A 113,955-nucleotide genomic window follows, 5' to 3' on the forward strand; every position below is an offset into this window, starting at 1 on the left:
TGCCGCAAATTCGCAATATGTAACCGGTATTGTGCTTACGCTGATATGACATGTGTTGCTCCGATTTTTATCCTGGCTTCCGTCCGCACGGTTGGGGTGTCGGGAAGAGGGCGAGCGGAAGGGTGTGAACCGTGCCTGTCATCAAGGCGATGTCGTTGATAAATGCTGGAACAAACAAGAACATTTATTTCATAATTAGTGAATAATGGAATATTGATTTTTAGATCCAGTTCAAAAAAAACCGTCGCGAGCGATCCGGGCGCCTTGGGCGTTCGGAGGGAGGCGGTAACGGCCGCAGGTCAGGCGCAGTGCGGATTTTCTGTAGCAAAGTCAGTGTGCATTAGCGATGGACTCTCCTGCGAAACCGCGCCTTGATTGGCGCGGTAATGAAAGCGCCAACCCGATCGACACCGCAAAATTGCGACCTCACGCACTAAAAATAAATTTTTCAAAACAATTTATTTGAAACTTTTTTTTCAATGAAATAGAGTTTGCTGCATCCGGTCAGGATGTAGCCGGCTTGCCGACGGGGTTTGGCGAGCGGGACGATTAACGCCGCGCCGCCTGCGTGTGGCCAGGCGACAGCGGACTTGAAAAGAGGGCGTGACATGAAAACCGTGGGTAACTTTATTGACGGGCAGGTGTGCCTGAGCAGCAGCAATCAGACCGTCGACGTGCACAACCCGGCCAGCGGGCAGGTTGAGCGGCGCGTCACGCAGAGCACCGCCGCCGAAGTCAAGCAGGCCATCGACGTGGCCCACCGGGCGTTCGCCGACTGGTCGCGCACTACGCCGCTGCGCCGCGCGCGCATCATGTTCAATTTCAAGGCGCTGCTGGAACAGCACCGCGACGAGCTGGCCGAGCTTATCGTCAGCGAGCACGGCAAAGTGTATTCGGATGCGCTGGGCGAACTGACGCGCGGCATGGAAGTGGTCGAATTCGCCTGCGGCATCCCGCATCTGATCAAGGGCGAGTACTCATCTGATGTCGGCAGCGGCGTCGACAGCTTCTCGCTGATGCAGCCGCTGGGCGTGGTGGCGGGCATTACTCCGTTCAACTTCCCGGCGATGGTGCCGATGTGGATGTTCCCCATCGCGCTGGCCTGCGGCAACACCTTCGTCCTCAAGCCGCCGGCGCTGGTGCCTTCGGCCTCGGTGCGCCTGGCGGAACTGTTGAAGGAAGCCGGTTTGCCGGACGGCGTGTTCAACGTGGTGCACTGCGCCAATGAAGAGGCGGCGCAGCTGTGTACCGATCCGCGCATTCAGGCGGTGAGCTTCGTCGGCTCCTCCACCGTGGCGGAACATATCTATACCACCGCCAGCGCGCACGGCAAGCGGGTGCAGGCCTTCGGCGCGGCGAAGAACCAGGCGATCGTCATGCCGGACGCCGATCTGGACGCCACGGTCAACGCGCTGATGGGCGGCGCGTTCGGCTCTGCCGGCGAGCGCTGCATGGCGTTGCCGATCGCCGTGGTGGTCGGTGACGACACTGCCGATAAACTGATCGCCAAACTGAAGCCGCTGATCGCGCAGCTGCGGGTCGGGCCGGGCTTGCAGCAGGGCGGCGAAGAGAATGAAATGGGGCCGCTGGTGTCGTCCGCTCACCAGAAAAAGGTGCTGGGCTACATCGATTTGGGCGTGGAAGAAGGCGCCACCCTGGTGGCCGACGGCCGCAACTATCAGGTGCCGGGCTATCCTGAAGGCTACTACGTCGGCGGCACGCTGTTCGACCATGTGACGCCGAACATGCGCATCTACCGCGAAGAGATTTTCGGGCCGGTGCTGGGCATCGTACGGGTGCCGGACTACCGCACCGCCATCGACACGGTGAACGGCCACGAATTCGGCAACGGCAGCGCCATCTTCACCGGCAGCGGCCACTATGCGCGCCAGTTCGTGCAAGACGTGCAGGCCGGAATGGTCGGCGTCAACGTGCCGGTGCCGGTGCCGATGGCGTTCCACAGCTTCGGCGGCTGGAAGCGCTCGGTGTTCGGCGCGTTGAACGTGCACGGCACCGACGGCGTGCGCTTCTACACGCGCATGAAGACCGCCACCGCGCGCTGGCCGGCCGGGCAGCAGACGGTGTCCGAATTCAGCATGCCGACGCTGGGCTAAGCGCTTTCACACTCAGGCCAGGCCGTTGCTCCTTCGGAGCAACGGCCTTTGCACTGCGAGTTAACAGGAGAATCGAAATGTCTTCACTGCTTGCCAAATGTCAGACGCCGAACGCCGAGGGGCGTATCCAGCACGTGACGCCGGAAAATGCCGGTTGGCGCTATGTCGGCTTTGACGTTTACCGCCTGGCTGCCGGGCAGTCGCTGCAGCTGGAATGCGGCGACAAGGAACTGTGTCTGGTGCTGGTGGCCGGTATCGCCTCCGTCGCCACGCGGCGCGCTGAATACCCGCATATCGGCAAACGCATGAGCCCGTTCGAGCGCACGCCGCCGTATGCGGTGTATGTGCCGCACCACGATCGCATCGACGTGCGGGCGGAAACCGATCTGGAGCTGGCGGTGTGCAGCGCGCCCGGCGGCGGCCACCTGCCTTCACGGCTGATCACGCCGGCGGATATCGGCGTGGAGCGGCGCGGCAAGGGGCGCAACCAGCGGCTGGTGCACAACATTCTGCCGGACAGCGAGCCGGCCGACAGTCTGCTGGTGGTGGAGGTTTACACCGACGAGGGCAACACCAGCTCCTACCCGAGCCACAAGCACGATCAAGAAGACTCGCCGGACGAAACCTATCTGGAAGAGACGTACTATCACCGCATTCAGCCGGAGCAAGGGTTCTGCATGCAGCGCGTCTATACCGACGACCGCACGCTCGACGAGTGCATGCCGGTCTACAATCGCGACGTGGTGAAAGTGCCGCGCGGTTATCACCCGGTGGCGACCCTGGCGGGTTACGACAACTATTACCTCAACGTGATGGCCGGGCCGGTGCGGCAGTGGAAGTTCACCTGGGAAAAAGACCACGCCTGGATTAACGGCGACGGCTACCCCGCCGCGCAATAGGCGCTTGAGGCCCGGCTTGCCGGGCTTTTTTGTCAGCTTTACTCGTCCCGGGCGTTATTCAGCGCCAGCGAGACCGCCAGCGTCTGCGCCAGGCACATCGAAGCCACCTGCGAGCGGAACCCGTCCACCTGCGCTTCGCGCACCACGAAACAGACGTCGCTGAAGGCGGCCAGCGGGCTGACCTGGCTGTCGGTGATGGCGATCTGCTGCGCGCCGCGCTTGGCGCCCAATTCCACCAGTTCCACCGCCTCGCGGGCGTACGGCGAATAGCTGATGGCGATCACCACGTCCTTCGGTTTCACCATGCTCAGCTGTTCGGTGAACATCCCGCCCAGGCCGTCGATCAGAAACGCGCGGCGCTCCAGATGGCGCAGCGCATAGGTGAGGTAGGAAGCGACGCTGAACGAGCGGCGCAGGCCGATCACGTAGATGTTTTCGGCGTTGTTGAGCAGCTCGACGGCGCGATCCAGCTGCTCGGGGGCGATCTGCATCGCCAGCTGCTGCAGCGCCTGCGCGTTGACCATGGTGAACACGTTGAGAATCTCCGCCGGTTTCTCCGGCGCGACGTTGTCGTCGGTGGAGGTTTGGCGGAACAGGCGCGCGCGCTCGGTATAGTTCACCGTCTCTTCCATCAGATGCTGACGGAACACCTGCTTCATTTCGTTGAAGCCGCTGAAGCCGAAGGCGTTGGCGAAACGGATCAGGGTGGAAGGCGGCACGCTGGCCTGTGCGGCGATGGAGGCAACGGTATCGAAAGCGATGCTGTTACTGTTATCCAAAATGTAGCGCGCCACCTGCTTCAAACGCTTGCTCAGCGTTTCATAACGGTGGCGGATCTCGTCCTGTAACAGCGAAAGTTGAGTTGGGTTGTTCATCCATTCGGCTCGCAGTGGGGTGAAGGCGCATTGGCCTGACGCCTGAAATATTGACAGGGTATTTTAACAGACGGAGCGGAAATTTCATTTCCTCAAAAAGCGATTTATTCGATCGCACATTGCGCGACTTCACAGAAAATGGGCAAAAAAATCCCCTTAAAGCGGCGAAATGGCCTTAAGGGGACGTGAACCTGCTGTTGCTGTCAGTGCGCGCCGCCCGCCTGCGGACGGTACTGGCGCCAGAAACCGATCAGCGTCAGGTATTTTTGTTTCACCTGCTCGATCAGGGCCGCGTCGTCGATTTCCCCCTGTAGCCAGCGGCGCGAAGGTTGGCCGAAAATGGTGCGGCCGACGGCGAAACCTTTCACCCAGCGCGCATCTGCGGCGGCGGCAAAGCCCGCCTTCAGCACCGCCTCCGGGGAGTCGAGCCCCAGGATCAGCACGCCGCGGCAGTCGGGATCGCAGGCGTCGATCAGCGCGCCGACCCGCTGCCAGTTTTCCGCGCTCAGCGGCGGCAGTTTCCACCAGTCCGGCTGAATGCCCAACTGGTAGAAGTGTTCAATCATCTCCAGGTAATAGCGCTCGTCCTTGTCGGCATTGCCGTCCGGCAGGATCACCTCCAGCAGCAGCTCATGGCCGGATTTGCAGCAGCCGCGGTAGACGTCGGCGATCAGCGCATCCTGTTCGCGGCGCAGTTCCGCCGCGTCGTGTGGGTGATAAAACACCAGGCACTTCACCACGTGCTCCTGCGGCCAGTCGATCAATTGCGAGCCGATATTGCCGTGCTCCAGGCGCAGCGGGCGCGAGCTGGGCAGCTCCACCGGCCGGCCGATCCACCATCCCTGGCCGGTGATTTCGTTCAGCGCCGCCTGCCCGTAGGTGGTGTCGGCCAGAATGCCGCTGTTGCCGTTGAGCCCGGCCTGCGCGGCGGCCTGTCGCGCCGCAGTGAGCAGCAGGGTCTTCAGACGCGGGATGCGTTCCTCGCCGACGCCGGCTTCGCGCGCCATGTCCGCCAGCTGCTTGCGGTGATCGAAGGCGAACACGCACAGTTCCGGCCACTGTTGCTTGCGGGTGGTGACCCGGTGCAGGTGGTTCAGGCGCGCGTCGCGGTCCGGGCGCGTGACCTGTTGTTCACGCTGCAGGTAGTCGTCCAGCTCCCGTTTGGTCGGCATGGCCGGCGCGCAGCCGTGGCGCGAGACCACCAATGCGCCGCAGGCGTTGGCGTAGCGGCAGGCCTGATCCCAACCCTCATCGTTCAGATAGCCGCGCAGCAGACCGGACATAAAGGCGTCGCCGGCCCCCAGCACGTTCAGCACCTCCACCCGCACGCCGGCGTGCAGCTTCACCTGCGCCCAGTCGTCGGCGATGTCATCTTCGAACACCGAGCAGCCCTGCGCGCCGCGCTTGCACACCAGCGTGGCCGCGGTCGTCCGGCGCACGTTTTTCAGCGCCGTCAGCGTATCGGTGCTGCCGCCGGCGATATGAAATTCCTCTTCGGTGCCGACGATCAGATCGAAATGGTGCAGCACTTCCTGCAGCTCGCGGGTCACCTGTGCCGATTCCACAAAGCGGGTTTCGCCGTCGCCCAGCGACGTCAGCCCCCACAGCACCGGGCGATAATCGATGTCGAGCGCGGTGCGCAAACCGTGGCGGCGCGCGTATTCCAGCGCCTTCAACACGGCGGCGCGGGTGTTCGGGTGCGACAGGTGCGTGCCGGTGATGGCCAGCGCGCGCGCGCTGGCGATGTAGGTTTCGTCGATGTCGTCCGGCGTCAGCGCCATGTCCGCGCAGTTTTCGCGGTAGAAGATCAGCGGGAAGGTTTCCTGATCCTTGATGCCGAGGATCACCAGGCCGGTTAACCGGTGTTTGTCGGTGATCAGACAGCGGGTATCGGCCCCGACGCGCTGCAGCTCTTCACGCAGAAAGCGGCCCATGTGTTCATCGCCGACGCGGGCCAGCATGCCGGATTTCAACCCCTGAATGGCGGTGCCGTAGGCCACGTTGCCGGAAGAGCCGCCGAGGTATTTGGCGAATGTGCCGGCGTCTTCCAGACGCGCGCCGATCTGCTGAGCATAGAAATCGACGGCGATGCGCCCGAGACAAATGACATCAAGCTGTTTTTCTTGTGTAGCCATACCCGTTTCCTTCTGTTTAAGCAAAACTCCGGCGGCGGCCCGAGCGTGGCGCCTTGCAGGAAGCATGGGAACAGTATGGGGAATGAAAATTTCAATTTCAATATGGAATGAAATTTACACCCCAAAAATGTGATGCATTTAAAACATCGACGGAGGAGCGGAAAAAGCGGATTAAGTCGCCATGAGAGGGTGGCGGAGGGCGTGTGGCAAAGAGGCGCCGGGGCAGGATGAAAGACGGTCGCCCTGCGTGCTGATGGCATTCCCCGGCTGGTGCGCGGCGCTAAGCCGGTAAAGGCCAAACCACGAGATGAAACGGGCTTTTCATCTAATATGCGATCTTTATCGCAAAATGAAATGTTTCTTCTGTAATGTGATTTTATGAAAAATATATTTGTTTATAATCGCTTCACGTTTCAGGTTGTCGACTTCGTGAGCAGCGGGCATCGCCTGCTCAAGATAATAGCTGCCGCCGCGTAACACAAACACGGGATTGTCGGCTCGGCGCGAGCCCTTTCCGGGGCGGCCCTCAATCTAAAGGGTGAGTAAATGGGCAAGATCAGGCTAACCATGGCGCAGGCGCTCGTCAGATTTCTCGATAACCAGTATCTGCTGGCCGACGGGGTGGAAACCAAATTCGTCGCGGGCATTTTCGCGATTTTCGGCCACGGCAACGTACTGGGGTTGGGGCAAGCGCTGGAACAGGATAGTGGCGATCTGCGGGTGCACCAGGGCCGCAACGAACAGGGGATGGCCCACGCGGCGATCGGCTTCGCCAAGCAGAAATTGCGCCGGCAGATTTACGCCTGCACCTCCTCGGTCGGCCCCGGCGCCGCCAATATGATCACCGCCGCGGCTACCGCCACCGCCAACCGCATCCCTTTATTGCTGCTGCCAGGCGACGTTTACGCTTCCCGCCAGCCGGATCCGGTGCTGCAGCAAATCGAACAGTCTTACGATCTCAGCATCAGCACCAACGACGCGTTCCGCGCGGTGAGCAAGTACTGGGACCGCATCGTGCGGCCGGAACAGCTGATGAGCGCCTGCATCAACGCGATGCGCGTGCTGACCGATCCGGCGGAAACCGGCGCGGTGACGCTGTGTCTGCCGCAGGACGTGCAGGGGGAAGCCTACGACTACCCCGACTATTTCTTCCAAAAACGCGTGCACCGGCTCGATCGCCGCCCGGCGACCGACGGCATGTTGGCGGACGCCTTGGCGCTGCTGACGGCCAAACGCAAACCGCTGCTGGTGTGCGGCGGCGGCGTGAAATACTCGCAGGCCGGGCGGGCGCTGCGCGAATTTGCCGAGCGCTTCGGCATTCCGTTTGCCGAAACCCAGGCCGGCAAAGGCACGGTGCCGAGCGACCATGCATTCAACCTCGGTGGCATCGGGGAAACCGGCTGCCTGGCGGCCAACACGTTGGCCCGGCAGGCCGATCTGGTGATCGGCGTCGGTACCCGTTACACCGATTTCACCACCTCGTCCAAATGGCTGTTCCAACACCCGGACGTTAACTTCCTCAATATCAACGTCAGCGCCTTTGACGCCGGCAAGCTCGACGGCGTGCAGGTGCTGGCGGACGCCCGCGAGGCCCTGAACGCATTGGGCGCGCTGCTGGCGCAGGCTGACTACCGCGCCGGCTGGGGCGACGCCATCGCCGCGGCGCGCGCAGCCCAGCGTGAAGAGACCGAGCGGGTTTACGCGGTGGAATACGGCGGCGCGGGTTTTGTACCGGAGATCGACGATCACCTCGATCGCGAGCGGGTGTTCGCCGAATTTATCGCGCAGACCGACTCGGCGATGACGCAAAGCCGGGTGCTGGGGGTGCTGAACCGTGAGCTGCCGCCGGACAGCGTGATTGTCGCCGCCGCCGGTAGCCTGCCGGGCGACCTGCAGCGGGTGTGGCACAACCATGGCGAGCACGGTTACCACGTGGAATACGGTTACTCCTGCATGGGGTACGAGGTGAACGCTGCGCTGGGGGTCAAGCTGGCCGAGCCGCAGCGCGAGGTGTACGCGATGGTGGGTGACGGCGCCTTCATGATGCTCCATTCCGAGCTGGTCACCTCGATTCAGGAAGGCTGCAAGATCAACGTGGTGCTGTTCGACAACATGACCAACGGCTGCATCAACAACCTGCAGATGGAGCACGGCATGGACAGCTACACCACCGAATTCCGCTTCCGTAATCCAGAGGGCGGCAAGCTCGACGGCAAACTGGTGCCGGTCGATTTCGCCATGCTGGCGGCGGCTTACGGGTGCAAAACCTATCGCGTCACCACCGAGCAGCAGCTGCTCGACGCGCTGGCCGACGCCCGCAGGCAAACCGTGTCCACGCTGCTCGACATCAAAGTGCTGCCGAAGACCATGGTGCACAAGTACCTCAGCTGGTGGCGCGTGGGCGGCGCTCAGGTGGCCGACAGCGAAAAAATCGTCGCAGTGGCGCGCAAACTGCAGGAAAACATCGATAAGGCGCGCGATTACTGATTCGTTTTCGAACACAACACACTTTCCAGAGGGTAGCGAAAATGACTTTGAACATTGGGGTTATCGGCACCGGCGCCATCGGCCGCGATCATATCCGTCGCTGCAGTCAAGTTTTGCAGGGCGCCCGCGTCGTGGCGGTGAACGACATCAATCGCGACAACGCCGCCAAGGCGGTGAACGATCTGCAGCTGGATGCGCGGGTGTATGACAGCGGCCACGATCTGATCAAGGCCGCCGACGTGCAGGCGGTGCTGGTCACCTCCTGGGGGCCGAGTCACGAAGAATTCGTGCTGGCGGCCATCGCCGCCGGCAAACCGGTGTTCTGCGAGAAACCGCTGGCGGTGACCGCGCAGGGCTGCAAAAACATCGTCGATGCCGAAGCGAAGTACGGCAAGCGGCTGGTGCAGGTCGGCTTTATGCGCCCCTATGACCAGGGCTATCGCGCGCTGAAACAGGTGCTGACCAGCGGCCAGATCGGCGAACCGCTGATGTTGCACTGCGCGCACCGCAACCCGACGGTCGGCGAGGCTTACACCACCGATATGGCGATCACCGACACCCTGATCCACGAAATCGACGTGCTGCGCTGGCTGCTCGACGACGACTATGTGTCGGTGCAGGTGGTGTTCCCGCGCAAGAGCCCGAAGGCGTTCCCGCATCTGAAAGATCCGCAGATTGTGCTGTTCGAAACCGCCAAAGGCACCCGCATCGACGTCGAGATTTTCGTCAACTGCCAGTACGGCTACGACATTCAGTGTGAAGTGGTGGGGGAAACCGGCATCGCTAAACTGCCGGAGCCGTCCTCGGTGCAGCTGCGCAGCGGCGCCCGCCTGTCGACCGAAATTCTGACCGACTGGAAGGATCGCTTTATCGACGCCTATGACGTCGAGCTGCAGGGGTTCATCAACGACGTGGCCGCGGGCCAACTGACCGGGCCTTCCGCCTGGGACGGCTACGCCGCCGCCGTGACCGCCGACGCCTGCGTGGCGGCCCAGCTCAGCGGCGAGATCGTACCGGTGACCCTGCCGGCGCGCCCGGCGTTTTACAACAAGCCATCGGCTTGAACCCCGTACCCACGATTGCAGAGGAGTGACCATGAAGATCGCTTTTGATGTCGACGTTATCCGGGATTTGGGCGTGACCAAAATGGTTCAGCAGGTGGCGGACTGGGGCTATAAGTACATCGAGCAGTCGCCGCACCCGCAGATCAACCCGTTTTACAAGCATCCGAAGGCCAGCCGCGAAATCATGGCGGAGTATAAAAACGCCCTGAAAGCGACCGGCGTGGAAATATCCTCATTTATCGTGGTGTATCGCTGGTCCGGGCCGGGGGAAGATCGCCGCCAGGCGGCGGTCAAAAACTGGCGACGGATGATCGAAATCGCGGTGGAGATGGGCGTGCAGGTGATCAACACCGAGTTGGCCGGTAACCCCAACGAGCCGGAGATCTGCGAGGAGCTGTGGTATCGCTCGATGGAGGAGCTGCTGCCGATCGTCGAGCGTGAGGGCATCCGTATGGAGATCCAGTCGCATCCGTGGGACTTCTGTGAGCTGAGCAACGAAACCGCCGATCTGGTGAAATCGCTGCGCAGCGACCACGTCAAATACCTCTACAGCGTGCCGCACACCTTCTACTACGACAAGGGGCAGGGCGACGTGGCCGGCATGCTGAAGTACGCCGGGGACGATCTTTCCCACGTGCTGATCGCCGACACCATGAACCACACCAAGCATTGCCGTTATATCGTCAACCCGCCGGGCGTTGACGCCGCGGTGCACCAGCATGTCGGCATCGGCGAAGGCGAGGTGAATTTCGATGCCCTGTTCCAGACGCTGCGCGACATGGAATTCGCCAACCGCAGCTTCAAGGTCGGCGGCGAATCGATCATCTGCACCTCGCTGTTCGGCTATCCGGAAAAGATGCCGAGCCAGGCGGTGGCGACCAGAGAGCGCATCGAAAGAGAGCTGTTGGGCAACTAATCTTATTCGGCTCGCCGGCGGCGTTTGCACCGGCGGCCCTCCAAGGACCGAGGCAGACCATGAATAAAGACAACGTGAAATTGGCCATTGCGCCGATCGGCTGGACCAACGACGATATGCCCGATCTGGGCAAGGAAAACACCTTTCAGCAGTGCGTCAGCGAAATGGCGCTGGCTGGCTTCACCGGCAGCGAAGTGGGCAGCAAATATCCGCGCGATCCGGCGGTGCTGAAGCCGATGCTGGATATTCGCGGCATCCAGATCTGCAACGCCTGGTTCAGCACCTTTTTCGCCGATGGTCAGAAAGACAAAACCATCGATGAATTTATCAACCACATGAATTTCCTGCATGCCATGGGCGCCAGGGTGATCGGCTGTTCTGAACAGAGCAAGAGCATTCAGGGCACCACCAAAGGCGTGTTCGAAGAGAAGCCGTACTTCAGCGATGAAGAGTGGCGGCGGGTGGCCGACGGTTACAACGAGCTGGCGAAGATCGCCGCCGGCAAAGGCATGCAGGTGTGTCTGCATCACCACATGGGCACCGGCATTCAGACCACCGCCGAAATCGATCGCTACATGAGCATGGTCAACGACGACGTCTACCTGCTGTTCGATACCGGCCACGCCTACTATTCGGAAGGCAGCCAGCAGGCGATGATGGCGATCCTGGAGAAGTATCTGCCGCGCATCAACCACGTCCATCTGAAGGACGTGCGCGATGAGGTGGTGGCGGAAGTGAAGGCCAACAAGCTGAGCTTCCTCGACGGCGTGAAGAAGGGCACCTTTACCGTGCCGGGTGATGGCGTGATCGACTTCAGGCCGGTGTTCAAGCTGCTGGACGAGCGCGGTTACAAGGGATGGATGGTGGTGGAAGCCGAGCAGGATCCGGCGCTGGCCAACCCGTTCGAGTATGCTGTGAAAGCGCGCCGCTATATTCGGGAAACCGCCGGCATTTAAGCGGTAAGGGGCAATAAAACTCGAGGGGCGCCGCCAGCGCCCCTTTTTGATGGCGGCGCGTTAGCCGCCGAGCGTTCGCCAGGTGGCAACCTGGCTGCCTGGCCACGGTGTGGCGGCATACACGCCACGGGCGATCGCCCGAGCGAGGGTGTCCGCCGCCAGCGCGCCGATTTGCAGCACCGCCAGTTCGCGGCTGCCCTGTACTTCGCGCTGCCCGGTGGACAGGGCGAACACCACGTCGCCGTCAAACGGGCTGTGCAGCGGGCGAATAGCGCGCGCCATGCCGTCTTGCGCCATGATGGCCACCCGTTTCAACTCCACGCGCGTCAGCGCCAGATCGGTGGCGATGCAGGCCAGGGTGGTGTTCTTTCTGCCGCCCTGCGGCTCTTGCACCATCCAGTCTTCGCCCTGAGCGCGTAGTTGCGCCAGCGCCGCCGCGCCGCCGTTGCCGAATTCACCGTCAATTTCATAGGGCGTCGCCCAGAAAGCGCGGGTGCCGGGCGCTACCACCGCACCCAGGCTGTTGACCGCCACCAGCGCGCCGACGGTAGCGCCGTTGGCGGCGGCGATAGACGCCGAACCGAGGCCGCCTTTCAGCTTGCCCATGCCGGTCATGGCGCCGTAGCCGGCGCCGACGGTGCCCAGCGGAAAATCCAGGCCGGCTTTGCCGACCGCCTCGATGCCCAACTGGCGATACGGCGGCGTGAGCTGCCAGTTTTTGTCGCCGCCGTTGGCCAGATCGTACAGGCAGGCGGTGGGCACGATAGGGGAGACCGGCACGCCGGGTGCCGGGCGCAGCGCGTAGCCTTTACCCTGTTGCCCCAGCCAGGCTGCGACGCCATCCGCCGCCGCCAGACCGTAAACCGAGCCGCCGCTGAACGTCAGCGCATCGATGGTCTGTACCAAATTGTCCTCACCCAGCGCGTCGGTTTCCCGGGTGGCGGGGCCGCCGCCGCGCACGTCCACGGCAGCAATCGCCGGGCTGTCCGGCAGGATAACCGTCGCGCCGGTGCGCACCCGGCTGTCCTGCGCCACGCCGACCTTCAGGCCCGGCACATCGGTAATCAGGTTGCGAGCGCCTGGGCGCCCGGCGGCGGGAGTTGGCATAGCGGCACCTAATGGGGTGAGAGGAGAGAATATGCCGACGGCGGCGGTCAGGCCGGCCAGCGCTTGTAAAAAGGTTCGGCGGTTGATATGCAGGGGCCGGCACAGCGGCCCCTGCGGGTGGGGAATATTACGCATCGCCGTACGGCTGCCCGGAGCGCAAACGCGCCATATGGTAGGCGTCGACCAGCACGCCGTCGCGCATGGCATAGGCGCGGCTGGTGCCCTCTATCTCGAAACCGAATTTGCGGTATAGCGCGATGGCCGCCGGGTTGTCGGTGAACACCGTCAGTTCGATGCGCTCAATGGCCGCCCAGTTGTCACACAGGTCGATCATCGCCTGCATCAGGCGGCTACCGACGCCTTTGCCGTGGTAGCGCGGATCGACGCCGATGCCGAAGGTGGCGACGTGGCGGCGGCGAACGCGTTGATTCAGCATCACAACCAACTGGCCGGCAAGCTGCCCGTCGATGATGGCCGCCAGGTTATGCGTGCCCGGTTCGGGATTGGCGAGGCGCTTCTGCCAGGACTCGACGGACGGTAGCGGGAGCTGCAGCGTATCGCGATAGACGGGTGTCTGCGAATAAAGATGATGCAGGGCTTGCGCATCCGTTGTTTCCACGTGGCGTATCACGATCTCGCTCATGTCGCTGCTCCTTTTGCTTACCGGTTGAATAACCTCTGAATTTATCCGTTTACTGCCTTGAGTCAATATTATTTGAACGGGTCAAAAAAAACGCTTTACAGGTGCGAATGATAATGATTATTATTGCGATGCGTTCCGGGGAGGGCATCAACCCTTGATACTCTCGCTGCGAAGGCACGACATTGCTCACATTGCTTCCAGTGTTTACTTAGCCAGCTCGGGTGCTGGCTTTTTTTTTGCCGTTTTTCAGCCGTTTCCGCCTTCAACAAATCCGCTGCCCATCCGCTGTTCCATTCCATCGAAATTTTTGAACAGAGGCATGAGTTTTTTACGCTTTCTTATTCTGCTGGCAGGACTAGACTGTAAAAAAACATTGAGGAGAGTTGAATATGATTTATGTACGTAAAGCGGAAGACCGCGGCCACGCCAATCATGGCTGGCTGGATAGCTGGCACACCTTCTCATTTGCCGATTACTACGATCCGAACTTTATGGGGTTCTCGGCGCTGCGGGTGATCAACGAAGATATGATCGACGCAGGGCAGGGTTTCGGTACCCACCCGCATAAAGACATGGAAATCCTGACCTATGTGCTGAGCGGCACGGTGGAACATCAGGACAGCATGGGCAACAAGGAGCAGATCCAGGCCGGCGAATTCCAGATCATGAGTGCGGGCACCGGGGTGCGTCACTCTGAGTACAACGCCAATCAGGATCGTCCGTTGCACCTGTACCAGATTTGGATCATCCCGGATCAGGTCGGGCTTGAGCCACGCTACGAGCAGCGCATGTTCGACGCGCCGCAGGGCCGTCAGCTGGTGCTGTCGCCGGATGCGCGTGACGGCTCGCTGAAGGTGTTCCAGGATATGACGCTGTCGCGTTGGGCGCTGAATAAAGGCGAGCAGGGGGAATGCCCGATCGCCGCCGGCCGTCGCGTTTGGATCCAGGTGGTGCGCGGTAAGGTCTCGGTCAACGGCCAGACCGCCGGCATCAGCGACGCGTTCGCGGTGTGGGATGAATCTGCGCTGACGATTCAGGCCGACGAAGAGAGCGAAATCCTGCTGTTCGATCTGCCGCCGGTGTGATTAAGCGGTAAATATCAAGGGCTCACGGTGTGAGCCCTTGAGGTTAACGACAAGCCTGATGACGCTGCCTGACTTAACGCCGGCAAAACATATAAAAACAAGGAAAATCAATTTATTGATTTTCGGCTGACAATCACAAAGGGGAAAAACCACGCTTTTTCCCCTTTGTCTGCGTATGAAGGGCTCACGGTGTGAGCCCTTTTTGCGTTGGCCGTCGCATAACCGACAATATCGGCCCGCCGTTTTTTTTGCTAAAATGACTGCCCATTCACGGTTAGTCAGTTCATTGATAATGAAGAAAAAACGGCCGGTACTCCAGGATGTGGCGGACAAGGTGGGCGTGACCAAGATGACGGTGAGCCGTTATCTGCGCAATCCCGACCAGGTTTCCGCCGCCCTGCAGCAAAAAATCGCCGTCGCGCTGGATGAGCTGGGCTACATCCCCAACCGCGCGCCGGACATCCTCTCCAACGCCACCAGCCGGGCGATTGGCGTGCTGTTGCCGTCGTTGACCAACCAGGTGTTCGCCGAAGTGCTGCGCGGCATCGAAAGCGTGACCGACGCGCACAACTACCAGACCATGCTGGCGCACTATGGCTACCTGCCGGAGCGTGAAGAAGAGCGTCTGACCTCGCTGCTGTCTTACAATATCGACGGTTTGATCCTGTCTGAGCGCCATCACACGCCGCGCACCCTGAAAATGATCGAGGTGGCGGGCATTCCGGTGGTAGAGCTGATGGACTGCGTCTCGCCGTGCATCGATCTGGCGGTGGGCTTCAACAACTTCGAGGCGGCGCGCCAGATGACCCAGCAGATCATCGCGCACGGCCACCGTCACGTGGTCTATTTCGGCGCCCGCCAGGATGAACGTACCCTCATCAAGCAGCAGGGGTATGAGCAGGCGATGCGTGAATCCGGTCTGGAGCCTTACAGCATCATGACCGCGCGATCTTCCTCCTATTCCGCCGGCGGCGAGCTGCTGCGCCAGGCGCAGCGCGATTATCCGCAGATCGACAGTATCTTCTGCACCAACGATGACCTGGCGATCGGCGCGGCCTTCGAGTGCCAGCGACAGGGGCTGTCGATCCCGCAGGACATGGCGATCGCCGGTTTCCACGGCCATGACATCGGTCAGGTGATGGTGCCGAAGCTGGCCAGCGTGCTGACGCCGCGCGAACGCATGGGGCAGATCGGCGCCGAGCGCTTGCTGGCCCGGCTGCGTGGTGAAACGGTGTGCCCGCGCATGGTGGACGTCGGTTTCACCGTGATCCCAGGCGGCAGCATCTGAGCCATTTTAACGTTCTGTTTTAACACCCTTTCTTTTTGCAGCGCGTCCTGAGGCGCGCTGGTTATCCCGCCTGTAAGCCCGCCGCTCGTTGCCGACATAAGTTTGATCTCTGTCCCAGAACGCGAATTTTAGCCGCTTACCCGGTTCCGAGGCTTATGTTGTTACCGGTATCATGATACCGGTAACAACGAGTGGGCGGTCATCTTGCTGCAAGACTGAACCTCTGAATCAACAACACCTACAGCTCTTCTTAAACACCGGGAAAGAGCCTAAAAATAAAACAACCGCACGCTTTACGCCTATTGTAAAGAGAGTCGCGATAAAAGGTTGGAGAAAAACTATGCCATTAGTGATTGTTGCAGGCGGCGTAGCGCTGCTGCTGCTGCTGATGATCCGCTTCAAGCTGAACGGCTTTATCTCTCTGGTTCTGGTTGCTCTGGCGGTCGGGATTGCACAGGGGATGCCGGTCGATAAGGTCATCGGCTCCATCAAGGCCGGCGTGGGCGGCACGCTGGGCAGCCTGGCGCTGATCATGGGCTTCGGTGCCATGCTCGGCAAGCTGCTGGCGGACTGCGGCGGCGCACAGCGCATCGCCACCACGCTGATCGACAAGTTCGGCAGAAAACACATTCAATGGGCGGTGGTGCTGACCGGTTTCACCGTCGGCTTCGCGCTGTTCTACGAAGTGGGCTTCGTGCTGTTGCTGCCGCTGGTGTTCACCATCGCCGCCTCCGCGCGCATTCCGCTGCTGTACGTCGGCGTGCCGATGGCCGCTGCGCTGTCGGTGACTCACGGCTTCCTGCCGCCGCACCCGGGCCCGACCGCTATCGCCACCATCTTCCATGCCGACATGGGTAAAACCCTGTTGTACGGCACGCTGCTGGCGATCCCGACGGTGATCCTGGCCGGCCCGGTCTATGCCCGCTTCCTGAAAGGCATCGACAAGCCGGTGCCGGAAGGCCTGTACAACCCGAAAACCTTTACCGACGCGGAGATGCCGAGCTTTGGCGTCAGCGTCGCCACGTCGCTGGTGCCGGTGATCCTGATGGCGCTGCGCGCGGTGGCTGAAATGGTGTTGCCGAAGGGCCACAGCCTGCTGCGCTTCGCCGAGTTCTTCGGCGACCCGGTGATGGCGACCCTGATCGCCGTGCTGATCGCCATCTTCACCTTCGGCCTGAACCGCGGCCGCACCATGGATGAAGTGATGGGCACCATCACCGACTCGATTAAAATCATCGCCATGATGCTGTTGATCATCGGCGGCGGCGGCGCCTTCAAACAGGTGCTGGTGGACAGCGGCGTCGAGCAGTACATCGCCGGCCTGATGGAAGGCAGCAACGTTTCGCCGATCCTGATGGCCTGGTCGATCGCCGCCGCGCTGCGTCTGGCGCTGGGTTCCGCCACCGTGGCGGCGATCACCGCCGGCGGCATCGTCGCCCCGCTGATCGCCACCACCGGCGTCAGCCCTGAGCTGATGGTGATTGCGGTCGGTTCCGGCAGCGTTATCTTCTCGCACGTTAACGATCCGGGCTTCTGGCTGTTCAAGGAGTACTTCAACCTGAGCATCATGGAAACCATCAAATCCTGGTCGGTGCTGGAAACCATCATCTCGGTGTGTGGCCTGGTGGGCTGCCTGCTGCTGGCGACGGTCGTATAATCGTTATCCGACGCCCTGCGGGGCGTCGGCGTTCCAGAGTATCTTTATCAGTTGGGACGCATTTGGCGCTCGCGCCAGTTCCCATAAGGGCATGACACAATGAGTAATCCGCAGAATCACGTATTTATCCTGATGGGGGTGTCCGGCAGCGGTAAATCCGCCGTGGCCAGCGCCGTCGCCCACGAGGCCGAGGCTGCCATGCTGGACGGCGATTATCTGCATCCGCGCGCCAACATCAACAAAATGGCTGCCGGGCACGCGCTGGACGACAACGATCGCGCCCCGTGGCTGGCGGCCTTGAATGACGCCATCTTCGCCATGCAACGCACCAATCCCGTGTCGCTGCTGGTCTGCTCGGCGCTGAAAAAAAGCTATCGCGACCGCCTGCGCGAAGGGAATAGCAACCTGCATTTCCTCTACCTGAAAGGCGACAAAGCGGTGATCGAGGAGCGCCTGAAGCAGCGCAAAGGTCATTTCTTCAAACCGCAGATGCTGGTTTCGCAGTTCGCCACGTTGGAAGAGCCGGGCGAGCAGGAGCCGGATGTGCAAGCGATCGACATCAACCAGCCGCTGGACGGCGTGGTCGCCGATACGCTCGCCTATATTCGCCGCGTTACCGCCCGCTGAGCGCGGGCCGTTGTCGGCGCCGCCAGGCGCCTACAGCTTCATGTAAGCCCGCACGCCGTCCAGGAACATCTGGGTCGACAGCATCACCAGAATCAGCCCCATCAACCGCTCCAGCGCGCTGACGCCTTTGCTGCCCAGCAGGCGCAGGAACAGGTTCGACATCAGCAAAATGGCCGCAGAGAGGCCCCAGGCGATCAACAGCGCCGCCACCAGATGGGGCAGCTGATGTGGATACTGGTGCGACAGCAGCATCAATGCAGCCAGAATCGACGGCCCGGCCACCAGCGGGATCGCCAGCGGCACCAGGAACGGCTCCTCGCCGGCGGACAGCCCGGAGCTGTTTCCTTCCTGCGAGGGGAAAATCATCTTGATGGCGATCAGAAACAGGATGATGCCGCCGGAAATGGAGACGGTTTCGGTGCGCAGGTTGAGGAACGCCAGAATTTTCTCGCCGGCGAACAGGAAGATCAGCATCAGCAGCAGGGCGATCAGCAGCTCGCGAATCAACACCACGCGGCGGCGGCGCGGTTCCAGGTGTTTGAGCACCGACATGAAAATCGGCAGGTTGCCCAGCGGATCCATAATTAAAAACAGCAATACCGTAGCGGAAATCATCTCTGTCATGGTGACCTCGTGATCGGGAAAACGCCTCGGCCTTTTCGGCCGCGTCCTTGCCTATAAGAAGGATTGCTGAGAAATCCCCAGCCATCGAATAAATTCACTTTGCGCCCGCGCCGACATTTTGTAAGGTGAGGAGATATTGCACACAACTCGTTATCACCTAATAAGCCCTTATCCGGGCGGGACACAGATATTATGAAAAACGTTGGTTTCATCGGTTGGCGCGGAATGGTCGGCTCGGTTCTCATGCAACGCATGACGGAAGAGCGCGATTTCGACGCCATTCGCCCGGTCTTTTTCTCCACCTCGCAGCACGGTTCTGCCGCGCCGGCCTTCGGCGGCCAGCAGGGCACGCTGCAGGATGCCTATGACATCGACGCCCTGAGCGCGCTCGATATCATTATTACCTGTCAGGGCGGCGATTATACCAACGAAGTTTACCCTAAGCTGCGCGCCAGCGGTTGGCAGGGTTACTGGATCGACGCGGCCTCGTCGCTGCGCATGCAGGATGACGCCATCATCATTCTGGATCCGGTCAACCACGCGGTGATCCAGCAGGGCCTGGACAAAGGCATCAAAACCTTCGTCGGCGGCAACTGCACCGTCAGCCTAATGCTGATGTCCCTCGGCGGCCTGTTCGCCAACGATCTGGTGGAGTGGGCGTCGGTCGCCACCTACCAGGCGGCCTCCGGCGGCGGCGCTCGCCACATGCGCGAACTGCTGACCCAAATGGGCATGCTGCACGCCGATGTGGCGAAAGAGCTGCAGGATCCAGCCTCCGCCATTCTGGATATCGAACGCAAGGTGACCGAGGCGACCCGCAGCGGCAAACTGCCGACCGACAACTTCGGCGTGCCGCTGGCCGGCAGCCTGATCCCGTGGATCGACAAGCAGCTCGACAACGGCCAGAGCCGCGAAGAGTGGAAAGGCCAGGCGGAGACCAACAAGATCCTCAACACCGGCAGCGTGATCCCGGTCGATGGCCTGTGCGTGCGCGTGGGCGCGCTGCGCTGCCACAGCCAGGCGTTCACCCTGAAGCTGAAAAAAGACGTGTCGCTGCCGGAAATCGAGCAGATGCTGGCGACGCACAACGACTGGGTGCGCGTGATCCCGAACGACCGCGAGCTGACCATGCGCGAACTGACGCCTGCGGCGGTGACCGGCACGCTGAATACGCCGGTCGGCCGTCTGCGCAAGCTGAATATGGGGCCGGAGTACCTGTCGGCGTTCACCGTGGGCGACCAACTGCTGTGGGGCGCGGCCGAGCCGCTGCGCCGCATGCTGCGCATCCTGCTGTAAACCCGCTCGCCAGTTCATCTGTTGTATTTCAAAGCCCGCTTATTGCGGGCTTTTTCATATGAGCGGAGTCATGTCGGTATGGTCTGAATGTGGTTACAAGTTAATCTTCCCTGTGATATTTATAAGCGCATTGGCAACATAGCGCAGGTATAGGGATATGATTTCCAACGAAGGATTGCAGGTCGCGCTTTCACCCGTGCAGCTAGCGGCCGTGATGTCGGATAGCACGGTCACAGAAGGGGAAACCTGGGGTAATCGGCTCATGGGGGGCTGGGTTTAGCGGGGGGAGTCGTCGAACTTCTTGGGGCTGGGGTGATGTGCTATGCGCCTGACCCAACATTGTTAACCAAAGTGGGATGCGTGGTCGTTGGCACTCATAGCATGGATAGCATAAAAACCGCATCAAATCAGATCATTACCGGCCGATCATTGACTACAGACACTTACAAGTCGGCGGTTTTGCTGGCTCAGAGTCTGGGGGCCGACGAAGATATGGCTTACAACGTCGGTTTAACGGTAGATATTGCCGTTCCTTTGGTGTTTGCAACCGCTTTAGGCGCTGTACGCGTGGCTTCCGTTCGGGTGGGGCAATTAAAATTGCTTGAACACGAGTCTATAGCCGGTGCAAAAGGAGGTGGGCACACTATTGCTAAGCATGTTGCTAAAAGTTCAGAAGAGCTGCTGGAGCGCTTGGCAAAGAGTCCTGGTTTACAGTCAGCCTCGACATTTACAGATTTACGTACTGCTGAAGACGCGATTAGTCGGGCGTTGAAAGTGAATAACGCGCTTATTAAGCGCTGGGCGCAACAGCCTACTTCGGCCAACGTGCTTGAACTCACGCATAAGGTGGGTAAAGCGGTTGGTTTTGGCTACAGGCAAGGAAGCACAATTCAATTAACGTCCAACAGCGTGCGGGTTGTCTTGCTAAAGAAAATTTACAACGGTAAGCCGTATTACATTTTAACCGCTTACCCCATTATCAGATAAGGGACCCTATGGGCTTTTCAGTCGCTAATCTCGGTACACTTGTGCGTGTTTTTTTTGGGCAAGATTATGATTTATTTGGAGAGTCTGTAGAAGAGATCCTGGCCTCTTATCGGGAGACGGAAAATACCGCGACAGTGAGAAAAACCGTCGATGAAGCACGAGCGTTGCTGGCGCAATATCCTGAGGAACAACAGCTTGAACTTGCTGTTGCTGAACTTGCTGATGGGGAGTTTGCACCAGCGCCATGGGGATACACGGCGCGATCGTTTCTTGAGAAGGTGATCTCTGCTTTGGAATAGGCGATACCTGCTGCTTCTGTACTTTGTTGTAAACCCGCACTTCCTGGGGGCTGAGCGCTTTCAGCCCCCTAACGCCTTATTTTCCGCTTTTTTGTTCGCTGCGCGCCGCGTCGGGCAGCGTTATCGCAAGTCTCGTTTCATTGGGCTGTACCCCGCATCTCTTCTCGTCGGCCGCCACATGCAGATGCCGTCAGGCTGGCAGTTTTCTTAATGAAGAATTTTCCTCACCAATGCCGAGCAGTTTTTAACAGACATTGGCTATGCTTAACGCAGGGGTGAACACTTTTTCACCATGACTGAAATATTTCAAAAAATAAGCATAAAGAGCGAAATTCAGGTCGGCAGAGTAAAGATTGGTCAATAACCGACCGCAATCACGCTTTAGAGTCCGAATGCATTGCATGATGACCAAAACGGCCAAGGAATAACCAACAAGCCGTGCTTAGATCATGCTGTTAATCTAAGGAAGAAGACTATGCCTGTACTTCCCGATCGTGACGTGATTGATCAGATCATCTCCGGCCATTACGCCGATCCCTTTGCTCTGCTTGGCATGCATGCGACCGATAACGGTCTGCAAGTGCGCGCGCTGCTGCCGGACGCCGGCGCAGTCTGGCTGGTGGAACAGCAAACCGGCCGGCGACTGGTGCAGCTGAACTGCGACGATCCGCGCGGTTTCTTCAGCGCCGTGGTGCCGCGGCGAAAAAATCCTTTCCGCTATCAGCTGCAGGTCAGCTGGCGCGATCATCAACAGATCGTCGACGATCCCTACCGGTTCGGCCCGCTGCTGCAGGATATCGACAGTTGGTTATTGGCCGAAGGCACGCATCTGCGCCCCTATGAACGGCTGGGCGCTCACCTCGTCACGCTGGATGGCGTCGACGGCGTCAGCTTTGCGGTCTGGGCGCCCAACGCGCAGCGCGTCTCGGTGGTGGGGGAATTCAACTTCTGGGACGGCCGCCGCCACCCGATGCGTCTGCGGCGTGAGAACGGCATCTGGGAGCTGTTCTTGCCCGGCGTGCGGGCCGGGCAGCTGTACAAATATGAAATCGTCGATTGCTATGGCAATACCCAACTGAAAGCCGATCCTTACGCCTTTGAGGCGCAGATGCGCCCGGATACCGCCTCGCTGGTGGCGCCGCTGCCGGAGGTGGTGCCGTCGACGCCGGCGCGCCGCCGCGCCAACGATTTTGACCAGCCGATCGCCATTTACGAGGTGCATCTCGGCTCATGGCGCCGCCACACCGATAACCACTTTTGGCTCAGCTACGGTGAACTGGCGGTGCAGCTGATCGACTATGTGAAGGACATGGGATTCACCCATATCGAGCTGCTGCCGGTCAACGAGCACCCGTTCGACGGCAGCTGGGGCTACCAGCCGCTGGGGCTGTATGCGCCGACCCGGCGCTTCGGCACGCCGGCCGACTTCAGGGCGTTTGTGGCGGCGGCGCATGAGGCGGGCATCAACGTGATCCTCGACTGGGTGCCGGGGCACTTCCCCAGCGACGCCTACGGCCTGGCGAATTTCGATGGCACTGCGCTGTACGAATACGCCGATCCGCGCGAGGGCTACCATCAGGACTGGAATACGCTGATTTACAACTACGGTCGCCACGAGGTGCGCAACTACCTGGCGGGCAACGCGCTGTATTGGCTGGAGCGCTTCGGCATCGACGCGCTGCGGGTGGATGCGGTGGCGTCGATGATCTATCGCGACTACAGCCGCGCCGACGGCGAGTGGGTGCCGAATTACTACGGCGGCAACGAGAATCTGGAGGCCATCGCCTTCCTGCGTTATACCAACCAGACTATCGGCCAGGCGCAGCCGGGCGCGGTGACGCTGGCGGAGGAATCCACCGACTATCCCGGCGTCACCCTGCCGCCGGACGCCAACGGCCTTGGGTTCCACTACAAATGGAACCTCGGCTGGATGCACGACACGCTCAATTACATGAAGTGCGATCCGGTGCACCGCAAGTATCACCACAACCAGATGACCTTCGGCATGCTGTACGCCTATACCGAGAACTTCGTGTTGCCTATCTCGCACGATGAAGTGGTGCACGGCAAAAAATCGGTCCTCGACCGTATGCCGGGCGACGCCTGGCAGAAATTCGCCAACCTGCGCGCCTATTACGGCTTTATGTGGGCGCATCCGGGCAAGAAGCTGCTGTTTATGGGCTGCGAATTCGCACAGGGGCGCGAGTGGAATTTCGATACCAGCCTCGACTGGCATTTATTGGAAGGGTTGGATAACTGGCATAACGGCGTGCAGCGGCTGGTGCGCGATCTGAACCACTGCTACCGGCAGCAGGCGCCGCTGTACGAGCGCGACTACCGGCCTGACGGCTTCGATTGGCTGGTGGTCGACGATCACGACAACTCGGTGTTCGCGTTCGCGCGCTACGATTCGCAGGGCAATGAGCTGATCGCCATCAGCAACTTTACCCCGGTGCCGCGCTACCGCTACCGCATCGGCCTCTCGCGCGCCGGTGACTACCGCGAGATCCTCAATACCGATTCGCACCACTATCACGGCAGCAACGCCGGCAATCAGGGGCGGGTCTCTTCCGAAGCGGTCGGCAGCCACGGCCGCGACTTCTCCATCTGCGTAACGCTGCCGCCGCTGGCGACCATTTATCTGCTGCGGGAGGCGCCATGACGGAGCTGACGGCCGGCCTCGCCGCGCCGCTGGGCGCGCATTACGACGGCGAAGGCATCAACTTTACCCTGTACTCGGCGCACGCCGAGCGGGTGGAGCTGTGCCTGTTCGACGGCCAGCAGCGCGAAGTGCGCCTGCCGCTGCCGGCGCGCAGCGGCGATATCTGGCATGGCTACTTACCGGGCGGCAGGCCGGGGCAACGTTACGGTTACCGGGTCTACGGCCCGTTTGACCCGGCGAACGGACAGCGTTTCAACCCCAACAAACTGGCGCTCGATCCGGCCGCGCGCGCGGTGGAAGGGCCGGTGGCGGATCACCCGCACCTGCACGGCGGTTACGAGCAGCCGGACCCGCACGACAGCGCGGAGCTGATGCCGAAGTGCGTGGTGGTGGACGAACAGTATGACTGGCAGGACGATCGCCCGCCTGCCACGCCCTGGGGACAGACGGTGATTTACGAAGCGCACGTGCGCGGCCTGACGCTGCTGCACCCGCAGATCCCGCCGGCGCTGCGCGGCAGCTTCGCCGCATTGGGGCACCCGGCGATGATCGCCCACTTCAAACGCCTCGGCATCACCGCGCTGGAACTGCTGCCGGTGCAGCAACATACCTCCGAACCGCGCCTGCAGCGGTTGGGGCTGATCAACTATTGGGGCTATAACGTGCTGGCGCCCTATGCGCCGGACAACCGCTACGCCAGCCTGAGCACCGATGCCACGCCGCTGAACGAATTCCGCGATGCGGTCAAGGCGCTGCACAAAGCCGGCATCGAGGTGATCCTCGACGTGGTGTTCAACCACAGCGCCGAGCTGGATATGGACGGGCCGATGCTGTCGCTGAGCGGCATCGATAACCTGAGCTACTACTGGCTGACGCCCGAAGGGGACTATGTCAACGACACCGGCTGCGGCAACACGCTGCGGTTGGATCAGCCGCAGGGCGTGGCCTGGGTGATGGATTGCCTGCGTTTTTGGGTGCGGGAGTGCCACGTCGACGGCTTCCGTTTCGATCTGGGCAGCGTGCTCGGCCGCACGCCGGGGTTCGATCGCGATGCGCCGCTGTTCCAGGCGATGCTGGCGGACGATGTGCTGTCGCGCTGCAAGCTGATCGCCGAACCCTGGGACATTGGCCCCGGCGGCTATCAGGTGGGGGCGTTTCCCGGCCGCTTTGCCGAATGGAACGATCATTACCGCGATGACATGCGTCGTTTCTGGCTGCAGAGCGGCGTGTCGCTCGGCCAGTTCGCCCGGCGTTTTGCCGCTTCCAGCGATCTGTATAACCAGCGCGGGCGAGCGCCTTACGCCACTGTCAACATGCTGACCGCCCATGACGGTTTTACCCTGCAGGACGTGGTCAGCTTCAATGAGAAACACAATCAGCCCAACGGCGAGGGCAACCGCGACGGTAGCGATCGCAATTTCAGCAACAACCACGGCGTCGAAGGCCTGGTCGCCGACGACGCCATTGTGCAACGCCGCAGGGCCAGCCAGCGGGCGATGCTCGCCACGCTGTTGCTGTCCCAGGGAACGCCGATGCTGCTGGCCGGCGATGAACAGGGACACAGCCAGCAGGGGAACAACAATGCCTATTGTCAGGACAACGCCACCACCTGGCTCGATTGGGCCACGGCGGACGACGCGCTGACCGATTACGTCGCGGCGCTGATCGCGCTGCGCCGCCAGATCCCCGCGCTGCAGCAGGACCGCTGGTGGCAGCAGGACGACGGCAGCGTGCAGTGGCTGAACGCGCAAGGGCAGGCGCTCGACGCGCAGCAGTGGGAGCAGGGCGAGCCGCTCATGCAGATCCTGCTGTCGCAGCGCTGGCTGCTGCTGATCAACGCCACGCCGCAAACGACGGAGATGAGGTTGCCGGAAGGCGATTGGCAGGTTGTCGCCCCGTTCACTCAGGAAGACTCACGGGCGGTATTGCCCGCCTGGCACCAGGCCGCGCGCTCGCTTTGCGTACTGGTACGGAAATAATAAAAGGAGTCCGCTATGGTTAGGTTTGAAAATAAAGACCCCCTGATGTTGGCGCGCCAGCTGCCGATTAAATCCGTAGCGCTGATCCTGGCCGGCGGCCGCGGTTCACGTCTGAAAGATTTGACCTCCACCCGCGCCAAGCCCGCCGTCCACTTTGGCGGCAAATTCCGCATCATCGACTTCGCCTTGTCGAACTGCCTGAACTCCGGCATCCGCCGCATCGGCGTGATCACCCAATACCAGTCGCACACGCTGGTGCAGCACATTCAGCGCGGCTGGTCGTTCCTCAACGAGGAGATGAATGAGTTCGTCGATCTGCTGCCGGCCCAGCAGCGCCTCAGCACCGAGCATTGGTACAAGGGCACCGCCGACGCGGTGTACCAGAACCTGGATATCATCCGTCGCTACGAGGCCGAATACGTGGTGATCCTGGCGGGCGATCACATCTACAAGATGGATTATTCGCGCATGCTGATCGACCACGTCGAGAAGGGCGCTCAGTGCACCGTGGCTTGCCTGCCGGTGCCGCGCAGCGAAGCCGGCGAATTCGGCGTGATGAAGGTGGATGAAAGCGACCGCATCATCGAGTTTCTGGAAAAGCCCGCCGATCCGCCGGCGATGCCGGGCAACCCGGATATGTCGCTGGCCAGCATGGGCATCTATATTTTTAATGCCGCCTACCTGTTCCAACTGCTGGAAGAGGATATGTCGACCCCCGGCTCCAGCCACGATTTCGGCAAGGATCTGATCCCGAAAATCACCGCGCAGCAGGCGGCGTGGGCGCATCCGTTTACCTTGTCCTGCGTGACGTCCAACCCCGACTTGCCGCCTTACTGGCGCGACGTGGGCACGCTGGACGCTTACTGGCGCGCCAATCTCGATCTGGCGTCGGTGACGCCGGAGCTGGACATGTACGACCGCGCCTGGCCGATCCGCACCCACATGGAACCGCTGCCGCCGGCCAAGTTCGTGCAGGATCGCTCCGGTAGCCATGGCATGACCATGAATTCGCTGGTGTCCGGCGGTTGCATCGTCTCGGGCTCGGTGGTGGTGCATTCGGTGCTGTTCCCGCGCGTGCGAGTGAACTCGTTTTGCACCATCGACTCTACCGTATTGTTGCCGGACGTGAACGTCGGCCGTTCCTGCCGCCTGCGGCGCTGCATCATCGACCGCGCCTGCCATATTCCGGAGGGCATGGTGATCGGGGAAAACGCCGATGAGGACAGCAAGCGTTTCTATCGCTCGGAAGGCGGCATCGTGCTGGTGACGCGCGAAATGTTGTCAAAATTGTGAGTTAACGTGGGGGGCAGAATGATAGCCTGCCGCCCGATGAACGGTTCGATGGCTTGCGCAACGCGGCACACATAACAGCGGCAAGCCTGCTTTATTTCTTATCCAGAGGCCTTCGGCCGACTTTCAGGAGTGATAATGCAGGTCTTACACGTATGTTCTGAAATGTTCCCCCTACTGAAAACGGGCGGACTCGCAGACGTGGTTGGCGCGCTGCCGGCGGCGCAAATCGCCGAAGGCGCCGATGTTCGGGTGCTATTGCCCGCTTTCCCTGACGTACGCAACGGCATACCCGACACCGTGCTGGTGGCGGAGATAGACTCGTTCGCCGGCCGTGTCGGCCTGCGTTACGGCACCTACCATGGCGTGGGCATTTACCTGATCGATGCGCCCTGGCTGTATGACCGGCCGGGCAGTCCGTACCACGATCAGTCCATGTACGCTTACCCCGACAACCACCGGCGTTTTGCGCTGCTGGGCTGGATGGCCTGCGAGTTGGCCAAGGGGCTGGATCGCTACTGGCGCCCGCAGCTGGTGCACGCCCACGACTGGCATGCCGGCCTGAGCTGCGCCTATCTGGCCGCCAACGGCCACCCGGCGCGTTCGGTGTTCACCGTGCACAACCTGGCCTATCAGGGCCTGTTCTCCGCCCATCACGTGACCGAGCTGTGGTTGCCGGCGTCGTTTTACGATGTTTATGGCCTGGAGTTCTACGGCCAGATGTCGTTCCTCAAGGCCGGGCTGTTTTATGCCGACCACGTGACCGCCGTCAGTCCGACCTATGCGCGCGAGATCACCCGGCCGGAGTTTGGCTACGGCATGGAGGGGCTGCTGCAGGAGCGGCAGCGGCAAGGCAGGTTGAGCGGCATCCTCAACGGCGTGGACGACAAGATTTGGGATCCGGCCCACGACCCGCGGCTGAGCGCCCGCTACGACGCCGACGATCTGAAAAGCAAGGTCAAAAACAAGCTGCATCTGCAAAAGGCCATGGGGCTGAAGGTGGACGAATCGCTGCCGGTGTTCGCGGTGGTGAGCCGATTGACCAGCCAGAAAGGCCTCGATCTGGTGCTGCAGGCGTTGCCCGAATTGCTGGCGCAGGGAGGGCAGTTGGCGCTGCTGGGCGCCGGCGACGCGGTGCTGCAGCAGGCGTTTCTGGCCGCCGCCGCCGACTACCCTGAGCAGGTCGGCGTGCAGATCGGTTATCACGAATCCTTCTCCCACCGCATCATCGGCGGCGCCGACGTTATTCTGGTGCCGAGCCGCTTCGAGCCCTGCGGCCTGACGCAGCTCTACGGCCTGAAATACGGCACTCTGCCGCTGGTGCGCCGCACCGGCGGACTGGCGGACACGGTCGTGGACTGCGCGCTGGAGAACCTGGCCGACGGCACCGCCAGCGGATTCGTGTTCGACGATTGCGACGCTGTCGCGCTGGGCAACGCCATCCGCCGCGCCATGGTGCTGTGGAGCCGGCCGAAACACTGGCGCCACGTTCAGCGCCACGCCATGAGCGTGGACTTCGGCTGGCCGGTGGCGGCGAAAGAGTATTTATCGCTTTATCAACGCTTGTAGTCCGCGATTCGCGTCGCGGGTTGACGCGCGGCGGGCAACCGTAAGGGTAGATTGTCGGGGCGCAGCGTACCGCGCCCATGTTCAGCGGGGCCAGCTATTCCGCGGCGGATGGCTGGGCTCCCCATTAGGGATTAAAAGCCATGACTTCACCGTTTAGTTACACCTCACCTACGGTCAGTGTGGAAGCGCTGAAACATTCCATTGCCTATAAGCTGATGTTTATCGTCGGCAAGGATCCGGCGATCGCCAACCGCCACGACTGGCTCAACGCCGTCCTGTTCGCGGTGCGCGATCGCATGGTTGAGCGCTGGCTGCGCTCCAACCGCGCCCAGCTGTCTCAAGACGTGCGGCAGGTGTATTACCTGTCGATGGAGTTTCTGATCGGCCGCACGTTGTCGAACGCGCTGCTGTCGATGGGCATTTATCAGGACATCGACAACGCGTTGAACGAGATGGGGCTGAACCTGGCGGAGCTGCTGGAGGAAGAGAACGACCCCGGGCTCGGCAACGGCGGTCTGGGCCGGCTGGCGGCCTGCTTCCTCGACTCGCTGGCGACGCTGGCGCTGCCGGGGCGCGGCTATGGCATTCGCTATGAGTACGGCATGTTCAAGCAGAACATCGTCAACGGCCAACAGATGGAATCGCCGGACTACTGGCTGGAGTACGGCAATCCGTGGGAGTTTCCGCGCCATAACACCCGCTACAAGGTGCGCTTCGGCGGCCGCGTGCAGCAGGAGGGGGCCAAGGCCCGCTGGCTGGAGACCGAAGAAATCGTGGCCATCGCCTACGATCAGGTGATCCCCGGTTTCGACACCGACGCCACCAACACGCTGCGGTTGTGGGGCGCGCAGGCCAGTAACGAGATCAACCTCGGCAAGTTCAATCAGGGCGATTACTTCGCGGCGGTGGAAGATAAAAACCATTCGGAGAACGTGTCGCGCGTGCTCTATCCGGACGATTCGACCTCCTCCGGGCGTGAATTGCGCTTGCGACAAGAGTATTTCCTGGTGTCGGCCACGGTACAGGATATTCTCAATCGCCATTGGCTGATGCACAAAACCTTCGACAACCTGGCGGACAAGATCGCCATTCACCTCAACGACACTCACCCGGTGTTGTCGATTCCGGAGCTGATGCACCGGCTGATCGACGAGCACAAGTTCAAGTGGCTCGACGCCTGGGAAGTGGTGGAGCAGGTATTCTCCTACACTAACCACACGCTGATGAGCGAGGCGCTGGAGACCTGGCCGGTGGACATGCTCGGCCGCATCCTGCCGCGCCATCTGCAGCTGATTTTCGAGATCAACGATCACTTCCTCAAAATGGTGCAGGAGGTGGCGCCGGGCGACAACGATCTGCTGGCGCGGGTCTCGATCATCGACGAAACCAACGGCCGTCGGGTGCGCATGGCGTGGCTGGCGGTGGTGGCCAGCCACAAGGTCAACGGCGTTTCCGCTCTGCATTCCGAACTGATGGTGCAGTCGCTGTTCGCCGACTTCGCCCGGCTGTTCCCGACTCGTTTCTGCAACAAAACCAACGGGGTGACGCCGCGTCGTTGGCTGGCGCTGGCCAACCCGCCGTTGGCGGCGGTGCTGGACGACTGCATCGGCCAAACCTGGCGCACCGATCTCAGCCAGCTGAGCGAGATCAAGGCCAACATCGATTACCCGAGCTTCCTGCAGGCGGTGCAGCGCGCCAAGCGGCAGAACAAGGAGCGGCTGGCGCTGTACATCGCCAAAACGCTCAACGTGGTGGTTAACCCGGATGCGCTGTTCGACGTGCAGATCAAACGCATCCACGAGTATAAACGGCAGTTGCTCAACGTGTTGCACGTCATCACGCTGTATAACCGTTTGCTGGCCGACCCTGATATCGAGCGCGTGCCGCGGGTGGTGATCTTTGCCGGCAAGGCGGCCTCGGCCTACTATGCCGCCAAGCAGATCATCCGCCTGATCAACGACGTGGCCAAAGTGATCAACAACGATCCGCGCGTGCATACCCAGTTGAAGGTGGTGTTCATTCCGAACTACGGCGTCAGCCTGGCGCAGATCATCATCCCGGCGGCGGATCTGTCGGAACAGATCTCGCTGGCGGGCACCGAAGCCTCGGGCACCAGCAATATGAAGTTCGCGTTGAACGGCGCGCTGACCATCGGCACGCTGGACGGCGCCAACGTCGAGATGCGCGAGCACGTGGGGGAGGAGAACATCTTTATCTTCGGCAATACCGCCGAGCAGGTCGAGGAACTGCGCCGCAACGGTTACAACCCGCGCCAGTACTACGAGCAAGACCCAGAGCTGCATCAGGCGCTGACGCAGATCGCCACCGGCATGTTCAGCCCTGAGGAGCCGAAGCGCTATGGCAATTTGTTCGACTCGCTGGTGAACCTCGGCGACCACTATCAGCTGTTGGCGGATTACCGCAGCTATGTGGACACGCAGGACAAGGTGGACGAGGTGTATCTCAATCAGGACGAGTGGACGCGGCGCGCGGTGCTGAATATCGCCAATATGGGTTACTTCTCATCCGATCGCACCATTCAGGAATATGCGGATGAAATTTGGCACATTAAGCCGGTGAAGCTGTAAAGCGGGGCAGGAAAAAAGCAAAGGGCCGGATAACCGGCCCTTTTTCGTTACGCTGCGGCTCAGGAAGCCAGCGACAGCGCTTTCGTTTTCGCGTGTTCCGCCAGCCAGGCTTTCACGCGCGCCTGCTGCGCTTCGTCCAGCCACATGCCCAGCTTGGTGCGGCGCCAGATAGCGTCGTCCAGCTCCACGACCCACTCTTTCTCGGTCAGATAGCGCAGTTCGGCTTCATACAGACCGTGGCCGAAATCTTCGCCCAGATCGGCGAGGCCGTTGGCGCCGGCCAGGATCAGCTCGCTCTGGCTGCCGTAGGTGCGGGCATAGCGGCGCGCCAGGGCTTCCGGCAGCCAGCCGTGCGCACGGCGCAGTTTGGCCGCGTAACCGTCGCGGTCGCCGTCGATGTCACCGCCCGGCAGCGTGGCGTTTTTGGTCCACGCCGGGCCGCAGCCTGGGTAGTAGTGGGCCAGTTTTTCCATCGCATGTTCGGCCAGCTTGCGGTAGGTGGTCAGCTTGCCGCCGAAGACCGACAGCAGCGGCGCCTTGCCTTGCTCGTCGTGCACGTCCAGCGTGTAATCGCGGGTGATCGCCTGCGGTGAATCGGATTCGTCGTCGCACAGCGGACGCACGCCGGAGTAAGTCCAGACGATGTCGTCGCGGCCCAGCTGCTTCTTGAAGTGATCGTTGTACACTTTCAGCAGATAAGCGATTTCGTTCTCGTCGATCTTCACGTCTTTCGGATCGCCTTTGTACTCCACGTCGGTGGTGCCGATGATGGAGAACTCGTCATTCCACGGGATCACGAACACGATGCGGTGGTCTTCGTTCTGCAGAATGTAAGACTGCGGCTGATCGTGCACGCGCGGCACCACGATGTGGCTGCCTTTGATCAGACGGATGCCGTAAGGCGATTTCAGCTTCAGGCCGTCGTCGAAGAAGTTTTTCACCCACGGGCCGGTGGCGTTCACCAGGCCTTTGGCGCGCCAGGTGAAGGTTTTGCCGCTGTCGATATCGACCGCTTCCACCATCCACAGGCCGTTTTCGCGCCATGCGCGGGTCACTTTGGTGCGGGTGCGCACTTCGCCGCCGCGTTTTTCCACTTCCTGCGCGTTCAGCACCACCAGGCGAGCATCGTCGACCCAGCAGTCGGAATATTCGAAACCGCGCTTCAGTTCAGGCTTCAGCACCGATTCTGGTCCAAAGCGCAACCCCTTGCTGCCCGGCAGGCTGGTGCGTTTGCCCAGGTGATCGTACAGGAACAGGCCGATACGGATCATCCAGGCCGGACGCAGATGCGGCTGGTGCGGCAGGCGGAAACGCATCGGGAACGCGATGTGCGGCGCCAGTTTCAGCAGCACTTCACGTTCGGCCAGCGCTTCGCTCACCAGACGGAATTCGTAGTGTTCCAGGTAGCGCAGGCCACCGTGGATCAGTTTGGAACTGGCGGAAGACGTAGCACAGGCCAAGTCTTGCGCTTCCAGTAGCAGTACCGACAGCCCGCGCCCGGCAGCATCCGCCGCGATGCCGGCACCGTTGATGCCGCCACCGATAACGATCAAGTCTTTGGTTTCCACGTCATCTTCCTCCAGATGTTCGAAATAGCTCTTTCATGTTCGTTTTCGCTCATGATTGTAATCAAAAACCAACAAGCAAGCCAAGACTTAACCAAACAAAAACATTTAGGCGTGATAGAGGTAACAGTTTGGTGATGATAGTCACACAAGTAGCATGGATATGGCGCGGGCGCGCAAACGGCTGTCGGTGAGGGGGTTAAAGGGATGAAACGGGGCGGCGGCGCGCCCCGCAGGTTAAGGCCGAATCAGCACAGCTCCAGCTGCACGTCGTACTGTTCGATGATTTTCATCACGCTCGGCGGCGGCAGCTGGTCGGTAAACAGGTAGTCGATCAGGTTCATGTTGCCCAGGTTGACCATGGCGTTGCGGCCGAATTTGGAGTGGTCGGTCACCAGCATCACGCAGCGGGAATTTTCGATAATCGCGCGTTTGGTGCGCACTTCGTGATAGTCGAATTCGAGCAGTGAGCCGTCCATATCGATGCCGCTGATGCCGAGAATGCCGTAATCGAGACGGAATTGGGAGATGAAGTCCAGGGTGGCTTCGCCCATGATGCCGCCGTCGCGGGTGCGCACTTCGCCGCCGGCCAGGATCAGGCGGAAGTCTTCCTTGGCGGTCAGCAGGGTGGCGACGTTAAGGTTGTTGGTGACCACGCGCAGGTTCTTGTGGTTCATCAGCGCATGGGCCACCGCCTCCGGCGTGGTGCCGATATCGATGAACAGCGTGGCGCCGTCCGGGATCTGGCTGGCGACGCGCTGGGCGATGCGGGCTTTCTCTTCCGACCACATCACCTTGCGATCGTTATAGGCAGCGTTGACCGAGCTGGAAGGCAGCGCCGCGCCGCCGTGGTGACGCTGGATCTTGTTCTGGTCGGCCAGGTCATTCAAATCGCGGCGAATCGTTTGCGGGCTGACGTCAAAATGCTCGACCAGCTCTTCCGTGCTGACGTAACCCTGCAGGCGCACCAGCTCGATAATTGCGTCATGACGCTGTGTTTGCTTCACGATAATCCCCTAAAACGCCCGCTATGCCCGCTGGGCATAGCTCCCGGCTGTTATTGTTCGTTGTGTGCGCGATGACGCGTATCCCAAAATGCCATCAATAACCCTAACACTAAACCGGCTACGTGTGCCGCGTTGGCGATCGACATTCCTAAAATATCGAAATATCCGGCCACCAGCCACAGCACCGAGAACACCATCAGGCCGCGCGGCAGCATCAGGCCGCGCTCCGGCGCCCGTTCGCCCGACAGCCAGACATAGCCCATCAGCGCATAGACCACGCCTGACAGCCCGCCGAACAGCGCGCCGCTGAACAGCGATTGCGCCCAGCCGCTGAAGAACGCCGACACCACCGCCAGCACGAACAGCTTGCCGGCGCCGAGGCGTTTTTCCATCTGGCCGCCGAGATACCACCACCACATCAGGTTAAACAGGATATGCAGCAGAGAGAAATGCAGGAACGCATGGCTGATCCAGCGCCACAGCTGCGTGTATTGGCTGCTGTCCTGCGGCCAGGAGAGCCAGTACATCACGGTATCGTCGCCCAGCGCCTGCATCAGAATATAGACCGCGATGCACAGCACCATCACGCCGAGCGTCAGCGGCCCGGCCTTGCTGCGCAGGGTGTGCAGGTAGGATTCGCTCTGATAGTGCAGGCCGGCGTCGGTATGGCCGGTCTGCCAGCTGGCGGCCTGATAACGGCGGTTGAGCGGATCGACCAGAAACTGCTGCAGCTCGTGTTGCACCTGCTCGAGGTGGCCGTCGTCGGCCAGCCAGATTTCCGCCGCTTCGCCGCTGTTGCGCAGCTCAAGCCGGATGCCCTGGGTCGCCATATAGTCGACAAAGGCCAGCGCCAGGCGCGGGTTGGATACGGCGATTACTCTAACCATTGCTCTTCCGTCGTAAGTGAATGATTTTGGCCGCGGCTTGCTCGCCGGCGACCCTGACGGCCGATTATAACGTCGAAATCCTGAGCGCTGGCAAACGGATCTGCGAAAAACCCGCGAAAACGCGCATAAAATCGAAGGGAAAGCCCGCCGATGCGCGACGGGCGGCGGGGATCAGGCTGAGGTTTCCACGTCTTGCGGATACTGACGGGCCCAGGCCTCGAAACCGCCGTCGATGCTGTAGACCGCGTCGAACCCCTGGTGCAGCAGGTATTGCGCCGCGCTGCGGCTGCTGTTGCCGTGGTAGCACATCACCATCACCGGCCGCTCGAAGTCGTTTTGTTGCATAAAGGCCGACAGGGTGGCGTTGGTGAGGTGAAAGGCGCCCGGCGTATGCCCGGCTTCAAAACTTTGCGGATCGCGGATGTCGACCAGGGCGGCGCTGCCCTCTTTCCAGAGGCTGTAAGCCTGTTCAACGTTGATCGCTTCGAACTGTTCCATACTGCTGACTGCCTCATTATTGGGGGACGCCGCTATTGTAACCAACTCTGCGGCGTTTAAGACCAGAGCAAGCTTGTGGTTTTCTCACACCAGCAGCACTTCTACCCCTTGTTGACGCAGTTGCTCAACGATCACCGAATCGGCGGCGCGGCCGGTGATCACCATGGCGATTTGCTCGGTACGGCTGAACAGCATGCCGGCGCGTTGGCCGACTTTGCTGCTGTCAACCAGCACCACCAGTTTACCGACGTAGTTGAGCATCTTCTGTTCCGCCATCGCGGTCAGCATATCGGTTTTATACAGGCCGTCAGCGGTGAGGCCGATACCGCTGGTGAACATCCAGTGCCCGGCGTACAGGGTGGCGTCGCCGTCCTGGGGCGCCAGAGTAATCGACTGGGTTTTGTTGTACTGGCCTCCCATGATCACCACGCTGTCATGTTCCTGCTCAATCAGGTAATTGGCCAGCGGCAGATAATTGGTGATCACCTGAACCGGCTTGCCGCAAATTTCACGGCCCAACAGAAATGCGGTGGAGCCGCAATTGATCACCACGCTTTCACCCGGCTGACAGAGCTGTGCCGCGGCCGCCGCAATACGCATTTTTTCGTCCAGGTGCTGGGTTTGGTGGATATTGAGTGGCGTCCAGGCCGGGCGCGGAGTTTGTGTGGCTTCGGCGCCGTTGCGCACTTTGCGCAATTTGCCGATTTCATTCAGTTTGTTGATGTCCCGGCGCGCGGTAGCCGGAGAGATGTCAAACGCCGCGATGACGTCCGCCACGGAGATTTGCCCCTTGCGCTGCAAGAGATCGAGAATGGCGTTGTGGCGTTGGGACTCTGTCATGCGGGCTCCGTCGGAGAGAGAAAACGTCGTTGCCTATGATTATATGCGCGCCGTTTGACGATTTGAATCATTCCCGTTCAAAAGCGCGCATCCGTATGCAACACCGGTTGATTACAAGAAAGACTTGAAGGGCAGATCGGGTTCGAGGGTGAAGCAATCATCGAAACCGCGCGGGTAGTGGTACTCCAGATTGTCTTTATCCTGCGGCCAGATGAACTTGCCGCCAACCTGCCAGATAAACGGTTTAAAACCGTATTTGAGCCGGTCTTTCTTCATTTCCCACAGCACGCGAATTTCCTGCGGATCCGCCTGGAAATTCGACCATATGTCATGGTGGAAGGGGATCACGACCTTGGCGTTCAGCGATTCCGCCATGCGCAAGATGTCGGCGCTGGTCATCTTGTCGGTAATGCCGCGCGGGTTCTCGCCGTAGGAACCGAGGGCGACATCGATCTGATGATCGTTGCCGTGCTTGGCGTAATAGTTGGAGTAGTGGGAATCGCCGCTGTGATAAAGGTTGCCGCCCGGCGTTTTGAACAGGTAGTTGACCGCCCGCAGGTCCATGCCGTCCGGCAGAACGCCCGCCGCTTTTTGTTCCACCGGCAGTGTGATGAGCGCCGTGCGATCGAAGGCGTCCAGCGCATGAATTTCAATGTCTTTGATTTTTATCACGTCGCCAGGTTTGACGGTGATGCAGCGCTCAGGCGGCACACCCCAGCCAATCCAGATATCCACGCAGCTTTGCGGCCCGATAAACGGAACGGTGGCGGCGCAATTTTGCAACACCGCCGCGGCGACGTTCACATCGATGTGATCGTTGTGGTCGTGCGTGGCCAAGACGGCGTCGAGCTGGGTAATCGCGAAGGGATCCAGTACGAATGGGGTAGTGCGCAGGTTAGGCTGTAGCTTGCGCACCCCCGCCATTCGCTGCATTTGGTGGCCGGTTTTCATCAGTGGGTTGCCGTGGCTTTGCTTGCCGGTACCGCACCAAAAGTCGACGCACAGATTGGCGCTTTCTTCGGATTTGAGCCAGATACCGGTACAGCCCAGCCACCACATGGCGAAGGTGCCGGGCGCAACTTTCTCCTGCTCTATCTCTTCGTTCAGCCAGGTGCCCCATTCGGGAAAGGTGTTCAATATCCAGGATTCGCGGGTGATGTCGTTGACTTTACTCATGGGTCGTTCCTCGTTGGCGGTGATAATGCAATCACAAATAATCATTTAAAGATTTTATGTGATTTGTTTTGATCGAATTTAGCACCGTTTTTTTCAACTGACAACGATCGAAATACACGATAACACCGCCGGATTTACGTGGTGCGCCGTCCTTTTATCTCCTTTTTGTTTGATTAACTGCTATTAAATTCAATGGGTAATAAAATGTAAGCCGTCTAATTCATTGAATGTTAGTGGAATTGATTTTTAACTTGCGAGGTTGTTCACAAATAATCATTTATGATCTTTTTGTGATTTCTTGTGATTGGTATGGTGAAGGCGTTACCTGCATGCCAACCTTTTCGGGAGAGCCGTATGGAAACTCTTTACACCATCTTCACCGTCTTTTTTAACCAGGTGATGACCAATGCGCCGCTGCTGTTGGGGCTGGTTACGCTGCTGGGTTACACGTTGCTGCGCAAAAGCGCGGCGGTCATTATCAAAGGCACGATCAAAACCATTATCGGTTTCATGTTGCTGCAAGCCGGTTCCGGCATCCTGACCGGCACGTTCAAACCGGTGGTGGCGAAGCTGTCCGAGGTGTACGGCATCAACGGGGCGATTTCAGATACCTATGCCTCGATGATGGCCACCATCGATCGGATGGGGGAGGCCTATAGCTGGGTCGGCTACGCGGTCTTGCTGGCGCTGGCGCTGAACATACTCTACGTGCTGTTGAGGCGCATTACCGGCATCCGCACCATCATGCTTACCGGTCATATCATGTTTCAGCAGGTGGGGTTGATCGCGGTATTTTTCTACATTCTGGGCTACGGCATGTGGACAACGGTATTGTGCAGCGCGCTGTTGGCTTCACTGTATTGGGGCATCACGTCCAACATGATGTTCAAACCGACGCAGGCGGTGACGGAAAACAGCGGTTTCTCCATTGGGCACCAACAGCAGTTCGCTTCGTGGCTGGCGTATAAGGCAGCGCCGTATCTCGGTAAAAAAGAGGACAGCGTGGAAGATCTGAAGCTGCCTGGGTGGCTGAATATTTTCCATGACAACATCGTTTCCACCGCCATCGTGATGACGCTGTTCTTCGGCATCATTCTTTGCTCGTTCGGCTTGGATACCCTGCAGGCGATGGCCGGTAAAACCCACTGGAGCATCTATATCCTGCAAACCGGGCTGATGTTCGCGGTGGCGATTTTCATCATCGTGCAGGGCGTGCGCATGTTCGTCGCCGAATTGACCGAGGCCTTCAATGGGATTTCCCAACGCCTGATCCCCGGTGCGGTACTGGCCATCGACTGCGCCGCCATCTATAGCTTCGCGCCCAACGCCGTGGTGTGGGGCTTTATGTGGGGCACCATCGGCCAATTGATCGCCGTCGGCATCCTCCTGGCGTGCGGCGCTTCCATCATGATCATCCCCGGTTTCATTCCCATGTTCTTCTCTAACGCCACCATCGGCGTGTTCGCTAACCACTTTGGCGGCTGGCGCGCGGCGATGAAGATCTGCCTGGTGATGGGGATGATAGAGATCTTGGGCTGCGTGTGGGCCATCAAGCTGACCGGGCTGAGCGCCTGGATGGGAATGGCGGACTGGTCGATTCTGGCGCCGCCGCTGATGCAAGGGCTGAGCTTCGGCCTGTGGTTTATGGGCGTGGTGATCGCCATCGCGCTGCTGTACATGTTCTTCGCCGGGCGCACCCTGCGCGCGGAGGAAGATGCTGAAAAACAATCGGTTGAACCAGCGTCACGTTAATAGGAGTGCAGATTATGACGGTACGAATCCTGGCGGTGTGCGGTTGCGGACAAGGCAGTTCCATGATCATGAAAATGAAAGTCGACCAATTTTTAACGCAGCAAGGCGTGGATCATTCGGTCAACAGCTGTGCGGTGGGGGAATACAAATCCGAGTTGAGCGGGGCTGACATCATCATCGCTTCCACCCATGTCGCGGATGAGATCGTCGTCAGCGGCAACAAATACGTAGTTGGGGTGCGCAATATGCTCTCGGCTGCCGACTTCGGTCCGAAGCTGATGGAAGTCATCGGCGCGCATTTTCCGCAAGATTTGAAGCAGTGAGGAGCGAGTCATGAAGCTGAGCGATTCGTTGGCGCAGAACAACGCTATTCACCTGCAGGCGGAGGCTGCCGACTGGCGTCAGGCGGTGCGGCTGGGGGTCGATCTGCTGGTGGCCGCCGGCGTGGTGGAGCCTCGCTATTTCGACGCCATTCTGGCCGGCGTCGAACGGCACGGCCCTTACTTCGTGTTGGCGCCCGGCCTGGCGATGCCGCATGGTCGGCCGGAGGAAGGGGTGCTGAAAACCGGCTTCGCCTTGGTCACCTTGAAAACGCCGGTGTGCTTCGGCGATGAGGACAACGATCCGATAGATATCTTGATCACCATGGCGGCGGTGGACGCCAAAACGCATCAGGAGGTGGGCATCATGCAAGTGGTTAACCTGTTCGAAGATGAGGCGAACTTCGATCGCTTGCGGGCCTGTCGCCGGGCGAGCGAGGTACTGGCGTTAATCGACAAAACGTCCGCGGCGGCGGCGAATTGAAGGAGACATGCAATGAAAACGCATTTACCGATGCTGCAAGTGGCGCTGGATAACCTGTCCATGGCCGCGGCTTACAATACGACGCGCCTGATCGCGGCCGAAGTCGACATCATTGAGGTCGGCACTATTTTGTGCGTGGCGGAAGGCGTACGGGCCGTGCGCGATCTGAAAGCGCTGTATCCGGATCGCATCGTGTTGGCGGACGCGAAAATCGCCGATGCGGGGCAAATTTTGGCGCGGATGTGCTTCGAGGCGCACGCCGACTGGATCACGGTGATCTGCTGCGCTGACATCAATACGGCCAAGGGCGCGCTGCAGGTGGCGCATGAGTTCGGTGGCGACGTGCAGATCGAACTGACGGGATTTTGGACCTGGGAACAGGCGCAGGCGTGGCGTGAGGCGGGTATTGGTCAGGTGGTGTATCACCGCAGCCGTGACGCGCAGGCGGCGGGCGTCGCCTGGAGCGATGACGATATCCGCGCGGTTCATCGCCTGAGCGAGATGGGTTTCAAGGTGACGGTTACCGGCGGATTGTCATTGGCGGATTTGCCTCTGTTCCGGGGCATTCCCATCCATGTTTTTATCGCCGGGCGCAGCATTCGCGATGCCGCCGATCCGGTCGCGGCGGCGCGGGAATTTAAACGCGTCATCGCCCAACTGTGGGGCTGAGGAGCGGTTATGTTGCAAAAATCCGTACCGTTGGGCATCTACGAGAAGGCGTTGCCGCCGGGCGAGGACTGGCTGACGCGCTTGCAACTGGCGGGGGAGTTGGGATTCGATTTCGTTGAAATGTCGATCGATGAAAGCGACGGCCGTCTGGCGCGGCTGGATTGGAACAGCGAGCAGCGACTGGCGCTGATCGGCGCCGTTGCGGCCAGCGGTGTGCGCGTCCCTTCTTTGTGCCTTAGCGCCCATCGGCGTTTTCCGTTGGGCAGTGAAGACGACAGGACGCGCGAGCGGGGGCTGGAGATCATGCGCAAGGCCATCCGGCTGGCGCAGGATACCGGCATACGGGTGATCCAACTGGCCGGATATGACGTTTATTACCAACAGGCTACTGCGCAGACCCGCGCCCGGTTCCGCGCCGGCTTGGCGCAGGCGGTGGAGATGGCCAGCCGCGCGCAGGTCATGCTGGCGATGGAAATCATGGATTATGCGCTGATGAATTCGATCAGCAAGGCGCTGGGTTATGTCCACTACCTGAATAACCCATGGTTTCAGCTGTACCCGGACATCGGCAATTTGTCTGCCTGGGACAACGATGTGCAGATGGAGCTCGTAGCCGGACGCGGGCATATCGTAGCGGTGCACGTTAAGGATACGCGGCCGGGAGAGTTTAAGAACGTGCCGTTCGGCGAGGGCGTGGTCGATTTCACTCGCTGCTTCGAAACGCTGCTTGCGAGCGGCTATCGCGGCCCCTATCTGCTCGAAATGTGGAGCGAGAAGGCGCCCGACCCGCTGCAGGCGGTGCGGGAGGCGCGTGCCTGGGTGGTTGAACGCATGGCAGAGGCCGGGTTGGAAATAGGGAGCTAACATGCTGGAACAACTGAAATGGCAGGTCTACAAAGCCAATATGGCGCTGCCTGAGCACGGGCTGGTGACCTATACCTGGGGCAATGTCAGCGGCATCGATCGGGCCAGCGATCTGATGGTGATAAAACCCAGCGGCGTGCCTTATGAAACGATGCGGGCGGAAGATATGGTGGTGGTGAATGCGCGAGGGGAGGTTGTTGAGGGGCAACTGCGGCCTTCATCCGATACGCCGACGCATCTGGCGCTGTACCGGGCATTCCCACAACTCGGCGGCGTCGTGCATACGCACTCCACTCACGCCACCGCCTGGGCCCAGGCGGGTGAGGCGATACCGGCGTTTGGCACCACCCATGCCGACTATTTTTCCGGCGACATTCCTTGCACCCGCGCGCTGACGGCGGAAGAGGTGGCGCGGGAATATGAATTGAACACCGGCCGGGTGATTATCGAAACCCTGTGCGGGCGCGAGCCGTTGCACATTCCCGGCATTCTGGCGTATCAGCATGGTCCGTTTAGTTGGGGCTGCTCGCCGGATGATGCGGTGCATAACGCGGTGGTGCTCGAGGAGGTGGCTAAGATGGCGTGGATCAGCCGGGGCATTAACCCCGGCCTGCGCCGGATCGATGAACACCTGTCGGCGAAACATTTCAGCCGCAAACATGGCGCCGGCGCTTATTACGGCCAGCGCTGACTATCAGGCGCCGTACCCCATCATCTTCAGCAGCTGCTGCGCTTGCTGCACCGCTTCCTGGCGATGGGCCACGCCCAGCTTCTGGTATAGATTGCGGATATGGGTCTTGATGGTGGTGGCCGCTACATCCAACTCACCGGCGATCTGGTCGTTGCTGTAACCGGAATAGATCAACCCCAGCACCTGCCATTCGCGTTGGGTCAACGGACTGGTGCGGATCAGTTCCGGCACCTGCGGATGGGTCAGCAGCTTATCGACGAAGTTCTCGTCGAAATGCGCGAATTTGTGCCGATGATGCTGGTTGATGTCGCGCAGGATGCGCTGGGCGCGATGCTGTTCCAGCTCCGGCAGCGTGTTGAGCTGGATCAGCTGGCGCAGCTGCTGCGCCATCGCTTCGCCTTCGATGACGAAGTGGCTGATAAAGCCGGTGCGGTTGGCCAGCGACAGCGCTTCGATCAGCGCCTGCTGCGCTTCGCCCTTGCGCTCTTGCAGCCAGTAGAGCTGGTTGCTGAGCAGCAGATTGCGGTTGAGATCGCTCACCAGCCGCAGGCGACGGGCGTTTTCGTTCAGTTCATCCAGCACCACGCCGGCCTCTTCATACTGGCCGAGCAGGATCTGCACTCGCGCGATGTTGCGCCATTGGCCCTGCGTGAAGTGGTTGTCCGCCATGCCGGGCTTTTCGGTGTGGCGCAGCCACTGGGCGGCGGCGGCGGTGTCGCCGGTCATTTGCCAGTGGATCACCCGCGACTTGTCGGTGTTGGTCAACCAGTCGCGATGATAGTGGGCGCCGTGCAGCAGGGTTTCGCAGCGCTGCAGATGGGTATTGGCGTTGTCCAGATCGCCGCGCGCCAGCGAGCATTTGGCCAACATGGCGATGCACTGCAGCTGCTGTTGCGGTTGGTAGTTCGCCAGGATTTTCAGCCCGGTGCGCGCCGCGTCTTCCGCTTCGTCCAGACGCGACCACGACCACAGGATCTGCGCGCGAATGCGCAGCAGGAATTCGTGCATCGGCAGCTGTTCCAGGTGCTGCTCGCGGATCAGTTCGAACGCCTTATCCTGGGTTTCGTAAGCGGCCTGCAGGAAGCCCTGGGCGATGAGGATTTCGCTCTGCTGCAGCAGCGCCCAGAGCGCGTAATGGTTGGCCTGATGACGACGCGCCATCTGTTCGGTTTGCTGCATCATCGGCAGCGCGCGCGCCAGCTCGCCCTTGCAGTGGTGGACTTCGCCGGTCACCGAGGTGGCGACGATGCGGCTGTAATAGCTGGACAGCGGCAGGAATTTCAACGCTTCGGTCGCCAGCCGCTCGGCTTCTTCCGGTTTGCCGGCGTTGATCGCCACCTGGGCGCGCAGGGCGTCGAACTCGGCGTGCAGCGTTTGGTCTATCTCGATTTTCTGTTCGCGCATGGTGCGCTCGGCGCGCTCCAGCAGGGTGTTGACCTCGCTGTAGCGGTGCTGGCTCTGCGCCAGCCAGGCCTGCAGCAGCGCCAGTTTGGGGTTCTGAATCAGGCGCTCATACGGCAGCGCGTTGAGGCACTCCTCCAGCAGGGCCAGTTCGCTGTGGTGGAACAGTGACCAGGCGTGTTGCAGCAGGATATCGCGCAGCATGCTGACGTCGCTGGCCGCCAGCGCATGGTGAATAGCCTCCGCCGGATACCCCAGCGCCAGCCAGCCCTCGGCGGCGGCGCGGTGCAACCCCGGCAGCTCCAGCGCCAGTTCCCACTGGCAACGCTGGCGCAGGAAAGAGGCGAACAGCGGGTGGAAGTTGAACCATTCGCCGGTGTCGTCCATGCGGTGGATAAACAGCCCCTGGCGTTCCAGCTCCTCCAGCCGCTGCTGGCCGTTGTCTTCGCCGGTCAGCCGCACGATCAGCGCATCGTTCATTGAGCGCAGCACCGAACAGCGCAGCAGGAAGGCGCGCGCATCGGCATCGACGTGATCCAGCACTTCGTCCACCAGATAGTCGGACAGGTGACTGGCGTTCAGCCCCGCCAGCCGCTTGGCCGACAGTTGGGCCGAGGAGGTGGATTGGCGGGCCGACAGCGCGATCAGCTGCAGCGCGGTGGCCCAGCCTTCGACTTCGTCGCACAGGCGGCTGCTGTCCTGCTGTTCCATCGGCGCCGCCAGGCGGCAATCGAAGAACTGTTTGGCTTCCTGATGGGTGAACGCCAGCTGCTGCGTGCCCATTTCCAGCAGCTGATCGCGCACCCGCAGGTTGGCGATGCCGAGCGGCGGCAGGGTGCGCGAGAGCAGGATCAGCGTCAGGTTTTCCGGCTGATGGCGCAGGAAAAAGCGCATGGCTTCGTGAATGGCGTCGTTGGTGATCAGGTGATAGTCGTCGATCACCAGGTACAGCGGCTGATGCCAGTCGGCCAGCTCGATAAACAGCTGGGCGAACAGCGCCGACAGGCTGGCGTACTGGTGCTTCTGGCTCAGCGCTTCGCTCTTGACGCAGCGGCCGCCGCTGGCCTGCTGCAGCGCCGCGATCAGGTAGCTGGCGAAACGCTCCGGCTGGTTGTCGCTCTCATCCAGGGAATACCAGCCCAGATCGGCCTTGCCGGCCGCCCATTGGGCGATCAGCGTGGTTTTCCCGTATCCCGCCGGGCAATTGACCAGTGTCAGACGATAGTTGCCCGCGCTGGCCAGTTTGGCCAGCAGGCGATCGCGGATCACGGTATTTTGCAGCCGTACCGGGCGGCTCAGTTTTGATGGGATCAGCATAGTATTCCAGGATATAAATCGCGGTTCCCGCCGGGATTGGAGTGGCGCTAATTATTTTATGGTTCGTAATTAATAGCTCCCCCTAACTTCTGCCAACCCTAAACGTATTGCAACAAGCTTCCGCATCGGCTTGGAGTTAAGTTGCTATCGATCACACTTTTTTACGTTTGGTGTCGGAGTACGGCGATGCGGTTGCGGATCGCATTTCCGGCCATGGACAAAACTTCAGCAGCGCGAATACTTGTGCTAACGTCATGGTTAACGTTCTCAGTGCTCGCCGCACGCGTTGGCGGGCTTTTTTGCATCGTTGCAAGGGAGTCAAAAAGTGCCTGAGATCACAATTCCAGCTACGCCCCAATCCTCCTCCCCAGCTAATCCCCAGGCGGGATGATGCCGTCAGGCTTTCTCACCGGCACGATAGCGGCAATTTGACCCACTTACTGGATAGAGAGTTTTCCTTATGTCACAGCCTACGCTCAAGAAGGATGCTTTTCTGGCGGCGCTCGCCCGTCAGTGGCAACGGTTCGGCCTCAGTTCCGCGCAGCAAATGACGCAACATCAATGGTGGGAAGCCGTCAGTGCGGCGCTGGCCGAGCAACTGGCCGCACAGCCGGCGCCGCGCAAAAGCGCCAAACCGCTGCGTCACGTGAACTACATCTCGATGGAGTTTTTGATTGGCCGGTTGACGGCGAACAACCTGATCAACCTGGGCTGGTACGACACCGTCGAGCAGGCGCTGGCCGAGCAGAACGTCAAGCTGGCGGATCTGCTCGAGCAGGAAACCGATCCGGCGTTGGGCAACGGCGGGCTGGGGCGTTTGGCGGCCTGTTTCCTCGACTCGATGGCGACGGTGGAACAACCGGCCACCGGCTATGGGCTGAACTACCAGTACGGGCTGTTCCGCCAGTCGTTCCAGGGTGGGCAACAGCAAGAGGCGCCGGATAACTGGCAACGCGAGAGCTATCCGTGGTTCCGCCACAACGCCGCGCTGGCGGTGGACGTGGGCATCGGCGGCAAGCTGGAAAAGCAGGCCGACGGCCGCGAACTGTGGCGCCCGGCCTTCACCCTGCGCGGCGAAGCCTGGGATCTGCCGGTGCTGGGCTATCGCAACGGCGTGGCGCAGCCGCTGCGCCTGTGGCAGGCGACCCATCAGCATCCGTTCAACCTGAGCGATTTCAACGACGGCAAATTTCTGCAGGCGGAGAAGCAGGGTGTAGAAGCCGACAAGCTGACCAAGGTGCTGTACCCGAACGACAACCATCAGGCCGGCAAGCGCCTGCGCCTGATGCAGCAGTATTTCCAGTGCGCCTGCTCGGTGGCGGATATTTTGCGCAAGCACCATCAGGCCGGCCGCAAGATTGAAGAGCTGCCGAAGTACGAAGTGATCCAGCTGAACGACACCCACCCGACCATCGCCATTCCGGAAATGCTGCGCATTCTGCTGGACGAGCACCAGCTGGAGTGGGAGGCGGCCTGGGCGATCACCAGCAATACCTTCGCCTATACCAACCACACCCTGATGCCGGAAGCGCTGGAGTGCTGGGATGAAAAACTGGTGCGCAGCCTGCTGCCGCGCCATTTCTCCATCATCAAACAGATCAACGCCAGGTTCAAAAAGCTGGTGGATAAGCACTGGCCGGGCGACGAGGCAGTGTGGGCCAAACTGGCGGTGCACCACAACAAGCAGGTGCGCATGGCCAACCTGTGCGTGGTCAGCGGCTTTGCGGTTAACGGCGTGGCGCAGCTGCATTCGGATCTGGTGGTGAAGGATCTGTTCCCGGAATATCACCAGCTGTGGCCGAACAAATTCCATAACGTCACCAACGGCATCACGCCGCGCCGCTGGCTGAAACAGTGCAACCCGGCGCTGTCGGGCCTGATCGACGAGACGCTGAAGGTGGAGTGGGCGAGCGATCTCGACGCGCTGCGCGGGCTGGAGAAATTCGCCGACGACGCGGCGTTCCGCCAGCGTTATCAGCAGATCAAACGCGACAACAAGGTGGCGCTGGCTCATTACGTGCACGGCGTGATGGGGCTGACGCTCGATCCGGACGCGATCTTCGACGTGCAGATCAAACGCCTGCACGAGTACAAACGCCAGCACCTGAATCTGCTGCACATCCTGTCGCTGTATCGCCAGCTGCGCGACAACCCGAACCTGGACATCGTGCCGCGCGTGTTCCTGTTCGGCGCCAAGGCGGCGCCGGGCTACTACCTGGCGAAGAACATCATCTACGCCATCAATCAGGCGGCCGAGAAGATCAATCACGATCCGCTGGTGAAAGATCGCCTGAAAGTGGCGTTTATTCCGGACTACCGCGTCTCGGTGGCCGAACTGATGATCCCGGCGGCGGATATCTCCGAGCAGATCTCCACCGCCGGTAAAGAGGCCTCCGGCACCGGCAACATGAAACTGGCGCTGAACGGCGCGCTGACGGTCGGCACGCTGGACGGCGCCAACGTCGAAATCGCCGAGCAGGTGGGCGAAGACAATATCTTTATCTTCGGCAATACCGTGGAGCAGGTGAAGGCGATAGTGGCGAAGGGCTACGATCCGCTCAGCTACCGCAAGAAGGACAAGCACCTGAAGGCGATTTTGGATGAACTGGCGAGCGGCGCGTTCAGCCATGGCGACAAGCACGCGTTCGACATGATGCTGCACAGCCTGCTGGAAGGCGGCGATCCCTATCTGGTGCTGGCGGACTTTGCCTCGTACTGCCAGGCGCAGCGCCGGGTCGATGAGCTGTATCGCGATCGGGATGAGTGGACGCGGCGGACTATCCTTAACACCGCGCGCGTCGGCATGTTCAGCTCGGATCGCTCGATCCGCGATTACCAGCAGCGCATCTGGCAAGCCAAACGTTAAGGAGAGCGAATGGATCGCAAGCGTATCGATCAGGCGGCAGCGCAGGCGGGGATCGCTGCCGATTTCATCAATGCTCACGGCAAACGGCAGGCGATTGAGCCGCAGACCAAGCGCAAGCTGCTGGCGGCCATGAAGTGGGCCGATGATGCGGTGCAGGATACCGCGCCGCCGCCGTTACCGGCGGTCAAGGTGTTCTATCAGGGCGCGCCGTTGGCGCTGACGCCGACGGGCGAAGGCGAATACCTGTGGGCGCTGCAGCGTGAAGACGGCGAATGCCTGCAGGGGCGCGTCGGGGCGCGCAAGACCCTGACGCTGCCCGGCGATCTGCCGGCGGGTTACCACCAATTGACGCTGAGCCAGGGCGCACGGCAGTGGTCATGCCGCGTGATCGTCGCGCCGAGGCGCTGCTTCGAGCCGGACGCCTTGTTGACCGGCAAAAAGCTGTGGGGCGCCTGCGTTCAGCTGTACACGCTGCGCTCCGATCGCAACTGGGGCATCGGCGATTTCGGCGATCTGCGCCTGATGGTGGAAGAGGTGGGGGAACGCGGCGGCGCTTTCGTCGGCCTCAACCCGATCCATGCGCTGTACCCCGCCAACCCGGAGAGCGCCAGCCCATACAGCCCCTCGTCGCGCCGCTGGCTGAACCTGGCGTATATCGACGTCAACGCGGTGGAGGATTTCCAGCGCAGCGACGCGGCGCAGCGCTGGTGGCAGAAGCCGGCGACGCAGAAACAGCTCGCCAAAGCGCGCGCTGCGGAGTGGGTGGATTACACCGCCGTGATGCAGTTGAAACTGGCGGCGCTGAAGCTGGCGTTTCCGGTATTTCAGGCGCGCAAGCCAAACGACGCGCAGCGTCAGGCGTTCGAGCAATTCGTGACGGGCGGCGGCGACAGCCTGTACCGGCAGGCGGCCTTCGACGCGCTGCATGCCCATTTGGCGGCGGATGACATCAGCCAGTGGGGCTGGCCGGCCTGGCCCGAACGTTATCGGCAGGGGGATAGCGAAGCGGTGCGGCAGTTCTGCACTGAACACCAGGAAACGGTTCGTTTTTACCTGTGGCTGCAGTGGCTGGCGGCCACCCAGTTCGCGCAGTGTTTTGACCAGAGCAGGCAGCAGCAGATGCCGATCGGCCTGTATCGCGATCTGGCGGTCGGGGTGGCGGAAGGCGGGGCGGAAACCTGGTGTGACCGCGAGCTGTACTGCCTGAAAGCGTCGGTCGGGGCGCCGCCGGATATTCTGGGCCCGCTGGGGCAAAACTGGGGCCTGCCGCCGATGGATCCGCATGTGATGGCGGCGCGCGGGTATCAGCCGTTCATCGATCTTTTGCGCGCCAACATGACCAGCTGCGGCGCGCTGCGTATCGATCACGTCATGGCGCTGCTGCGGCTGTGGTGGATCCCGTATGGCGAAACCGCCGATCGCGGCGCCTACGTCAAATATCCGGTGGACGATCTGCTGGCGGTGCTGGCGCTGGAAAGCCAGCGCCATCGCTGCATGGTGATCGGCGAGGATCTCGGTACGGTGCCGGTGGAAATCGTCGGCAAGCTGCGCGACAGCGGCGTCTATTCCTACAAAGTGCTCTATTTCGAAAGCGACGGCGAACACCATTTCCGCGCGCCGCAGGCCTATCCGGTACAGGCGATGGCGACCATCACCACCCACGATCTGCCGACGCTGCGCGGCTACTGGCAAAGCGACGATCTGACGCTCGGCAACCGGCTGGGTCTCTACCCGGACGCGGAAATCCTGCGGGCGCTGTTCGCCGATCGAGAACGCGCCAAGCAGGGGCTGCTGGATGGATTGCATCGTTATGGCTGCGTGCCGCAGAAGGTGGGCAAGAAGGCGGCGCTGCTCGGCATGAGCCCGCTGCTCAACCGCGGCCTGCAGCGTTATGTCGCCGACAGCGCCAGCGCCTTGCTTGGCCTGCAGCCGGAAGACTGGCTGGACATGGCCGAGCCGGTCAACATCCCCGGCACCAGCGATCAGTACCCTAACTGGCGGCGCAAGCTGACCCGGACGTTGGAGGAGATGTTCGCCGACCCGCGGATAAACCGGCTGCTGAAGGATTTGGACAAGCGCCGACGCAAGGTGTCGGTGGGGTGACGATGAGGTGTCGTTGTATTAGGTCAAAGGACGAGAACTTTAGTCCCATCCAAATGACGGATACCCGAATTAATTGGCGTTGCAGCTAGGCGGCAAGTGCGTAAAACCCCAGGAGCTTACTTAAGTAAGTGACTGGGGTGCGCGCATGCGGCCAACAACGCTGCAACTTCAAGTAAGAAGGGTATCAGTAGTAGGAGTGCTCGCCGCGCTGGTGCTCGGTCAAATCACGCACGCCCTTCAGCTCCGGGAACTTCTGCAGCAGCTCTTTCTCGATGCCTTCTTTCAGCGTGACGTCGACCATCGAACAGCCGTTGCAACCGCCGCCGAACTGCAGAATAGCCATGTTGTCGTCGGTGATCTCCATCAGCGTTACGCGGCCGCCGTGGCCCGCCAGCTGTGGGTTGATCTGCGACTGCAGCACGTATTCCACGCGTTCCATCAGCGGCGCGTCGTCATCGACCTTGCGCATCTTGGCGTTCGGCGCCTTCAGCGTCAGCTGAGAACCCAGCTGGTCGGTCACGAAGTCGATTTCGGCGTCTTCCAGATACGGCGCGCTCAGTTCATCGACATAGGCGGACAGTTTGTCGAACTTCAGTTCGGTATCCGTCGCTTCTACCGCGTCCGGCGGGCAATAAGAGACACCGCATTCGGCCGTCGGCGTGCCCGGGTTGATCACGAATACGCGGATTTGGGTGCCTTCTTCTTGATTTGCCAGCAGTTTGGCAAAGTGTTCCTGTGCAGCATCTGTTATACGGATCATAGCATTAGCTCAATAGTTGACTTCTATAGTCGGTTATAATACGCCCATTGCCGTGGCACTACAACGTGCGGCAAACGCACCATATCTGCACCGAGGCGGCGCCTTGCCGCCGCAGCAGCGCCGCGATCTCCGAGACGGTGCTGCCGGTGGTCACCACGTCATCCACCAGGGCGATATGCCGGCCGGCGACCGGCACGGTACAGGCGAACGCGCGCTGCAGATTGCGTCTGCGGGCAGAGGCGCTCAGCCGCTGTTGCAGGGCGGTTTTGCGCACCCGGCGCAAGGCGGCGGGCCGGTAGGCGCAACCCAACCAGCGCGCCAGTGGCCGGGCCAGCAGATCGCTCTGGTTATAGCCACGGCGCCAGCAGCGTGTTGCATGCAAGGGTACCGCCAAAATCAGGTCGGGTCTGTTCAGATACTGCTCTCTGCGCGCCTGCTGCCAGCGCAACAGCATCAGGCGCGCCAGCGCCGGCGCCAGCTCGGGCGAGCGGTGGAACTTGAACCTTTTGACCAAGCCGCTGAGCGGCGTCACGTAGTCGCCGACGAACACCAGCCGTTGCCAGGGCGGTGGCCGTTGCAGGCAGCGGCCGCAGGGCGTGCGCGTCTCCCCGGCGGGCAGCCCGCAGCGCGGGCAACACGGCGGTCTGGCCGGCAGGTGACGCAGGCAGCAGCTGCAGAGGCCATGACGCATCAGGCTCAATGGCTGTCGGCATAGCCAACAGCGGCTGCGGATTGATAGCATAGTGTCTCCGAGACGGGTAAGCATGAAAGGACAATAACCAATGACAGCGCTGTACTGGCAAACAATAGGTGAAGGTGAACGCGATCTTGTGCTGCTGCACGGCTGGGGATTGAACGCCGAAGTGTGGAGTTGCATTCAGGCGCGGTTGACGCCGCATTTTCGCCTGCACCTGGTCGATCTGCCGGGGTACGGCCGTAGCCAGGGGTTCGGCGCCCTGTCGCTGGCGCAGATGACGGAAATCGTGCTGGCGGCCGCCCCGCCGCAGGCCTGGTGGCTCGGCTGGTCGCTCGGCGGGCTGGTGGCCAGCCAGGCGGCGCTGATGCAGCCGCAGCGGGTCAGCGGGCTTATCACCGTGGCCTCCTCGCCGTGCTTTGCCGCCCGCGATGAGTGGCCGGGGATCCGTCCGGACGTGCTGAGCGGTTTCCAGCACCAGCTAAGCCTGGATTTCCAGCGCACCGTCGAGCGTTTTCTGGCGCTGCAGACGCTGGGCACCGAGAGCGCGCGTCAGGATGCGCGCCAGCTGAAAGCGGTGGTGCTCAACCAACCGACGCCGAGCGTCGAAGTACTGAACGGCGGGTTGGAGATCCTGCGCACCGCCGATCTGCGCGCGCCGCTGGCGGAGCTGCCGCAGCCGCTGCTGCGGATCTACGGCTATCTGGACGGGCTGGTGCCGCGCAAGGTCGCCGAGCTGCTCGACGCCGCCTGGCCGAACTCCACGTCGCAGATCGTGGCTAAAGCCGCCCATGCGCCGTTTATCTCTCATCCCGATGAATTTGTGACGATGATCGAAGCGTTTATTGCAGCACATTGAATGCAGCGTGAAAACGCACGATAGAGCGCGAAAAAAAACGCTGCCGGGTGGATAAAAGACAAAGCTGTTCAATACTTAGTGAGTCAATGCGTTGGCTGCAAAATGAAAAGACCACGTGCGGCGATTTTCATTTTGGCGTTTCGTCTCTGGGAAACAGGCCCCGTCAGGGAAAGCAACGAGGCCTGAGGATGTCGCGGCAGCCTGCAGTACTACGCATGGATCCTGGACGGCTTTCATAACAGATAAATTATCCATTGAGAGGTTAGTGTCATGAAATCATTGAAGATGATTATTGCAGCGGCAGTGCTGGGTTCGGTGTCTTTCGGCTCCATGGCGGCAACCCTGCTGACCAAGGAAGATCTGGATAAGAATCCGGGTAAATACGAGAAGATCGGCACCGTGACCACCACGGCGGAAACCACGTCGCCGATGGATGCCAAGGAAGAGCTGTCCAAACTGGCGGACGAAAAGGGCGGTCAATACTACGTGATCCTGGCGGGCCGCGAACACGGTAAATTCAGCGCCATCGCCGAAGTTTACAAAGACAAGCAATAAGCCTTGAACGGCAAGGGGGCGCCCGCAGCGGCGCCCCTGAACGTCAGGCCTTCAGCCGGTAGAACACCGTGCTGCACCCCTGGCCCTGCGGGCAGCTTTTGCAGCCGCCGCTCAGACAGGCGCCGTCATCCTGTTCGATGCGTTCCACTTTCCCCATCGCCGTCAAACGGTCCAGCATCGCCTGCACCAGCGGCAGCGGCGTCGCCAGCGATTGGCTGAGCTGCTGCGCCTGAGCGCTGCCGCGCAGCGCCAACGCATCGCGCACCTGCAGCAGCCCGGCCATCAGTGGCAGCTCCCTTTGGCGCCCTGACAGCAGGCCGCCGGCGTGGCGTTGCCCAGGCGAACCGTGACGCGGCTGCGCGCCCGGCGCAGGCCGAACAGCACCAGCAGGTTTACCAGCACCACCGCCAGGATCGCCGTCAGGCTGTACTGCGGATGTTGGTTGAAGGTGGCCGCCTGATAGAACAGCGTCGCCAGCGAGTAGGCGACGTTCAGCCCCCACAGGATTGAGAAGGTCATCCAGCCGCGGCTCGATTCACGGGCGATGGCGCCCATCACCGAGACGCAAGGCACGTACAGCAACACGAAGATCAGGTAGCTGTAGGCGGAAATGCCGGAGCCGAATTTGCTGCTCATCACGCCCATCGAGCCGACGCCCATCTCGCCGTCGCCCTTGCTGGCTTCGATCGGGTTGGAGAGCACGCTCAGGCTGAAGGTGTTTTTCAGCCCGTCCCAGGTTTCCTGCAGCGCCCCGCCCAGTTCATCGAGCAGGTTGAAGTTGGCGGCGTCGAACGCCTCTTTGTTGATGTGCTCGGCGGTATACAGCGTGTTCAGCGTGCCGACCACCACTTCTTTCGCCATCGCGCCGGTCACCAGCCCGACGGTGGCCTGCCAGTTATCGCTGTGGACGCCCATCGGCTGCAGCAGCGGCGTCAGCACCTTGGAGACCGAAGCCAGCGCGGAGTCGTTGATGTTGTCGACCGTTTTGCCGCTGAACGAGAAGCTGTTCAGGCCGCCGATGAACATGCTGGCGACCACGATCACCTTGCCGGCGCGCAACACGAAGCCTTTCAGCCGCTGCCAGGTTTGCAGCAGCAGGCTTTTCAGGTGCGGCACGTGGTAAACCGGCAGCTCCATCACGAACGGCGAGGCTTCGCCGCGCATGAGGGTGTATTTCAGCACCAGGCCGGTCAGGATCGCCACCGCGATGCCGAGCATATACAGCGAGAACACCACCCCAGCGCCGTCCTGGCCGAAGAAGGCGGCGGCGAACACCGCGAAGATCGCCAGACGGGCGCCGCAGGACATGAACGGCGCCATCATGATGGTGATCAGGCGCTCGCGCTGGGCGTCCAGCGTACGGGCGCCCATGATGGACGGCACGTTACAGCCGAAGCCGACGATCAGCGGCACGAAGGATTTGCCCGGCAGCCCGAGCGCCTGCATCAGGCGGTCCATCACGAACGCCGCGCGCGCCATGTAGCCGGAGTCTTCCAGGAACGACAGGAACAGGTACATCATGCCGATCTGCGGCACCAGCGGCAGCACGGTGTTGATGCCGCCGCCGACGCCCTGCGCCAGGAAGACGGTCAGCCAGTCGGGGAAGTGCAGGGTGTAACCGAGCCACTGAATGCCCTGAATGAAGATCGCCGCCGAGCCGATATCGAAGATCGGCTGCAGCGCGCCGCCGATATTGATCGCCAGCAGGAACATCAGGTACATCACCAGCAGGAAGATCGGTACGCCCAGCCAGCGGTTGAGGATCACTTTATCCAGCATGTCGGTCAGGCGGTTGGGCATCGCCTGCTGCGAGTTGCTGACCGCGTCGCACAGGGCGGCGATGGACTGGTAGCGTGCGTCGGCGATCACCAGCGCCGGGTCCTCCTGCTGCTGCTGTTGCAGCGCCTGAATGGCCGCTGGCAGCCGCGCCACGGCGGGGCCGGCCAGACGGTGGCTGTAGATGTCGCCCTCCAGCATCTGCAACGCCAGCCAGCGGCGCTGCGCCGCCGGCAGCGTTTGCGGCATGGCGTCGCTCAGCGTGGCGACCTCTTTCAGCAGCAGCGGCGGGTAGTTCACCAGCGCCTGCTGTTCGTTGATGCGATGATTGTCGATCATTTGTTTCAGCACGCCGATGCCATCGGCGCGGGTGGAGACCATCGGCACTACCGGGCAACCGAGGCGCGCCGACAGAGCGGCGACGTCGATATCGATATGCTGGCTTTTGGCGATGTCGAGCATGTTGAGCGCCACGATGCAGGGAATGCCCAGCTCCAGCAGCTGCAGCGTCAGGTAGAGGTTGCGTTCCAGGTTGGAGGCATCCACCACGTTGATCAGCAGATCGGCGTCGCCGCTCAAAATGTAGTGGCAGGCGATCTGCTCATCGAGCGACGTCTGCTCCGAAATGGTGGTCAGGGAGTAGGTGCCGGGCAAATCGACCAGCCGCACGTCGGACTGCGGGGTGGTGAAATGGCCTTCCTTGCGTTCGACCGTCACGCCCGCCCAGTTGCCGACCCGCTGGCGCGCGCCGGTCAGTTGGTTGAACAGCGTGGTTTTGCCGGAGTTCGGGTTGCCGATTAAGCCGATGGTGAGTTTTTTCATAGTTCTGCGTGTCGTCTTCAAGGAGAACAGCGCCGGCGCAAAGGCGCACCGGCAAACGGAGGGCGCGCCGGCTCAGGGCTGGCCGTCGAGCTGCAGCAGCGCCAAATCCTTCCTGCGCAGCACCAGGCTGACGCGGCGGGTTTTAATTTCTATCGGATCGCCCAGCGGCGCGACGCGCACCACGTCGAACGAAGAGCCGGGCAGCATGCCGAGCGATAACAATTTTTGGCGGTAGGCCGGCGCAATCTCGCTGGAAAAGCCGACAATCTTATATGTGCGTTTAGGTTGAAGCTGCATGTCATTAACCTTCCGGGTGCCGATGAGCATCGGGCTGATGATAATTGGACGTTGCCGGCGAAAATGCCACGCCGTCGGCGGTATTCATCCATAAGGTCATGCAATAAAGTGAGCGAAAATAATAGTAATTATCATTATCGCATTCAATGCAAAAAGTAAGGGTATTGTAACCAATTATTTTGGCGGCGGCCGCTTTTTGGCTGGCCCCCTTGATAATCCCCGTTTTACCACCGCTTATACGCGGCGACAAATGAGAATGGCGAGTTAAATCAGTTATGTATTTGTAGCCAGGGTTTCTCGTTTGCAAATGGCGATGGCGTTTTTTCCTTTTTTATTTCTGGTGAAAGGCAATTCAATAACATTATTCCGCCGTAATGCGAGCGGTAACCATTTGTGTTTCTCTCACAATTCGCGAGATGAAAAATGCGTGTTAACGGAGTTGTTAATAAACGGCTGCAGAAGGGATTTTTGCTGCCTGAATAATGGGAGGACGGTCACACAAGAACGGGAAATAAAAAGATGATGGTTTATTGAGGCGGGTCAAAAATGCCGCAAGTTTTCTTCATTGGAAAGGGCGGAGCAGGCTCCGCCCTGTTGGTCTGACTTAGCGTTTCTTGCCGAAAGCCGCCGCCAGCGCGTCGCCCATGGCGCTGTTGCCGGCCGGCGCCGCATTGCGCGGTTTGGCCTTGTTGGCGGGCGCCGAACGGTTGGCGTTGTCGCGCGCCTGTGCCGGCGCGTTGCCGCCGCGGCGCGGCGAGCCTTCGCCCGGTTGCTCATCCAGACGCATGCTCAGCGCGATGCGTTTGCGTTGCAGATCGACTTCCATCACCTTCACTTTGACGATGTCGCCGGCCTTCACCACTGTGTGCGGATCTTCGACGAACTTGTCCGCCAGCGAGGAGATATGCACCAGGCCGTCCTGATGCACGCCGATATCCACGAAGGCGCCGAAGTTGGTGACGTTGGTCACCGACCCTTCCAGGATCATGCCCGGCTGCAGATCGTTGAGGGTTTCTACGCCTTCGGCAAAGGTGGCGGTTTTGAACTCAGGACGCGGGTCGCGGCCCGGCTTCTCCAGCTCTTTCAGGATGTCGGTGACCGTCGGCACGCCGAACTTGTCGTCGGTGAAATCGACCGCTTTCAGGCTGCGCACCGCCGAAGCATTGCCCATCAGATCCTGCAGCGCCTGCTCGGTGGCGGCCAGAATGCGCTGCACCACCGGGTAGGCTTCCGGGTGAACGGTGGAGGCGTCCAGCGGGTTGTCGCCGTGGTTGATGCGCAGGAAGCCGGCGCACTGTTCGAAGGCTTTCGGCCCCAGGCGGCTGACCTTCAGCAGCTGTTCGCGGTTGCTGAAGCGGCCGTTCTCGTCGCGCCAGTTGACGATGTTCTGCGCCATCATGCGCGTCAGGCCGGCCACGCGGGTCAGCAATGGTACCGACGCGGTGTTCAGATCGACGCCGACGGCGTTCACGCAGTCTTCCACCACCGAGTCCAGCTTTTTCGCCAGCTGGCTCTGGCTGACGTCGTGCTGATACTGGCCGACGCCGATGGATTTCGGGTCGATCTTCACCAGCTCCGCCAGCGGATCCTGCAGACGACGGGCGATGGACACCGCGCCGCGCAGCGACACGTCGAGATCCGGGAATTCCAGCGCCGCCAGTTCGGACGCGGAGTACACTGATGCGCCCGCTTCGCTGACGATCACTTTCTGCGCCCGGACGTCGCTGAACTGCTTTTGCAGGTCGAGATAGAACCGCTCGGTTTCACGCGAAGCGGTGCCGTTGCCGATGGCGACCAGCTCTACATTGTGTTTGATGCACAGCGCCGCGACGATGGCGGCGGCCTTCGCCGCTTGCCCGGTGTGCGGGTAGACGGTGTCGGTGGCGACCAGTTTGCCGGTTGCGTCGACCACGGCGACTTTCACCCCGGTGCGCAGGCCCGGATCGAGGCCCATGGTGGCGCGCATGCCGGCCGGCGCGGCCATCAGCAGATCATGCATGTTGCGGGCGAACACGTTGATCGCTTCGTCTTCCGCGCGCTCGCGCACCGTGCCCATCAGCTCGGTTTCCAGGTGCAGCAGCACCTTGATGCGCCAGGTCCAGTTGACCACCGCCTTGCGCCAGGCGTCGGCCGGGGCGTTGTTCAGGCGCAGGTTGAGGTGATTGATGATGATCAGCTCCGCCTGGCTTTCGCGCGGCGCTTCCTCAAATTGCGGATCGGCGTTCAGCGCCAGCTGCAGCACGCCTTCGTTGCGGCCGCGGAACATCGCCAGCGCGCGGTGCGAAGGCACCTGAGAAATCGGTTCGTGGTGATCGAAGTAGTCGCGGAACTTGGCGCCTTCTTCTTCCTTGCCCTCGACCACCTTGGACACCAGATGGGCGTTTTTCCACAGGTAGTCGCGCACCTTGGCCAGCAGCGTGGCGTCTTCGGCGAAGCGCTCCATCAGGATATAGCGCGCGCCGTCGAGGGCGGCTTTCACGTCCGCCACGCCCTTGTCGGCGTCGACGTAGCGTTCAGCCAGCTGTTCCGGCTGCTGTTGCGGATCCTGCCACAGCGCGTCCGCCAGCGGTTCCAGACCGGCTTCGATGGCGATCTGACCGCGGGTGCGGCGCTTCGGTTTGTACGGCAGGTAGAGGTCTTCGAGCTCGGTCTTGCTCAGCGTGGCGTTGATCGCCCCCGCCAGTTGTTCGGTCAGTTTGCCCTGTTCATCGATCGACTTCAGGATGGTCTGGCGACGATCTTCCAGTTCACGCAGATAACCCAGGCGGGTTTCCAGCTGGCGCAGTTGGGTGTCGTCCAGGCCCCCGGTGACTTCCTTACGATAGCGTGCAATAAAGGGCACGGTATTACCTTCATCCAGCAGACGGATGGCGGAGTCGACTTGCTCCGGCCGGGCCTGCAGTTCTGTTGCAATAATGCGGCTCAGTGGGTCATTCATAGGTCTGGTATCTGTATTGAGAACGGTGAATAAACAGGGGACAGTTATACGGATTGATCGCGGAAAATGCCAGCGGAGCGGGCCGCCGCCGCGCGGCCGCGGCGTGGAGAACAGCGCAGGCGGCGGCGTTGGCGGCGGTTCGGAAAAAGCTGAAAGCTTACTTCGGGTAGTTTATCTCGTTAACGTACCACTGCGCCTCGCCCAGCGGGGTATTGACGGTGGCGACGTCCCCGACCTCTTTTTTCAGCAGGGCGCGCGCCATCGGCGCATCGATGGAGATGTAATCCTTGCGGCCGAAAATCTCGTCGTAGCCGACGATGCGAAAACGTTTGATCTCGCCGTCGTCATTCTCCACCTCCACCCAGGCCCCGAAGAACACTTTGCCTTCCTGCTGAGGGGAGTAATCGACGATCTTCAACTGCTCCAGGCATTTGGTCAGATAGCGGACGCGGCGATCGATCTCGCGCAGCCGCTTCTTGTTGTATTGGTAATCGGCGTTTTCGCTTCTGTCGCCCAGGCTGGCGGCCCAGGTCACTTTCTTGGTCACCTCGGGGCGTTCTTCGCGCCAGAGGTAATCCAGCTCTTGTTTGAGCTTGTCATACCCTTCACGGGTTATCAGTTGAGTTCTCATCGTGATTTATCTTTATGGGGCCACCGCCACAGTGTACGTGAATGCGGAGGGCTTTAAAAATGGCGCGCGGGCCTGCGCCTTGTCGCACGGTTTTTATTCAGTTTGCGCAGCTTTTAACAATCGGGAGTATGCTTAGCGATAGCGGAAAAAGAATGTGACGAAAGGAGGATATCTGGCGAGAGAGACAAGGAATTTTGGCGCACAACCCAACACATTGAAGGTATTACCGCATGGAATTTAAAGATTACTACGCCACGATGGGCGTTGAGCCCAACGCCGATCTGAAAACCATCAAAACGGCCTACCGCCGGCTGGCGCGTAAATATCACCCTGACGTGAGCACCGAAGACGACGCCGAGAGCAAGTTCAAGGAACTGGCCGAAGCCTATGAGGTACTGAAGGACGACGAGCGCCGCGCCGAGTACGATCAGATCCGGCTGCATCGCAACGATCCGAACTTTGGCCGCCAGGCGCGCGGCGATCACGGCGGCTATCAGCAGAGCGCCTCATGGCACGGCGGCGGCGCCGACGCGCAAGACTTCTCCGACTTCTTCGAGAGCATGTTCGGCGGGCGGGCGGCGGGCGGGCACCGTTCCGCTTCGCATTCGCACGGCGGGCATGGCTTCCGCGGCCAGGATCTGGAGATGGAGGTGCCGCTGTTCCTCGAGGAAACGCTGCATGGTCAAAGCCGCGAGATTTCCTACAAGCTGCCGGTGTACGACGAACTGGGGCGGCAGGTAAGCGAAGCCAGCAAGACGCTGAACGTGAAAATTCCGGCCGGCGTGGGCGACGGCGAGCGCATTCGCCTCAAGGGGCAGGGCGTTGCCGGCGTGGGCGGCGGCCAGAACGGCGACCTGTATCTGGTTATCCGCCTCGCGCCGCACCCGTTGTTTGAGATAGACGGCCACAACCTGAGCATCGTGGCGCCGCTCGCTCCGTGGGAAGCGGCGCTCGGCGCCAGCATTGAGGTGCCGACGCTGACCGGCAAAATCGCGCTGACCGTGCCGGCCGGCAGCCAGAGCGGCAAACGGCTGCGGGTCAAAGGCAAAGGGCTGGCGGGCAAGAAAGAGCCCGGTGACCTGTACGTTATTCTCAAGGTGGTGATGCCGCCGAAGCCGAACGAGAAGGCCAGCGCCCTGTGGCGGGAACTGGCTGAACAGGCGGCATTCAACCCGCGCGCGGAATGGGAGTAAAGCAGATGATGAAAAAAGAGATCACTTTCACCGTGGTGGAATTGTGTCAGAGGGTGGAGATTTCAGAGGACGAGCTGGTCGAGATCGTCGGCCTGGGCGTTATCGTGCCGCTGGAGCCGGCGCAGCCGCGCTGGGAGTTTGATTATCCGGCGCTGAGCCATCTGCAGCGCGCACGCAGGCTGCGGGCGGAGCTGGATCTGGACTGGCCGGGGATCGCCATGGCGCTGACGCTGCTCGACCGGGTTGATGCGCTACAGCAAGAGAACCGGCAGCTGCGCAGGCAGCTGGCGCGTTTCCTGCAAACTTCCTGACCCGAGAGCTGAACGCCACCGGGCGCTTCCCGGTGGCGAAATTGCACAAAATTGGGCCGTCGCCCCACATTGCGCCGATAAAGGGCGAAATTTTGACGAACCCCCGTCGACATTCACTGAAAATTGTTGATAAATGGGGAAAAGAATAAGCTTTGTAACAATTTCGTCTAGAATACATACCATTAAACGCTGTCTCAAATGGCAAGGTTTTCTAACAATATTCGAGTCAGGCAATAAAGCCTTTGGGAGTAATACCATGCAAGAGAATCATAAGATCCTGGTTGTCGATGATGACATGCGCCTGCGCGCGCTTTTAGAACGTTATTTAACCGAGCAGGGCTTCCAGGTTCGCAGCGTTGCCAACGCTGAGCAAATGGATCGCTTGCTGACTCGTGAATCCTTCCATTTGATGGTGCTCGATCTGATGTTGCCGGGCGAAGACGGCCTGTCCATCTGCCGCCGCCTGCGCAGCCAGAGCAACCCGATGCCGATCATTATGGTCACCGCGAAAGGCGAAGAGGTCGATCGCATCGTGGGCCTGGAAATCGGCGCCGATGACTACATTCCTAAACCGTTCAACCCGCGTGAGCTGTTGGCTCGTATCCGCGCGGTGCTGCGCCGTCAGGCGAACGAACTGCCGGGCGCGCCTTCGCAGGAAGAAGCGGTGATCGCTTTCGGCAAATTCAAACTGAACCTCGGCACCCGCGAGATGTTCCGCGAAGACGAGCCGATGCCGTTGACCAGCGGCGAGTTCGCGGTACTGAAGGCGCTGGTCAGCCACCCGCGTGAACCGCTGTCGCGCGATAAGCTGATGAACCTGGCGCGTGGCCGCGAATACAGCGCCATGGAACGCTCCATCGACGTGCAGATCTCTCGTCTGCGCCGTATGGTTGAAGAAGATCCGGCGCATCCGCGTTATATCCAGACCGTGTGGGGTCTCGGCTACGTCTTCGTCCCGGACGGCAGTAAGGCATGAGGCGATTGCGCTTTTCACCGCGTAGCTCGTTTGCCCGAACCCTGTTGTTGATCGTCACCTTGCTGTTCGTCAGCCTGGTGACGACCTATCTGGTGGTGCTGAACTTCGCCATCCTGCCCAGCCTGCAGCAGTTCAACAAGGTATTGGCCTACGAAGTGCGTATGCTGATGACCGATCGGCTGCAGCTGGAGGATGGCACGCTGCTGGAGGTGCCGCCGGCGTTCCGCCGTGAGATCTACCGCGAGCTGGGCATCTCTCTCTACACCAACTCGGCGGCGGAGGAGAGCGGCCTGCGCTGGGCGCAGCACTACCAGTTCCTCAGCCAGCAGATGGCGCAGCAGCTCGGCGGGCCGACCGATGTGCGGGTGGAGGTGAACAAGAACTCCCCGGTGGTGTGGCTGAAAACCTGGCTGCAGCCCGATATCTGGGTGCGCGTGCCGCTGACGGAAATCCACCAGGGCGATTTCTCGCCGCTGTTCCGCTATACGCTGGCGATTATGCTGCTCGCGATCGGCGGCGCCTGGCTGTTTATTCGTATTCAAAACCGCCCGCTGGTGGAGCTGGAACATGCGGCGCTGCAGGTGGGCAAGGGCATTATTCCGCCGCCGCTGCGCGAGTATGGCGCTTCCGAAGTGCGGTCGGTGACTCGCGCATTCAATCAGATGGCGTCGGGCGTCAAACAGCTGGCGGATGACCGCACTTTGCTGATGGCCGGAGTCAGCCACGACCTGCGCACGCCGTTGACGCGCATCCGCCTGGCGACGGAGATGATGAGCGCCGAAGACGGCTATCTGGCCGAGTCGATCAATAAAGACATCGAAGAGTGCAACGCCATCATCGAGCAGTTCATCGATTATCTGCGCACCGGGCAGGAAATGCCGACCGAAAGCAGCGATCTGAACGCCATTTTAGGCGAAGTGGTCGCGGCCGAGAGCGGCTATGAGCGGGTGATTGAAACCGCGCTGTCGCCGGGCGAGCTGATGATGAACGTGCATCCGCTGTCGATTAAACGGGCGGCGGTGAATATGGTGGTGAACGCGGCGCGTTACGGCAACGGCTGGATCAAGGTCAGCAGCGGCCGTGAGCTGCAGCGCGGCTGGTTCCAGGTGGAAGATGACGGCCCGGGCATCAAGCCGGACGAGTTGAAGCACCTGCTGCAGCCGTTCGTACGCGGTGACAGCGCGCGAAGCACCAGCGGCACCGGCCTGGGGCTGGCGATCGTGCAGCGTATTATCGACGCGCATGACGGCGAACTGGATATCGGCACCAGCGAGCGCGGCGGGCTATTGATCCGCGCTTATATTCCGTTGCCGATGGAGAAAAAAGAGTCGACCAACGGCCATCAAACGGCCAGGGAAACCGCCTGACTTCTGATGTGGGCCGCGCCGCTGCGGCCCCGTCAGGATTTTCTGCTCATCACGTAGTATTCCGCCGCATCCTCATGCAACCGGCGGCCGGTCGGCGCCTGCCACGGATCGATTAATTCGATGCCGCAGTGGAGGAAGTCTTTGGTATTGCGGGTGGCCAGCGCGGCGCCGTAATGCAGGCAGGTGGCGGCGATTTGGGTATCGGGCACGCTCATCGCTTTACCCAACAGCCGATTCCTTGCCGTCAATTCCGCGTATTGCATCGCGCACAGCCCATCAAACGGCAATATCTGCCCCTCGAACTTCAATTCAATGGCGTCCGCCAATTTCAGCTTGAGATCCCGCTGGCGTTTGCCGTCAGGCATGCAGGCCACGCCGCTGAACAGTTCGGCGAGGACAATGGCGCTGAGATAGAGCTCGTCATTGTCCTTTTCATTTAACCAGTTAATGACGTTGTAGTACGGGCTGGGACGCAGCGTTTCTGAAATGACGTCGGTGTCGATAATGATCATGCGTTGTCATCTTCATCATCAAAGGTGACGATGCGTGGCGGCACGGCGTCACGCGGTGGGATCTCCAGCTCAACGCCGCCGAATTCGGCGAAGTGCTGATGCATCCAGGTACCCAATCCATAGCGCGGCGGCTTTTTCACCAGCGCCTGTTTCAGGATCATGCGCGCTTCCTCTTCCATGGAATGGCCGTTTTTCGCCGCTGAGATACGCAGCAGCTCTTTGATTTCGTCGTCCAGATTTCTGACGGTGATAGTAGCCATTGAAACCTCCTTTGCTATCAATGATTGCATTGACTTATTCTCTCGTCTCGCCGGTTAAAAAGCAATCAATTGAAATAAAAAAAGGCGCGGGATCCGCGCCTTAGCTGAAGAGGTAACGCTACCGAATTACAGCTTCGGGCCGGCGCTGACCAGCGCGGCGCCCGCAGGCGTGTCGGTGTATTTGTCGAAGTTGGTGATGAAGCGCTCGGCCAGATCCTGCGCTTTTTCCTGCCACTGCTCGAGGCTGGCGTAGGTGTTGCGTGGATCGAGGATCTCCGGATTCACGCCAGGCAGCGCGGTCGGCATCGCCAGATCGAAGATAGGCAGGGTAACGGTTTCCGCCTTGTCGATTTCACCGCTCAGGATGGCGTCGATGATGCCGCGCGTATCTTTGATCGAGATGCGTTTGCCGGTGCCGTTCCAGCCGGTGTTGACCAGGTAAGCCTGGGCGCCGGCGGCCTGCATGCGTTTCACCAGCACTTCGGCGTACTGCGTCGGGTGCAGCGACAGGAATGCGGCGCCGAAGCAGGCGGAGAAGGTTGGCGTCGGCTCGGTCACGCCGCGCTCGGTGCCGGCCAGCTTGGCGGTGAAGCCGGACAGGAAGTGGTACTGAGTCTGGTTGGCGGTCAGGCGCGATACCGGCGGCAGCACGCCGAAGGCGTCGGCGGTCAGGAAGATCACCTTGGTGGCGTGACCCGCCTTGGACACCGGCTTGACGATGTTCTGGATATGGTAGATCGGGTAAGAAACGCGGGTATTCTCGGTTTTCGAACCGTCGTTGAAGTCGATGCTGCCGTCGGCCAACACGGTGACGTTTTCCAGCAGCGCATCGCGTTTGATGGCGTGGTAGATGTCCGGCTCGGCTTCTTCAGACAGCTTGATGGTCTTGGCGTAGCAACCGCCTTCGAAGTTGAACACGCCGTCGTCGTCCCAGCCGTGCTCGTCATCGCCGATCAGCTGACGCTTAGGATCGGTGGAGAGGGTGGTCTTGCCGGTGCCGGACAGGCCGAAGAACACCGCCACGTCGCCTTTCTCGCCCACGTTGGCCGAGCAGTGCATCGAGGCGATGCCTTTCAGCGGCAGCAGGTAGTTCATCATCGAGAACATGCCTTTCTTCATTTCGCCGCCATACCAGGTGCCGCCGATCAGCTGCATGCGCTCGGTCAGGTTGAAGGCGACGAAGTTCTCCGAGTTCAGGCCTTGCTGCTGCCAGTTCGGGTTGGTGCATTTGGCGCCGTTCATCACCACGAAGTCCGGCTCGAAGTCTGCCAGCTCTTCGTCGCTCGGGCGGATGAACATGTTTTTCACGAAGTGCGCCTGCCAGGCCACCTCGGTGATGAAACGCACTTTCAGGCGCGAGTCGGCGTTGGCGCCGCAGAAGGTATCCACCACGAACAGGCGCTTGCCGGACAGTTGCTCGGTGACCAGGTGTTTCAGATCGGCCCAGACTTCCGGGCTGAGAGGTTTGTTGTCGTTTTTGCCTTTGCCCTGATCGGCCCACCACACGGTATCGCGGGTGATGTCGTCACGGACGATGTATTTGTCTTTCGGCGAACGGCCGGTGAAGATGCCGGTATCGACGGAGACGGCACCCAGCTTGGTGACTACCCCACGCTCAAAACCTTCCAGAGATGGGTCTGTTTCTTCCTTAAACAGCAGTTCATAGCTCGGGTTGTGAACGATTTCGCTGACGTCGTGAATGCCGTAAGCGGCCAGATCCTGAGGGGTTATACCTTTAACGCGCATGTTACTACTCCTTGGTCACAGAATTTCTGGCGGCAATTGTAGGGATCTAACGGTGCGTAACCGCGATGGGTATCAAATATTTAACGTTTTAGGCGGTATTTCGTTACGATCTGAGAGATAGCACACGGAAAAAAGCAAACGTGCAAACGGCGGGGCTTGGCGGGCGCCGGGCGCGCCCGCCGAGAGGGTGTGACTTAGTGCAACCGGTCGCTTTCGCCGGCGTTGCCCGCATACAACGCGGCAACATCAACCGGGTCAAAGACATAGTGGCTGCCGCAGTAGTCGCAGTGCATGTCGATATTGCCGTCCTGCTCCAGCATGTCCGCCACTTCGTCGGTCGGCAGCGTCAGCAGCGCGTCGGCGCAACGCTGGCGTGAACAGGTACAACGGAATTGCACGTCCTGCGGTTCATACAGGGTGACTTCTTCCTGATGATACAGACGGTACAGCACCTCGTTGGCCGGCAGGCCGAACAGCTCTTCGCTTTTGACCGTGTTGGTCAGTTGCACCAGGTGATCGAAATCATCGAGGTTGCCGTCTTGCGCCGGCAGCACCTGCAGCAGCATGCCGGCCGCCGCGGCATTGCCTTCCGCTTCGCCGGTGCGGATGAACAGGCGGGTCGGCAACTGTTCAGACTGGCGGAAGTAAGCTTCCAGGCATTCGGCCAGCGTTTCCCCTTCCAGACCGACCACGCCCTGATAGCGTTCGCCTTCCGTTGGGGAAATGGTGATGACCATGACGCCGTTGCCGATCATCTGATGCAGGGTGCTGTCGTCAGCGATAGGCGCCTGGGTGCGCGCAACGCCGCGCATCTCCTGGCGGTTGTTGCCGTTGATCACCGCCAGCTTCAGCGGGCCGTCGCCTTGCAGCTGAACGGTGATGTCGCCGTCGAACTTCAGGGTTGCGGTCAGCAGACTGGTGGCGACCAGCAGCTCGCCCAGCAGTTTTTGCACCGGTGCCGGGTAGTCGTGGTTGTTCAGGATCTGCTGATAGGTTTCGCTGACGGTAACCAGCTCGCCGCGCACCGCGTAGTTTTCAAACAGGTAACGGTGCAATTGGTCATGGTTGGACATAATCTTCTCTCATTGCGGTGAGGGGTTATTCCTGCTCACCAAATTTAAATTTCATCAGGTCGCGCCGCTCCTTTTTGTCCGGACGTCGGTCCGGATGCGGCATGGTCAACGCGTTCATCTTGCGCGCCAGCGCCATTTTTTCGCGGTTGGCGATGCTGGCTTCGGTTTCCTGATACATTTGCTGCGCCTCGTTGGCACCGCGGCGTTGGCTGGTCAGCGCCAGCACAATCACCGTACGTTCTTCGTTGCCCTGCCGCAGTTTGAGCTCGGCGTTGAGCTCGACAATCTTGCTCGGCTTGCCGCGCTGGCCGTTGTAATGCACCTTGCCGCCGTCGATCATTTCGCGCGCCAGCGCGCGGGTCTTGTAGAAGCGTGCGGCCCACAGCCACTTATCCAGTCGGACCGCGTCGTCGCGCGTCGCTTTTTCCTTCATGCTTCCCCCTTGGCCAGCGCCGGTATCAGCAGGCGGTAGTCGCGCATCGACGGATGGCGCTGGAAGCTTTTCTCCGCCGTGCTGGAGTCCGGGTTTTGCACGCCCAGGCAGTAACGAATGCCGAAAGTGCGCGCCGCGTCGAGGATCGGCTCGCCGTCGTCGACAAACAGCGTGCGCTGCGGGTTGAATCCGGTGTGCTGTTGCACTGCCTGCCACAGACGCTGATCTTCTTTCGGATAACCAAATGTGTGGGTGGAAAACAATAAATCAAGGTGCCGATCGAGGCCGGTATGCTCGATTTTCACCGCCAGGCTGTGCGGATGGGCGTTGGTCAGCAAAATGGTTTGCAGGCCGGCGTCGCGCAGCGCCCGTAAAAAAGGCTCGGTGTCTTCGCGCAGCCGGGCGCGGCTGCCCACTTCGCTGGTCATGCGGTAAATGTCCAGATCCAGCCGCTCGCTCCAGTAATCGAAGCAATACCAGTTCATGGTGTGCTGCACCGCCTGATATTCCCGCTCGATGATGTGGCGGGCTTCGTCGAACGGAATGGCGCGCCTTTCGCTCAGCGCCTGCGGCACCAGGCTGAGCCAAAAGTGGCTGTCGAACTCCAGATCCAGCAATGTGCCGTCCATGTCCAGCAGCACGGTATCGATCTGCGGCCAATCAAACTCGGGAACCATAAAAACTCCACGGGCGGACCGACGGGCAGTCCGCAGATGAGAATAATAGCGTTAGCGTAGCATAAGCGGATGACAGGGCCGAAGCCCCGGCGTCAGGTTCAGGCCATCGGCCGCATCGACATCGGATTGAGCTGCGGGTTGAAGCAGCTGTCGTAGTAACGCTGGATATCGGCGACGCGGTGCTGATTGATGCGCCGACGCTGCACCAGCCGCCAGGCGTTATAACCCAGGCTGACCACTACGGCCAGCAACAACAGGCTGGTGCCGAGATAGCGCCACAGGGTGATCATGTCCGGTTCGCTGTGCAACGCCACGTGGCGAGTGCCGTTGGCGTCAACGCTGAGGCTGGTGATCACGCCCTGCGCCTGGAATGGGGTATGCAGCAGCAGGTTGGACTGGCGCTGCAGCTCATTCCACTGGTCGAGCGCGTTGTATTCGCTTTGCGGCGTCTGCGGCTGGGGGTGACTGACCCACTGGCGGCCTTCGTCGCTGCGGATCAGGAAACCACCTGGCGGCGGGCTGTTAAGCGCAGCGGCGGCCAGTCGCGTCTCATTGAAGATGAACGACGAGGTGGCCACTTTGGTCAGGCTTTCCAGCGATTCGGCGCTGACCGGACGAAGCAGGACGTTGACGCCTTGCAGCGCGCCGGATTTGGCGCGTTTCACCAGGCTGCTCCAGTTTTTCGCGTTGCCCAGGTTAACCAGCGCGTTTTTCAGCCGTACGCAGTCGTTTTCCGTCTGGCACAGATCCTGCGTTTTCAGCACGATATCGGAGAAATCGTCCAGCAGGATCATGCCGGATTTCTCGATGGCGCTGGCCAGCTGCGGGTTGACCTTCTGATCGGCGCCGCTCGGATGCAGCTGACCGCTGACCGTCGCCAGCAGGGCTGTCGCTTTGTCTATGACTTCCGATTCCGGCTGCGGCAGCGGGGCGGCGGTGTTCCAATAGATGCCGGAGCAGTCGAACGGCGCAAAATTGACGGCGCCGCCGCCGTTGGCCGGCGGCGGGACATAGCACATGCCGCTGCCGCGCACTTTCAGCGTGTCGCCGATGCGCAGCGGCGTGGCCTCCAGCGCCTGTACGCTGGTCACTTCCACTTTTTGCGCGCCTTGCAGCCAGGCCATGCTGAGGGTCAACGGCAGGTTGAGCGGGATATAGATCAGCAGCAGCAGCAGAACCAGCGCCGAGCTGGCGACCAGCACCGCATTGCGGCCCCACTGCTGCAACGGGAAATTCTTCACTTCGTCATGCAGCGACAGGAAACGCCCCTGCCGCACCACCTGACGGTTGAGATAGACGTCCACATCGGTGGTTTTGCCCAGATCCTGCGTCAGGTACGGTTGCCAGTGCGGCGGATAGATCAGATCGATAATGCCGAGCGAAATATTGCTGATCTGCCCCTGGCCGGATTCGCCGAACAGGCCCCAGCGCTTTGGCGTGCCGCGCAGGCAGTGGATCTCTTTCAACTCGCGCGACGCCGGGCGGCGGAACAGGTTCCACCCTCCCCAGGCGATCATCAGCACCGCCACGAAAATCATCCAGGGGATCACCAGCACCGGGCTGATCAGGCTGAAGAACAGCAGCAGCAGCGCGGCGGAGATGATGACGGCTTCACGGATGCCGTTCGGCCGGTTCAGCGCATGCTCTTCCGGCGTTTCCTTGCGAATGTTCACCAGCTCGACATGCTCGCTCTCTTCCTTGCGGATGGAGGCGTTTTTGGTCGGCGCGGCGGTCACGACCGGCGGCTGCGGCCGGTCGTGGATATGATCTTTCAGCGAGTGCCCGTTGAGCGAAATCACCAGCGGCAGCGTCTGGGTTTTGATCACTTCCACATGGTTGTCGGCGGTGATGTAGGGTTCCCAAAATGGCGGCAGATGTACCTCTTCGGCATCGAGGTAATAGCGCCATTTATTGGGATCGTCGCTGGCCAGCCCGTAACGGGTGATGGCGTGCGTCACGGGATAAACGTTATCGCTTTGCGGGGTGAGCGCCAGTTTGGCTGCGGGCAGCGTAGCGCCGCCGGGCAACAGTTTGTTGCTCAGCTTGTTTTGTTGATTGAGGTAGAACTCGACCGCCGCGCGTTCTTCGTCGGTCAGCTTGCGGTGGGCGGGTTTGATAAACGGCAGCGTGCGTGCCAGCGCCGTCGGGTGGCGGGCCTTGAACCACAGGTACAGGCCGGCGGCAATCAGGCAGACAAGCACTAAGGCCAATATCAACACTATTGTGCTCATGCAATCCCCATCTCACACCCGTGAATTTCGCCAACCTGATGAAAAGCTGAATATTATACGGAGTAAACCGCCAGGAGGCACCCAGAACTAATGAGGGAACAAACAGATTTTCGCTTTGGATCTCATTCCTTCATGAAGCAAGGTCATTTTATCACTGATTCTTGCCTGCGTGATACTAGCAACCGGCCCCTGCTGTCGATATCGGCATTATCCTATTTTCATGCGCGCTGTTTGCTGAATCAGTGCAGAAAATCGCCCGCGGCTGGCGACGCTTGTTAAAAGAAAGTAAATTACTGTTCATGCGCGTTGCGGCCGAGCTTGCCCTTAACGCACAATGTGATCAAGATCGAATTTGGTCAGCGTTTGAGCGCCAACGAGCCGTGCGTTACGCCAATCATTTTTTCGGTTGCCCTGTCCGCGCCTGGGCAACCTCTTTGAGGCAATCATGGATAAACACCTGCAAAAACCTAAAATTCTGAAAGTGGAAACGGTCGCGCGTTCGCGTTTGTTCAACGTCGAGTCGGTCGATTTGGAATTCAGCAACGGTGTGCGGCGGGTGTATGAGCGCATGCGGCCTTCGGATCGTGAAGCGGTGATGATTGTGCCGGTGATTGGCGATGACCTGCTGCTGATCCGCGAATATGCGGTGGGCACTGAATCCTATGAGCTCGGCTTCCCGAAAGGGTTGATCGATCCCGGCGAGGGGGTGCTGGAGGCGGCCAACCGCGAGCTGATGGAAGAGGTGGGATTCGGTGCCAGACGCTTTGATTTCCTCAGCAAGCTGACGATGGCGCCATCCTACTTTTCCAGCAAAATGAATATCGTGCTGGCGCACGATCTCTACCCGCAGAGCCTGGAAGGGGACGAACCGGAACCCCTGCCGCAGGTGCGCTGGCCGATCGCCAACATGATGGCGCTGCTGGCGGAACCGGATTTCCGTGAGGCGCGCAACGTCAGCGCGCTGTTCCTCTCCGAGGCGTTTCTGCGCGCTTCGCGCTGAGACGCTTCACGCCGCATAAAAAAGGGCCAGATTTCTCTGGCCCTTTTCGATCAGAACAGCTCGTGGCTTTCGCCACCCGGATCGGTCAGCGTGGTGCCGGTATCGCGCGATGGGTAGTCCGTCGGCTGCGTTCCTTCGATAAAGTACTCGGAACGGCTGCCGCCGCCACCGCCAGAGAGCTTGCCGCTGCTCTTGTCGATGGTGACGCTGATGATGCCCGGCGGCGGCGTGACTTTCTGCTCCGGAATGCCTTCCAGCGCGATCTTCATGAAGTCGTCCCACGCCGGCTGGGCGCTTTTGGCACCGCCTTCGCCGCCGGAAATCTGATCCGGGATGGCGCCGGACACTGTCGAACGGCCCAGATCGCGGCGGTGATCGTCGAAGCCGATCCACACCGACGTCACGGTATCCGGGCCATAGCCGGAGAACCAGGCGTCTTTGGAACTGTTGGTGGTACCGGTTTTACCGCCGATATCATGACGTTTCAGATCGCGCCCGGCGCGCCAGGCGGTGCCCATCCAACCCGGTTCACCGAAGATGTTGCTGTTCAGCGCGTCGTGGATCAGGAAGGCCAGCGGCGTGCTGATCACGTGTGGCGCATACTGTTGGTCGCCGTCCTGCTGCACCTGAGCCGGGGTTACCTGCTCCAGCTGCGGCATCGGCACCGTGCTGTTGCTGCCTTCCTGCGAGGTGGCGACGTTTTCGATGTTGTCATCGGACAGCACGGCCGAACGGTGAGTATCACCGTAGATCACCGGCAGGTTGCAACTGCTGCAAACCACTTTAGGTTTGGCTTCGAACACCGTATTGCCGTTGTCGTCTTCAATTTTGGTGATGAAGTACGGATCGACCAGATAACCGCCGTTCGCCAGCACCGCGTAACCGCGCACCAGTTGCATCGGGGTGAAGGAAGCGGAGCCCAGCGCCAGCGATTCGGTATGCACGATGTTCTGTGCCGGGAAGCCGAAGCGCTGCAGATATTCCGCCGCGTAGTCGACGCCCATCGCACGCATCGCGCGCACCATCACCACGTTCTTCGACTGCCCCAGCCCTTGACGCAGACGAATCGGGCCATCGTAGGTCGGCGGCGAGTTCTTCGGCCGCCAGTCGGTGCCGGCGCCGGCATCCCAACGGGTGATCGGCAAGTCGTTCAGGATGGTGGCCAGCGTCAGGCCTTTATCCATCGCGGCGGTATACAGGAACGGTTTGATGTTCGAGCCCACCTGACGCAGGGCCTGCGTGACGCGGTTGAACTTGCTCTGGTTGAAATCGAAGCCGCCGACCAGCGCTTTCACCGCGCCGTCGTTCGGGTTGATGGAAACCAGCGCCGAGTTGACGTCCGGCACCTGCGACAGCCACCAGGCCTCGTTCACTTTACGCACCCAGACCTGCTGGCCTGGCTGCACCACGTCGGTGACGCGTTTCGGCGTTGGGCCTTGCTGAGTGTCTGAACGGTATGGCCGCGCCCAGCGCATGGTGGCCATCGGCAGGGCAATGCTGCTGCCGTCGGCCAGCATCGCCGTCGCTTCCTGCGGGTTGGCGGCGGTGATGACCGCCGGCGCCAGCGGGCCGTAGTTCGGCAGGTTTTTCAGCGAGTCGACAATCTGTTTGCGATCCCAGGCCGCTTCGCCGACTTTCCACAGCACGTTTGACGGGCCGCGATAGCCGTGGCGCATGTCATAGGCCAACACGTTATTGCGCACCGATTCCTGCGCCGCCAGCTGCAGCCGTTTGGTCACGGTGGTGTAAACCTTATAACCGTCGGTATAGGCGTTTTCACCGTAGCGCTTGATCATTTCCTGACGCACCATCTCGGAGAGATACGGGGCGGAGAAGCTGATTTCCGGCGCATGGTAGTTGGCGACCAGATCTTCAGAACGCGCCTGATCGTACTGCGCCTGCGTGATGTAGTGTTCGTCCAGCATGCGCGACAGCACTACGTTGCGACGGGCAACGGCGCGATCGTGCGAATAGAGCGGGTTGAAGGTGGACGGCGCTTTCGGCAGGCCGGCGATGGTCGCCATCTCGCTCAGGGTGAGCTGGCTGACGTCCTTGCCGAAATAGACCTGCGCGGCGGCGCCCACGCCGTAAGCGCGATAACCCAGGTAGATCTTGTTCAGATACAGCTCAAGGATTTCATCTTTGGTCAGCATCTGCTCGATGCGTACCGCCAGAAAGGCTTCCTTGATTTTACGCATCAGGGTGCGTTCCGGGCTTAAGAAGAAGTTACGCGCCAGCTGTTGGGTAATGGTGCTGGCCCCCTGGGAAGCGTGGCCGGAGACCAACGCGATGGAGGCCGCGCGGAAGATGCCGACCGGATCGACACCGTGGTGATCATAGAAGCGGCTGTCTTCGGTGGCGATAAATGCGTGCACCATCACCGGCGGAATTTGATCCAACTTCAGCGGAATGCGGCGCTTCTCGCCGTACTGGGCGATCAGTTCGCCATCGGCGCTGTAAACCTGCATCGGTATCTGCAGCCGCACGTCTTTCAGCGTTGCGACGTCGGGCAGCTGCGGCTCGACATATTTGTACAAGCCGAAAATCGAGGCTGCTCCCAGCACGATGCAACATACTGCAAGGATTAGTAAATACTTTACGAACTTCACCTGAGATTTCCCATTTCTAAGTCATTTGGGCAGTTTATAAACAACCGCGCGGTAGTATAAAGGCAAGCCTGCGACATGGATATGTTCTTTTATCATCGGATGTTATGGAGGCTTGTGAAACATGTTCCCTCAAGCATGGCAGGTGGGGCTGGATATACAAATCGACTGCGTGCGGGCGCTGGCGGTCCAACGCCGCCGCAACGGCTGGCAACTGCGTCACTGGTGGCAACAGACGCTGCCGCAGGCGGTTTTACGCGACGGCTGCCTGGCACCTTCCGAAGCCCTGATCCGGGCGCTGCGGCAATGGCGCGTCCAACTGCCGCGACATATTTCCTTACGCATTGCCCTGCCGGCGCAGCGGGTGTTGCAACAGTGCATGGCGCAGCCGGACGCGCGGCTGCGCGAGCCGGAACGCAGCGACTATATCGTTGGCCACGGCGTGAAGCAGTTCCCACTCGACGGCCAGACGCTGGCGCTCGACTATCGCGCCGCGCCGGCGGAGGGGGCGGCGCTGCTGTTGACCGCCGCGCGGCGGCAGGAGCTGCAGCAGTGGCTGCACTGTCTGCGCCAGGCGGGCCTGCATCCGCAAGCGGTCGATATTACGCCCTGCGCGCTGCGGATGATGGCGACGGCGGCGGGCGTGCCGCACACCGCAGGGCTGATGCATCGTCTCGAGCGAGAATGGCTGTGGGTGGCGCCGGCCGACGGCGCGTTCGCGTTCGGGCTGACGCCGGGCGACGATGACGCGCAGGCGCTGCGGGCGCTGCAAGCCCAGACGCCGGCGGACGATGATCGACCGGTCTATGCCGGCAGCGTGCTGGCAGGAGCCTTGCCCGTCGGCTGCCTTTCCTGGTCGCCGCTCAGCGCCTTCACGCAGCTGCGTCCGCCGTTGCCCGTGCATCCCTCAGCGTTCGCGTTGGCCGGCGGTCTGGCGCTGCGCGAGGAGGACCGCTGATGTACCAGGTCAACTTTTTGCCCTGGCGGCAACGTCGCGATCGGCGGCGCGGCTGCTTCTGGCTGGGCGTGTTGCTGTTGCAGATAACGGTGCTGTTGCTGGCAGGGGGCCTCGTCGCCGGTCAACTGCGTCATCAACAGGCGCAGCGTCAGGAGCGGCTGGCGCTGTTGGAAGAAGAGCTGGCGGCAGTGACGCTGCTCGTCCGTCAGCAGCAGCAAGAGCGGGCGCAACGGGCGCGATACAGCGCCCTCGCTGAACGGCAGGCGCGCAATGCCCAACATAACCGGCGTTATTTGCAACTGCTGCAGCAACTCTCCTCCTGCCTCCCCCCACCGCTGTGGCTCACGGCGTTGGACAGCGATGCGGCGAACGGCCTGCGGCTGCGTGGATTGAGCCGTTCTCCTGCCGCCATTTCGCAGTTCGAACGGCGGCTGGCGGGGATGCCCGCGTTACCGCGGCTGCGTTTGGCGGAGGTGGCGCAACGCGACGACGGCCTGTACGCCTTTCATCTGGTGGCGCAATGGGGGCGTGATGGATAACCGTTTGCCATCTGGGCTGCGCTTCTTGCTGGGCCTGTCGGGCCGGCGATTGCTGGCCGCGCAATGGCTGGGCATCGGCACGTTGGCGTTGTTGGGTGGGGGCTGGATGCTGCAAGACGAATGGCGTCAGCGGGAAAGTGCGACAGAGCGGCAACAGCGCCTGCTGCAACAGATCGCCGTGGCGCAGCGCCAACTGGACGAGGCGCCGGTCGCCCTGATGCCGCCGACGCCGCTCGCTCCGGCCGCCACCGGCGATCTGACGAACGGGCTGCAACGTGCGGGGGGCGCCTTATTGCGCTGGCAGCGGCAGGAAAAACCGCCGCGGCAAACGCTGAGCTTGCGCATTGACTACCCCGGTTTGTTGGCGCTGCTGGAGGCGCTGCCCGCCGATTTGCGTCTCGAACAATTGAGCGTGGAGACGCCGCCGCAGGGCATGACGGCGCGGTTGGTTTTACAGGATGCCGCCGAGGAGCTGGCCGATGAGTAGAAGATCCGGCCGTTGGTGGTGGCTGCTATGGCCGTGGGCCTTATGCGCCGAACCGCGCGACCCGTTTGCGCCGCCCCCGATGCCTGCTTGCGCCCAGACAGAGACATCCCCGGCGGGCTGGCGACTGAAAGGCGTCATCGGGCAACCGACGCAGCGCTATGGCTGGGTGGTGACGCCGGCGGGGCAATGGTTGCGCCTGCGGCCGCAACAACGGGTGCTTGCCGAGCGCTGGCAGGTGACGCAGGTGCAGGCGCGCAGCCTGACGTTGAAGGCGCTGACGGCCGAACCGGAGTGCCCGACGAGCCGCGACGACATATCGCTGATGATCGACGACAAGGATGACAAATCATGAAAGGACGCGCTGGACTGGGCTTGGCGCTAGGGTGTTTGGCGCTCGGCGCCGCGCATGCTCAGGATAAACAGATAATCTCATTGGAGTTTCAGGATGCGCCGGTCACGGTCATCCTGCAGGCCTTGGCGGATTATCGGCAGATGAACCTGATCGCCGCGCCGGGCGTGAGCGGCAACCTGACGCTGCGGTTGGAGGATGTGCCCTGGCCCCAGGCGCTGGCGCTGACCCTGCGTATGGGCAAACTGACGATGACGCGGGAGGGTAACGTGATGCTGATCTCCCCGGAGCCGGATGCGCGGGAAAAAAGACAGCTGCAAGAGGCGCTGGCGCAGCGGCAACCCTTGCACAGCCTGACGATGACCGTGCAAAACGGCGATGCGGCGGAAATTGCCGAAAGCCTCAACGCCCAACGTGGCGCGTTGCTGAGCGAGCGTGGCAGCGTGTTGGCGGATAAACGCACCAATACGCTGCTGCTGCGCGACACCGCGCCGATTGTGGCGCAGTTGAAAAAGCGGATAACGGAAATGGATGCGCCGCTGGCACAGGTGCAACTGGCGGCGCATATCGTGACCATCAACAGCGAAAGCCTGCGTGAGCTCGGCGTGCGTTGGGGATTGGCGCCCGACGACAGGCCGGCGCGGCCGCTGCGGCCGGGCAATATCGGCGTTAACCTGCCGTTGGAGCGCAGCGCGGTGAACGCCGGTTTCCATCTGGCGCGCATCAGCGGGCGTTTGCTGAGCCTGGAGCTGACGGCGCTGGAGCAGGAAAATCAGGTGGAGATCATCGCCAGCCCGCGTCTCCTGACGGCGCATCTGCAAACCGCCAGCATCAAGCAAGGGACGGAGATCCCTTATGAAGTGTCCAGCGGCGCCAGCGGTGCGACCGCCATCGAGTTTAAAGAGGCGGTGCTGGGCATGGAGGTGACGCCGAAGGTGTTGCCGGACGGGCGCATCACGCTGACGCTGCAGATCAGCCAAAATATGCCGGGGCGCGCCATCAGCCGAGGGGCCGGAGAGGCGTTGACCATCGATAAACAGGAGATTAAGACGCAGATCACGGTGAAAAACGGCGAAACCCTGGTGCTCGGCGGCATTTTTCAACGGCATCGCGGCAAGACGGCGGACAAGGTGCCGGGACTGGGGGATGCGCCGCTGCTGGGGGGCTTGTTCCGGCAGAGCGGCGCACAACAGAAAAAACGCGAGCTGGTGATCTTTATTACGCCAACCCTGATTAAGGGATAAGCGGCGGCCTGTCGGCCGGGCGGCAAATCGCCTAAAGTTGATGAGCAGATACACTTTTTTATCCCCTTGGGGGGATCTGCGTTTGACGCTGCGGCCGATTTAGCTTACAAGGGTTACCGAATTGAGCACCGAGGTTTTTTGTTAGCGCCAAGACGCCGTTAAAAACATATGGTTTCCCTCCCGCGGCGTGGATTGCGATTTATTCGGTTGCCAAACTACCAAGAGTGTTGAGATAATTTTTCGTCTGATCTCGCACTATCGCTCATGAGGTTTCAGTTTAGGTCCCGCCGCTGATTTGATTGGCGGGGCGGGTTAACATTAACGAATTGTCTTAGTAATACCGAAAAACATGGCAGAGAAACGCAATATCTTTCTGGTTGGGCCTATGGGTGCCGGCAAAAGCACTATTGGCCGTCAGTTAGCTCAGCAACTCAATATGGAGTTCTTCGACTCCGATCAAGAAATTGAGCGACGTACCGGAGCTGACGTGGGCTGGGTATTCGACGTGGAAGGGGAAGAAGGTTTCCGCGATCGTGAAGAAAAAGTCATTAATGAACTGACGGAAAACAAGGGATTGTGTTGGCGACCGGCGGCGGTTCGGTGAAGTCGCGCGAAACGCGCAACCGTCTGTCCGCGCGCGGCGTGGTGGTTTATCTCGAAACCACGATCGAAAAGCAGTTGGCTCGTACCCAGCGTGATAAAAAACGCCCGCTGCTGCAGGTTGATTCTCCGCCGCGTGAAGTGCTGGAAGCTTTGGCGAAAGAGCGCAATCCGTTGTATGAAGAGATTGCCGATGTCACCATTCGCACCGACGATCAGAGCGCTAAAGTGGTTGCCAACCAGATCATCAACATGCTGGAAAGCAACTGATTGCTGATTTTCGCGTTCGCCGTCGGCCAATGCGGAAAACTGATTTGTGTTCCCCGCCGTTGCGGGGATCAACCACCGCCGTACCATACAGAGAACTAAGCGCGACATGGAGAGAATTACTGTAACGCTTGGGGAGCGCAGCTACCCGATTACCATCGCCGCCGGATTGTTTGACGATCCGGCTTCTTTTATGCCGTTAAAGGCGGGTGAACAAGCGATGTTGGTCACCAACCAGACCCTGGCGCCGCTCTATCTGGAGCGTGTCCGGCAGGTGCTGGAGCAGAGCGGCGTCGTGGTGGATCAGGTGATTCTTCCCGATGGTGAGCAGTACAAATCTCTGGCGGTGTTGGAGCAGGTGTTTTCGGCGCTGCTCGAAAAACCGCACGGGCGCGATACCACGCTGATCGCGCTCGGTGGCGGCGTTGTCGGCGATCTGACCGGCTTTGCCGCCGCGTGCTACCAACGCGGCGTGCGCTTCATTCAGGTTCCCACCACGCTGCTGTCGCAGGTGGACTCCTCCGTGGGCGGCAAGACCGCCGTCAACCACCCGCTCGGCAAAAACATGATCGGCGCTTTCTATCAACCCGCTTCGGTGGTGGTTGATCTGGATTGCCTGAAAACGCTGCCGACGCGTGAACTCTCTTCCGGCCTGGCCGAAGTCATCAAATACGGGATCATCCTCGATCGCGAGTTTTTCGTCTGGTTGGAACATAACATCGATGCGCTGATGGCGTTGGATATGCAGGCGTTGGCCTACTGTATTCGCCGCTGCTGCGAGCTGAAGGCCGAGGTGGTGGCCGCAGACGAACGCGAAAGCGGTCTGCGCGCTCTGCTGAATCTGGGCCATACTTACGGCCATGCTATCGAAGCCGAGATGGGCTACGGCGTGTGGCTGCACGGTGAGGCGGTGGCTGCGGGCATGGTGATGGCGGCGGAAACCGCGCACCGTCTCGGCCAGTTCTCCGTTGAAGACATCGAGCGCATCAAAGCGCTGCTGCTGCGCGCCGGCTTGCCGGTCTGCGGGCCGCAGGAAATGACGCCGGAATCCTACTTGCCGCACATGTTGCGCGACAAGAAAGTGCTGGCGGGGGAACTGCGTTTGGTGTTGCCGACCGCGGTCGGTGCGGCGGAAGTGCGCGGCGGCGTAGGGCATGAGCTGGTGCTGGCGTCGATCGCCGCCTGCTTGCCTGAGCGGAAGCGTAATTAAATCGGACTAAGTAACAGTGGCTTAGCCGCCATTAGCATCTATATTAATACAGTGAGCAGAGCACGACGGGTGTCGCTTTGCCATCATCGGGTTAATCCGCCCGTGCCACGGTAGGTCTACGGTGGTGGGCTTTTGCCTCTAGTTGGAGGGTTTCAGATGGACGAGTTTAAACCGGAAGACGATCTCAGACCTGATAGCAGCGATCGTCGTCCTACGCGTTCGCGCAAGCCGGCCGCCGCGCCGCGCTTCGCCGTTTCGCGCCAGCATTTGATGATTGGCATCGGCATTTTGGTGCTGCTGCTGCTGATTATCGGCATCGGTTCAGCCCTGAAGGCGCCGACCAAACATGAAGCGGCGCAGGAGAGCGGCGCGCAAAACGGCGCGGCCCGCGATATCAACCTGTCCGGTTCTTCGTCGCTGACCACCGCCAATAACGGCGTGCCGGGCGGCACGACGGATACCCACGATAATAACGGCGTGAGCGCGACTCAGCCGCAGCAACCGCAGAACGTCAGCGTTCCGCCGATCTCCGGCACGCCGACCGAAGCGCAAACGCAGCCTCAGCAAGGCGGTGCGCAGCAGCGCGTCGATTTGCCGGGCAACATGGCGGATGCGCTGTCGCAGCAGCAGGGGCAGGTTGACGCCGCTACGCAGGGCATGACCGGCGCAGCGTCGACGTTGCCGACCGCACCGGCAACGGTGATGAGCGGCGCCGCAGCGCGCGAAGCGACGCGTCCTGTGCAGGGCACTGCCCCGCAACAGCATAAAACGCCGGCGAAAACCGCCGCCGCCAAACCGACCGCAACGCAGCATAAATCACCGACTACGGTGTATACGCCGCCGGCCAAGCCGTCTTCCACCGCGAAAGCGGGAGCGGTCGCCAGCAGCGGCAGTTCTGTGCAGTCTGCGCCGGGCAGCCACTATACCTTGCAACTGAGCAGCGCTTCGCGTTCCGATACGCTGAACGCCTACGCCAAACAGCAGAAGCTGCAGAATTACCTGGTGTATGCCACCAAGCGTGACGGCAAGCCGTGGTACGTGCTGGTGAGCGGCAACTATGCGTCTTCTGCTGAAGCGAAGCGCGCCATTGCTTCGTTGCCGGCCGATGTGCAGGCGAAAAAACCATGGGTTCGACCTGTACACCAAGTGCAGCAAGATCTTAAAAAATAAATCATTTAAATTTGTGCGCTGATGTGCTGTCTGAAACAGAGTACAATCCGCCGCTCTGAATTGTATAAGTAGCTAATTGACGGCATGAAGAAAAACCGCGCTTTTTTAAAATGGGCTGGTGGAAAATACCCGCTGGTAGATGAGATTCGTCGCCATCTGCCGGCGGGAGACTGCTTAATCGAGCCCTTCGTGGGTGCGGGATCCGTCTTTCTGAATACGGATTACGACGCCTACATTCTCGCCGACATCAATAGCGATCTTATCAACCTGTATAACATCGTTAAGCTGCGTACGGATGACTTCGTGCGCGATGCCCGCACGCTTTTCGCCGATGAATTCAATAACTCGGATCAGTTTTACCTGCTGCGAGAAGAGTTCAATACTAGCACCGAGCCTTACCGCCGGGCGCTGCTGTTCCTGTACCTGAACCGTCACTGCTATAACGGCCTGTGCCGCTATAACCTGCGCGGCGAGTTCAATGTGCCGTTTGGCCGGTACAAGAAACCGTACTTCCCGGAAGAAGAGCTCTACTGGTTTGCCGAAAAATCGCGCAATGCCACTTTTGTCTGCGAGCATTACCGCGATACCATGGCGAAGGCCGTGGCCGGTGCCGTGGTGTATTGCGATCCGCCTTATGCGCCGCTGTCGGCGACGGCGAATTTCACCGCTTACCACACTAACAGCTTCAGCATCGCCGATCAGCAAAGCCTGGCGCAACTGGCGCACCAGCTCTCGGTAGAGAGCCAGGTACCGGTATTGATCTCCAATCACGATACCGAGCTGACGCGCGACTGGTACCAGCATGCTGCGCTGTATGTGGTGAAAGCGCGCCGTACAATCAGCCGCAACATTCTCGGCCGCAGCAAAGTGAACGAGCTTTTGGCGCTGTATCGCTAAGCCGGGGCACCCCGGCGCATAACAACTCGACCCTACGTTTGGAGAAGCGGATGAAAAAGTTTTTGATTGCCCCGTCCATTCTGTCGGCAGATTTTGCCCGGTTAGGTGAAGATACCGCTAACGTGCTGGCTGCAGGCGGCGACGTGGTGCACTTCGACGTGATGGATAACCACTACGTGCCCAATCTGACCATAGGTCCGATGGTGTGCGAAGCGCTGCGCAACTACGGCATTACTGCGCCGATTGACGTGCACCTGATGGTCAAACCGGTGGATCGCATCGTGCCTGATTTCGCCAAGGCCGGCGCGTCTTATATCTCTTTCCACCCCGAAGCTTCCGAGCATGTCGATCGCACCATTCAGCTGATCAAAGAGCACGGCTGTAAGGCCGGCCTGGTGTTCAACCCGGCGACCCCACTGAGCTATCTTGATTACGTGATGGATAAAATCGACGTGATCCTGCTGATGTCGGTCAACCCGGGCTTCGGCGGCCAGTCGTTCATCCACGGCACGCTCGACAAGCTGCGCCAGGTGCGCAAACTGATCGACGACAGCGGCCGCGATATCCGTCTCGAAGTCGACGGCGGGGTGAAGGTGGACAACATCGCCGAAATCGCCGCCGCGGGCGCCGATATGTTTGTCGCCGGTTCCGCCATCTTTGGCCAGCCGGACTACCGCAAGGTGATCGACGAAATGCGCAGCGAGCTGGCGAAGGTTTCCCATGGCTGATTTCGGCGCGATCCGCGCACTGGCCTTCGATCTTGACGGTACGCTGGTCGACAGCGCGCCGGGCCTCGCGGCCGCCATCGATATGGCGCTGGAAGAGAGGGGGCTGCCGCAAGCGGGTGAAGAGCGAGTTGGCACCTGGATCGGCAACGGCGCCGACGTGCTGGTGCAGCGCGCGCTGCGCTGGGCGGAAGCGGAAGACACGCCGGAGCAGTGCAGCCGGCTGCGTGAGCGCTTCGATCATTTCTACGCGCAGACTGTTGACAGCGGCAGCCGCCTGTTCCCGCAGGTGCAAGAGACGCTGGCCCGCCTGGCCGCGCACGGTTACCCGATGGCATTGGTGACCAACAAGCCGACGCCGTTCGTGGCGCCGCTGCTGGCATCGCTGGGCATTGGCGAGTATTTTTCGCTGGTGATCGGCGGCGACGACGTGACGGAAAAGAAACCTCACCCGGCGCCGTTGTATCTGGTGCTCGGCAAGCTTGGGTTGCGAGCGCATGAACTGCTGTTCGTCGGCGATTCGCGCAACGATATTCAAGCCGCTCAGGGGGCCGGTTGCCCGAGCGTCGGTTTTACCTACGGTTATAACTACGGCGAATCGATCGCCCTGAGCCACCCCGATCGGGTGTTGGAGCGCTTCGCCGATTTGTTGCCCGCTCTTGGGCTGTCATCTTTAGAGAATCAGGAAATTTAAACATGAGTAAGCCCATCGTATTTAGCGGCGCGCAGCCGTCCGGCGAACTGACCATCGGCAACTACATGGGTGCGCTGCGTCAGTGGGTGCAGATGCAGGACGACTACGACTGCATCTACTGCATCGTCGATCTGCATGCCATCACCGTGCGCCAAGACGCCGAAAAGCTGCGCAAAGCCACGCTGGATACGCTGGCGCTGTATCTGGCCTGCGGTATCGATCCGGAAAAAAGCACCATCTTCGTGCAGTCGCACGTGCCTGAGCACACGCAGCTGAGCTGGGTGCTGAACTGCTACACCTATTTCGGCGAACTGAGCCGCATGACGCAGTTCAAAGACAAATCCGCACGCTACGCGGAGAACATCAACGCCGGGCTGTTCAGCTATCCGGTGCTGATGGCGGCGGACATCCTGCTGTATCAAACCAATCAGGTGCCGGTGGGCGAAGACCAGAAACAACACCTGGAACTGAGCCGCGACGTGGGCCAGCGTTTCAACGCGCTGTACGGCGACGTGTTCAAAGTGCCGGAGCCGTTTATTCCTAAATCCGGCGCACGCGTGATGTCGCTGCAGGAACCGACCAAGAAGATGTCCAAGTCGGACGATAACCGCAACAACGTGATCGGCCTGCTGGAAGATCCGAAAGCGGTGACCAAAAAGATCAAACGCGCAATGACCGACTCGGAAGAGCCACCTGTCGTGCGTTACGACGTGGTCAACAAGGCGGGCGTCTCCAACCTGTTGGACATCCTCGCCGGCGTCACCGGCAAGAGCATCGCGCAGCTGGAAGCCGAGTTCGAAGGCCAAATGTACGGCCACCTGAAAGGCGCGGTGGCGGAAGCCGTCTCCGGCATGCTGGCTGAGCTGCAGGAGCGTTACCACCGCTTCCGCAACGACGAAGCCTACCTGCAGCATGTGATGCGCGACGGCGCCGCCAAAGCCCGTGCACGCGCGCAGGAAACCCTGGCGAAGGTTTATCAGGCCGTCGGTTTCGTACCGCCGCAGGCGTAACGCCGGCGCAAATAAAAAAAGCGGCCTTGGGCCGCTTTTTTTACGTCGGTATCACGCCATTTGCGCCAGGCCGGCGGGCGGGGCTTCGCTGGCGAACCAATTAAGCTTGCTGCGCAGGCTGACCACGCTGCCGACGATGATCAGGCTGGGGCTGGCGGCCTGCAGGGACAAGGCGCCCAGTTGGCCAAGCTCGCCTTCGATCACCCGCTGGCGACAGGAAGTGCCGTTTTCCACCAGCGCCACCGGTGTGGCGGCCGGCAGTCCGTTCGCGATCAGCCGGCGCTGGATCTCCGCCGCCTGCGATAGCCCCATATAGAACACCAGCGTCTGTTGCCCGGCGGCCAGCGTCGCCCAGTCCAATCCACCGTCGGCCTTGGCGTGGCCGGTCACCAGACGCACGCTCTGCGCGTGGTCGCGGTGGGTGAGCGGGATGCCGCTGTAGGCGGAACAGCCGGAGGCGGCGGTGATGCCCGGCACCACCGAGAACGGTACGTTGGCGTCCGCCAGCGTTTCCAGCTCTTCGCCGCCGCGGCCGAAGATAAAGGGATCGCCGCCCTTCAGGCGCACCACGCGTTTGCCTTGCCGCGCTTGCTGCAGCAAGATGTGGTTGATCTGCTCCTGCGGCACGCAGTGATGGCCGGCGCGTTTGCCAACGAAGATGCGCTCGGCGTCGCGACGCACCAGCGTCATGATCTCTTCGGAGACCAGCCGGTCGTAAACCACCACGTCGGCCTGCTGGATCTGTTGCAGCCCTTTCAGCGTCAGCAGGCCGGCATCGCCCGGCCCGGCGCCCACCAGCACCACTTCACCGCGATCCTCCGGCCGTTCGCTGAACAGCTGTTCGAGCTGGCGTTCGGCCAGAGCCGCGTCGTCATTGGCCAGCGATTGCGCCAGCCGATCGTGAGCGAACAGCCGCTCCCAGAAGCGGCGGCGCGCGCCGAGGCTGCTGAAGCGCTGTTTCACCCGTTGACGCAGCGATCCGCCGAGCTGCGCCAGCTTGCCGAGGTGTTGCGGCAGCAGCGCTTCCAGCTTCTCGCGCAGCAACCGCGCCAACACCGGCGCTTTGCCGCCGGAGGACACCGCCACCACGATCGGCGAACGATCGATGATCGACGGCATGATAAAGCTGGCGCGTTTCGGGTCATCGACCACGTTGCAGAACACCCGCTGCTGGTTGGCGCACTGGTACACCCGCGCGTTGACCTCCAGCCTATCGGTGGCGGCGATCACCAACCATTTTTCCGTCAGCAGGGCCGGGCTGAATTCGCCCTCGGCCAGCGTCAACAGGCCTTCTGCCGCCCACTGGTGGAACTGCGGGCTGAAGGCCAGGGCGTTGACGGTCAGCGCCGCGCCGGCGTCCAGCAGCAGGCGCGCCTTGCGTTCGGCGATTTCGCCGCCGCCGACCAGCAGGCAGGCTTTGTGTTGCAGTTGGCAGAAAATCGGCAGGTAGTCCATCGGCATTCCTCAGGATTATCGGCGTGGGGGCGGGATGCGCCCCCGAAAGGTTATGCCGCGACTTGCACGATGCCGTCGACCACCCGGCTGGTGAAGCTGGCGACGGAGCGGCTGTCATCTTCCAGGCAGTGGCCATCGTACAGGCGGAAACGCTGTTTCTTCAGCGGGCTGGCGACCCACAACTCCCCCTGATGCTCGGCGATCAGCCCGCGCGACAGCACGCTGGCCTGGGCGAACGGGTCGATATTGCTGATGGCGAACACCTGTTCGTCGGCATAGGGGCGGAACACCGCCACCTGCCGATCGCCGATCAGGGCGCATACGCCGGTGCCGGGCAGGATGTCGGCGATGGGGCAAACGGTAATCCACTGGCTCATGCTTGGCTCTCCTCGGTGTCGATCAGGGTGACGGCAATGCGCTCGTCAGGGCGCGCCGGGCGGTGTTGGTCACGTTCGGCCACCACCTGCACGTTCGGATCGCGCAGCGGGCTGTTGATGAAGTGGGCGAAGCGCAGCTGCGTTTCCGGGTGCTCGACGGTTTCTTTCCACTCGCAGATCACTGCCTCGCGCAGGCGGGCGATATCCGCTTCCAGCTGCTCGTTGATGCCGAGCTTGTCGTCAACGATCACCTTGCGCAGGTAATCGATGCCGCCTTCCAGGCTCTCCAGCCATACCGAGGTGCGCTGCAGCTTATCGGCGGTGCGGATATAGAACATCATGAAACGGTCAAGGTAGCGCACCAGGGTCTCGCTATCGAGATCGGCGGCCAGCAGGTCGGCGTGGCGCGGTTTCATGCCGCCGTTGCCGCAAACATACAGGTTCCAGCCGTTTTCGGTGGCGATGATGCCGACGTCCTTGCCCTGCGCTTCGGCGCATTCCCGGGTACAGCCCGAGACGCCGAATTTCATTTTGTGCGGGGTGCGGATGCCTTTGTAGCGATGTTCCAGCGTGACGCCGAAACCGACGCTGTCGCCGACGCCATAGCGGCACCAGGTGCTGCCGACGCAGGTTTTCGCCATGCGCAGCGCCTTGGCGTATGCGTGCCCGGTTTCAAAGCCGGCGGCGAGCAGCTTGCGCCAGATGGCCGGCAGGTCGTCTTTCTGCGCGCCGAACATGCCGATGCGCTGCGAGCCGGTCATTTTGGTGTAAAGATTGTACTCCTTGGCGATCTGTCCGATGGCCAGCAGGCCGTCCGGGGTGATTTCGCCGCCGGCGGAGCGCGGTATCACCGAGTAAGTGCCGTCTTTTTGGATATTGCCGAGGAAGTTGTCGTTGGTATCCTGCAGCGGCGTGTGCTGCGGTTTGAGGATGTATTCGTTCCAGCACGAGGCCAGCAGCGAGCCGACGGTCGGTTTGCAGACTTCGCAGCCGTAGCCTTTGCCGTATTTGGCCAATAACGCCTCGAACGACTTGATGCCTTCGACGCGGATCAGGTGGAACAGCTCCTGGCGTGAATAGGCGAAGTGTTCGCACAGGTGGTGGTTGACCTCGATGCCTTGCTTGCTCAGCTCGGCGTTCAACACCTGGGTGAGCAGCGGGATGCAGCCGCCGCAGCCGGTGCCGGCCTTGGTTTCGGCTTTCAGCGCCGCCACGGTGTGGCAGCCTTTATTGACCGCCCGGATGATGTCGCCTTTGCTGACGTCGAAGCAGGAGCAAATCTGCGCGCTTTCCGGCAGCGAATCCACGCCGATGGCCGGCTTGCTGCCCGCATGGGCCGGCAGGATCAGGCCGTCCGGGTTTTCCGGCAGCGCGATGCCGTTCAGCGCCAGCTGCAGCAGGTTGCCGTAATCGCTGGTATCGCCGACCAACACTGCGCCGAGCAGGGTTTTGTTGTCGGCGCTGACCACGATGCGTTTGTAGACCTCTTTGCTCTCATCCAGATAAACGTAGCTGCGGGCGCCCTCGGTGCGGCCGTGGGCATCGCCGATGCCGCCGACGTCTACGCCCAGCAGTTTCAGTTTGGCGCTCATGTCGGCACCCTGGAAGCCGTTTTCGCGGCCCAGCAGGTGATCGGCGGCCACCTGCGCCATTTTGTAACCCGGCGCCACCAGGCCGAAGGTGCGATCGCGCCAGGCGGCGCACTCACCGATGGCGTACACGTCCGGATCCGATGTCTGGCAGCAGTCGTTGATGGCGATGCCGCCGCGGCGGCCGATCTCCAGTCCGCATTGACGCGCCAGCTTGTCCTGGGCGCGGATGCCGGTGGAGAAAACGATGAAATCCACTTCCAGCAGGCTGCCGTCGGCGAAATGCAGGGTTTTGCGCGCCGTGCCGCCGCCGTTGACGATCTCCTGGGTGTTTTTCCCGGTGTGTACTTTGACGCCCATGCGCTCGATCTTGCGGCGCAGCTGGTCACCGCCCATCGGGTCGAGCTGTTCGGCCATCAGCACCGGAGCGAATTCGATCACGTGCGTTTCCACCCCCAGGCTTTTCAGCGCGCCGGCGGCTTCCAGCCCCAACAGCCCGCCGCCGACCACCGCGCCGCGTTTGCTGCGGCGCGCGCAGGCTTCGATGGCGTTAAGGTCTTCGATGGTGCGGTAAACGAAGCAGTCCTGGCTATCCGAGCCCTTAATCGGCGGGATCCACGGATAGGAGCCGGTGGCCATGATCAGCTTGTCGTAATAGACGGTGCGTCCGGTATTGGAGTGGATGACTTTCTCGTCGCGATTGATGGTGATGGCGCGTTCGCCGATCAGCACCTTCACGCCGTGCTTTTCGTAAAAGCCTTCGCGCACCAGCGACAGCTCTTCGGCGGTATGGTGCGAGAAATAGGAAGAGAGATGCACGCGATCGTAAGCGATGCGCGGCTCTTCGCAAAATACGGTGATGTCGAATAGGTCTTTGTCTGCTTTATCCAACAGATCTTCGATGAACCGGTGGCCGACCATGCCATTGCCGATCACGGCAAGTTTGACTCTGCTCATTATTGCCTCAAAATTCGGGTTTCCTAGGCTTACCTTATCCCTCCCGAGGGGCAATTTATTGATGCAAATCAATCGCGCCTTTATATACCCACAACGTGGTATATGAATGATTTTCCAAGTTTTTTGATAAGTTGCGGATTTTATTCACCTTTAGCTGAAGCGAGTCAGGTCGCGCACCAACTACCCCGCAGGGAGTAGACGCGCAGGCCGGCATGCAACGGCGACTTTGTCAGCGCGATCCGCTGCCAGTATGATGAAGAAAACCAGCGCAACGGCAGAGGTGAAGGGTGGTGAAACGTCCATTGAAGTTTATCGACAACCTGCGTTTAAGCGGGCATGAAGGATTGTGGCAACTGGCGATAGAACAGGGGCGCATTGCGCATCTGGTGCCGCAGCCGGAAGGGCAGGAGTGGCGCAGCGACGTGCTGGATGCGCAGTGCGGGCTGGCGCTGCCGGCATTCGTCGAACCCCATATTCATCTGGATACCACGCAAACCGCCGGCCAGCCGGCCTGGAACCAGTCCGGCACGCTGTTTGAGGGGATTGAGCGCTGGGCAGAACGCAAAGCCTTGTTGACCCATGAAGACGTCAAGCAACGCGCCTGGCAAACGCTCAAGTGGCAGATCGCCAACGGCGTGCAGTATGTGCGCACCCACGTCGACGTTTCCGATCCCACGCTGACCGCGCTGCGCGCCATGCTGGAAGTTAAGCAGGAGGTGGCGCCCTGGGTAACGCTGCAGATCGTCGCCTTCCCACAGGAGGGGATCCTTTCCTATCCCAACGGCGAAGCATTGCTGGAAGAAGCGCTGCGGCTGGGAGCCGACGTGGTGGGCGCCATTCCGCATTTCGAGTTCACCCGCGAGTACGGCGTGGAGTCGCTGCACAAGGCATTCGCGCTGGCGCAAAAATACGATCGGCTGGTGGACGTGCACTGCGATGAAATTGACGATGAGCAATCGCGTTTCGTCGAGACCGTGGCGGCGCTGGCGCTGAAGCTGGAGATGGGGGAGAAAGTCACCGCCAGCCACACCACGGCGATGCACTCTTACAACGGCGCTTACGCCTCGCGGCTGTTCCGCCTGCTGAAAATGTCCGGCATCAACTTCGTCGCCAACCCGCTGGTGAACATTCACCTGCAGGGGCGTTTCGACAGCTACCCAAAACGGCGCGGCGTGACGCGGGTGAAGGAGATGCTGGAGGCGGAGATCAACGTTTGCTTCGGCCACGACGATGTGTTCGATCCCTGGTATCCGCTCGGCACCGCCAACATGCTGCAGGTGCTGCATATGGGGCTGCACGTGTGCCAGCTGATGGGCTATGGCCAAATCGACGACGGGCTGAAGCTGATCACCCACCACAGCGCGCGCACGCTTAACCTGAGCGACTACGGCCTGGCGGCCGGCAACAGCGCCAACCTGGTGATCCTGCCGGCGGAAAGCGGTTTCGACGCGGTGCGCCGCCAGACGCCGGTGCGTTATTCGATTCGCCAGGGCGCGGTGATCGCCGAAACGCGGCCGGCGGAAACCACGCTGCATCTGCAGCAGGATGAGACGGTGGATTTTCGGCGCTAAGGCGCAAAAAAAGGGCGCCTTGCGGGCGCCCTTGATGTATTTGATGCGAAGAAATCAGTGCGTTACGTGACCGTGGCTGCGGTGCTTGGTCACGAAGCCCAGCAGCAGACACATCACGAACACCGCCAGGTACAGGCCGTTGGCGGTGGTCAGTGCCGCGTGCGCCCCGCCTTTCGCCACGATCGGGCCGGTGACCACGAAGGTCAGCATGGTGCCGATGGTGCCGCAGGTCAGGATAAAGTTGACCAGCTTCGGCGAGGAGACCTTGGTCTGCAGCGAGCCGAGGGTGATCAGCGTGGTGTAGATGGCGCTGGAAACGAAGCCCAGGGCCATGATGTAGTAGCCCAGGTGCTCCGGATTGTCGGTGCTGACGAACAAGTACATCGCGCCGGTGGCCAGCGCGGCCAGCACGGTAACGATGCGCTGCAGATCGAAGAAGCGCAGGATGAAGCTGAACACCCACATGCCGACCATGTATGAGGTCCAGAAGTCGCTCACCAGCTTACCGGCCTGGCCGATGTCCATGTTGAACGACTTGGTGGCGTACTCAGGCACCCACTGAATGAAGCCCAACTGGCCAAGGATGTAGCACAGCGCGGCGATCGACAGGAACAGCACGCCGATACCCCATTTTTCTTTCTCGACCGGTTGACCGGCGTCGGCGCCTTTCTTGCCCAGCACCGGGAAGTCTGAGCACAGGGTCAGCACGAAGATCCCCACGTACAGCAGGCCGATGCAGGCATAAACCCAGTACCAGCCGATATGGCGAGCCAGCAGCATGGCGGCGACGATTGGGAAAATCATCCCGGCCATGCTGAAGAAGGAATCGGTGAACAACAGGCGTGAACCGCGCTGGCGGCCGGCATACATGTGGGTGATCAGGAAGGTGCCGATCGACATGGTGATGCCGCTAACCACGCCAAGGATAAACATGCACAGCGAGAACATGGTCAGGCTCTTGCCGAGCATCAGCCCCGCCACCGCCAGCACCATCAGGACAAAGCCGAAGATCAGCTGACGCTTCAGCGGGATGATTTCCATCAACCAGGCATTGAGGAAGATCGAAATCAAAATGCCGGCGTTGAGGAAAGTAAAGGTGTTACTCATGCTGGAAACCGGCAGATTAAAGTACTCTGCAATGTTTCCCATCACCATCCCTGTGACGATCACTAAAGCACCGGTCAGCGCGTACGAAAAGAAGCTGATCCAGGTAAGCCGTATGCGGTTACTGTCATTCATTATATAGGCCTGAATATGTCTGTTAGAGGTTTTAAAACTGGCATAAGGCCGCTGGCTTTTCCTGGCAAACGCAGAAAAAAGTCCCGTTCAGGCCACCAGGGGGCGGATCCTAGCACAGACAACGGGATTTTTTGTGATGGCTGTCGATTTTTTGATGCAACCCATGAAGGGATGATACGCATTATTGTGATCTATTTGCGTACCGTCACAATGGAATCGCGATTGATGATCGTCGGCTCAAAACGGTGCGTCGGGGTGGCGGGATCGATCAACCTGCGCGCCGCGTATTGCGCCATCTCGCTGATGGGAAAGTGTACGCTGCTCAACGCCGGGCGGACGAAGGGCGCGCGTTCGCCGCTGTCGTAGCAGATCAAGGAGATATCCTGCGGCACCCGCAGGCGGTGCTCGTTGATCGCCAGCAGGGCGCCGATCGCCATCTCTTCGTTGCAGCAGTAGATGGCGCTGGGCGGCGCGGCCTGCCGCAACAGGCGATCGGCGCAGCGGTAACCGCTTTCCAGATCGTAAACGCCCTCCAGACAGGCCACCGGCTCGATATTCGCCGCCTGCATCGCCTCTTCAAACCCTTGCAGCCGCAGGCGGCTCGACGGCCGTTCGCGCGGCCCGCTGATGCAGGCGATGCGCCGGTGGCCGGCGTCGAGCAGTTGCTGGGTCGCCATGCGGCTGGCGAGCGGATGATCGAAGGTGACGCAGCGGTCTTCCAGCCCCGGCACCAGACGATCGAGCAACACGAAATGACGTTGCTCCGCCGCCAGCTGGCGCAGCCGATCGTCACTGAGAAAACGCACGTGCAGGATCACGCCGTCGCAGCGCAGGCTGAACAGCCGCTGCACCGCCTGCCATTCGTTTTCGGCGCTGTTGCGGCCCTGGGTCACCAGCAGCTGCTTGCCGTGGGATTCGGCCTCGGTTTGCACGAAGTCCATCAGCGCGCCGAAGAAGCCGCCGCGATACGACGTGGTGACCAACCCGAGGGTATTGCTGTGGCTGGAGGCGAGCGCGCGGGCCGCCGGGTTGGGGGTGTAACCGAGCTGGGCGACGGCGCGCTCAACCTTCTCGCGGGTCGGCGCTTTGACGTTGCTGTCGCCGTTCACTACCCGCGATACGGTGGCGCGCGATACGCCCGCCAGCGCCGCGACATCTTCCAGTGTCACCATCGTCCAACTCCTGATTACGGCTAAAAAAATGGGTTCGGCGCGCCGAACCCCTGTCATACCGCGCGCAGGCGCTTACCTGAACTGCGGCAAATACGGCGCGTTTATCGTCAACACCTCGTCCAGCAACGGCTGCGCCAGATTGGCGTTGCCCACCAGCGGGTTGGCGATCAGCGCCAGCAAGCCGCTGCGGCGATCGCCGTGCACCGCGGCCTCGATGGTCAGGCGTTCGTAGGCTTTCACCTGCTGCGTCAGCGCCTGCATCGGTTCCGACAGCGGGCCGAAGGTCAGCGGATGCGCGCCCTGAGCATCGACGATACAGTTGATTTCTATCACAGCATCGTCCGGCAGGCCATGGATTGCGCCGCGGTTTGCGGTGTTGACCACTAATTGCGTGCCGAGATTATTATGGATAGCACGGATCAGCTCCAGCGCAACTTCGGAATAGAAAGAACCGCCGCGGAAGCTGAGCTGCTCCGGCTTACTGTTCAACTGCGGATCGGCATACAGCTCGAACAGCTCTTTTTCTACCTGCATCACCTGCTCGGCGCGGGTGCCGCGCTCGCCGGCGGCGGCCATCTCTTCCGCCAGCATCTCGCGGGTCTGGTAAAAATAGCGGTGGTACGGGCAGGGGATGGCGCCGAGCGCGCGCAGGAAGTCCGGCTGCCAGGGCTCTTCCTTGATGTTGTTCATGGTCAGCGCCGCGCCGTCGCACAGCATGTCGATCACGTTGCCGGTGACGTCGCGCCCCTGCTGCGTGACCTGATGCACCCAGACCATGTGGTTCAAACCGGCGAACCGCAGCTGCACGTCGGCGTAAGGCGCCTGCAGCATGTTGGCGATCATGTGATGCATGCTGATCGGTACGTTGCACAGGCCGATGATCTTCGCTTTGGTAAAGCGGGACACCGCCTCGGTGACGATGCCGGCCGGGTTGGTGAAGTTGATGATCCAGGCGTCCGGCGCCAGCTTTTCCACCCGACGGGCGATATCCAGCATTACCGGAATGGTGCGCAGCGCTTTGGCGAAGCCGCCGACGCCGGTGGTCTCCTGGCCGAGCAGCTGATATTTGAGGCCCAGCCGTTCGTCGGCGGCGCGCGCCGGCAGTTGCCCGACGCGGAACTGGGTCAGCACGAAAGCGGCGCCGCGAATCGCTTCGTCCAGCGCGAAGTGCACGCTGACCTTCACCTGTTCCAGCCCGTGGCGCGCCAGCATGCGGCGGGTCAGGGCGGCGATGGTTTCCACTTTTTGGCGGCCTGGCTCGACGTCCACCAGCGCCAGTTCGGTGACCGGCAGCTCATCGATGCGTTGGATCAGCCCATCGACCAGTTCGGGAGTGTAGCTGCTGCCACCGCCAATCACCGCGATTTTGAGCGTGCTCATGAGCGGCCCTCCGTTTGCGACTGACGGCGATAGAGCTCGATCATGTCGTCGGCCAGATCCTGGATCACCATGGCGTTCATCAGATGATCCTGCGCATGTACCGTGATCAGGTTGATCGCCAGCTTGCCGCAGCCTTCGTCCAGGCCGATCAGCTCGGTCTGGATCAGGTGCGCCTTCTTCACCCACTCTTTGGATTCGACCATGTGTTTGGCCGCGGCGGCGAAGTCACCGGCGCGCGCTTGCCGCAACGCCATCAACGCATTACTGCGCGCGCTGCCGGAGAACACCAGCAGTTCCATGATGGTGCTTTCAAACTCGGGGCTGACTTCAGTCATCAATTCACTCACGTCATTTCTCCAGGGGTTGCGCGGCAACGCCGCCGTGGGATACCTCAGTATCCGTTCTTTTTATAATGAGAGCGCTCTCATTTATATAGGGTAACGGCAACGGGTGTGCAAACTGGGAGGTAGATCGCAAAAAACGCCCCGGGGCGGCGCTGGGCAAAAAATGCGTGACGCGGTTGGCAAAAAAGCCTTCTGCGCCCATACTTTCCGCAGCAAAATTCAGGGCCACCTAGGATATGTCCCGTAATTGGGTAAATATAGGTAAATGGCTGGCACTTGCCGATACAGCTCTTTAGAATCAAAGCGCTTTTCCGTTGTTTGTCTCTCAGAGAAAGGACCCGTTAATGTTCAAACGTACTTTAGTGACCTTCGTCGCGCTGTGTTCCCTGACAGCGATGGCGCCAGCGGCGCTCGCCGCCGGTGAAACCCATGTCATGCTGACCACCTCGGCAGGGAATATCGAGTTGGCGCTCGACAGTCAGAAGGCACCGGTTTCCACCCAGAATTTCGTCGATTACGTGAACAGCGGGTACTACAACAACACCATTTTCCACCGTGTGATCCCTGGCTTTATGATTCAGGGCGGCGGTTTCACCGCTGACATGCAGCAGAAATCCACCAAGGCGCCAATCAAGAACGAAGCCGACAACGGCTTGCGCAACCTGCGCGGCACCATTTCGATGGCGCGCACCGCCGACAAGGACAGCGCCACCAGCCAGTTCTTCCTGAACGTGGCCGATAACGCCTTCCTGGATCACGGCCAGCGTGACTTCGGCTACGCCGTGTTCGGCAAAGTGGTGAAAGGCATGGACGTCGTGGACAAGATCGCTCAGGTGCCGACCGGCAACGTCGGCCCATACCAGAATGTGCCGACCAAACCGGTGGTGATTCTGTCGGCCAAGGTGCTGCCGTAAGTTTTTTGGCCGATCCCGCCGGGGTCGGCCGTCCTTCCTCACGAAGCCTTGCCTTCATCACTGTTTTCTCCCGCGCCCCATGCTCTAATCGGCAGACAATAACCAGACCGGAAATCCGGCGTTCGCCCTTTGTTGTCTCTGGATGAGTTGCTGCCATGTATGAATTTAACCAGGTGCTGTTGCTGTTGCAGCAGATGTGCGTCTATCTCGTCATCGCCTATCTGCTGAGCAAAACCCCGCTGTTTATCCCGCTGATGCAGGTGACCATTCGCCTGCCGCACAAGCTGCTGTGTTACGTGATCTTCTCGGTGTTCTGCATCATGGGCACCTATTTCGGGCTGCACATTCAGGATTCGATCGCCAATACCCGCGCGATAGGCGCGGTCCTGGGCGGCCTGCTGGGCGGGCCGTCGGTAGGCTTTCTGGTCGGGCTGACCGGCGGCCTGCACCGGTATACGCTCGGCGGCATGACCGACGTCGCCTGCGCGATCTCCACGGTGTCGGAAGGCCTGGTCGGCGGCATCGTACACAGCATCGCCATGCGCCGCGGGCGCATCGAACTGCTGTTCAATCCGCTGTTCGTCGGCGGCGTGGCGCTGGTGGCGGAAGTGTTGCAGATGGCGATCATTCTGGCGGTGGCGCGCCCTTACAACGAGGCGTTGCAGCTGGTGGAACACATCGCGCTGCCGATGATGATCGCCAATACCGTCGGCGCGGCGATGTTTATGCAAATCCTGCTGGATCGGCGCGCGATGTTCGAGAAATACACCAGCGCTTTCTCTTCCAAGGCGCTGAAAATCGCCGAGCGTACCGAGGGCATCCTGCGGCAGGGCTTCGATCAGGAAAACAGCATGAAGGTCGCCCGGGTGATTTATCAGGAACTGGGCATCGGCGCGGTGGCGATCACCGATCGCGACAAGCTGTTGGCGTTTATCGGCATCGGCGACGATCACCACCTGCCGGGGACGCCGATCGCCTCGGTGCATTCGCATCGCGCCATCGACAACAACGAGGTGGTGTACGCCGACGGCAACCAGCTCTCTTACTGCTGCTCGATCAATCCGGCCTGCAAGCTGGGATCGACGCTGGTGATCCCGCTGCGCGGCGAAAACCAGCGGGTCATCGGCACCATCAAGCTGTACGAACCGAAAAGCCAGCTGTTCAGCACCATCAACCGCACGCTGGGCGAAGGCATCGCCAGCCTGCTGTCGGCGCAGATCATGGCCGGACAGTACGAGCGCCACAAGCAGCTGTTGGCGCAGTCGGAGATCAAGCTGTTGCATGCGCAGGTCAACCCGCATTTCCTGTTCAATGCGTTGAATACGCTGGTGGCGGTGATCCGCCGTGATGGCGAGCGCGCCTGCGACTTGGTGCAGTCCCTTTCGACCTTCTTTCGCAAAAACCTCAAGCGCTCGGATGATGAAGTCAGCCTGGCGGACGAGATAGAACATGTGAACGCCTACCTGCAGATCGAGAAAGCGCGTTTCGCCGATCGGCTGGAGATTGCGGTATCGCTGCCCGAGGCGCTGCTGGCGGCGCGGCTGCCGGCGTTTTCGCTGCAGCCGATCGTCGAGAACGCCATCAAGCACGGCACCTCGCATCTGTTGGGCGTGGGCCGCATCGAAATCGGCGCCTGCTGCGAAGGCGAGCATCTGCTGCTGCAGGTGACGGACAACGCCGGGCTGTTCCAGCCGAAACCGAACTGCAGCGGGCTGGGTATGAATCTGGTGGATAAACGCATTCGCGTGCGCTACGGCGAAGGCTATGGCGTGCAGGTGGATTGCCGGCCGGACGCCTATACCCGCATTACGCTCAATGTTCCCATGGAGAGGGCCGCCTGATGTTAAACGCACTGATTGTTGACGATGAGCCTTCCGCGCGCGACAACCTGCGCCATCTGCTGGAGGCCGAAGCGGGGATCGCGATCATCGGCGAATGCGCCAACGCTATCGAAGCTATCAGCCATATCCACCGGCTGCAGCCGGACGTGGTGTTTCTCGATATTCAAATGCCGCGCATCAGCGGGCTGGAAATGGTCGGCATGCTGGATCCCAATCGGATGCCGCACATCGTGTTTCTGACCGCCTACGACGAATACGCGGTGCAGGCGTTCGAGGAGCACGCCTTCGACTATCTGCTGAAGCCGGCGGAGCCGAAGCGGCTGAGCAAGACGCTGCAACGCCTGCGGCAGCGCAGTGCGCCGCAGGACGTGACGGCGCTGGATGAGAGCGCCGGTTACCTGAAATACATTCCCTGCACCGGCCACAGCCGCATCTATCTGCTGCGGTTCGACGAGGTGTTGGCGATCCGTTCCAAACTGAGCGGGGTATTCGTGGTGCGCAGCGACGGCATGGAGTGTTTCACCGAATTGACGCTGCGCACGCTGGAAAGCCGTACGCCGCTGGTGCGCTGCCATCGGCAGTATTTGGTCAACCTGGAGCAGGTGCGCGAGATCCGCTTCGAAGAAGGCGGCGCGGCGGAGATGATCATGTCCGCCGGCGATCCGGTGCCGGTCAGCCGGCGCTATTTGAAAGCGCTGAAGGAGCAACTGGGGCTGCGGGGGTGACTATACGGGTGGCCACCGGCGGCGGGTATGCACGATGGCCAAGATGATGACGCGCTGAGCCGCCCATTCATAGACCAGCAGATAGGACGAAGAGATGACCAATTCGCGCGTGCCGGCTATCCGACCCGTTTTTCCGCTGGCGGGATGATGTACGAGGCGTGCCGCCGCGTCAGCGATTTTTACATCATTTTCTGCGGCGGCGGCCGGGTTTTTAAGTTCCAACCATTCATAAATCGCCAGACGATCGGCGATGGCGGGTTCCGTCCATATCAGTTTCACAAAAGTCCTTTTGTGGTTTATCGCGTTGATTTAGCTCTGCGTTCGGCGAAATAAGCGGCGACCTCTTCATCGTCGGCGAACTTGCCTTCACGCAACGCCTTGCGGCTCACCTCGACTTTTTCCCTCAGCCACTGGTCGTATTCTTCCTGCTGAGCCTGGCGGCTGACAAACTCGCGCATGAAATCGCGCAGCAGTTGTGAAGCCGTGCGGTCGGCGGCCTTTGCTGCGCAGGCAAAAGCGGTTTTTAACTCTTCATCCACGCGGATTACCACGGTAGATTCAGGCATGGTATTTACCTCGTATATACAGCGTAATATTCACTATAACACCGCTGCTTTATTGTTCAAGCAAGGACGCTCGGAGGCTCTGGCGTTAAGCGCAATCTGAATTCATCAGGCTCCGACGGCGCCCTTTTTGTTTGTCCTTGACGGGGTTACGCGGCGCTTATAGCTTTATTGCATCAACAGGCGCGTTTCGCGCCGCGTCAGCGTCAAAGGAACAGAAAATGAGTGAACCACGGATTATCGCCAAGGCGATGAAAGACGGAAAACCGGAACAGGATCTGGTGATTTTGCCGGCGTTGGCCAACCGCCACGGGTTGATTACCGGGGCAACCGGCACCGGCAAGACGGTGACGCTGCAAAAAATGGCCGAGCAGTTCTCGCGCATCGGCGTGCCGGTGTTCCTGTCGGACGTGAAGGGCGATCTGTCCGGCATCGGCGCCGAGGGCGTGCCTTCCGAGAAGCTGCAGGCGCGCCTGGCGGCGATCGGCGTCACCGACTGGCAGCCGCAGGCCTGCACCATTATCCCGTGGGATATTTACGGCGAAAAGGGGCATCCGATCCGCGCCACCATTTCCGATCTCGGGCCGCTGCTGCTGGGGCGCCTGTTGGATCTGAACGAGGTGCAAAGCGGCGTGCTGCAGCTGGTGTTCAAAATCGCCGATGACAACGCGCTGCTGCTGTTGGACATGAAAGACCTGCGCGCCATGGTGCAGTTCGTCGGCGATAACGCCAAACAATTCCAGACTCAGTACGGCAACATCTCTGCCGCGTCGATCGGCGCCATCCAGCGCGGGTTGCTGACGCTGGAAGAGCAGGGCGCCAACCAGTTCTTCGGCGAGCCGATGCTGGACATCAACGATCTGATGAAAACCGACGCCAACGGTCATGGCGTGATCAACCTGCTGGCGGCGGACAAGCTGATCAATCAGCCGAAGCTGTATTCAGTGTTCCTGCTGTGGCTGCTGGCCGAGCTGTTTGAACATCTGCCGGAAGTGGGCGACCCTGAACAGCCGAAGCTGGTGTTCTTCTTCGATGAAGCGCACCTGCTGTTCAACGACGCGCCAGCGGCGCTGTTGACCAAGATCGAACAGGTGGTGCGCCTGATCCGCTCCAAAGGCGTCGGCATTTACTTCGTCACCCAGAACCCGCTGGATATCCCGGACAGCGTGCTGGGCCAGTTGGGCAACCGCGTACAGCATGCGCTGCGCGCCTTTACGCCGCGCGATCAGAAGGCGGTGAAAACGGCGGCGCAAACCCTGCGTGCCAATCCGGCCTTCGATGCTGAAACGGCGATCACCGAGCTGGGCGTGGGCGAAGCGCTGGTGTCATTCCTCGACGAAAAGGGCCGGCCGAACGTGGTGGAGCGGGCGATGGTCATCGCGCCGGAATCCAAGATGGGCATGCTCGGCGCGGAAGGGCTGAACAGCGCGATCAACAAGTCGCCGCTGTATGGCCGCTATGAAGACATGATTGACCGCGAGTCCGCCTACGAGAAGCTGTCGTCGGGCGGCTTCGCCACCGTCGGCACTGCGCAGCAGGGGCAGCAACCGCAGGCGCAAGCGCAGCAACAGACGGGCGGCGGCCTGATGGACGGATTGAACGAGCTGCTGTTCGGTTCCACCGGCCCGCGCGGCGGCAAACGCGACGGCATCGTCCAGACCGCTGCCAAGAGCATGGCGCGCGATCTCGGCCGGCAGATCCTGCGCGGCGTACTGGGCTCGATCACCGGCGGCCGTAAAAAGTAAGCGGAAATTATCGTCGGCAGCGGCGGGTTAAATCAGTAAACTATGGCGGCGTTTTTCTCTGCCGGACCTAACATGCTGCTGCTGATCGATAACTACGACTCCTTTACCTATAACCTTTACCAGTACTTCTGCGAGTTGGGCGCCGAGGTGGTGGTGAAGCGCAATGATGAGCTGCAGCTGGCCGATATCGAGCGGCTGGCGCCGCAGCATCTGGTGATTTCCCCCGGCCCTTGTACCCCGAACGAAGCGGGCATCTCGCTGGCCGCCATTCGTCATTTCGCCGGCAAGCTGCCGATCCTCGGCGTGTGCCTGGGGCACCAGGCGCTGGGGCAGGCGTTCGGCGCCGAGGTGGTGCGCGCCCGCGCGGTGATGCACGGCAAAACCTCGGCGATTCGCCATCTGGGCGTCGGCGTGTTCCGCGGCCTGAGCGATCCGCTGACCGTGACGCGTTACCATTCGTTGGTGCTGAAAGCCGATACGCTGCCGGATTGCTTTGAAGTGACCGCCTGGAGCGAACGCGACGGCGTGCGCGACGAGATCATGGGTATCCGCCACCGCACGCTGGCGCTGGAAGGGGTGCAGTTCCACCCGGAAAGCGTGCTCAGCGAGCAGGGCCATCAGCTGTTGGACAATTTTCTCAGGCGTTAATCCCTTCGCATTTTTTTCGCCCGTCAGGCGTTTTGCATTTGCGCTTTAGTGTTTTTTTATGCATATTTCGTGATTATATTTTCATTATAACATCGCGATAGCGCTGAAAAACCTTCAGGGTGGAGCCGAAAATGACTGACAAATCCGCAGTGAGCCGCAGCACCTTTGACCAGGTGATCCTGCCTGTTTATGCACCCGCCCAGTTTGTGCCGGTGCGCGGCCAAGGCAGCCGGGTCTGGGATCAGCAGGGAAAAGAGTACATCGATTTTTCCGGCGGCATCGCGGTGACGGCGCTGGGGCACTGCCATCCGGCGCTGGTCGAGGCGCTCAAACGCCAGGGCGAAACCTTGTGGCATACCAGCAACGTCTTCACCAATGAACCGGCGCTGCGCCTGGCGAGCAAATTGATCGACGCCACCTTCGCCGATCGGGTGTTCTTCGCCAACTCCGGCGCAGAGGCCAACGAGGCGGCGTTCAAACTGGCGCGTCATTACGCTATCACCCGCCACAGCCCCTATAAAACCAAAATCATCGCCTTCTATAACGCGTTTCACGGCCGCACGCTGTTCACCGTGTCGGTGGGCGGGCAGGCCAAATATTCCGACGGGTTCGGGCCGAAGCCGGCCGACATCGTGCACGTGCCGTTCAACGATCTGGCGGCGGTGAAAGCGGTGATGGACGACCACACCTGCGCGGTGGTGATGGAGCCGATTCAGGGCGAGGGCGGCATTACGCCGGTCGACGCCGACTTCCTTAAAGGCGTGCGCAAACTGTGCGACCAACATCAGGCGCTGCTGGTGTTCGATGAAGTGCAAAGCGGCATGGGGCGCAGCGGCAAGCTGTTCGCCTATATGCATTATGGCGTGACGCCGGACATTCTCACCACCGCCAAGGCGCTGGGCGGCGGTTTCCCGGTGAGCGCCATGCTGACTACCGAAGAGATTGCGTCGGTGATGCAGGTGGGCACTCACGGCACCACCTATGGCGGCAACCCGCTGGCCTGCGCGGTGGCGGAGGCGGCGCTGGATGTGATCAATACGCCGGAGGTGCTGAGCGGCATCGAGCAGCGCCATGCGCTGTATGTACAGTCTTTGCAGAATATCGGCGATAAATACGGTATTTTCACCGCCATTCGCGGCATGGGGTTGCTGATCGGCGCCGAGCTGACGCCGCATTATCACGGCAGAGCGCGCGATTTCCTCACCGCCGCCGCCGCGCGTGGGCTGATGATCCTCAACGCCGGGCCGAACGTGATCCGCTTTGCGCCGTCGCTGGTGGTGGAGCTGCAGGACATCGAGGCCGGCATGGCGCTGTTCGAGCTGGCGGTGCAGGATGTGATCAACGCCTGAAGCACCTGCGGCGAATAACGGGGCGCGGCATGCCGCGCCCTTATTGATCGCGCAGTTTACGCTTGAGCCAGATGCCGTGGTGCGGGCGCTGGCGCCAGGCCAGCGACGAAATGGTGTGCATGACGCTCAGGTGCGACAGAATACGCCGCAAATGACGTTCCATCTCGGTGACGGGCATCTCCAGATGCAGATCCGGCGGCTGCATGATGCCGCTGTTGTCACTGCTCGGGCCGTCGTATTCCAACCGCTGCTGGCAGCTTTGCAGCGCGATTTCACAGGTTTGCAGATACGCTTCCGCCAGCTTCGGCGTCAGCATGTAGTGCTCGCGCGCCAGGATGGTCATGGCGTTCAGGTGTTCGACGATGAACTGGCTGTGAGTGACCCACAGCCGCATGTCCGCCAGATAGTTCGAGGCGAACCCCGGTTCCTGCATCGCCTGATTGAGCGAAGTGAACAGCGCATTGTGCGCCTGGTTGACCTGCATGCGGGCATAGGCCAACGCGGTGGCGTCCGGCTCCGGTTGCTTCAGCATCAGCCGCAGCGCGGCTTGATCGTTTTCCAGCGCCTGATGGGCATTCTTGCGCAGCAGCCCGCTTTGCCACTGCGGCCACAGCCAAATGGTGCCGCCGAACGCCAGCACGCAGCCGATCAGCGTATCGATCAGACGCGGCACCAAAAAATGCGAGCCGTTCAGCGCCAGCAGCTGCAGGGTGTAAACCGCCGTGACCGTAAAGCCAATCACCGACAGCCCGTAGTTCTTGCGCGAAACCAGGTAGGCCAACAGCGTGATCATCAGCATGATGCTCAGTGTTTCTGCTTCCGGTAATTGCAGCTGCAACAGCCCGGCCGCCAGCAACAAACCGGCGATCGTGCCGAGCGCACGGTGCTGAATACGCACCCGGGTGGCGTTATAGCCGTTTTGGCTCACCAGCATGATGGTGAGCAGTATCCAGTACGGCTTCGGCAGATTGAATACCGCCCCCAGGCTGCTGCCGACCGCCAGCGTCACCCCCAGCCGCGCGGCGTTGCGCAGCGCCGTGGATTTGAACGACAGGTAGCTGGCCAACGCCGGCCAAAACGGCAGGCGATGCTGGCTGGGCATCAAATCGCGGCGGTACAGCGGATGCTGGGTGCGCAGCAGGCGGGCAATGCGGCTGAAATGGTAGTAACAAAACTGGCCGACCGGGTTGTCGGGATGCTGCGCCGCCATTTTTTCCAGCGCCGCCAGTTCGTGCGTCATGGAAAAGCGCTTCGAATGTTGATGGTAGAGAATATCGTGCGCCACCACGCGCAGCCGCCCGGCGATCACCTGAGCGTTGCGGCGAATGATCGCTTCGGCCTGGCTCTGCTCCATCAGTTTTTGTACTTCCTCCGGCAAGTGCAGGCTGACGGTGATGTGCTCCTGCAGATCCATCGCCACCTGAAAGGCGCGTTGCAGACGCTTTTGATCGAGGTTGTTGGCGTGCGGCAGGAAATTAAGCTGTTGGTACAGCAGGCTGATCAGATCCATCACCTTTTGCTGGCGCACCAGCAGCGGCGGCAGAGCGGTCTGCGGATCGGTGTGCTGAGTCAGCAGCGAGTATTTGGCTTCGAAGTAGTCCGCCAGTTCCAGATAGAGCTGGCTCAGCGTCTCGCGCATCGGCTGCTCTTTCCACAGCCGGAACCAGAACCAGGTGAATAAGCCGTACCAGGCGGTGCCGATCGCGTACAGCAGCGGCGCCTGCCAGAGAGGCACGGTGCCGGCCATGCTGAGGGAGAAGATGGCGGCCACCAGCGCCGCCGGCAACAGCCGGGCGTGCAGCGGGCTGATTTCGCCGGTGACGCCGAGCAGCAGCGCCAGGCCCAGCATCAGCGCCGGCAGCGGCACGTGCCACAGCAGGGCTTGTTGCAGCAGCAGGCTGCTGAGGGCAAACAGCGCACCGCCGACGATCAGCCGTTTAAAGAAGCGCCTATGCGGCGTGTCCAGACCGGCGATATTGCAGCAGGCGGGCACCAGAGAGAACATCAGGCCGAGCTGCAGCTGGCCAATCAGCAGGCCAAACAGCACCGGCAGGCACAACACCAGCGTTTGTCGCAGTGCGTAGTTGACTTCCGGGTGGTAAATCAGGCGGCGCCACATGGCAGAGAGCAGACAAAAAAACGGCGCAGACTGCGCCGTTTTTTCAGGGATTAACGGGTGCCGTAGACGACAATGGTTTTGCCGTGGGCGGAAATCAGGTTTTGATCTTCCAGCATTTTCAGAATACGGCCAACGGTTTCACGCGAGCAGCCGACGATCTGGCCGATCTCCTGACGGGTGATCTTGATCTGCATGCCGTCCGGGTGAGTCATGGCGTCGGGTTGCTTCGCCAGATTCAGCAGGGTTTGCGCGATGCGGCCGGTAACGTCCAGGAAGGCGAGGTTGCCCACTTTTTCGGAGGTGACCTGCAGGCGGCTCGCCATTTGGGCGGACAGACGCATCAGGATGTCCGGGTTCACCTGGATCAGCTGGCGGAATTTCTTGTAGGAAATTTCGGCCACTTCACAGGCGGTTTTCGCGCGAACCCAGGCGCTGCGCTCCTGGCCTTCTTCGAACAATCCGAGCTCGCCGATGAAATCCCCCTGGTTGAGGTAGGACAGGATCATCTCTTTACCTTCTTCATCCTTGATCAGCACCGCGACGGAGCCTTTCACGATGTAGTAAAGCGTTTCGGCCTTTTCACCTTGGTGAATCAGCGTACTCTTCGATGGATATTTGTGGATATGGCAATGAGACAGGAACCATTCGAGAGTAGGGTCTGTTTGCGGTTTGCCGAGAACCATTCGCTGTTATCCTCTGTTGTTATCGCTGCCTTGTGTCACAGGGGTCAGAGTTCCCTGTAAAACCCGCCTGTAGCCGCAGTCATGAGCGAGGGCTACCGGCAAGTTTTGAGGCGTGTCATAAAAATACGCTGTCGCTCTAGCATATTAACTTGCCGTAAGCGCTGCAAGCTACATTCTGTTAACATACCGGTAAAGGAGCCTTTCTCTGGGCGTTTCCCTGAAATTCAGTGTCCCGGAAAGATTTATTGCGGCTCTGTTTGTAGCACAGAGTAAGGCGGGTGTCTCGTGTTGTCTCGCTTCAGCATGATTAGCATCAGGTTACGTTGCCTGTTTCTATGCGAAAGCGTACTCTGATTTTAAGAAATCAACCGGAGTGACCAGAATGCAGGCAAGAGTTAAATGGGTGGAAGGGTTAACGTTTTTGGGGGAATCGGCCTCCGGCCACCAGGTGCTGATGGACGGCAACGCCGGTGATAAAGCGCCCAGCCCGATGGAGATGGTGCTGATGTCGGTGGGCGGCTGCAGCGCGATCGACGTGGTGTCCATCCTGCAAAAAGGGCGCAACGACGTGCGCGACTGCGAGGTGAAGCTGACCTCCGAGCGCCGCGAAGAAGCCCCGCGGTTGTTCACCCATATCAACCTGCACTTCATCGTTACCGGCCAGGACCTGACCGACAAGATCGTCGAGCGTGCGGTGAACCTGTCGGCGGAGAAGTACTGCTCGGTGGCGCTGATGCTCAACAAGGCTGCCACGGTGACCCACAGCTTCGAGATCCGCCAACCGGCGTAATCGAAACGGAGCGCGGCCCGGCGCCGCGCTCAACGCATTTATTCGATCTTCTTGCCTTCCAGCAACCGCTGCACCAGCGGCGCCATGATCAGCTCCATCGCCAGCCCCATCTTGCCGCCCGGCACCACTAACGTATTGATGTGCGAGATAAACGAGCCCTGCAGCATCGCCAGCAAATAGGGGAAGTCAATCTGATCCAGCCCGCGGAAGTGGATCACCACGAAACTTTCATCCAGTGAGGGAATGGCTTTGGCGGCGAACGGGTTGGAAGTATCCACCGTCGGTACGCGCTGGAAGTTGATGTGGGTGCGCGAGAACTGCGGCGTGATGTAGTTGATGTAGTCTTCCATCGAACGCACCACCGAATCCATCACCGCCTCGCGGGAGTGGCCGCGTTCGCCGGTATCGCGGATCAGCTTCTGGATCCACTCCAGGTTGACGATCGGCACCACGCCGACCAGCAGATCGACGTGGCTAGCCACGTCATGGTGTTCGGTGACCACACCGCCGTGCAGCCCCTCGTAGAACAGCACGTCGGTCGGCGCCGGCAGCGGCTCCCACGGGGTGAAGGTGCCCGGCACCTGATTGTAGGGTACCGCTTCGTCGTAGGTGTGCAGGTACTTGCGCGAACGGCCGGTGCCATTTTTGCCGTACTCGATAAAGCTCTGCTGCAGCAGACCGAAGTCGTTGGCCTCGGGGCCGAAATAGCTGATGTGTCTGCCCAGATCGCGCGCCTTGCGGATCGCCGCGTCCATTTCCGGCCGGGTGTAGCGGTGGAAGCTGTCGCCCTCCAGCTCGGCGGCGCGAATGTTGAGCTGTTGGAAGATTTTGCGGAACGCCACGCTGGTGGTGGTGGTGCCGGCGCCGCTGGAACCGGTCACCGCGATAACGGGATGTTTGGCAGACATGGTGGTTGTCACTCCGTGTTGAATGCGCCGGCGTCAGGGGATTATTGTGGCTCTTGTTGACGCTCTCTATGTCAGGAAAAAATGGCGCGCGCTGGTTTGCAATGTCCCATTGTTACCTGATTTTTTCCGTCAGTCATAGAACCGGGCGCCACTAAATTTCTTCCTGCCCGGCGCGGAACTGACCGCGCGGCATGATGTTGACGCTCTCATGCAGTTCCGACCACACCAGCACCACCTCGCCGTTTTTCAGCTGGCGGCGCACGTCCTCCACCTTCTGCTCCAGCGATCGTTCGTGCTCGCCGTAATCGGTGCCTTCACGCAGCACAAAGGATTCGATCAGGCTGTTCAGGGTGTCGGTTGCCAGTTCTTGCCAGGGAATGATCACGTCGGGATGTCCAGATAAGGGGAAAGCCAGGCCGGAATGCGATGCTCCAGCCACATGTGCGGTTTTTTCAGCGTGCCGCCGACAAAGCCGACGTGGCCGCCGAACTCGGTCAGCTGATATTCGATATTGCGCGGCAGGCCGGCGACGTCGGGGATCACCTCATGGGTCATGAAGGGATCGTCCTTCGCATGGATGATCAGCAGCGGCGTTTGGATCGCCGGCAACAGCGGCAGGGCGCTGCAGCGGCGATAATAATCGGTGGCGTCGCTGAAGCCGTGAATGCGCGAGGTGATGGCGTCGTCGAATTCGCGGATGCGCCGCAACCCGTTCAGCTGTGACAGCTTGAGCGGCAGGGTGTCCGGGTAGTGCAACAGTTTGCGGGTGGCGTTTTGTTTCAGCTGCCCCAACAGGTAGCGCTGATAGACGCGGGAGAAGCCTTGCTCCATGCGGTAGGCGCAGGGCTCCAGCATCAGCGGCGCCGAGACCACCACCGCCGCCTGCAGCAGGCTGTCGGCGCCTTGCTGCGCCAGATAACAGGCCAGCATGTTGCCGCCGAGTGAAACGCCTACCGCCGCGGTTGGCACCTCGCCGTAGCTGTCGCGCAGCCAGCGCAGGAAGAAGCGCGCGTCTTCGGTTTCGCCGGAGTGGTAGATGCGCTGTTTGCGGTTGGGCACGCCGCTGCAGCCGCGAAAGTGCATCACCACCCCGAGCCAGCCACGTTCGCGCCAGGCGTTGAGCAGGCCATGCGCGTAGGGGCTGTAGAAGCTGCCCTCCAGACCGTGGAACAGCACCGCGCGCGGTTTGTCGCGCGCCTGCGCCGGATCCTCGCTCCAGGCGAGATCGACGAAATCGCCGTCGGGCAATTCCAGCCGTTGCCAATGCGGTTTCAATAACACGCGGCGGCGCACCAGCCGCGGCAACAGCGTTTGCAGGTGCGGGTTACTGGCCCCGGTCAGGGGGCGAAAGACGTCATGCATAGGCGGAGTAAAAATGTTGTTGGCGACTATTGTGAGATCCCAGGCGCACTGTTAGCTTCAATACCAATAACTGACAATGATACTGCAAAAAAGCGCCTTGGGTGAGGAGCACCCGTGCCATGGAACCGAGTTTATTCCTTTCGATGCTGGGCTTCCTGTGGGTCGCCGCCATCACGCCTGGCCCCAATAACCTGCTGCTGACCACCTCCGGCGCTCATTTCGGCTTTATGCGTTCGCTGTGGCTGATGATCGGCATCATGCTCGGCATGCAAAGCATTTTGCTGCTGGTGGCCTTCGGCGTCGGCAGCCTGATCCTGGTTTACCCGTCGCTGCACCTGATCCTGAAAATCCTCGGCAGTTTGTACCTGCTGTGGCTGGCGTGGAAAGTCGCCACCGCCGCCTATGAAAAGCTGGAAACCGACGTGGCGCCGCCGCAGCCGGTGCGGCTGTATCAGGGCTGGCTGTTGCAGTTCCTCAACCCGAAAGCCTGGCTGATGGCGCTGGGCGCGGTGGCGAGCTTCAGTCTGGCGGGCGATAAGTACAACGGTTCCATTGCGGCGATCGCGCTGGGCATTTTGGCGGTCAACATCGTCGCCGGCGTTATCTGGCTGGCGTTCGGCACGGTGATCGGCCGCCTGCTGCGCAGCAAAAAGGCCTGGATTATCTTCAACGTTTCCATGGGGCTGCTGACTGCAGCCTGTGTATTACTGATTTGGCATTAAGGAGCGGAACGATGGCGGAAAACTATTATCACGTGGTCGCCTTTACCGGTGAGGGGCTGCGCGGCAACCCGGCCGGGGTCTGCCTGCTGACGCAGCCGCTGCCGACGGAGCGGCTGCAGGCGATCGCCAACGAGATCGGCCTGCCGGAAACCAGCTTTGTCTGGGATGACGGCGACATGACCGCCATTCGCTGGTTTACCCCGGAGCGTGAGGTCGATCTTTGCGGCCACGGCACGCTGGCGGCGGCGCATGTGATGTTCAGCGCGGTTAACCCGGCGCTGAAGGATATTCGCTTCAGATCGGCCGGCGGCGAGCTGTTCGTCAAGCGCGATGAGCGGGACGGGGAGCGGCTGGTGCTTGATTTCCCCGCCAGGCCGCCGCAGAAAGTCGCCGAACCGGCGGGCCTCGCGGCGCTGCTGGGCGTGCAGCCGCAGGAAGTGTGGCAGGCGAAAGCGCTGCTGGCGGTGGTGGAAAATGAGGCGCAGGTGCGCGCGCTGCGCCCGGACATCCCGGCGCTGATCGCATTGGCCGGCCGCGCGGTGATCGTCACCGCGCCGGGTGACACCGTGGACTTCGTTTCGCGCTATTTCACGCTCGACGGCGGCGAGGATCCGGTGACCGGTTCCGCGCATTGTACGTTGATGCCTTACTGGACGGCGCGTCTCGGCCGCCATCGGCTGCACGCCCGGCAGATTTCGGCGCGCGGCGGCGAGCTGTTCTGCGAACTGCAAGGGGACCGCACGTTGCTCGGCGGCTACGCTCACGTGTTCTTGCGCGGGACGATCGTGCTGTGATTCGCTTTAATATTACCTAAGGTAATAAAGAAGACTTTTTTATTCTTTTATCGCCCGTCATCGCTCAGATAAAACTGTCAGCAACTGAACAGATTTTTATCAACGGAGCGGAACATGGCGGGCAAACTCTTTTCTTTACGCAACGCGGCGCTGCTGGCGCTGTCGCTCAGCGCGGCCAGCGCCTATGCGGTGGACGTCACCGTGGCGTACCAGACGTCGGCGGAGCCGGCCAAGGTGGCGCAGGCGGAAAACAGCTTCGCCAAACAGTCCGGTGCGACCGTCGACTGGCGTAAGTTCGACAGCGGCTCCAGCGTGTTGCGCGCGCTGGCCTCCGGCGACGTGCAGATCGGCAATATCGGCTCCAGCCCGCTGGCGGTGGCCGCCAGCCAAAAACTCCCCATCGAAGTGTTCCTCATCGCCTCGCAGCTCGGCAGTTCCGAAGCGCTGGTGGTGAAGAATGACATCAAAAGCCCGCAGGATCTGATCGGCAAGCGCATCGCGGTGCCGTTTATTTCTACGACTCATTACAGCCTGCTGGCCTCGCTCAAACATTGGGGCATCAAGCCTGAACAGGTGAAGATCCTCAATCTGCAGCCGCCGGCCATCGCCGCCGCCTGGCAGCGCGGCGACATCGACGGCGCCTACGTCTGGGCGCCGGTGGTCAACGAACTGGCCAAACAGGGCAAGGTGTTGACCGACTCCGCGCAGGTGGGCGAATGGGGTTCGCCAACCCTGGACGTGTGGGTGGTGCGCAAAGACTTCGCCGAGAAACATCCCGACGTGGTGACCGCCTTTGCCGCCAGCGCCCTGCAGGCGCAGAAGGCCTACCTGGCAGCGCCGGAACAGTGGCTGAAAGATCCGAGCCATCTCAGCACCTTGGCGCGCTTGAGCGGCGTGCCGGAAGCGCAGGTGCCGGAGCTGGTGAAGGGGAACCGTTATCTGCCGGTGGCGGATCAGGTCGCCCAACTCGGCCAGCCGGTGGACAAGGCGATCCGCGATACCGCCGAATTCCTCAAGCAGCAGGGCAAGATCCCGCAGGTCGACAGCGATTACAGCGCTTATGTGACCGACCGTTTTGTGAAACAGGTGCAGGCTGCGCCGCAGTCGTAAGGAAGCAGGATGCTAAACGTCAGCCATCTTTCAGCAGAGTATCAGGGGCGGCCCGCGCTGCGTGACGTGTCGTTCCAGATCGCCGCCGGGCAACTGGTGGTGGTGCTCGGCCCGTCGGGCTGCGGCAAAACCACGCTGCTGAATTTAATCGCCGGGTTTATCGAGCCTTCAGCTGGCAGCATCACGCTGGATGGAACGTCCGTTCATGGCCCAAGCGCCGAACGGGGCGTGGTGTTCCAGCATGAGGGTTTACTGCCGTGGCGTAACGTGGTGGACAACGTCGAGTTCGGCCTGCAGCTGGCCGGCGTCGGCAAGGCGCAGCGCCGCCAGGTGGCGGAGCAGATGTTGCAGCGCGTCGGTCTGGCCGGTTACGAGCGGCATTTCATCTGGCAGCTTTCCGGCGGCATGCGCCAACGCGTCGGCATCGCCCGCGCCCTGGCCGCCGATCCGCGTCTGCTGTTGCTGGATGAACCGTTCGGCGCGCTGGACGCGTTCACTCGCGAGCAGATGCAAGAGCTGCTGCTGACCATCTGGCGCGATACCGGCAAGCAGGTGCTGCTGATCACTCACGATATTGAAGAGGCGGTGTTCCTCGCCAGCGAGCTGTTGCTGCTGTCGCCGGGGCCGGGGCAGGTGGTGGAGCGGCTGTCGCTGAACTTCGGCCAACGCTATGCCGACGGCGAAGCCTGCCGCTCAATTAAGTCCGATCCTGAATTTATCGCGCAGCGCGAATACGTGCTGGGCAAAGTTTTCCAACAGCGCGAGGCCTTGTTATGAGCCTGCATTCCACGTTAAAGGCCGCGGCGCAGCCGCAGGGCAAAGCGACGCGCCGTTTCAGCGTGCCGCGCAACGTTTGGCTGAGCGGCGCCACGCTGTTGACGGTGTTGATCGTCTGGTGGGGCGTGACGGCGCTGCAGCTGATCAGCCCGCTGTTCCTGCCGGCGCCGCAGCAGGTATTGCATCAGCTGATCACCATCGCCAGCCCGCAAGGCTTTATGGACGCCACGCTGTGGCAGCATCTGGCGGCCAGCCTGGGGCGCATTTTGGTGGCGCTGCTGGCGGCGGTGATCGTCGGCATTCCGGTGGGCATCGCCATGGGGCTGAACGACACGGTGCGCGGCATCCTCGATCCGCTGATTGAGATCTATCGTCCGGTGCCGCCGTTGGCGTATTTACCGCTGATGGTGATTTGGTTCGGCATCGGCGAAACCTCGAAGATCTTGCTGATTTATCTGGCGATTTTCGCGCCGGTGACGCTCTCCGCCGTGGCCGGCGTGCGCAGCGTGGCGCAGGTACGGGTGCGCGCCGCCCGCGCGTTGGGCGCGACGCGTTGGCAGGTGCTGCGTTTCGTGGTGCTGCCGAGCGCGCTGCCGGAGATCCTGACCGGCATTCGCATCGGGCTGGGCGTCGGCTGGTCGACGCTGGTGGCCGCCGAACTGATCGCCGCCACGCGCGGCCTGGGATTTATGGTGCAATCCGCCGGTGAGTTTCTGGCGACCGACGTGGTGCTGGCCGGCATCGGCGTGATTGCGGTGATTGCATTTGGGTTGGAGCTGGGGCTGCGCGCCCTGCAGCGCCGATTGACCCCGTGGCATGGAGTACAGCAATGAACGAACGTCTGAATATCACCCCGCTGGGGCCTTACATCGGGGCGCTGGTGGAAAACGTCGAGTTGGCCCGGCCGCTGGGCGACGGCCAGTTTGAACAGCTTTATCATGCGCTGCTCAAGCATCAGGTGCTGTTCTTCCGCAATCAGCCGATCACGCCGCTGCAGCAGCGCGATCTGGCCGGCCGCTTCGGCGATCTGCACATCCATCCGGTCTATCCGCACGCCACCGACGTGGAAGAGATCATCGTGCTCGATACCCACGACGACAACCCGCCGGATAACGACAACTGGCACACCGACGTGACCTTTATCGAGAACCCGCCGCTGGGGGCGATCCTGGCGGCCAAGACGCTGCCTGCCACCGGCGGCGATACGCTGTGGGCCAGCGGCATCGCCGCCTATGAGGCGCTGTCGGCACCGTTCAGAACGCTGCTCGCGGGGCTGCGCGCGGAACATGACTTCACCAAGTCGTTCCCGGAGCACAAGCATCGCGGCAGTGAAGAAGAGCATCAGCGCTGGCAACTGGCGGTGCAGAAAAACCCGCCGCTGCTGCATCCGGTGGTGCGTACCCATCCGGTCAGCGGCCGGCAGGCGCTGTTCGTCAATGAAGGGTTCACCACGCGGATCGTCGATCTGGCGCCGAAGGAGAGCGACGCTTTACTGAATTTCCTGTTTGCTCACATCACCAAACCGGAGTTTCAGGTGCGCTGGCGTTGGCAGGAGAATGACGTGGCGATCTGGGATAACCGCGTGACGCAGCACTACGCCAACGCGGATTATCTGCCGCAGCGGCGCATCATGCACCGCGCGACCATTCTGGGGGACAAGCCCTTTTACAAGGCGTAACAACGGTTAGGCGTCGAACGCCTGCGTTAACTGCTCCAGCTGTTCCTGCGCATCCAGCCAGGTCATTTCCGTCTCTTCCAGCGCGGATTTGGCTTGGCTTTGCTTTTGCAGGCAGTCGGTCAGTTCGGCCTTGCGGCTGATGTCGTACAGTGCGGAATCCGCCAACTGCTCTTCCACCGCCGCCAGTTCGGCGCCCAGTTTTTCCATCTGCTGTTCCAGCTTGGCGATCTGCTTGCGCAGCGGTTGGGTTTGCGTACGGAACTCCGCCTCGCGGCGTTTTTGATCCTTGCGCGCCTGCGCGCTGTTGGCGCCGCTCTCTTTTTCCGGCGCGTCCTGTTGGCTTTCCTGGCGCTGCAGATCGATCAGCCACTGCTGATAATCGTCGAGATCGCCTTCGAAAGGCTCGACCTGGCCATCGTGCACCAGGTACAGATCGTCGGTGGTGGAGCGCAGCAGGTGACGGTCGTGCGAGACCACCACCAATGCGCCTTCGAAATCGATCAGCGCCTCGGTCAGCGCCTGGCGCATGTCGAGATCCAGGTGGTTGGTCGGTTCATCGAGCAGCAGCAGGTTCGGGCGCTGCCAGACGATCAGCGCCAGCACCAGCCGCGCCTTCTCGCCGCCGGAGAAGCGTTCGGTGATTTCACTGACCTTGTCGCCCTGGAAGCCGAAACCGCCCAGATAATCGCGCAGCTGTTGCTCCAGTACCCGTGGCGCGATGCGGCTCAGGTGCTGCAGCGGCGATTCGTCGGCGCGCAGGAACTCCAACTGGTGCTGGGCGAAGTAACCCAGCTTGATGCCTTTCGCCAGGCCGATCTCGCCGCTCAGCGGCTCCAGGGTGCCGGCCAGCAGTTTGATCAGCGTCGATTTACCGGCGCCGTTGCGGCCGAGCAGGCCAATGCGTGAGCCGGGCACCAGGTTCAGTTTGATGGACTTCAGGATCACCTTGTCGCCGTACCCGGCGCTGACTTTTTCCATGCGCAGCAGCGGGTTCGGCAGGCTTTCCGGCGGCCGGAAGCTGAAGGTGAACGGGTTGTCGACGTGCGCCGGGGCGATCAGCTCCATGCGCTCCAGCATCTTGATGCGGCTCTGCGCCTGCTTGGCCTTGGTCGCCTGCGCGCGGAAACGGTCGATATAGCTTTGCAGGTGCGCCACTTTTTCTTGCTGGTGCTGATACAGCGACTGCTGCTGCGCCAGTTTGGTGGCGCGTTGGCGTTCGAACGACGAGTAGTTGCCGGTGTACTCGTTCATCGTCTGCTGTTCGATATGCAGGATCTTGTCGACGATCGGATCGAGGAAGTCGCGGTCGTGCGAGATAAGCACCAGCGTGCCGGGATAGCTTTTCAGCCAGCGCTCCAGCCAGATCACCGCATCGAGATCCAGGTGGTTGGTCGGTTCGTCGAGCAGCAGCAGATCGGAACGGCACACCAACGCCTGCGCCAGGTTAAGACGCATGCGCCAGCCGCCGGAAAAGTCGCGCACCGGGCTTTGCAGTTGTTCGTTGGAGAAGCCGAGACCGTGCAGCAGGCTGGCGGCGCGGGAACGAATGGTCCAGGCGTCGATGGCGTCCAGCTTGCCGTGCAGGGTGGCGATGGCGTGGCCGTCGTTGCGGTCGTTGGCGGCCTGCAGTTCGGCTTCGAGCTGGCGAAACTCGCGGTCGCCGTCGATAACATACTCGATCGCCGGCAC

At 60.9% G+C, this 113,955-nt stretch carries 101 protein-coding genes and 1 pseudogene (2 of these 102 only partly in view); 59 read left to right on the forward strand and 43 right to left on the reverse strand.

The genetic code is table 11. The annotated features are described in order from the left end of the window. Positions 1–52, reverse strand: partial view of a sugar porter family MFS transporter gene (locus ACJ8J1_RS23110; protein WP_033645322.1) — the start only. It extends 1,391 nt beyond the left edge of the window; 52 of the gene's 1,443 nt are visible here — the first part of the coding sequence; the start codon lies at positions 50–52; the stop codon falls past the left edge of the window. A 556-nt stretch (positions 53–608) separates the two neighbouring features. On the opposite strand from ACJ8J1_RS23110, the gene ACJ8J1_RS23115 reads away from it, so the two are divergent. Continuing rightward, positions 609–2,114, forward strand: a complete 1,506-nt coding sequence (locus ACJ8J1_RS23115) for a CoA-acylating methylmalonate-semialdehyde dehydrogenase (RefSeq protein ID WP_033645321.1) — start codon at positions 609–611, stop codon at positions 2,112–2,114. A 77-nt stretch (positions 2,115–2,191) separates the two neighbouring features. Then, the gene (iolB, locus tag ACJ8J1_RS23120) at positions 2,192–3,013 is read left to right on the forward strand and encodes a 5-deoxy-glucuronate isomerase (RefSeq protein WP_033645320.1); all 822 of its coding nucleotides are present in this window, start codon (positions 2,192–2,194) and stop codon (positions 3,011–3,013) included. Positions 3,014–3,051: 38 nt separating this feature from the next. On the opposite strand, the gene ACJ8J1_RS23125 is transcribed toward iolB, so the two are convergent. Together ACJ8J1_RS23125 and ACJ8J1_RS23130 are read right to left on the reverse strand one after the other, a co-directional pair. Then, positions 3,052–3,888, reverse strand: coding sequence for a MurR/RpiR family transcriptional regulator (locus tag ACJ8J1_RS23125; protein ID WP_004930856.1), 837 nt, complete (start codon positions 3,886–3,888; stop codon positions 3,052–3,054). A gap of 203 nt (positions 3,889–4,091) precedes the next feature. Continuing rightward, positions 4,092–6,023, reverse strand: a complete 1,932-nt coding sequence (locus ACJ8J1_RS23130; RefSeq protein WP_033645319.1) for a bifunctional 5-dehydro-2-deoxygluconokinase/5-dehydro-2-deoxyphosphogluconate aldolase — start codon at positions 6,021–6,023, stop codon at positions 4,092–4,094. Positions 6,024–6,569: 546 nt separating this feature from the next. Here ACJ8J1_RS23130 and iolD point away from each other — a divergent pair. From iolD to iolE, 4 genes are read left to right on the forward strand one after another with little or no spacing between them, the layout of a single operon-like run. Beyond that, entirely contained in the window at positions 6,570–8,510 is a 1,941-nt protein-coding gene (gene iolD, locus ACJ8J1_RS23135) for a 3D-(3,5/4)-trihydroxycyclohexane-1,2-dione acylhydrolase (decyclizing) (protein ID WP_033645318.1), read from the forward strand. A 41-nt stretch (positions 8,511–8,551) separates the two neighbouring features. Next, on the forward strand, positions 8,552–9,574 hold the full coding sequence (locus tag ACJ8J1_RS23140) for a Gfo/Idh/MocA family protein (protein WP_033645317.1): 1,023 nt from the start codon (positions 8,552–8,554) through the stop codon (positions 9,572–9,574). A gap of 31 nt (positions 9,575–9,605) precedes the next feature. Then, the gene (locus ACJ8J1_RS23145) at positions 9,606–10,490 is read left to right on the forward strand and encodes a sugar phosphate isomerase/epimerase family protein (RefSeq protein WP_033645316.1); all 885 of its coding nucleotides are present in this window, start codon (positions 9,606–9,608) and stop codon (positions 10,488–10,490) included. Positions 10,491–10,549: 59 nt separating this feature from the next. Next, positions 10,550–11,446: a myo-inosose-2 dehydratase gene (iolE, locus tag ACJ8J1_RS23150; protein WP_033645315.1), complete on the forward strand. Its 897-nt coding sequence runs from the start codon at positions 10,550–10,552 to the stop codon at positions 11,444–11,446. Between the two features lie 60 nt (positions 11,447–11,506). Here iolE and ACJ8J1_RS23155 read toward each other — a convergent pair whose 3' ends face one another. After that, a complete protein-coding gene (locus ACJ8J1_RS23155) occupies positions 11,507–12,688 on the reverse strand; it encodes a P1 family peptidase (RefSeq protein ID WP_033645314.1) in 1,182 nt (393 codons plus the stop codon). Beyond that, positions 12,681–13,196 (reverse strand): GNAT family N-acetyltransferase, encoded by a 516-nt coding sequence (locus ACJ8J1_RS23160; RefSeq protein WP_033645313.1) that lies wholly within the window; start codon positions 13,194–13,196, stop codon positions 12,681–12,683. Before ACJ8J1_RS23160 ends, ACJ8J1_RS23155 begins: the two co-directional genes overlap by 8 nt. Before the next feature lie 389 nt (positions 13,197–13,585). Between ACJ8J1_RS23160 and ACJ8J1_RS23165 the strand changes: the two genes are divergently transcribed. The 4 genes from ACJ8J1_RS23165 to gntK all read left to right on the forward strand — a co-directional run bounded on the left by ACJ8J1_RS23165 (position 13,586) and on the right by gntK (position 17,853). Then, complete coding sequence (locus ACJ8J1_RS23165) at positions 13,586–14,281, forward strand: pirin family protein (RefSeq protein WP_025304570.1); 696 nt, start codon at positions 13,586–13,588, stop codon at positions 14,279–14,281. Between the two features lie 292 nt (positions 14,282–14,573). Beyond that, entirely contained in the window at positions 14,574–15,569 is a 996-nt protein-coding gene (gene gntR / locus ACJ8J1_RS23170) for a gluconate operon transcriptional repressor GntR (protein ID WP_033645312.1), read from the forward strand. Positions 15,570–15,909: 340 nt separating this feature from the next. After that, a complete protein-coding gene (gene gntT, locus ACJ8J1_RS23175; protein WP_016930400.1) occupies positions 15,910–17,226 on the forward strand; it encodes a gluconate transporter in 1,317 nt (438 codons plus the stop codon). Between the two features lie 99 nt (positions 17,227–17,325). Continuing rightward, positions 17,326–17,853 (forward strand): gluconokinase, encoded by a 528-nt coding sequence (gene gntK, locus ACJ8J1_RS23180; RefSeq protein ID WP_033631893.1) that lies wholly within the window; start codon positions 17,326–17,328, stop codon positions 17,851–17,853. A 30-nt stretch (positions 17,854–17,883) separates the two neighbouring features. Here the strand turns inward: gntK and ACJ8J1_RS23185 are convergent, their stop codons facing one another. After that, entirely contained in the window at positions 17,884–18,477 is a 594-nt protein-coding gene (locus tag ACJ8J1_RS23185; protein WP_025159894.1) for a YhgN family NAAT transporter, read from the reverse strand. Positions 18,478–18,669: 192 nt separating this feature from the next. Between ACJ8J1_RS23185 and asd the strand changes: the two genes are divergently transcribed. From asd to glgP, 8 genes are all read left to right on the forward strand, one after another. Continuing rightward, on the forward strand, positions 18,670–19,773 hold the full coding sequence (gene asd, locus ACJ8J1_RS23190) for an aspartate-semialdehyde dehydrogenase (protein ID WP_016930397.1): 1,104 nt from the start codon (positions 18,670–18,672) through the stop codon (positions 19,771–19,773). A gap of 381 nt (positions 19,774–20,154) precedes the next feature. After that, positions 20,155–20,760 (forward strand): RNase A-like domain-containing protein, encoded by a 606-nt coding sequence (locus ACJ8J1_RS23195; protein WP_232096335.1) that lies wholly within the window; start codon positions 20,155–20,157, stop codon positions 20,758–20,760. 8 nt (positions 20,761–20,768) lie between these two features. Next, positions 20,769–21,059 (forward strand): contact-dependent growth inhibition system immunity protein, encoded by a 291-nt coding sequence (locus ACJ8J1_RS23200; protein ID WP_033645311.1) that lies wholly within the window; start codon positions 20,769–20,771, stop codon positions 21,057–21,059. 475 nt (positions 21,060–21,534) lie between these two features. Next, complete coding sequence (gene glgB, locus ACJ8J1_RS23205) at positions 21,535–23,721, forward strand: 1,4-alpha-glucan branching enzyme (protein WP_442520432.1); 2,187 nt, start codon at positions 21,535–21,537, stop codon at positions 23,719–23,721. Beyond that, positions 23,718–25,700, forward strand: a complete 1,983-nt coding sequence (gene glgX / locus ACJ8J1_RS23210) for a glycogen debranching protein GlgX (protein WP_033645309.1) — start codon at positions 23,718–23,720, stop codon at positions 25,698–25,700. The genes glgB and glgX overlap by 4 nt, the downstream gene beginning before the upstream one ends. A 15-nt stretch (positions 25,701–25,715) precedes the next feature. Continuing rightward, complete coding sequence (gene glgC, locus ACJ8J1_RS23215; protein WP_004930810.1) at positions 25,716–26,993, forward strand: glucose-1-phosphate adenylyltransferase; 1,278 nt, start codon at positions 25,716–25,718, stop codon at positions 26,991–26,993. A gap of 135 nt (positions 26,994–27,128) precedes the next feature. After that, entirely contained in the window at positions 27,129–28,559 is a 1,431-nt protein-coding gene (gene glgA, locus ACJ8J1_RS23220) for a glycogen synthase GlgA (RefSeq protein WP_033645308.1), read from the forward strand. A 140-nt stretch (positions 28,560–28,699) separates the two neighbouring features. Further along, on the forward strand, positions 28,700–31,147 hold the full coding sequence (glgP, locus tag ACJ8J1_RS23225; protein ID WP_033645307.1) for a glycogen phosphorylase: 2,448 nt from the start codon (positions 28,700–28,702) through the stop codon (positions 31,145–31,147). A gap of 59 nt (positions 31,148–31,206) precedes the next feature. Here glgP and glpD read toward each other — a convergent pair whose 3' ends face one another. The 6 genes from glpD to ulaG all read right to left on the reverse strand — a co-directional run bounded on the left by glpD (position 31,207) and on the right by ulaG (position 37,120). Then, on the reverse strand, positions 31,207–32,715 hold the full coding sequence (glpD, locus tag ACJ8J1_RS23230) for a glycerol-3-phosphate dehydrogenase (RefSeq protein WP_004930801.1): 1,509 nt from the start codon (positions 32,713–32,715) through the stop codon (positions 31,207–31,209). Between the two features lie 245 nt (positions 32,716–32,960). Next, positions 32,961–33,719 carry a DeoR/GlpR family transcriptional regulator gene (locus ACJ8J1_RS23235; protein ID WP_004930797.1) on the reverse strand — a complete coding sequence of 253 codons (759 nt, stop codon included), beginning with the start codon at positions 33,717–33,719 and terminating at the stop codon, positions 32,961–32,963. 50 nt (positions 33,720–33,769) lie between these two features. Then, the gene (gene glpG, locus ACJ8J1_RS23240) at positions 33,770–34,606 is read right to left on the reverse strand and encodes a rhomboid family intramembrane serine protease GlpG (protein WP_033645306.1); all 837 of its coding nucleotides are present in this window, start codon (positions 34,604–34,606) and stop codon (positions 33,770–33,772) included. Between the two features lie 171 nt (positions 34,607–34,777). Continuing rightward, complete coding sequence (gene glpE, locus ACJ8J1_RS23245; RefSeq protein ID WP_033645305.1) at positions 34,778–35,104, reverse strand: thiosulfate sulfurtransferase GlpE; 327 nt, start codon at positions 35,102–35,104, stop codon at positions 34,778–34,780. 84 nt (positions 35,105–35,188) lie between these two features. Next, positions 35,189–35,944 carry an HTH-type transcriptional regulator UlaR gene (gene ulaR / locus ACJ8J1_RS23250; protein WP_033645304.1) on the reverse strand — a complete coding sequence of 252 codons (756 nt, stop codon included), beginning with the start codon at positions 35,942–35,944 and terminating at the stop codon, positions 35,189–35,191. Between the two features lie 111 nt (positions 35,945–36,055). Beyond that, positions 36,056–37,120 carry an L-ascorbate 6-phosphate lactonase gene (ulaG, locus tag ACJ8J1_RS23255; protein ID WP_033645303.1) on the reverse strand — a complete coding sequence of 355 codons (1,065 nt, stop codon included), beginning with the start codon at positions 37,118–37,120 and terminating at the stop codon, positions 36,056–36,058. 354 nt (positions 37,121–37,474) lie between these two features. Between ulaG and ulaA the strand changes: the two genes are divergently transcribed. The 6 genes from ulaA to ACJ8J1_RS23285 are packed head-to-tail and all read left to right on the forward strand — an operon-like array spanning position 37,475 to position 41,900. Further along, a complete protein-coding gene (gene ulaA, locus ACJ8J1_RS23260) occupies positions 37,475–38,872 on the forward strand; it encodes a PTS ascorbate transporter subunit IIC (RefSeq protein WP_033645302.1) in 1,398 nt (465 codons plus the stop codon). A 14-nt stretch (positions 38,873–38,886) separates the two neighbouring features. Continuing rightward, positions 38,887–39,195, forward strand: coding sequence for a PTS ascorbate transporter subunit IIB (gene ulaB / locus ACJ8J1_RS23265; RefSeq protein ID WP_033645301.1), 309 nt, complete (start codon positions 38,887–38,889; stop codon positions 39,193–39,195). Positions 39,196–39,205: 10 nt separating this feature from the next. After that, entirely contained in the window at positions 39,206–39,676 is a 471-nt protein-coding gene (ulaC, locus tag ACJ8J1_RS23270) for a PTS ascorbate transporter subunit IIA (protein WP_033645300.1), read from the forward strand. Between the two features lie 12 nt (positions 39,677–39,688). After that, on the forward strand, positions 39,689–40,345 hold the full coding sequence (locus ACJ8J1_RS23275; RefSeq protein WP_033645299.1) for a 3-keto-L-gulonate-6-phosphate decarboxylase UlaD: 657 nt from the start codon (positions 39,689–39,691) through the stop codon (positions 40,343–40,345). 9 nt (positions 40,346–40,354) lie between these two features. Continuing rightward, the gene (locus ACJ8J1_RS23280) at positions 40,355–41,209 is read left to right on the forward strand and encodes an L-ribulose-5-phosphate 3-epimerase (protein ID WP_033645298.1); all 855 of its coding nucleotides are present in this window, start codon (positions 40,355–40,357) and stop codon (positions 41,207–41,209) included. 4 nt (positions 41,210–41,213) lie between these two features. After that, positions 41,214–41,900, forward strand: a complete 687-nt coding sequence (locus ACJ8J1_RS23285) for an L-ribulose-5-phosphate 4-epimerase (protein WP_033645388.1) — start codon at positions 41,214–41,216, stop codon at positions 41,898–41,900. A gap of 3 nt (positions 41,901–41,903) precedes the next feature. Here the strand turns inward: ACJ8J1_RS23285 and malT are convergent, their stop codons facing one another. After that, positions 41,904–44,618, reverse strand: a complete 2,715-nt coding sequence (gene malT, locus ACJ8J1_RS23290; RefSeq protein WP_033645297.1) for an HTH-type transcriptional regulator MalT — start codon at positions 44,616–44,618, stop codon at positions 41,904–41,906. A gap of 460 nt (positions 44,619–45,078) precedes the next feature. Here malT and malP point away from each other — a divergent pair, with 460 nt between their 5' ends. Both malP and malQ read left to right on the forward strand, forming a co-directional pair. Then, on the forward strand, positions 45,079–47,484 hold the full coding sequence (gene malP, locus ACJ8J1_RS23295; RefSeq protein ID WP_033645296.1) for a maltodextrin phosphorylase: 2,406 nt from the start codon (positions 45,079–45,081) through the stop codon (positions 47,482–47,484). 9 nt (positions 47,485–47,493) lie between these two features. Further along, positions 47,494–49,587, forward strand: a complete 2,094-nt coding sequence (gene malQ, locus ACJ8J1_RS23300; RefSeq protein ID WP_033645295.1) for a 4-alpha-glucanotransferase — start codon at positions 47,494–47,496, stop codon at positions 49,585–49,587. 184 nt (positions 49,588–49,771) lie between these two features. On the opposite strand, the gene nfuA is transcribed toward malQ, so the two are convergent. Next, positions 49,772–50,347, reverse strand: a complete 576-nt coding sequence (gene nfuA / locus ACJ8J1_RS23305; protein ID WP_004930777.1) for a Fe-S biogenesis protein NfuA — start codon at positions 50,345–50,347, stop codon at positions 49,772–49,774. Positions 50,348–50,405: 58 nt separating this feature from the next. Next, on the reverse strand, positions 50,406–51,089 hold the full coding sequence (gntX, locus tag ACJ8J1_RS23310; protein ID WP_033645294.1) for a DNA utilization protein GntX: 684 nt from the start codon (positions 51,087–51,089) through the stop codon (positions 50,406–50,408). Positions 51,090–51,129: 40 nt separating this feature from the next. Here gntX and bioH point away from each other — a divergent pair, with 40 nt between their 5' ends. Both bioH and ACJ8J1_RS23320 read left to right on the forward strand, forming a co-directional pair. Then, positions 51,130–51,900, forward strand: a complete 771-nt coding sequence (gene bioH, locus ACJ8J1_RS23315) for a pimeloyl-ACP methyl ester esterase BioH (RefSeq protein ID WP_033645293.1) — start codon at positions 51,130–51,132, stop codon at positions 51,898–51,900. 270 nt (positions 51,901–52,170) lie between these two features. Next, on the forward strand, positions 52,171–52,455 hold the full coding sequence (locus tag ACJ8J1_RS23320) for a YdgH/BhsA/McbA-like domain containing protein (protein ID WP_004930765.1): 285 nt from the start codon (positions 52,171–52,173) through the stop codon (positions 52,453–52,455). Positions 52,456–52,498: 43 nt separating this feature from the next. On the opposite strand, the gene ACJ8J1_RS23325 is transcribed toward ACJ8J1_RS23320, so the two are convergent. The 5 genes from ACJ8J1_RS23325 to greB form a co-directional block, all read right to left on the reverse strand. Next, entirely contained in the window at positions 52,499–52,738 is a 240-nt protein-coding gene (locus ACJ8J1_RS23325; RefSeq protein WP_004930758.1) for a FeoC-like transcriptional regulator, read from the reverse strand. After that, a complete protein-coding gene (gene feoB, locus ACJ8J1_RS23330; protein ID WP_033645292.1) occupies positions 52,738–55,053 on the reverse strand; it encodes a Fe(2+) transporter permease subunit FeoB in 2,316 nt (771 codons plus the stop codon). Before feoB ends, ACJ8J1_RS23325 begins: the two co-directional genes overlap by 1 nt. A 72-nt stretch (positions 55,054–55,125) precedes the next feature. Next, positions 55,126–55,350, reverse strand: coding sequence for a ferrous iron transporter A (feoA, locus tag ACJ8J1_RS23335; protein WP_033645291.1), 225 nt, complete (start codon positions 55,348–55,350; stop codon positions 55,126–55,128). 604 nt (positions 55,351–55,954) lie between these two features. Next, complete coding sequence (locus ACJ8J1_RS23340) at positions 55,955–58,288, reverse strand: Tex family protein (RefSeq protein WP_033645290.1); 2,334 nt, start codon at positions 58,286–58,288, stop codon at positions 55,955–55,957. A 157-nt stretch (positions 58,289–58,445) separates the two neighbouring features. Continuing rightward, on the reverse strand, positions 58,446–58,919 hold the full coding sequence (greB, locus tag ACJ8J1_RS23345) for a transcription elongation factor GreB (protein WP_033645289.1): 474 nt from the start codon (positions 58,917–58,919) through the stop codon (positions 58,446–58,448). 230 nt (positions 58,920–59,149) lie between these two features. Between greB and cbpA the strand changes: the two genes are divergently transcribed. The 4 genes from cbpA to envZ all read left to right on the forward strand — a co-directional run bounded on the left by cbpA (position 59,150) and on the right by envZ (position 62,766). Continuing rightward, a complete protein-coding gene (gene cbpA / locus ACJ8J1_RS23350) occupies positions 59,150–60,112 on the forward strand; it encodes a curved DNA-binding protein (protein WP_033645288.1) in 963 nt (320 codons plus the stop codon). Between the two features lie 5 nt (positions 60,113–60,117). Continuing rightward, a complete protein-coding gene (locus ACJ8J1_RS23355; protein ID WP_004930739.1) occupies positions 60,118–60,423 on the forward strand; it encodes a chaperone modulator CbpM in 306 nt (101 codons plus the stop codon). 256 nt (positions 60,424–60,679) lie between these two features. Then, positions 60,680–61,399, forward strand: coding sequence for an osmolarity response regulator transcription factor OmpR (ompR, locus tag ACJ8J1_RS23360; protein ID WP_004709363.1), 720 nt, complete (start codon positions 60,680–60,682; stop codon positions 61,397–61,399). Further along, positions 61,396–62,766, forward strand: coding sequence for a two-component system sensor histidine kinase EnvZ (gene envZ, locus ACJ8J1_RS23365; RefSeq protein ID WP_033645286.1), 1,371 nt, complete (start codon positions 61,396–61,398; stop codon positions 62,764–62,766). The genes ompR and envZ overlap by 4 nt, the downstream gene beginning before the upstream one ends. Positions 62,767–62,798: 32 nt before the next feature. On the opposite strand, the gene ACJ8J1_RS23370 is transcribed toward envZ, so the two are convergent. The 7 genes from ACJ8J1_RS23370 to ACJ8J1_RS23400 form a co-directional block, all read right to left on the reverse strand. Continuing rightward, positions 62,799–63,278: a type II toxin-antitoxin system VapC family toxin gene (locus ACJ8J1_RS23370; protein WP_033645285.1), complete on the reverse strand. Its 480-nt coding sequence runs from the start codon at positions 63,276–63,278 to the stop codon at positions 62,799–62,801. Further along, positions 63,275–63,538 carry a FitA-like ribbon-helix-helix domain-containing protein gene (locus ACJ8J1_RS23375; protein WP_004930730.1) on the reverse strand — a complete coding sequence of 88 codons (264 nt, stop codon included), beginning with the start codon at positions 63,536–63,538 and terminating at the stop codon, positions 63,275–63,277. The genes ACJ8J1_RS23370 and ACJ8J1_RS23375 overlap by 4 nt, the downstream gene beginning before the upstream one ends. A 126-nt stretch (positions 63,539–63,664) precedes the next feature. Continuing rightward, positions 63,665–65,284 (reverse strand): phosphoenolpyruvate carboxykinase (ATP), encoded by a 1,620-nt coding sequence (pckA, locus tag ACJ8J1_RS23380; protein ID WP_015379308.1) that lies wholly within the window; start codon positions 65,282–65,284, stop codon positions 63,665–63,667. A 194-nt stretch (positions 65,285–65,478) separates the two neighbouring features. Continuing rightward, positions 65,479–66,357: an Hsp33 family molecular chaperone HslO gene (gene hslO, locus ACJ8J1_RS23385; protein ID WP_033645284.1), complete on the reverse strand. Its 879-nt coding sequence runs from the start codon at positions 66,355–66,357 to the stop codon at positions 65,479–65,481. A 25-nt stretch (positions 66,358–66,382) separates the two neighbouring features. Continuing rightward, a complete protein-coding gene (hslR, locus tag ACJ8J1_RS23390) occupies positions 66,383–66,790 on the reverse strand; it encodes a ribosome-associated heat shock protein Hsp15 (RefSeq protein WP_033645283.1) in 408 nt (135 codons plus the stop codon). After that, entirely contained in the window at positions 66,787–67,467 is a 681-nt protein-coding gene (gene yrfG, locus ACJ8J1_RS23395; protein WP_025304546.1) for a GMP/IMP nucleotidase, read from the reverse strand. The genes hslR and yrfG overlap by 4 nt, the downstream gene beginning before the upstream one ends. Positions 67,468–67,565: 98 nt before the next feature. Continuing rightward, a complete protein-coding gene (locus ACJ8J1_RS23400) occupies positions 67,566–69,698 on the reverse strand; it encodes an intracellular growth attenuator family protein (protein ID WP_033645282.1) in 2,133 nt (710 codons plus the stop codon). Between the two features lie 445 nt (positions 69,699–70,143). Here ACJ8J1_RS23400 and nudE point away from each other — a divergent pair, with 445 nt between their 5' ends. Then, positions 70,144–70,698, forward strand: a complete 555-nt coding sequence (gene nudE / locus ACJ8J1_RS23405) for an ADP compounds hydrolase NudE (RefSeq protein ID WP_033645281.1) — start codon at positions 70,144–70,146, stop codon at positions 70,696–70,698. Positions 70,699–70,748: 50 nt separating this feature from the next. Here the strand turns inward: nudE and mrcA are convergent, their stop codons facing one another. Then, complete coding sequence (mrcA, locus tag ACJ8J1_RS23410) at positions 70,749–73,307, reverse strand: peptidoglycan glycosyltransferase/peptidoglycan DD-transpeptidase MrcA (protein ID WP_033645280.1); 2,559 nt, start codon at positions 73,305–73,307, stop codon at positions 70,749–70,751. 121 nt (positions 73,308–73,428) lie between these two features. Here mrcA and pilM point away from each other — a divergent pair, with 121 nt between their 5' ends. From pilM to trpS, 12 genes and pseudogenes are all read left to right on the forward strand, one after another. After that, positions 73,429–74,262: a type IV pilus biogenesis protein PilM gene (pilM, locus tag ACJ8J1_RS23415; RefSeq protein WP_033645279.1), complete on the forward strand. Its 834-nt coding sequence runs from the start codon at positions 73,429–73,431 to the stop codon at positions 74,260–74,262. After that, positions 74,262–74,801, forward strand: a complete 540-nt coding sequence (locus tag ACJ8J1_RS23420; protein ID WP_033645278.1) for a PilN domain-containing protein — start codon at positions 74,262–74,264, stop codon at positions 74,799–74,801. The genes pilM and ACJ8J1_RS23420 overlap by 1 nt, the downstream gene beginning before the upstream one ends. Then, positions 74,794–75,288, forward strand: coding sequence for a hypothetical protein (locus ACJ8J1_RS23425; RefSeq protein ID WP_033645277.1), 495 nt, complete (start codon positions 74,794–74,796; stop codon positions 75,286–75,288). The genes ACJ8J1_RS23420 and ACJ8J1_RS23425 overlap by 8 nt, the downstream gene beginning before the upstream one ends. Beyond that, complete coding sequence (locus ACJ8J1_RS23430) at positions 75,281–75,640, forward strand: HofP DNA utilization family protein (RefSeq protein WP_033645276.1); 360 nt, start codon at positions 75,281–75,283, stop codon at positions 75,638–75,640. The genes ACJ8J1_RS23425 and ACJ8J1_RS23430 overlap by 8 nt, the downstream gene beginning before the upstream one ends. Continuing rightward, complete coding sequence (gene hofQ / locus ACJ8J1_RS23435) at positions 75,637–76,881, forward strand: DNA uptake porin HofQ (protein WP_080273431.1); 1,245 nt, start codon at positions 75,637–75,639, stop codon at positions 76,879–76,881. Before ACJ8J1_RS23430 ends, hofQ begins: the two co-directional genes overlap by 4 nt. Positions 76,882–77,230: 349 nt before the next feature. Further along, a pseudogene (gene aroK / locus ACJ8J1_RS23440) lies at positions 77,231–77,751 on the forward strand (shikimate kinase AroK). A 106-nt stretch (positions 77,752–77,857) separates the two neighbouring features. Continuing rightward, positions 77,858–78,958 (forward strand): 3-dehydroquinate synthase, encoded by a 1,101-nt coding sequence (gene aroB / locus ACJ8J1_RS23445; RefSeq protein WP_033645275.1) that lies wholly within the window; start codon positions 77,858–77,860, stop codon positions 78,956–78,958. A 156-nt stretch (positions 78,959–79,114) separates the two neighbouring features. Further along, complete coding sequence (locus tag ACJ8J1_RS23450; RefSeq protein ID WP_033645274.1) at positions 79,115–80,128, forward strand: SPOR domain-containing protein; 1,014 nt, start codon at positions 79,115–79,117, stop codon at positions 80,126–80,128. Between the two features lie 84 nt (positions 80,129–80,212). Beyond that, complete coding sequence (gene dam, locus ACJ8J1_RS23455) at positions 80,213–81,025, forward strand: adenine-specific DNA-methyltransferase (protein ID WP_033645273.1); 813 nt, start codon at positions 80,213–80,215, stop codon at positions 81,023–81,025. 50 nt (positions 81,026–81,075) lie between these two features. After that, complete coding sequence (gene rpe, locus ACJ8J1_RS23460) at positions 81,076–81,753, forward strand: ribulose-phosphate 3-epimerase (protein ID WP_019456160.1); 678 nt, start codon at positions 81,076–81,078, stop codon at positions 81,751–81,753. After that, positions 81,746–82,444 (forward strand): phosphoglycolate phosphatase, encoded by a 699-nt coding sequence (locus ACJ8J1_RS23465; protein ID WP_033645272.1) that lies wholly within the window; start codon positions 81,746–81,748, stop codon positions 82,442–82,444. The genes rpe and ACJ8J1_RS23465 overlap by 8 nt, the downstream gene beginning before the upstream one ends. 2 nt (positions 82,445–82,446) lie before the next feature. Continuing rightward, positions 82,447–83,454 carry a tryptophan--tRNA ligase gene (gene trpS, locus ACJ8J1_RS23470; protein ID WP_033645271.1) on the forward strand — a complete coding sequence of 336 codons (1,008 nt, stop codon included), beginning with the start codon at positions 82,447–82,449 and terminating at the stop codon, positions 83,452–83,454. Positions 83,455–83,505: 51 nt separating this feature from the next. On the opposite strand, the gene cysG is transcribed toward trpS, so the two are convergent. From cysG to nirB, 3 genes are read right to left on the reverse strand one after another with little or no spacing between them, the layout of a single operon-like run. Next, positions 83,506–84,909 carry a siroheme synthase CysG gene (cysG, locus tag ACJ8J1_RS23475; protein ID WP_033645270.1) on the reverse strand — a complete coding sequence of 468 codons (1,404 nt, stop codon included), beginning with the start codon at positions 84,907–84,909 and terminating at the stop codon, positions 83,506–83,508. A gap of 50 nt (positions 84,910–84,959) precedes the next feature. Next, entirely contained in the window at positions 84,960–85,286 is a 327-nt protein-coding gene (nirD, locus tag ACJ8J1_RS23480) for a nitrite reductase small subunit NirD (RefSeq protein ID WP_033645269.1), read from the reverse strand. Beyond that, positions 85,283–87,832 (reverse strand): nitrite reductase large subunit NirB, encoded by a 2,550-nt coding sequence (gene nirB, locus ACJ8J1_RS23485; protein ID WP_033645268.1) that lies wholly within the window; start codon positions 87,830–87,832, stop codon positions 85,283–85,285. The genes nirD and nirB overlap by 4 nt, the downstream gene beginning before the upstream one ends. Positions 87,833–88,122: 290 nt before the next feature. Here nirB and ACJ8J1_RS23490 point away from each other — a divergent pair, with 290 nt between their 5' ends. Next, a complete protein-coding gene (locus ACJ8J1_RS23490; protein ID WP_181006746.1) occupies positions 88,123–89,403 on the forward strand; it encodes a cytosine deaminase in 1,281 nt (426 codons plus the stop codon). 54 nt (positions 89,404–89,457) lie between these two features. Here the strand turns inward: ACJ8J1_RS23490 and tsgA are convergent, their stop codons facing one another. The 4 genes from tsgA to ACJ8J1_RS23510 all read right to left on the reverse strand — a co-directional run bounded on the left by tsgA (position 89,458) and on the right by ACJ8J1_RS23510 (position 93,529). Further along, on the reverse strand, positions 89,458–90,642 hold the full coding sequence (gene tsgA / locus ACJ8J1_RS23495) for an MFS transporter TsgA (RefSeq protein WP_025304528.1): 1,185 nt from the start codon (positions 90,640–90,642) through the stop codon (positions 89,458–89,460). A 191-nt stretch (positions 90,643–90,833) separates the two neighbouring features. Beyond that, positions 90,834–91,814 (reverse strand): LacI family DNA-binding transcriptional regulator, encoded by a 981-nt coding sequence (locus ACJ8J1_RS23500; protein ID WP_033645266.1) that lies wholly within the window; start codon positions 91,812–91,814, stop codon positions 90,834–90,836. Positions 91,815–91,886: 72 nt separating this feature from the next. Then, positions 91,887–93,194, reverse strand: coding sequence for a 6-phospho-beta-glucosidase (locus ACJ8J1_RS23505; protein ID WP_033645265.1), 1,308 nt, complete (start codon positions 93,192–93,194; stop codon positions 91,887–91,889). Beyond that, the gene (locus ACJ8J1_RS23510) at positions 93,191–93,529 is read right to left on the reverse strand and encodes a PTS lactose/cellobiose transporter subunit IIA (protein ID WP_025304525.1); all 339 of its coding nucleotides are present in this window, start codon (positions 93,527–93,529) and stop codon (positions 93,191–93,193) included. The genes ACJ8J1_RS23505 and ACJ8J1_RS23510 overlap by 4 nt, the downstream gene beginning before the upstream one ends. 353 nt (positions 93,530–93,882) lie before the next feature. On the opposite strand from ACJ8J1_RS23510, the gene ppiA reads away from it, so the two are divergent. From ppiA to btsR, 3 genes are all read left to right on the forward strand, one after another. Next, positions 93,883–94,452: a peptidylprolyl isomerase A gene (ppiA, locus tag ACJ8J1_RS23515; protein ID WP_033636286.1), complete on the forward strand. Its 570-nt coding sequence runs from the start codon at positions 93,883–93,885 to the stop codon at positions 94,450–94,452. A gap of 155 nt (positions 94,453–94,607) precedes the next feature. After that, entirely contained in the window at positions 94,608–96,293 is a 1,686-nt protein-coding gene (locus ACJ8J1_RS23520) for a sensor histidine kinase (protein WP_004930349.1), read from the forward strand. Then, on the forward strand, positions 96,293–97,018 hold the full coding sequence (btsR, locus tag ACJ8J1_RS23525) for a two-component system response regulator BtsR (RefSeq protein ID WP_033645264.1): 726 nt from the start codon (positions 96,293–96,295) through the stop codon (positions 97,016–97,018). The genes ACJ8J1_RS23520 and btsR overlap by 1 nt, the downstream gene beginning before the upstream one ends. Here the strand turns inward: btsR and ACJ8J1_RS23530 are convergent, their stop codons facing one another. Together ACJ8J1_RS23530 and ACJ8J1_RS23535 are read right to left on the reverse strand one after the other, a co-directional pair. Then, a complete protein-coding gene (locus tag ACJ8J1_RS23530) occupies positions 97,019–97,297 on the reverse strand; it encodes a type II toxin-antitoxin system RelE/ParE family toxin (protein WP_033645263.1) in 279 nt (92 codons plus the stop codon). Positions 97,298–97,314: 17 nt separating this feature from the next. Further along, entirely contained in the window at positions 97,315–97,584 is a 270-nt protein-coding gene (locus tag ACJ8J1_RS23535; RefSeq protein WP_033645262.1) for a hypothetical protein, read from the reverse strand. 218 nt (positions 97,585–97,802) lie between these two features. On the opposite strand from ACJ8J1_RS23535, the gene ACJ8J1_RS23540 reads away from it, so the two are divergent. The 3 genes from ACJ8J1_RS23540 to argD all read left to right on the forward strand — a co-directional run bounded on the left by ACJ8J1_RS23540 (position 97,803) and on the right by argD (position 101,323). Next, positions 97,803–99,326 carry a helicase HerA-like domain-containing protein gene (locus ACJ8J1_RS23540; protein WP_033645261.1) on the forward strand — a complete coding sequence of 508 codons (1,524 nt, stop codon included), beginning with the start codon at positions 97,803–97,805 and terminating at the stop codon, positions 99,324–99,326. Between the two features lie 72 nt (positions 99,327–99,398). Continuing rightward, complete coding sequence (locus ACJ8J1_RS23545; RefSeq protein WP_033645386.1) at positions 99,399–99,974, forward strand: aminodeoxychorismate synthase component II; 576 nt, start codon at positions 99,399–99,401, stop codon at positions 99,972–99,974. Between the two features lie 131 nt (positions 99,975–100,105). Beyond that, positions 100,106–101,323, forward strand: a complete 1,218-nt coding sequence (gene argD / locus ACJ8J1_RS23550; RefSeq protein ID WP_033645260.1) for a bifunctional acetylornithine/succinyldiaminopimelate transaminase — start codon at positions 100,106–100,108, stop codon at positions 101,321–101,323. Positions 101,324–101,363: 40 nt separating this feature from the next. On the opposite strand, the gene ACJ8J1_RS23555 is transcribed toward argD, so the two are convergent. Continuing rightward, a complete protein-coding gene (locus tag ACJ8J1_RS23555) occupies positions 101,364–103,442 on the reverse strand; it encodes a YccS/YhfK family putative transporter (protein WP_033645259.1) in 2,079 nt (692 codons plus the stop codon). 50 nt (positions 103,443–103,492) lie between these two features. After that, entirely contained in the window at positions 103,493–104,125 is a 633-nt protein-coding gene (crp, locus tag ACJ8J1_RS23560; RefSeq protein ID WP_004090925.1) for a cAMP-activated global transcriptional regulator CRP, read from the reverse strand. Positions 104,126–104,507: 382 nt separating this feature from the next. Between crp and ACJ8J1_RS23565 the strand changes: the two genes are divergently transcribed. Beyond that, on the forward strand, positions 104,508–104,915 hold the full coding sequence (locus tag ACJ8J1_RS23565; RefSeq protein ID WP_004930372.1) for an OsmC family protein: 408 nt from the start codon (positions 104,508–104,510) through the stop codon (positions 104,913–104,915). Between the two features lie 38 nt (positions 104,916–104,953). Here ACJ8J1_RS23565 and ACJ8J1_RS23570 read toward each other — a convergent pair whose 3' ends face one another. From ACJ8J1_RS23570 to ACJ8J1_RS23580, 3 genes are all read right to left on the reverse strand, one after another. Then, entirely contained in the window at positions 104,954–105,823 is an 870-nt protein-coding gene (locus ACJ8J1_RS23570; protein WP_025304516.1) for a phosphoribulokinase, read from the reverse strand. 151 nt (positions 105,824–105,974) lie between these two features. Continuing rightward, positions 105,975–106,208 carry a YheU family protein gene (locus ACJ8J1_RS23575; protein WP_004930376.1) on the reverse strand — a complete coding sequence of 78 codons (234 nt, stop codon included), beginning with the start codon at positions 106,206–106,208 and terminating at the stop codon, positions 105,975–105,977. Next, positions 106,205–107,185, reverse strand: coding sequence for a hydrolase (locus ACJ8J1_RS23580; protein ID WP_033645258.1), 981 nt, complete (start codon positions 107,183–107,185; stop codon positions 106,205–106,207). The genes ACJ8J1_RS23575 and ACJ8J1_RS23580 overlap by 4 nt, the downstream gene beginning before the upstream one ends. Before the next feature lie 119 nt (positions 107,186–107,304). Here ACJ8J1_RS23580 and ACJ8J1_RS23585 point away from each other — a divergent pair, with 119 nt between their 5' ends. From ACJ8J1_RS23585 to tauD, 6 genes are all read left to right on the forward strand, one after another. Then, on the forward strand, positions 107,305–107,907 hold the full coding sequence (locus tag ACJ8J1_RS23585) for a LysE family translocator (protein WP_033645257.1): 603 nt from the start codon (positions 107,305–107,307) through the stop codon (positions 107,905–107,907). An 11-nt stretch (positions 107,908–107,918) separates the two neighbouring features. After that, entirely contained in the window at positions 107,919–108,701 is a 783-nt protein-coding gene (locus tag ACJ8J1_RS23590; RefSeq protein WP_033645256.1) for a PhzF family phenazine biosynthesis protein, read from the forward strand. Between the two features lie 114 nt (positions 108,702–108,815). Next, the gene (tauA, locus tag ACJ8J1_RS23595; RefSeq protein ID WP_004930383.1) at positions 108,816–109,811 is read left to right on the forward strand and encodes a taurine ABC transporter substrate-binding protein; all 996 of its coding nucleotides are present in this window, start codon (positions 108,816–108,818) and stop codon (positions 109,809–109,811) included. A gap of 9 nt (positions 109,812–109,820) precedes the next feature. Beyond that, complete coding sequence (gene tauB / locus ACJ8J1_RS23600; RefSeq protein WP_033645255.1) at positions 109,821–110,588, forward strand: taurine ABC transporter ATP-binding subunit; 768 nt, start codon at positions 109,821–109,823, stop codon at positions 110,586–110,588. Beyond that, complete coding sequence (gene tauC, locus ACJ8J1_RS23605; protein WP_033645254.1) at positions 110,585–111,421, forward strand: taurine ABC transporter permease TauC; 837 nt, start codon at positions 110,585–110,587, stop codon at positions 111,419–111,421. The genes tauB and tauC overlap by 4 nt, the downstream gene beginning before the upstream one ends. After that, positions 111,418–112,266 (forward strand): taurine dioxygenase, encoded by an 849-nt coding sequence (tauD, locus tag ACJ8J1_RS23610; protein ID WP_033645253.1) that lies wholly within the window; start codon positions 111,418–111,420, stop codon positions 112,264–112,266. The genes tauC and tauD overlap by 4 nt, the downstream gene beginning before the upstream one ends. A 6-nt stretch (positions 112,267–112,272) precedes the next feature. Here the strand turns inward: tauD and ACJ8J1_RS23615 are convergent, their stop codons facing one another. Then, positions 112,273–113,955: the 3' portion of an ABC transporter ATP-binding protein gene (locus tag ACJ8J1_RS23615; protein ID WP_033645252.1), read on the reverse strand. 231 nt of this gene lie beyond the right edge of the window; 1,683 of the gene's 1,914 nt are visible here — the last part of the coding sequence; its start codon lies off the right edge, out of view — the gene reads right to left on this strand; it ends in the stop codon at positions 112,273–112,275.

Origin of the sequence: Serratia sp. CY37869 (genome assembly GCF_052168895.1) — a bacterium.
In the GTDB taxonomy this organism is placed as follows: domain Bacteria; phylum Pseudomonadota; class Gammaproteobacteria; order Enterobacterales; family Enterobacteriaceae; genus Serratia; species Serratia ureilytica.

Excerpts from the sequence above, each read along its gene's own strand:
- ACJ8J1_RS23340 (WP_033645290.1), bottom strand. The coding sequence starts at position 58,288 with ATGAATGACCCACTGAGCCGCATTATTGCAACAGAACTGCAGGCCCGG.
- dam (WP_033645273.1), top strand. The coding sequence starts at position 80,213 with ATGAAGAAAAACCGCGCTTTTTTAAAATGGGCTGGTGGAAAATACCCG.
- cbpA (WP_033645288.1), top strand. The coding sequence starts at position 59,150 with ATGGAATTTAAAGATTACTACGCCACGATGGGCGTTGAGCCCAACGCC.
- ACJ8J1_RS23185 (WP_025159894.1), bottom strand. The coding sequence starts at position 18,477 with ATGACAGAGATGATTTCCGCTACGGTATTGCTGTTTTTAATTATGGAT.
- bioH (WP_033645293.1), top strand. The coding sequence starts at position 51,130 with ATGACAGCGCTGTACTGGCAAACAATAGGTGAAGGTGAACGCGATCTT.
- rpe (WP_019456160.1), top strand. The coding sequence starts at position 81,076 with ATGAAAAAGTTTTTGATTGCCCCGTCCATTCTGTCGGCAGATTTTGCC.
- ACJ8J1_RS23555 (WP_033645259.1), bottom strand. The coding sequence starts at position 103,442 with ATGTGGCGCCGCCTGATTTACCACCCGGAAGTCAACTACGCACTGCGA.
- ACJ8J1_RS23155 (WP_033645314.1), bottom strand. The coding sequence starts at position 12,688 with ATGCGTAATATTCCCCACCCGCAGGGGCCGCTGTGCCGGCCCCTGCAT.
- ACJ8J1_RS23400 (WP_033645282.1), bottom strand. The coding sequence starts at position 69,698 with ATGAGCACAATAGTGTTGATATTGGCCTTAGTGCTTGTCTGCCTGATT.
- ACJ8J1_RS23165 (WP_025304570.1), top strand. The coding sequence starts at position 13,586 with ATGATTTATGTACGTAAAGCGGAAGACCGCGGCCACGCCAATCATGGC.
- gntX (WP_033645294.1), bottom strand. The coding sequence starts at position 51,089 with ATGCTATCAATCCGCAGCCGCTGTTGGCTATGCCGACAGCCATTGAGC.
- gntK (WP_033631893.1), top strand. The coding sequence starts at position 17,326 with ATGAGTAATCCGCAGAATCACGTATTTATCCTGATGGGGGTGTCCGGC.
- malP (WP_033645296.1), top strand. The coding sequence starts at position 45,079 with ATGTCACAGCCTACGCTCAAGAAGGATGCTTTTCTGGCGGCGCTCGCC.
- ACJ8J1_RS23545 (WP_033645386.1), top strand. The coding sequence starts at position 99,399 with ATGCTGCTGCTGATCGATAACTACGACTCCTTTACCTATAACCTTTAC.
- malT (WP_033645297.1), bottom strand. The coding sequence starts at position 44,618 with ATGCTGATCCCATCAAAACTGAGCCGCCCGGTACGGCTGCAAAATACC.
- tauA (WP_004930383.1), top strand. The coding sequence starts at position 108,816 with ATGGCGGGCAAACTCTTTTCTTTACGCAACGCGGCGCTGCTGGCGCTG.
- glgA (WP_033645308.1), top strand. The coding sequence starts at position 27,129 with ATGCAGGTCTTACACGTATGTTCTGAAATGTTCCCCCTACTGAAAACG.
- gntR (WP_033645312.1), top strand. The coding sequence starts at position 14,574 with ATGAAGAAAAAACGGCCGGTACTCCAGGATGTGGCGGACAAGGTGGGC.
- ompR (WP_004709363.1), top strand. The coding sequence starts at position 60,680 with ATGCAAGAGAATCATAAGATCCTGGTTGTCGATGATGACATGCGCCTG.
- glgB (WP_442520432.1), top strand. The coding sequence starts at position 21,535 with ATGCCTGTACTTCCCGATCGTGACGTGATTGATCAGATCATCTCCGGC.
- iolB (WP_033645320.1), top strand. The coding sequence starts at position 2,192 with ATGTCTTCACTGCTTGCCAAATGTCAGACGCCGAACGCCGAGGGGCGT.
- ACJ8J1_RS23275 (WP_033645299.1), top strand. The coding sequence starts at position 39,689 with ATGAAAACGCATTTACCGATGCTGCAAGTGGCGCTGGATAACCTGTCC.
- ACJ8J1_RS23425 (WP_033645277.1), top strand. The coding sequence starts at position 74,794 with ATGGATAACCGTTTGCCATCTGGGCTGCGCTTCTTGCTGGGCCTGTCG.
- glpG (WP_033645306.1), bottom strand. The coding sequence starts at position 34,606 with ATGGTTAGAGTAATCGCCGTATCCAACCCGCGCCTGGCGCTGGCCTTT.
- pckA (WP_015379308.1), bottom strand. The coding sequence starts at position 65,284 with ATGCGCGTTAAAGGTATAACCCCTCAGGATCTGGCCGCTTACGGCATT.
- ACJ8J1_RS23505 (WP_033645265.1), bottom strand. The coding sequence starts at position 93,194 with ATGAGCACGCTCAAAATCGCGGTGATTGGCGGTGGCAGCAGCTACACT.
- ACJ8J1_RS23280 (WP_033645298.1), top strand. The coding sequence starts at position 40,355 with ATGTTGCAAAAATCCGTACCGTTGGGCATCTACGAGAAGGCGTTGCCG.
- ulaC (WP_033645300.1), top strand. The coding sequence starts at position 39,206 with ATGAAGCTGAGCGATTCGTTGGCGCAGAACAACGCTATTCACCTGCAG.
- hslR (WP_033645283.1), bottom strand. The coding sequence starts at position 66,790 with ATGAAGGAAAAAGCGACGCGCGACGACGCGGTCCGACTGGATAAGTGG.
- hslO (WP_033645284.1), bottom strand. The coding sequence starts at position 66,357 with ATGTCCAACCATGACCAATTGCACCGTTACCTGTTTGAAAACTACGCG.
- ulaA (WP_033645302.1), top strand. The coding sequence starts at position 37,475 with ATGGAAACTCTTTACACCATCTTCACCGTCTTTTTTAACCAGGTGATG.
- nfuA (WP_004930777.1), bottom strand. The coding sequence starts at position 50,347 with ATGATCCGTATAACAGATGCTGCACAGGAACACTTTGCCAAACTGCTG.
- ACJ8J1_RS23580 (WP_033645258.1), bottom strand. The coding sequence starts at position 107,185 with ATGCATGACGTCTTTCGCCCCCTGACCGGGGCCAGTAACCCGCACCTG.
- argD (WP_033645260.1), top strand. The coding sequence starts at position 100,106 with ATGACTGACAAATCCGCAGTGAGCCGCAGCACCTTTGACCAGGTGATC.
- ACJ8J1_RS23115 (WP_033645321.1), top strand. The coding sequence starts at position 609 with ATGAAAACCGTGGGTAACTTTATTGACGGGCAGGTGTGCCTGAGCAGC.
- hofQ (WP_080273431.1), top strand. The coding sequence starts at position 75,637 with ATGAAAGGACGCGCTGGACTGGGCTTGGCGCTAGGGTGTTTGGCGCTC.
- cysG (WP_033645270.1), bottom strand. The coding sequence starts at position 84,909 with ATGGACTACCTGCCGATTTTCTGCCAACTGCAACACAAAGCCTGCCTG.
- ulaB (WP_033645301.1), top strand. The coding sequence starts at position 38,887 with ATGACGGTACGAATCCTGGCGGTGTGCGGTTGCGGACAAGGCAGTTCC.
- feoB (WP_033645292.1), bottom strand. The coding sequence starts at position 55,053 with ATGAAAAAACTCACCATCGGCTTAATCGGCAACCCGAACTCCGGCAAA.
- glgP (WP_033645307.1), top strand. The coding sequence starts at position 28,700 with ATGACTTCACCGTTTAGTTACACCTCACCTACGGTCAGTGTGGAAGCG.
- feoA (WP_033645291.1), bottom strand. The coding sequence starts at position 55,350 with ATGCAGCTTCAACCTAAACGCACATATAAGATTGTCGGCTTTTCCAGC.
- tauC (WP_033645254.1), top strand. The coding sequence starts at position 110,585 with ATGAGCCTGCATTCCACGTTAAAGGCCGCGGCGCAGCCGCAGGGCAAA.
- tsgA (WP_025304528.1), bottom strand. The coding sequence starts at position 90,642 with ATGAATGACAGTAACCGCATACGGCTTACCTGGATCAGCTTCTTTTCG.
- trpS (WP_033645271.1), top strand. The coding sequence starts at position 82,447 with ATGAGTAAGCCCATCGTATTTAGCGGCGCGCAGCCGTCCGGCGAACTG.
- glgX (WP_033645309.1), top strand. The coding sequence starts at position 23,718 with ATGACGGAGCTGACGGCCGGCCTCGCCGCGCCGCTGGGCGCGCATTAC.
- ACJ8J1_RS23540 (WP_033645261.1), top strand. The coding sequence starts at position 97,803 with ATGAGTGAACCACGGATTATCGCCAAGGCGATGAAAGACGGAAAACCG.
- ACJ8J1_RS23370 (WP_033645285.1), bottom strand. The coding sequence starts at position 63,278 with ATGATCATTATCGACACCGACGTCATTTCAGAAACGCTGCGTCCCAGC.
- ACJ8J1_RS23320 (WP_004930765.1), top strand. The coding sequence starts at position 52,171 with ATGAAATCATTGAAGATGATTATTGCAGCGGCAGTGCTGGGTTCGGTG.
- aroB (WP_033645275.1), top strand. The coding sequence starts at position 77,858 with ATGGAGAGAATTACTGTAACGCTTGGGGAGCGCAGCTACCCGATTACC.
- ACJ8J1_RS23535 (WP_033645262.1), bottom strand. The coding sequence starts at position 97,584 with ATGCCTGAATCTACCGTGGTAATCCGCGTGGATGAAGAGTTAAAAACC.
- ulaG (WP_033645303.1), bottom strand. The coding sequence starts at position 37,120 with ATGAGTAAAGTCAACGACATCACCCGCGAATCCTGGATATTGAACACC.
- ACJ8J1_RS23325 (WP_004930758.1), bottom strand. The coding sequence starts at position 52,738 with ATGGCCGGGCTGCTGCAGGTGCGCGATGCGTTGGCGCTGCGCGGCAGC.
- ACJ8J1_RS23510 (WP_025304525.1), bottom strand. The coding sequence starts at position 93,529 with ATGACTGAAGTCAGCCCCGAGTTTGAAAGCACCATCATGGAACTGCTG.
- tauB (WP_033645255.1), top strand. The coding sequence starts at position 109,821 with ATGCTAAACGTCAGCCATCTTTCAGCAGAGTATCAGGGGCGGCCCGCG.
- asd (WP_016930397.1), top strand. The coding sequence starts at position 18,670 with ATGAAAAACGTTGGTTTCATCGGTTGGCGCGGAATGGTCGGCTCGGTT.
- glpE (WP_033645305.1), bottom strand. The coding sequence starts at position 35,104 with ATGGAACAGTTCGAAGCGATCAACGTTGAACAGGCTTACAGCCTCTGG.
- nirB (WP_033645268.1), bottom strand. The coding sequence starts at position 87,832 with ATGAGCAGAGTCAAACTTGCCGTGATCGGCAATGGCATGGTCGGCCAC.
- gntT (WP_016930400.1), top strand. The coding sequence starts at position 15,910 with ATGCCATTAGTGATTGTTGCAGGCGGCGTAGCGCTGCTGCTGCTGCTG.
- tauD (WP_033645253.1), top strand. The coding sequence starts at position 111,418 with ATGAACGAACGTCTGAATATCACCCCGCTGGGGCCTTACATCGGGGCG.
- ACJ8J1_RS23450 (WP_033645274.1), top strand. The coding sequence starts at position 79,115 with ATGGACGAGTTTAAACCGGAAGACGATCTCAGACCTGATAGCAGCGAT.
- ACJ8J1_RS23145 (WP_033645316.1), top strand. The coding sequence starts at position 9,606 with ATGAAGATCGCTTTTGATGTCGACGTTATCCGGGATTTGGGCGTGACC.
- ACJ8J1_RS23590 (WP_033645256.1), top strand. The coding sequence starts at position 107,919 with ATGGCGGAAAACTATTATCACGTGGTCGCCTTTACCGGTGAGGGGCTG.
- greB (WP_033645289.1), bottom strand. The coding sequence starts at position 58,919 with ATGAGAACTCAACTGATAACCCGTGAAGGGTATGACAAGCTCAAACAA.
- ACJ8J1_RS23125 (WP_004930856.1), bottom strand. The coding sequence starts at position 3,888 with ATGAACAACCCAACTCAACTTTCGCTGTTACAGGACGAGATCCGCCAC.
- ACJ8J1_RS23520 (WP_004930349.1), top strand. The coding sequence starts at position 94,608 with ATGTATGAATTTAACCAGGTGCTGTTGCTGTTGCAGCAGATGTGCGTC.
- nirD (WP_033645269.1), bottom strand. The coding sequence starts at position 85,286 with ATGAGCCAGTGGATTACCGTTTGCCCCATCGCCGACATCCTGCCCGGC.
- iolD (WP_033645318.1), top strand. The coding sequence starts at position 6,570 with ATGGGCAAGATCAGGCTAACCATGGCGCAGGCGCTCGTCAGATTTCTC.
- yrfG (WP_025304546.1), bottom strand. The coding sequence starts at position 67,467 with ATGGTTCCCGAGTTTGATTGGCCGCAGATCGATACCGTGCTGCTGGAC.
- ACJ8J1_RS23375 (WP_004930730.1), bottom strand. The coding sequence starts at position 63,538 with ATGGCTACTATCACCGTCAGAAATCTGGACGACGAAATCAAAGAGCTG.
- ACJ8J1_RS23465 (WP_033645272.1), top strand. The coding sequence starts at position 81,746 with ATGGCTGATTTCGGCGCGATCCGCGCACTGGCCTTCGATCTTGACGGT.
- ACJ8J1_RS23500 (WP_033645266.1), bottom strand. The coding sequence starts at position 91,814 with ATGGTGACACTGGAAGATGTCGCGGCGCTGGCGGGCGTATCGCGCGCC.
- malQ (WP_033645295.1), top strand. The coding sequence starts at position 47,494 with ATGGATCGCAAGCGTATCGATCAGGCGGCAGCGCAGGCGGGGATCGCT.
- iolE (WP_033645315.1), top strand. The coding sequence starts at position 10,550 with ATGAATAAAGACAACGTGAAATTGGCCATTGCGCCGATCGGCTGGACC.
- ACJ8J1_RS23355 (WP_004930739.1), top strand. The coding sequence starts at position 60,118 with ATGATGAAAAAAGAGATCACTTTCACCGTGGTGGAATTGTGTCAGAGG.
- ACJ8J1_RS23430 (WP_033645276.1), top strand. The coding sequence starts at position 75,281 with ATGAGTAGAAGATCCGGCCGTTGGTGGTGGCTGCTATGGCCGTGGGCC.
- ACJ8J1_RS23160 (WP_033645313.1), bottom strand. The coding sequence starts at position 13,196 with ATGAGCGAGATCGTGATACGCCACGTGGAAACAACGGATGCGCAAGCC.
- ACJ8J1_RS23140 (WP_033645317.1), top strand. The coding sequence starts at position 8,552 with ATGACTTTGAACATTGGGGTTATCGGCACCGGCGCCATCGGCCGCGAT.
- ACJ8J1_RS23200 (WP_033645311.1), top strand. The coding sequence starts at position 20,769 with ATGGGCTTTTCAGTCGCTAATCTCGGTACACTTGTGCGTGTTTTTTTT.
- ACJ8J1_RS23195 (WP_232096335.1), top strand. The coding sequence starts at position 20,155 with ATGGATAGCATAAAAACCGCATCAAATCAGATCATTACCGGCCGATCA.
- ACJ8J1_RS23585 (WP_033645257.1), top strand. The coding sequence starts at position 107,305 with ATGGAACCGAGTTTATTCCTTTCGATGCTGGGCTTCCTGTGGGTCGCC.
- glgC (WP_004930810.1), top strand. The coding sequence starts at position 25,716 with ATGGTTAGGTTTGAAAATAAAGACCCCCTGATGTTGGCGCGCCAGCTG.
- envZ (WP_033645286.1), top strand. The coding sequence starts at position 61,396 with ATGAGGCGATTGCGCTTTTCACCGCGTAGCTCGTTTGCCCGAACCCTG.
- pilM (WP_033645279.1), top strand. The coding sequence starts at position 73,429 with ATGTTCCCTCAAGCATGGCAGGTGGGGCTGGATATACAAATCGACTGC.
- ACJ8J1_RS23130 (WP_033645319.1), bottom strand. The coding sequence starts at position 6,023 with ATGGCTACACAAGAAAAACAGCTTGATGTCATTTGTCTCGGGCGCATC.
- ACJ8J1_RS23565 (WP_004930372.1), top strand. The coding sequence starts at position 104,508 with ATGCAGGCAAGAGTTAAATGGGTGGAAGGGTTAACGTTTTTGGGGGAA.
- crp (WP_004090925.1), bottom strand. The coding sequence starts at position 104,125 with ATGGTTCTCGGCAAACCGCAAACAGACCCTACTCTCGAATGGTTCCTG.
- ACJ8J1_RS23570 (WP_025304516.1), bottom strand. The coding sequence starts at position 105,823 with ATGTCTGCCAAACATCCCGTTATCGCGGTGACCGGTTCCAGCGGCGCC.
- ACJ8J1_RS23420 (WP_033645278.1), top strand. The coding sequence starts at position 74,262 with ATGTACCAGGTCAACTTTTTGCCCTGGCGGCAACGTCGCGATCGGCGG.
- ulaR (WP_033645304.1), bottom strand. The coding sequence starts at position 35,944 with ATGACAGAGTCCCAACGCCACAACGCCATTCTCGATCTCTTGCAGCGC.
- ppiA (WP_033636286.1), top strand. The coding sequence starts at position 93,883 with ATGTTCAAACGTACTTTAGTGACCTTCGTCGCGCTGTGTTCCCTGACA.
- nudE (WP_033645281.1), top strand. The coding sequence starts at position 70,144 with ATGGATAAACACCTGCAAAAACCTAAAATTCTGAAAGTGGAAACGGTC.
- btsR (WP_033645264.1), top strand. The coding sequence starts at position 96,293 with ATGTTAAACGCACTGATTGTTGACGATGAGCCTTCCGCGCGCGACAAC.